This window comes from Flavobacterium sp. 21.1 (assembly GCF_057801535.1).
Genome location: NZ_JBYNXA010000004.1, coordinates 115,344 through 230,686, shown reverse-complemented (window position 1 = coordinate 230,686; position 115,343 = coordinate 115,344). Strand labels below are relative to the sequence as shown.

Annotated in this window: 113 protein-coding genes (2 of these 113 cut by a window edge); 23 read left to right on the top strand and 90 right to left on the bottom strand. The window is 38.6% G+C overall.

Features of this window, described 5'->3' with window-relative positions; translation table 11 throughout:
- The 24 genes from AC3E9U_RS10470 to recR form a co-directional block, all read right to left on the bottom strand.
- Positions 1–1,713 carry the 5' portion of a GumC family protein gene (locus AC3E9U_RS10470; RefSeq protein WP_488746855.1) on the bottom strand. 684 nt of this gene lie to the left of the window's left edge, so the window shows 1,713 of its 2,397 coding nt (coding positions 1–1,713); its start codon is at positions 1,711–1,713; its stop codon lies beyond the left edge, outside the window.
- A gap of 4 nt (positions 1,714–1,717) precedes the next feature.
- Positions 1,718–2,455 carry a polysaccharide biosynthesis/export family protein gene (locus tag AC3E9U_RS10465; RefSeq protein WP_488746854.1) on the bottom strand — a complete coding sequence of 246 codons (738 nt, stop codon included), beginning with the start codon at positions 2,453–2,455 and terminating at the stop codon, positions 1,718–1,720.
- Between the two features lie 141 nt (positions 2,456–2,596).
- Positions 2,597–4,432, bottom strand: a complete 1,836-nt coding sequence (locus tag AC3E9U_RS10460; RefSeq protein ID WP_488746853.1) for a polysaccharide biosynthesis protein — start codon at positions 4,430–4,432, stop codon at positions 2,597–2,599.
- A 144-nt stretch (positions 4,433–4,576) separates the two neighbouring features.
- Positions 4,577–5,719 (bottom strand): DegT/DnrJ/EryC1/StrS family aminotransferase, encoded by a 1,143-nt coding sequence (locus tag AC3E9U_RS10455; protein WP_488746852.1) that lies wholly within the window; start codon positions 5,717–5,719, stop codon positions 4,577–4,579.
- An 88-nt stretch (positions 5,720–5,807) separates the two neighbouring features.
- Positions 5,808–6,371: a sugar transferase gene (locus tag AC3E9U_RS10450; protein WP_488746851.1), complete on the bottom strand. Its 564-nt coding sequence runs from the start codon at positions 6,369–6,371 to the stop codon at positions 5,808–5,810.
- A gap of 1 nt (position 6,372) precedes the next feature.
- Complete coding sequence (locus AC3E9U_RS10445) at positions 6,373–6,978, bottom strand: acetyltransferase (protein ID WP_488747154.1); 606 nt, start codon at positions 6,976–6,978, stop codon at positions 6,373–6,375.
- A 1-nt stretch (position 6,979) separates the two neighbouring features.
- Entirely contained in the window at positions 6,980–7,582 is a 603-nt protein-coding gene (locus AC3E9U_RS10440) for a sugar transferase (RefSeq protein ID WP_488746850.1), read from the bottom strand.
- Entirely contained in the window at positions 7,575–8,723 is a 1,149-nt protein-coding gene (locus AC3E9U_RS10435; RefSeq protein ID WP_488746849.1) for a glycosyltransferase family 4 protein, read from the bottom strand. The genes AC3E9U_RS10440 and AC3E9U_RS10435 overlap by 8 nt, the downstream gene beginning before the upstream one ends.
- Complete coding sequence (locus AC3E9U_RS10430; RefSeq protein ID WP_488746848.1) at positions 8,720–9,811, bottom strand: hypothetical protein; 1,092 nt, start codon at positions 9,809–9,811, stop codon at positions 8,720–8,722. Before AC3E9U_RS10430 ends, AC3E9U_RS10435 begins: the two co-directional genes overlap by 4 nt.
- A complete protein-coding gene (locus AC3E9U_RS10425; RefSeq protein WP_488746847.1) occupies positions 9,811–10,962 on the bottom strand; it encodes a hypothetical protein in 1,152 nt (383 codons plus the stop codon). The genes AC3E9U_RS10430 and AC3E9U_RS10425 overlap by 1 nt, the downstream gene beginning before the upstream one ends.
- A complete protein-coding gene (locus AC3E9U_RS10420) occupies positions 10,953–12,029 on the bottom strand; it encodes an acyltransferase family protein (protein WP_488746846.1) in 1,077 nt (358 codons plus the stop codon). The genes AC3E9U_RS10425 and AC3E9U_RS10420 overlap by 10 nt, the downstream gene beginning before the upstream one ends.
- 47 nt (positions 12,030–12,076) lie before the next feature.
- Entirely contained in the window at positions 12,077–13,126 is a 1,050-nt protein-coding gene (locus AC3E9U_RS10415; protein ID WP_488746845.1) for a glycosyltransferase family 4 protein, read from the bottom strand.
- Positions 13,123–14,325 carry a glycosyltransferase gene (locus tag AC3E9U_RS10410; protein ID WP_488746844.1) on the bottom strand — a complete coding sequence of 401 codons (1,203 nt, stop codon included), beginning with the start codon at positions 14,323–14,325 and terminating at the stop codon, positions 13,123–13,125. Before AC3E9U_RS10410 ends, AC3E9U_RS10415 begins: the two co-directional genes overlap by 4 nt.
- Positions 14,318–15,424, bottom strand: a complete 1,107-nt coding sequence (locus AC3E9U_RS10405; RefSeq protein ID WP_488746843.1) for an acyltransferase family protein — start codon at positions 15,422–15,424, stop codon at positions 14,318–14,320. The genes AC3E9U_RS10410 and AC3E9U_RS10405 overlap by 8 nt, the downstream gene beginning before the upstream one ends.
- The gene (locus AC3E9U_RS10400; RefSeq protein ID WP_488746842.1) at positions 15,417–16,550 is read right to left on the bottom strand and encodes a glycosyltransferase; all 1,134 of its coding nucleotides are present in this window, start codon (positions 16,548–16,550) and stop codon (positions 15,417–15,419) included. The genes AC3E9U_RS10405 and AC3E9U_RS10400 overlap by 8 nt, the downstream gene beginning before the upstream one ends.
- Positions 16,543–17,607 (bottom strand): glycosyltransferase, encoded by a 1,065-nt coding sequence (locus AC3E9U_RS10395; protein WP_488746841.1) that lies wholly within the window; start codon positions 17,605–17,607, stop codon positions 16,543–16,545. The genes AC3E9U_RS10400 and AC3E9U_RS10395 overlap by 8 nt, the downstream gene beginning before the upstream one ends.
- A gap of 51 nt (positions 17,608–17,658) precedes the next feature.
- Positions 17,659–19,116 (bottom strand): MOP flippase family protein, encoded by a 1,458-nt coding sequence (locus tag AC3E9U_RS10390; protein ID WP_488746840.1) that lies wholly within the window; start codon positions 19,114–19,116, stop codon positions 17,659–17,661.
- Positions 19,116–20,360, bottom strand: a complete 1,245-nt coding sequence (locus AC3E9U_RS10385) for a hypothetical protein (RefSeq protein ID WP_488746839.1) — start codon at positions 20,358–20,360, stop codon at positions 19,116–19,118. Before AC3E9U_RS10385 ends, AC3E9U_RS10390 begins: the two co-directional genes overlap by 1 nt.
- A gap of 19 nt (positions 20,361–20,379) precedes the next feature.
- Entirely contained in the window at positions 20,380–21,657 is a 1,278-nt protein-coding gene (locus AC3E9U_RS10380) for a nucleotide sugar dehydrogenase (protein ID WP_488746838.1), read from the bottom strand.
- Between the two features lie 18 nt (positions 21,658–21,675).
- A complete protein-coding gene (locus AC3E9U_RS10375) occupies positions 21,676–23,064 on the bottom strand; it encodes a UDP-glucose 6-dehydrogenase (protein ID WP_488746837.1) in 1,389 nt (462 codons plus the stop codon).
- Positions 23,065–23,066: 2 nt separating this feature from the next.
- Positions 23,067–24,047 (bottom strand): SDR family oxidoreductase, encoded by a 981-nt coding sequence (locus AC3E9U_RS10370; RefSeq protein WP_488746836.1) that lies wholly within the window; start codon positions 24,045–24,047, stop codon positions 23,067–23,069.
- Between the two features lie 109 nt (positions 24,048–24,156).
- Complete coding sequence (locus AC3E9U_RS10365; RefSeq protein ID WP_488746835.1) at positions 24,157–26,610, bottom strand: exopolysaccharide transport family protein; 2,454 nt, start codon at positions 26,608–26,610, stop codon at positions 24,157–24,159.
- Positions 26,611–26,617: 7 nt separating this feature from the next.
- Positions 26,618–27,409 carry a polysaccharide biosynthesis/export family protein gene (locus AC3E9U_RS10360; RefSeq protein ID WP_488746834.1) on the bottom strand — a complete coding sequence of 264 codons (792 nt, stop codon included), beginning with the start codon at positions 27,407–27,409 and terminating at the stop codon, positions 26,618–26,620.
- A gap of 84 nt (positions 27,410–27,493) precedes the next feature.
- Positions 27,494–28,114, bottom strand: a complete 621-nt coding sequence (gene recR / locus AC3E9U_RS10355; protein WP_488746833.1) for a recombination mediator RecR — start codon at positions 28,112–28,114, stop codon at positions 27,494–27,496.
- 84 nt (positions 28,115–28,198) lie between these two features.
- Here recR and AC3E9U_RS10350 point away from each other — a divergent pair, with 84 nt between their 5' ends.
- Positions 28,199–29,695, top strand: coding sequence for a sodium:solute symporter (locus tag AC3E9U_RS10350; protein ID WP_488746832.1), 1,497 nt, complete (start codon positions 28,199–28,201; stop codon positions 29,693–29,695).
- Here the strand turns inward: AC3E9U_RS10350 and AC3E9U_RS10345 are convergent.
- On the bottom strand, positions 29,692–30,048 hold the full coding sequence (locus AC3E9U_RS10345; protein ID WP_488746831.1) for a CoA-binding protein: 357 nt from the start codon (positions 30,046–30,048) through the stop codon (positions 29,692–29,694). The genes AC3E9U_RS10350 and AC3E9U_RS10345 overlap by 4 nt on opposite strands.
- Before the next feature lie 142 nt (positions 30,049–30,190).
- On the opposite strand from AC3E9U_RS10345, the gene AC3E9U_RS10340 reads away from it, so the two are divergent.
- Positions 30,191–30,814 carry a MarC family protein gene (locus AC3E9U_RS10340; RefSeq protein WP_488746830.1) on the top strand — a complete coding sequence of 208 codons (624 nt, stop codon included), beginning with the start codon at positions 30,191–30,193 and terminating at the stop codon, positions 30,812–30,814.
- A 38-nt stretch (positions 30,815–30,852) separates the two neighbouring features.
- Here AC3E9U_RS10340 and ctlX read toward each other — a convergent pair whose 3' ends face one another.
- Positions 30,853–31,803, bottom strand: a complete 951-nt coding sequence (gene ctlX / locus AC3E9U_RS10335) for a citrulline utilization hydrolase CtlX (protein WP_488746829.1) — start codon at positions 31,801–31,803, stop codon at positions 30,853–30,855.
- A gap of 4 nt (positions 31,804–31,807) precedes the next feature.
- Entirely contained in the window at positions 31,808–32,761 is a 954-nt protein-coding gene (gene rocF / locus AC3E9U_RS10330; RefSeq protein WP_488746828.1) for an arginase, read from the bottom strand.
- A 265-nt stretch (positions 32,762–33,026) separates the two neighbouring features.
- On the opposite strand from rocF, the gene AC3E9U_RS10325 reads away from it, so the two are divergent.
- Positions 33,027–33,479, top strand: coding sequence for a hypothetical protein (locus AC3E9U_RS10325; RefSeq protein WP_488746827.1), 453 nt, complete (start codon positions 33,027–33,029; stop codon positions 33,477–33,479).
- Positions 33,480–33,527: 48 nt separating this feature from the next.
- On the opposite strand, the gene AC3E9U_RS10320 is transcribed toward AC3E9U_RS10325, so the two are convergent.
- The 41 genes from AC3E9U_RS10320 to rpsL form a co-directional block, all read right to left on the bottom strand.
- Positions 33,528–33,992, bottom strand: coding sequence for a YiiX/YebB-like N1pC/P60 family cysteine hydrolase (locus AC3E9U_RS10320; RefSeq protein ID WP_488746826.1), 465 nt, complete (start codon positions 33,990–33,992; stop codon positions 33,528–33,530).
- A gap of 133 nt (positions 33,993–34,125) precedes the next feature.
- A complete protein-coding gene (locus tag AC3E9U_RS10315) occupies positions 34,126–34,713 on the bottom strand; it encodes a hypothetical protein (RefSeq protein ID WP_488746825.1) in 588 nt (195 codons plus the stop codon).
- A gap of 22 nt (positions 34,714–34,735) precedes the next feature.
- Complete coding sequence (locus tag AC3E9U_RS10310) at positions 34,736–35,401, bottom strand: hypothetical protein (protein WP_488746824.1); 666 nt, start codon at positions 35,399–35,401, stop codon at positions 34,736–34,738.
- Between the two features lie 131 nt (positions 35,402–35,532).
- Positions 35,533–36,807: a 3-coathanger stack domain-containing protein gene (locus AC3E9U_RS10305; RefSeq protein WP_488746823.1), complete on the bottom strand. Its 1,275-nt coding sequence runs from the start codon at positions 36,805–36,807 to the stop codon at positions 35,533–35,535.
- A gap of 32 nt (positions 36,808–36,839) precedes the next feature.
- On the bottom strand, positions 36,840–38,396 hold the full coding sequence (locus AC3E9U_RS10300) for an autotransporter outer membrane beta-barrel domain-containing protein (protein ID WP_488746822.1): 1,557 nt from the start codon (positions 38,394–38,396) through the stop codon (positions 36,840–36,842).
- A 133-nt stretch (positions 38,397–38,529) separates the two neighbouring features.
- Positions 38,530–39,813, bottom strand: a complete 1,284-nt coding sequence (locus AC3E9U_RS10295) for a citrate synthase (RefSeq protein ID WP_488746821.1) — start codon at positions 39,811–39,813, stop codon at positions 38,530–38,532.
- 1,191 nt (positions 39,814–41,004) lie between these two features.
- Complete coding sequence (locus tag AC3E9U_RS10290) at positions 41,005–42,342, bottom strand: peptide-N-glycosidase F-related protein (protein ID WP_488746820.1); 1,338 nt, start codon at positions 42,340–42,342, stop codon at positions 41,005–41,007.
- Between the two features lie 162 nt (positions 42,343–42,504).
- Complete coding sequence (gene eno / locus AC3E9U_RS10285) at positions 42,505–43,800, bottom strand: phosphopyruvate hydratase (RefSeq protein ID WP_488746819.1); 1,296 nt, start codon at positions 43,798–43,800, stop codon at positions 42,505–42,507.
- Between the two features lie 34 nt (positions 43,801–43,834).
- Positions 43,835–44,944 carry a glutamine-hydrolyzing carbamoyl-phosphate synthase small subunit gene (gene carA / locus AC3E9U_RS10280; RefSeq protein ID WP_488746818.1) on the bottom strand — a complete coding sequence of 370 codons (1,110 nt, stop codon included), beginning with the start codon at positions 44,942–44,944 and terminating at the stop codon, positions 43,835–43,837.
- 320 nt (positions 44,945–45,264) lie between these two features.
- Positions 45,265–45,753, bottom strand: coding sequence for a 50S ribosomal protein L17 (gene rplQ, locus AC3E9U_RS10275; protein WP_488746817.1), 489 nt, complete (start codon positions 45,751–45,753; stop codon positions 45,265–45,267).
- A gap of 62 nt (positions 45,754–45,815) precedes the next feature.
- Positions 45,816–46,808, bottom strand: coding sequence for a DNA-directed RNA polymerase subunit alpha (locus AC3E9U_RS10270; RefSeq protein WP_325201599.1), 993 nt, complete (start codon positions 46,806–46,808; stop codon positions 45,816–45,818).
- Positions 46,809–46,833: 25 nt separating this feature from the next.
- On the bottom strand, positions 46,834–47,439 hold the full coding sequence (gene rpsD, locus AC3E9U_RS10265) for a 30S ribosomal protein S4 (protein ID WP_488746816.1): 606 nt from the start codon (positions 47,437–47,439) through the stop codon (positions 46,834–46,836).
- Positions 47,440–47,524: 85 nt separating this feature from the next.
- Positions 47,525–47,908 carry a 30S ribosomal protein S11 gene (gene rpsK / locus AC3E9U_RS10260; RefSeq protein WP_023574076.1) on the bottom strand — a complete coding sequence of 128 codons (384 nt, stop codon included), beginning with the start codon at positions 47,906–47,908 and terminating at the stop codon, positions 47,525–47,527.
- An 11-nt stretch (positions 47,909–47,919) separates the two neighbouring features.
- The gene (rpsM, locus tag AC3E9U_RS10255) at positions 47,920–48,294 is read right to left on the bottom strand and encodes a 30S ribosomal protein S13 (RefSeq protein ID WP_488746815.1); all 375 of its coding nucleotides are present in this window, start codon (positions 48,292–48,294) and stop codon (positions 47,920–47,922) included.
- 2 nt (positions 48,295–48,296) lie between these two features.
- A complete protein-coding gene (ykgO, locus tag AC3E9U_RS10250) occupies positions 48,297–48,413 on the bottom strand; it encodes a type B 50S ribosomal protein L36 (protein ID WP_002987490.1) in 117 nt (38 codons plus the stop codon).
- A gap of 11 nt (positions 48,414–48,424) precedes the next feature.
- Positions 48,425–48,640 (bottom strand): translation initiation factor IF-1, encoded by a 216-nt coding sequence (infA, locus tag AC3E9U_RS10245; RefSeq protein ID WP_007136545.1) that lies wholly within the window; start codon positions 48,638–48,640, stop codon positions 48,425–48,427.
- 5 nt (positions 48,641–48,645) lie between these two features.
- Positions 48,646–49,992, bottom strand: coding sequence for a preprotein translocase subunit SecY (secY, locus tag AC3E9U_RS10240; protein WP_488746814.1), 1,347 nt, complete (start codon positions 49,990–49,992; stop codon positions 48,646–48,648).
- A gap of 14 nt (positions 49,993–50,006) precedes the next feature.
- Positions 50,007–50,459, bottom strand: a complete 453-nt coding sequence (gene rplO / locus AC3E9U_RS10235; protein WP_023570327.1) for a 50S ribosomal protein L15 — start codon at positions 50,457–50,459, stop codon at positions 50,007–50,009.
- A gap of 11 nt (positions 50,460–50,470) precedes the next feature.
- A complete protein-coding gene (gene rpmD / locus AC3E9U_RS10230; protein WP_026981373.1) occupies positions 50,471–50,653 on the bottom strand; it encodes a 50S ribosomal protein L30 in 183 nt (60 codons plus the stop codon).
- 12 nt (positions 50,654–50,665) lie between these two features.
- On the bottom strand, positions 50,666–51,190 hold the full coding sequence (gene rpsE, locus AC3E9U_RS10225; RefSeq protein WP_488746813.1) for a 30S ribosomal protein S5: 525 nt from the start codon (positions 51,188–51,190) through the stop codon (positions 50,666–50,668).
- A 5-nt stretch (positions 51,191–51,195) separates the two neighbouring features.
- Complete coding sequence (rplR, locus tag AC3E9U_RS10220) at positions 51,196–51,546, bottom strand: 50S ribosomal protein L18 (RefSeq protein ID WP_488746812.1); 351 nt, start codon at positions 51,544–51,546, stop codon at positions 51,196–51,198.
- Positions 51,547–51,557: 11 nt separating this feature from the next.
- Positions 51,558–52,100, bottom strand: a complete 543-nt coding sequence (gene rplF / locus AC3E9U_RS10215) for a 50S ribosomal protein L6 (RefSeq protein ID WP_488746811.1) — start codon at positions 52,098–52,100, stop codon at positions 51,558–51,560.
- A gap of 15 nt (positions 52,101–52,115) precedes the next feature.
- Entirely contained in the window at positions 52,116–52,514 is a 399-nt protein-coding gene (rpsH, locus tag AC3E9U_RS10210; protein ID WP_035629579.1) for a 30S ribosomal protein S8, read from the bottom strand.
- 104 nt (positions 52,515–52,618) lie between these two features.
- Positions 52,619–52,888 carry a 30S ribosomal protein S14 gene (gene rpsN / locus AC3E9U_RS10205; protein ID WP_488746810.1) on the bottom strand — a complete coding sequence of 90 codons (270 nt, stop codon included), beginning with the start codon at positions 52,886–52,888 and terminating at the stop codon, positions 52,619–52,621.
- A gap of 3 nt (positions 52,889–52,891) precedes the next feature.
- Positions 52,892–53,443, bottom strand: a complete 552-nt coding sequence (rplE, locus tag AC3E9U_RS10200) for a 50S ribosomal protein L5 (RefSeq protein ID WP_488746809.1) — start codon at positions 53,441–53,443, stop codon at positions 52,892–52,894.
- A gap of 2 nt (positions 53,444–53,445) precedes the next feature.
- Entirely contained in the window at positions 53,446–53,760 is a 315-nt protein-coding gene (gene rplX / locus AC3E9U_RS10195) for a 50S ribosomal protein L24 (protein ID WP_023574065.1), read from the bottom strand.
- Between the two features lie 12 nt (positions 53,761–53,772).
- Positions 53,773–54,141, bottom strand: coding sequence for a 50S ribosomal protein L14 (rplN, locus tag AC3E9U_RS10190; RefSeq protein ID WP_007803649.1), 369 nt, complete (start codon positions 54,139–54,141; stop codon positions 53,773–53,775).
- Positions 54,142–54,143: 2 nt separating this feature from the next.
- On the bottom strand, positions 54,144–54,401 hold the full coding sequence (gene rpsQ / locus AC3E9U_RS10185; protein ID WP_023570336.1) for a 30S ribosomal protein S17: 258 nt from the start codon (positions 54,399–54,401) through the stop codon (positions 54,144–54,146).
- A 17-nt stretch (positions 54,402–54,418) separates the two neighbouring features.
- On the bottom strand, positions 54,419–54,610 hold the full coding sequence (gene rpmC, locus AC3E9U_RS10180) for a 50S ribosomal protein L29 (protein WP_488746808.1): 192 nt from the start codon (positions 54,608–54,610) through the stop codon (positions 54,419–54,421).
- Between the two features lie 11 nt (positions 54,611–54,621).
- A complete protein-coding gene (gene rplP / locus AC3E9U_RS10175) occupies positions 54,622–55,041 on the bottom strand; it encodes a 50S ribosomal protein L16 (protein WP_488746807.1) in 420 nt (139 codons plus the stop codon).
- Positions 55,042–55,060: 19 nt separating this feature from the next.
- Positions 55,061–55,795, bottom strand: a complete 735-nt coding sequence (gene rpsC, locus AC3E9U_RS10170) for a 30S ribosomal protein S3 (RefSeq protein ID WP_488746806.1) — start codon at positions 55,793–55,795, stop codon at positions 55,061–55,063.
- 8 nt (positions 55,796–55,803) lie between these two features.
- A complete protein-coding gene (gene rplV, locus AC3E9U_RS10165; protein WP_488746805.1) occupies positions 55,804–56,214 on the bottom strand; it encodes a 50S ribosomal protein L22 in 411 nt (136 codons plus the stop codon).
- A 6-nt stretch (positions 56,215–56,220) separates the two neighbouring features.
- Entirely contained in the window at positions 56,221–56,499 is a 279-nt protein-coding gene (gene rpsS, locus AC3E9U_RS10160; protein ID WP_023570340.1) for a 30S ribosomal protein S19, read from the bottom strand.
- A gap of 9 nt (positions 56,500–56,508) precedes the next feature.
- Positions 56,509–57,333 (bottom strand): 50S ribosomal protein L2, encoded by an 825-nt coding sequence (gene rplB, locus AC3E9U_RS10155; protein ID WP_023570341.1) that lies wholly within the window; start codon positions 57,331–57,333, stop codon positions 56,509–56,511.
- Between the two features lie 6 nt (positions 57,334–57,339).
- The gene (gene rplW, locus AC3E9U_RS10150) at positions 57,340–57,630 is read right to left on the bottom strand and encodes a 50S ribosomal protein L23 (RefSeq protein ID WP_488746804.1); all 291 of its coding nucleotides are present in this window, start codon (positions 57,628–57,630) and stop codon (positions 57,340–57,342) included.
- Positions 57,631–57,636: 6 nt separating this feature from the next.
- Entirely contained in the window at positions 57,637–58,266 is a 630-nt protein-coding gene (gene rplD / locus AC3E9U_RS10145; protein ID WP_488746803.1) for a 50S ribosomal protein L4, read from the bottom strand.
- Positions 58,266–58,883 carry a 50S ribosomal protein L3 gene (rplC, locus tag AC3E9U_RS10140; protein WP_488746802.1) on the bottom strand — a complete coding sequence of 206 codons (618 nt, stop codon included), beginning with the start codon at positions 58,881–58,883 and terminating at the stop codon, positions 58,266–58,268. The genes rplD and rplC overlap by 1 nt, the downstream gene beginning before the upstream one ends.
- A 113-nt stretch (positions 58,884–58,996) precedes the next feature.
- Positions 58,997–59,302 (bottom strand): 30S ribosomal protein S10, encoded by a 306-nt coding sequence (rpsJ, locus tag AC3E9U_RS10135; RefSeq protein ID WP_023579610.1) that lies wholly within the window; start codon positions 59,300–59,302, stop codon positions 58,997–58,999.
- Between the two features lie 11 nt (positions 59,303–59,313).
- A complete protein-coding gene (gene fusA, locus AC3E9U_RS10130) occupies positions 59,314–61,470 on the bottom strand; it encodes an elongation factor G (RefSeq protein WP_488746801.1) in 2,157 nt (718 codons plus the stop codon).
- A gap of 10 nt (positions 61,471–61,480) precedes the next feature.
- The gene (gene rpsG, locus AC3E9U_RS10125) at positions 61,481–61,957 is read right to left on the bottom strand and encodes a 30S ribosomal protein S7 (protein WP_023574055.1); all 477 of its coding nucleotides are present in this window, start codon (positions 61,955–61,957) and stop codon (positions 61,481–61,483) included.
- 24 nt (positions 61,958–61,981) lie between these two features.
- Positions 61,982–62,365 carry a 30S ribosomal protein S12 gene (gene rpsL, locus AC3E9U_RS10120; protein WP_007136570.1) on the bottom strand — a complete coding sequence of 128 codons (384 nt, stop codon included), beginning with the start codon at positions 62,363–62,365 and terminating at the stop codon, positions 61,982–61,984.
- 180 nt (positions 62,366–62,545) lie between these two features.
- Between rpsL and AC3E9U_RS10115 the strand changes: the two genes are divergently transcribed.
- From AC3E9U_RS10115 to AC3E9U_RS10100, 4 genes are all read left to right on the top strand, one after another.
- The gene (locus AC3E9U_RS10115) at positions 62,546–64,210 is read left to right on the top strand and encodes a BamA/TamA family outer membrane protein (protein WP_488746800.1); all 1,665 of its coding nucleotides are present in this window, start codon (positions 62,546–62,548) and stop codon (positions 64,208–64,210) included.
- 56 nt (positions 64,211–64,266) lie between these two features.
- Positions 64,267–65,001, top strand: coding sequence for a 23S rRNA (guanosine(2251)-2'-O)-methyltransferase RlmB (rlmB, locus tag AC3E9U_RS10110; protein ID WP_488746799.1), 735 nt, complete (start codon positions 64,267–64,269; stop codon positions 64,999–65,001).
- 215 nt (positions 65,002–65,216) lie between these two features.
- Positions 65,217–66,278, top strand: a complete 1,062-nt coding sequence (locus tag AC3E9U_RS10105) for a c-type cytochrome (RefSeq protein ID WP_488746798.1) — start codon at positions 65,217–65,219, stop codon at positions 66,276–66,278.
- Positions 66,279–66,313: 35 nt separating this feature from the next.
- The gene (locus tag AC3E9U_RS10100) at positions 66,314–68,005 is read left to right on the top strand and encodes a bifunctional metallophosphatase/5'-nucleotidase (protein WP_488746797.1); all 1,692 of its coding nucleotides are present in this window, start codon (positions 66,314–66,316) and stop codon (positions 68,003–68,005) included.
- Positions 68,006–68,062: 57 nt separating this feature from the next.
- Here the strand turns inward: AC3E9U_RS10100 and AC3E9U_RS10095 are convergent, their stop codons facing one another.
- Positions 68,063–68,752: an alpha/beta fold hydrolase gene (locus AC3E9U_RS10095; protein ID WP_488746796.1), complete on the bottom strand. Its 690-nt coding sequence runs from the start codon at positions 68,750–68,752 to the stop codon at positions 68,063–68,065.
- Positions 68,753–68,848: 96 nt separating this feature from the next.
- Entirely contained in the window at positions 68,849–69,640 is a 792-nt protein-coding gene (locus AC3E9U_RS10090) for a rhomboid family intramembrane serine protease (RefSeq protein WP_488746795.1), read from the bottom strand.
- A 269-nt stretch (positions 69,641–69,909) separates the two neighbouring features.
- On the opposite strand from AC3E9U_RS10090, the gene AC3E9U_RS10085 reads away from it, so the two are divergent.
- Positions 69,910–71,187 (top strand): replication-associated recombination protein A, encoded by a 1,278-nt coding sequence (locus AC3E9U_RS10085; protein ID WP_488746794.1) that lies wholly within the window; start codon positions 69,910–69,912, stop codon positions 71,185–71,187.
- Between the two features lie 25 nt (positions 71,188–71,212).
- Here AC3E9U_RS10085 and AC3E9U_RS10080 read toward each other — a convergent pair whose 3' ends face one another.
- The 8 genes from AC3E9U_RS10080 to radC all read right to left on the bottom strand — a co-directional run bounded on the left by AC3E9U_RS10080 (position 71,213) and on the right by radC (position 77,067).
- Positions 71,213–71,917 carry a hypothetical protein gene (locus AC3E9U_RS10080; protein ID WP_488746793.1) on the bottom strand — a complete coding sequence of 235 codons (705 nt, stop codon included), beginning with the start codon at positions 71,915–71,917 and terminating at the stop codon, positions 71,213–71,215.
- Positions 71,918–72,607 carry a YjjG family noncanonical pyrimidine nucleotidase gene (locus AC3E9U_RS10075; RefSeq protein ID WP_488746792.1) on the bottom strand — a complete coding sequence of 230 codons (690 nt, stop codon included), beginning with the start codon at positions 72,605–72,607 and terminating at the stop codon, positions 71,918–71,920.
- A gap of 68 nt (positions 72,608–72,675) precedes the next feature.
- Entirely contained in the window at positions 72,676–73,191 is a 516-nt protein-coding gene (locus AC3E9U_RS10070) for a hypothetical protein (protein WP_488746791.1), read from the bottom strand.
- Positions 73,184–74,398: an ABC transporter permease gene (locus AC3E9U_RS10065; protein ID WP_488746790.1), complete on the bottom strand. Its 1,215-nt coding sequence runs from the start codon at positions 74,396–74,398 to the stop codon at positions 73,184–73,186. Before AC3E9U_RS10065 ends, AC3E9U_RS10070 begins: the two co-directional genes overlap by 8 nt.
- Positions 74,395–74,979 (bottom strand): ABC transporter ATP-binding protein, encoded by a 585-nt coding sequence (locus AC3E9U_RS10060; RefSeq protein ID WP_488746789.1) that lies wholly within the window; start codon positions 74,977–74,979, stop codon positions 74,395–74,397. The genes AC3E9U_RS10065 and AC3E9U_RS10060 overlap by 4 nt, the downstream gene beginning before the upstream one ends.
- Positions 74,980–75,194: 215 nt before the next feature.
- On the bottom strand, positions 75,195–75,749 hold the full coding sequence (locus AC3E9U_RS10055) for a hypothetical protein (protein WP_488746788.1): 555 nt from the start codon (positions 75,747–75,749) through the stop codon (positions 75,195–75,197).
- Positions 75,750–76,280, bottom strand: a complete 531-nt coding sequence (locus tag AC3E9U_RS10050; RefSeq protein WP_488746787.1) for a hypothetical protein — start codon at positions 76,278–76,280, stop codon at positions 75,750–75,752.
- Positions 76,281–76,374: 94 nt separating this feature from the next.
- Complete coding sequence (gene radC, locus AC3E9U_RS10045) at positions 76,375–77,067, bottom strand: RadC family protein (RefSeq protein ID WP_488746786.1); 693 nt, start codon at positions 77,065–77,067, stop codon at positions 76,375–76,377.
- A gap of 49 nt (positions 77,068–77,116) precedes the next feature.
- Between radC and AC3E9U_RS10040 the strand changes: the two genes are divergently transcribed.
- Positions 77,117–77,704, top strand: a complete 588-nt coding sequence (locus AC3E9U_RS10040; RefSeq protein WP_488746785.1) for a DUF1287 domain-containing protein — start codon at positions 77,117–77,119, stop codon at positions 77,702–77,704.
- Here the strand turns inward: AC3E9U_RS10040 and AC3E9U_RS10035 are convergent.
- The 3 genes from AC3E9U_RS10035 to AC3E9U_RS10025 are packed head-to-tail and all read right to left on the bottom strand — an operon-like array spanning position 77,697 to position 79,973.
- Positions 77,697–77,909 (bottom strand): hypothetical protein, encoded by a 213-nt coding sequence (locus tag AC3E9U_RS10035; RefSeq protein ID WP_488746784.1) that lies wholly within the window; start codon positions 77,907–77,909, stop codon positions 77,697–77,699. The two genes, AC3E9U_RS10040 and AC3E9U_RS10035, sit on opposite strands and share 8 nt — an antisense overlap.
- A 7-nt stretch (positions 77,910–77,916) precedes the next feature.
- A complete protein-coding gene (locus tag AC3E9U_RS10030; protein ID WP_488746783.1) occupies positions 77,917–79,272 on the bottom strand; it encodes a UDP-N-acetylmuramate--L-alanine ligase in 1,356 nt (451 codons plus the stop codon).
- Positions 79,273–79,289: 17 nt separating this feature from the next.
- Positions 79,290–79,973, bottom strand: coding sequence for a tetratricopeptide repeat protein (locus tag AC3E9U_RS10025; protein WP_488746782.1), 684 nt, complete (start codon positions 79,971–79,973; stop codon positions 79,290–79,292).
- 152 nt (positions 79,974–80,125) lie between these two features.
- On the opposite strand from AC3E9U_RS10025, the gene AC3E9U_RS10020 reads away from it, so the two are divergent.
- On the top strand, positions 80,126–86,656 hold the full coding sequence (locus AC3E9U_RS10020; protein WP_488746781.1) for an alpha-2-macroglobulin family protein: 6,531 nt from the start codon (positions 80,126–80,128) through the stop codon (positions 86,654–86,656).
- Positions 86,657–86,659: 3 nt separating this feature from the next.
- A complete protein-coding gene (locus AC3E9U_RS10015) occupies positions 86,660–87,730 on the top strand; it encodes a carboxypeptidase-like regulatory domain-containing protein (RefSeq protein ID WP_488746780.1) in 1,071 nt (356 codons plus the stop codon).
- A gap of 196 nt (positions 87,731–87,926) precedes the next feature.
- Here the strand turns inward: AC3E9U_RS10015 and AC3E9U_RS10010 are convergent, their stop codons facing one another.
- The 5 genes from AC3E9U_RS10010 to AC3E9U_RS09990 form a co-directional block, all read right to left on the bottom strand.
- Positions 87,927–90,077 carry a S46 family peptidase gene (locus AC3E9U_RS10010; RefSeq protein WP_488746779.1) on the bottom strand — a complete coding sequence of 717 codons (2,151 nt, stop codon included), beginning with the start codon at positions 90,075–90,077 and terminating at the stop codon, positions 87,927–87,929.
- Between the two features lie 148 nt (positions 90,078–90,225).
- The gene (gene obgE / locus AC3E9U_RS10005) at positions 90,226–91,236 is read right to left on the bottom strand and encodes a GTPase ObgE (RefSeq protein ID WP_488746778.1); all 1,011 of its coding nucleotides are present in this window, start codon (positions 91,234–91,236) and stop codon (positions 90,226–90,228) included.
- Between the two features lie 165 nt (positions 91,237–91,401).
- Positions 91,402–92,631 carry a hemolysin family protein gene (locus AC3E9U_RS10000; RefSeq protein WP_488747153.1) on the bottom strand — a complete coding sequence of 410 codons (1,230 nt, stop codon included), beginning with the start codon at positions 92,629–92,631 and terminating at the stop codon, positions 91,402–91,404.
- A 65-nt stretch (positions 92,632–92,696) separates the two neighbouring features.
- Entirely contained in the window at positions 92,697–93,269 is a 573-nt protein-coding gene (locus AC3E9U_RS09995; RefSeq protein ID WP_488746777.1) for an adenylate kinase, read from the bottom strand.
- 42 nt (positions 93,270–93,311) lie between these two features.
- The gene (locus AC3E9U_RS09990) at positions 93,312–93,842 is read right to left on the bottom strand and encodes a phosphoribosyltransferase (RefSeq protein WP_488746776.1); all 531 of its coding nucleotides are present in this window, start codon (positions 93,840–93,842) and stop codon (positions 93,312–93,314) included.
- 119 nt (positions 93,843–93,961) lie between these two features.
- Between AC3E9U_RS09990 and AC3E9U_RS09985 the strand changes: the two genes are divergently transcribed.
- From AC3E9U_RS09985 to AC3E9U_RS09970, 4 genes are all read left to right on the top strand, one after another.
- Positions 93,962–94,498: a hypothetical protein gene (locus AC3E9U_RS09985; protein ID WP_488746775.1), complete on the top strand. Its 537-nt coding sequence runs from the start codon at positions 93,962–93,964 to the stop codon at positions 94,496–94,498.
- A 73-nt stretch (positions 94,499–94,571) separates the two neighbouring features.
- Positions 94,572–95,729: a 5-(carboxyamino)imidazole ribonucleotide synthase gene (locus tag AC3E9U_RS09980; RefSeq protein WP_488746774.1), complete on the top strand. Its 1,158-nt coding sequence runs from the start codon at positions 94,572–94,574 to the stop codon at positions 95,727–95,729.
- 76 nt (positions 95,730–95,805) lie between these two features.
- Positions 95,806–96,291 (top strand): 5-(carboxyamino)imidazole ribonucleotide mutase, encoded by a 486-nt coding sequence (gene purE, locus AC3E9U_RS09975; protein ID WP_488746773.1) that lies wholly within the window; start codon positions 95,806–95,808, stop codon positions 96,289–96,291.
- A gap of 174 nt (positions 96,292–96,465) precedes the next feature.
- A complete protein-coding gene (locus AC3E9U_RS09970) occupies positions 96,466–98,493 on the top strand; it encodes a M3 family metallopeptidase (RefSeq protein ID WP_488746772.1) in 2,028 nt (675 codons plus the stop codon).
- A 118-nt stretch (positions 98,494–98,611) separates the two neighbouring features.
- Here the strand turns inward: AC3E9U_RS09970 and AC3E9U_RS09965 are convergent, their stop codons facing one another.
- Positions 98,612–99,532, bottom strand: coding sequence for a cupin domain-containing protein (locus AC3E9U_RS09965; protein ID WP_488746771.1), 921 nt, complete (start codon positions 99,530–99,532; stop codon positions 98,612–98,614).
- Positions 99,510–101,294 (bottom strand): GMC oxidoreductase, encoded by a 1,785-nt coding sequence (locus AC3E9U_RS09960; protein ID WP_488746770.1) that lies wholly within the window; start codon positions 101,292–101,294, stop codon positions 99,510–99,512. Before AC3E9U_RS09960 ends, AC3E9U_RS09965 begins: the two co-directional genes overlap by 23 nt.
- A gap of 177 nt (positions 101,295–101,471) precedes the next feature.
- Between AC3E9U_RS09960 and AC3E9U_RS09955 the strand changes: the two genes are divergently transcribed.
- The 8 genes from AC3E9U_RS09955 (at position 101,472) to AC3E9U_RS09920 (ending at position 106,224) form a co-directional block, all read left to right on the top strand.
- The gene (locus AC3E9U_RS09955) at positions 101,472–101,975 is read left to right on the top strand and encodes a GbsR/MarR family transcriptional regulator (protein WP_488746769.1); all 504 of its coding nucleotides are present in this window, start codon (positions 101,472–101,474) and stop codon (positions 101,973–101,975) included.
- Positions 101,976–102,059: 84 nt separating this feature from the next.
- On the top strand, positions 102,060–102,773 hold the full coding sequence (locus tag AC3E9U_RS09950; RefSeq protein WP_488746768.1) for a YqjF family protein: 714 nt from the start codon (positions 102,060–102,062) through the stop codon (positions 102,771–102,773).
- On the top strand, positions 102,770–103,117 hold the full coding sequence (locus tag AC3E9U_RS09945; RefSeq protein ID WP_488746767.1) for a hypothetical protein: 348 nt from the start codon (positions 102,770–102,772) through the stop codon (positions 103,115–103,117). The genes AC3E9U_RS09950 and AC3E9U_RS09945 overlap by 4 nt, the downstream gene beginning before the upstream one ends.
- 17 nt (positions 103,118–103,134) lie before the next feature.
- Positions 103,135–103,509, top strand: coding sequence for a hypothetical protein (locus AC3E9U_RS09940; protein WP_488746766.1), 375 nt, complete (start codon positions 103,135–103,137; stop codon positions 103,507–103,509).
- 446 nt (positions 103,510–103,955) lie between these two features.
- Positions 103,956–104,348 (top strand): DoxX-like family protein, encoded by a 393-nt coding sequence (locus tag AC3E9U_RS09935; RefSeq protein ID WP_488746765.1) that lies wholly within the window; start codon positions 103,956–103,958, stop codon positions 104,346–104,348.
- Between the two features lies 1 nt (position 104,349).
- Positions 104,350–105,090 (top strand): DUF2071 domain-containing protein, encoded by a 741-nt coding sequence (locus AC3E9U_RS09930; protein ID WP_488746764.1) that lies wholly within the window; start codon positions 104,350–104,352, stop codon positions 105,088–105,090.
- Positions 105,078–105,827, top strand: coding sequence for a class I SAM-dependent methyltransferase (locus AC3E9U_RS09925; protein ID WP_488746763.1), 750 nt, complete (start codon positions 105,078–105,080; stop codon positions 105,825–105,827). Before AC3E9U_RS09930 ends, AC3E9U_RS09925 begins: the two co-directional genes overlap by 13 nt.
- 1 nt (position 105,828) lies before the next feature.
- On the top strand, positions 105,829–106,224 hold the full coding sequence (locus AC3E9U_RS09920; protein WP_488746762.1) for a hypothetical protein: 396 nt from the start codon (positions 105,829–105,831) through the stop codon (positions 106,222–106,224).
- Positions 106,225–106,279: 55 nt separating this feature from the next.
- Here the strand turns inward: AC3E9U_RS09920 and AC3E9U_RS09915 are convergent, their stop codons facing one another.
- Positions 106,280–111,637: a T9SS type A sorting domain-containing protein gene (locus AC3E9U_RS09915; protein ID WP_488746761.1), complete on the bottom strand. Its 5,358-nt coding sequence runs from the start codon at positions 111,635–111,637 to the stop codon at positions 106,280–106,282.
- A 357-nt stretch (positions 111,638–111,994) separates the two neighbouring features.
- Positions 111,995–115,343: the 3' portion of an Ig-like domain-containing protein gene (locus tag AC3E9U_RS09910; protein WP_488746760.1), read on the bottom strand. 1,064 nt of this gene lie beyond the right edge of the window; only the last 3,349 of its 4,413 coding nucleotides appear in the window; its start codon lies beyond the right edge, outside the window — the gene reads right to left on this strand; its stop codon occupies positions 111,995–111,997.

Here is a 115,343-nt window from a genome sequence, read left to right as displayed (position 1 = left end):
ATTCGTGTTAACAATACGTATCGCTTCCGCCGTACTGGAACGGCTGTTCGCATTAATAATCTCCTCTTTTGAATCCGATGTCGGTATATCTCCTAAGAACGGAATGGCCAGTTTGCTTTCAACATCATATCTTCCTTTGACTTTATTATCCAGCAAATTCAGCAGGTACAAAACTCCGAACGGCAGAAACAATGCAATTGCAAACGCTGTCAGATAGATCGACCCTTTTACCGGATAAATTGGCGATTTTGATGAGAGTGCAGGGTCAATAACTTTAGCATTAGGCGCAGTAACCGCAAGCGAAATAGCAGTTTCCTCTCTTTTTTGTAATAAATACAGATAAAGTGATTCCTTAATTTGCTGCTGACGCCCCAGAACTTTCGCCTCCCTTTCTAAGGTTGGGATTTTTGAAATTTTTCCGTTAAAAAGTGCATTTTGATACGCCAGGTCTTTCTTCTTGATCTGCAATGAAGCAGTCAAACGGGAAAGACTGGCCTGAATATTCTGCTTCAGCGACTCAATTTTTCCATCCAGCGTTTTCACTACTGCATTTTTAGGGCCGGCGTTTTTTAGTAATCGGTTGCGCTCAAGAATCATCTGATTGTACTGATCAATCAGCCCTGAAGCATTGGCATCCGACGTTAATATGTTGGCCGGAATCAATTCTGTATTAGCACTTTTATTCACATAATCCGTCATTGTGCTTACAATCTTGAGCTGTGTATCCGTTTCGATTTCCTTTCGCTCAAAATCACTTGCGTTGGCAAGGAACAGACCTGCTTCTGAGGTAATATCGGTTACATGATTGTATTTCTTAAACGTTTCGGCGTCGCGCTCCACATCGTCAAGTTCGCTTTCGATCAGTTTTAATCTCTCGGTAATGAAACGGGAGGTGTTTTCAAAAATGCGGTTCTTATCGGCAACCACATCTTCATTATAGACTTTGATCAATGTATTTAAAAAATCTTCAGCTCTTTGCGGAATCGGATCGACTATGGATAACTCCACAATACTTGTTCTTTCCCCGACTTTCTTAATGTTCAGCCTTCCTTTGTAGCTTCCTGCAACACCGGCAACGGGCCTGATGATCATTGCTATTTTATACGGATTTGCCGCAAATCGTTTCTGATCGTTTCGGGCCAGAACAACGGCTTCCCCTTCAGGTAATTTAATGGTTTCACCATAATAGAACTCTCCTTTTTTATTTCCTTCATTATCAAAAAGGATGAACTGATTAAGGGATTTGCTGATAAGACTGTACATGATCGTCCTTTCTTCAAACTGTGGATTCAGTTTTAAGAACATGAAATTCACCGGCACTTTCTGATAAATCTCGCCGGATTTTACTCGTCCTTCATTGACATAGGTAACGTTGAGACCTAAATCTTTTACCGCCGCCTTAACTATGGTCAGGGATTTTATAACTTCGACTTCATTATCCAGATTACTCTTAACACTGGCCAGTACTGCAAGATCGGAAAAGGCTGTTTGCTCAGAGTCCACTCCCCCTTTCTTGTCGTCTTTGATCATCAGAATCGACGCAGCACTATATTGTGGAACAGAGTAACGCACGTACAGATACGCAATCGACATCACGACAAAAAGACTGATTACAAACCACTTCCAGTTACGGATATAGTAAACGATCTGATCTTTTATATCAAAACCATTGTCAAACGGATTGGTCTGTTGCGGTGAAGTATCGTTCTGCATAATTTTACTTTACAAATAACAAAATCATCCCAAGCGTAATAGATATAAGGGAAAGCCCTATAGTTACACTGGGCGCAACGTGGGAAGAACTCATTTTTACTTTATTAGGCTCGACATATACTACATCATTCTGAGCAAGATAATAGTACGGTGAATTGAGAAAATCGGAACTGGTAATATCCACATTGGCAATTGTCTTTTCACCTGCTTTTTCCCTAATGATCATAATGTTTTTTCGTTTTCCGTAAATCGTCAGATCTCCTGACAAACTCAGGGCCTCAAATAAGGTAATACGCTCCGAAGACACATTATGCGTACCTGGTCTTGTTACTTCACCAAGAACCGAAACTTTAAAATTAACTATGCTTAAATTGACAGTAGGATTCTTAATGTAATCCGCCAATTGTGTTTTAATTTTTTCAACAGCTTCCAGACGGGTCAGTCCGGCCACTTTTATTTTACCCAGCTGCGGAAACTCGATTTCGCCGTTTTTATCAACAAGATAGGATTCCAGCTGACTTTGAGCAGGGCTGGCGTTGCCGTTGGAATTGCTTACCGAAATTGTTTTCAGATTATAGGGAGCTGCTACTTCCGGATTTTCAGCCGATACTATGATATGAAGCAAATCATCGTTTTGAATCATAGGCTCATAAAGTGATTTCTCCTTTTTTTCATCTTTATCTTTAGCATCAGTTGGCTGACCTTTTTCTTTTTTTACTTCCGGGGTTTGCAAATAAGCCATTTTTTTTCGTGTAGCACACGAGCACAGTATACACAGCACTGCGGACACTAAAAAAAATCTCACTTTATTTTTCATTCTGTTGGGGATATTTTCTGCAAATATAAAATTTTAGGTCATTTATGTTCCGAAAAAGGTAATTTACTAATTATCCAGTTTTTCAAAGGAGGAATTCATACTCAGGAATTCAGGAACAATTTCTTTCATTTTCATCACGATGTCATGCGCGACAAAATCAGCGGTAATGGTAAGTAGTGTTTTTATTTCCCGGTTCAGGGCTTCAAATTCGTCCGTCACTTCTTTAACGATCATTATTTTCTCATGATGTGTAGGCAATGTTTTACTTGAATCGTTTAACAGCTCTTCGTATAATTTTTCTCCGGGACGCAAACCGATGATCTGGATTTTGATATCTTTTTCAGGACGTAACCCCGCAAGACGGATCATTTTAGCCGCCAAATCAATGATCTTGACCGGTTTGCCCATATCGAAAATAAAAATCTCACCTCCGTTACCCATCGCTCCGGCCTCTAAAACCAGCTGACAGGCTTCCGGAATCGTCATGAAATATCTGATGATTTCAGGATGCGTTATGGTGATTGGTCCTCCGCTGGCAATTTGTTGTGTAAACAACGGCACAACCGAGCCATTGGAACCCAATACGTTTCCAAATCGGGTGGTGATAAATTTAGTAGTATTCCCTTCCGTACGATTCAAAGAAAGGAATAACGATTGTACATATTTCTCGGCAATACGCTTACTGGCCCCCATTACATTACTTGGGTTTACAGCCTTATCCGTAGAAACCATTACAAAACGGTCAACACCATATTTAACCGACAGATCAGCAAGGTTTTTAGTTCCCTGAACGTTGGTGTAAATGGCCTGCGCCGGATTTTCCTCCATCAAAGGAACATGTTTATAGGCTGCGGTATGGTAAACAAAATCAGGGTGGTGTGCTTTAAAAACCGATTCAAGAACCCTGTAATCCCTGATATCTGCAATAATTGAACTAACCAGAACATCTGATTTTAATTTATGAATTTCGATACTTAAGTGATGTAAAGGAGTTTCAGCCTGATCTACCAAAATAATTTTATTTGGCTGAAATGCCTGTATCTGCCAAACGATTTCGCTTCCAATCGACCCTGCCGCACCGGTAATCAAAACCGTTTTACCTTTTATCTGCCCGGAAATGGTCTTACTGTCCAACTGAATCGGCTGACGTTCCAAAAGATCGGAGATCTGTACGTTTTTGATCTTTCTTAAGATGCTTTCCTTGTCTTCAAAATCGGTAATTTTCGGAATCGAGAATACCTTTTGGTTGTATTCAAGGCAACTGTCGATGATATCGAACTTTTCCTCATTTGTTAATGTTTCATCAGCAATGATAAGTCCTTCCGCTCTGTTATAACGCAACAAAACAGGAACAGGCTTACACAACTCAATAATCGCCAAATCCAAAATACGTTTGGAGGTATTTTTATTGGCCTTATCTATAAAGCCTACAACTTTAAATCGTGCAGGACTTTCCATCTGCAGCGCATTGGCTACGGCTATCGCATTTGCATCGGTACCATAAATAAGTACTTTGGCAATTTTATGTTCCTTACCCTCATTCATGTAATTTTCAAAAACCATCTTTACTATGATACGATACAATAGTAAAAACAAGAATGAAAGTAAAACAGATATTAAAAGACGGATATTCAAAAATAATTTCCCGCCCTTAAAAATATCCCAAAATGTGTTGAGTAATAATAAAAGTAAAAAAGTGGAGGACTGTGCCATAAATAATTTTACAGCATCAATAAAGGTCGAATGACGGATGATTCCCGAATATGTCCTAAATATCCAAAAGAAAAAAATCGTAACGTTTAAATACAGAAAGGAGATGACCCACACGTTCTTATTCAAAAGGAAATCAAGCCCAATTCCTTTTAACAGCATGTGACCCAAAAAGCCGGAAATCAATACCATAAAAATATCTATGGAAAGTATTATCCATCTTGGGAGGTAGCTCAAATTCTTTACATTAAAGCTAAAACTGGTCTTCTTCAAAGCCTGTCCAAAAACCTTTTTTATTTTAACTATCGTACTACTTTTCACTGCCAATTTAATTTTCTATTCAAAAAAAGTATTCAAAACATTTTCCAATCTCGCAAAATCATCGTTTGTCAAATTGGAACCCGACGGAAGACACAATCCGTTTTTAAATAAATTAGCAGAAACATTCGTTCCGTAATAAGGATATTTTTCGAAAATCGGCTGCAAATGCATTGGCTTCCACAGCGGACGACTTTCTATATTTTCTTTTTCAAATGCCAGACGCAAATCTTCGGCAGTTTTTCCGGTTTTTTCGGCATCGATCACAATCCCGGTCAACCAATGATTGGAAAACCAATCCGAAGCCGGCTCCTCTAAAACATCAACCCCGTCAATTTCAGAAAAATAATCCGAATAAAATGCATGCGCCTTTCTGCGTAAAGAAACATGTTTATCCAATACTTCCATTTGCCCTCTTCCGATACCGGCGCAAATATTGCTCATCCTGTAATTGTACCCCACTTCACTATGCTGGTAATGAGGCGCATTGTCCCGTGATTGTGTTGCAAAAAACACGGCGCGATCTTTAAGCTCTTTCGAATTAACTACAATTGCACCACCGCCCGAAGTGGTGATAATTTTATTCCCGTTGAAAGACAAAATCCCAATGTCTCCGAAAGTACCGCATTTCTGACCTTTAAAAGAACTTCCAAGCGCTTCTGCACTGTCTTCCACAAGCGGAATCTCATATTTTTTAGCGATCGCTGCAATTTCCTCCACTTTAAATGGCATTCCGTACAAATGAACGGCAATGATAGCTTTCGGCTTACTGCCTTTTGCCATCCTGTCTTTTATCGCTTCTTCCAAGGCATCCGGACACATGTTCCAGGTATCCTGTTCGCTGTCTACAAAAACCGGTAAAGCTCCCTGATATAATATTGGATTGGCCGATGCGGAGAAAGTCATGCTTTGGCAGATAACCTCATCACCTTGAGAAATTCCTAAAAGAATCAGTGCTAAATGAATCGCCGCTGTCCCTGAACTCAATGCCCCGACAAAAACAGCGTCTTCATTTTTCAAATAGTCCTCAAGATCCGATTCAAAACCTATAACATTAGGCCCTAACGGAGCTATCCAATTGGCATCAAAAGCCTGTTGTATATATAATTGCTCACGACCTCCCATATGCGGCGACGAAAGCCATATCTTTTCTTTATTCATACGTACTAGTCAAGCGTAGTTTGGGGCAACACTTCAACGCAAATGTAATGAAACTTTAATAAGTTGCATTAACATAATTTTAATAAAATCAAACCAATTTATAAAACAGCGTTTTGGTTATAATTTTCATATCTCCAAAAAACGAACGTTCGTAATAATACTGTAAATTCAAACTTACTTTATCCGGAAAAATCACTTTATCATTATATTCCAGCGGATTATCCTGAAATGCCAGAAGTTCTTCTTCATTATAATATTTCAAAGACGCTTCACTTGTCAGTCCCGGACGCAATTCCAACACCTTTCTTTCTTCACCTTTCAGACAGTCATAATAACCTTCCAGATCAGGACGAGGTCCTACGACACTCATCTGTCCGCACAAAACATTAATAAACTGCGGAAGCTCATCAATTTTGGAATTTCTAAAAAATGCACCGACCGCTGATATTGAGCTATTTCCTTCTTTATCCTTCCGAATTGTCCGAAGCTTGATAATCATAAAAAGATTACCAAACTGACCTACCCGTTTCTGAAGAAAGAATCCATTGCTTCCAGTATCGATCGCAGCCAGCATCCAGCTCAAAATTATGAGCCAGCCTACTAAAATAAGCGCTGTGATCGAAAAAACAATATCGAAAAGCCGTTTTAACATATCAGAACGGGTTATTATATTTTATTATCTTACCGGGATTACCTACAACCACAGCATAATCCGGAACATCATTGACAATAACTGCTCCGGCACCAATTGTGGCCCACTTCCCTATTTTTATACCTTGGATGACCGCCGCACCAATGCCGACGTGGCATCCTTCCTCCAAAACAACGCCACCCGCCAAGGCCGCATTGGGAGAAACGTGAACATAATCCCCGATCACACAGTCGTGTTCAATAACAGCGCCGGAATTCACGATACAATGCTTTCCGATAGTCGAAAACGTATTGACAACTGCATTAGGCATGACCACGGTACCCGGACCAATTTCGGCTTGTTCAGAGACAAATGCCGTGGGATGAATGGCTTTTGAGAAGTTTACCTCGAGACGTTCTGCAATTTTCTTGCGTACAAGATTGTTGCCTATTGAGATTATTAAGGATTTCTGAGTTTTAAAATCCTCAGCAGAAGGAATAACAACCGGAATATCGCAAATTGATGCAACGGAAGGCGCGTCGTCAAAGACTGCCCTAATCTCAACATCGTGTGCTTTTAATATGTCGATAATAACTTTACTATGCCCGCTGGCGCCGTATAAATACATCTTAATTCCCTTTAAACCTTTCCATTGTAGCGACTCCATCTGCACTAATTCCTTCACGCACAAACACTTTCATCACTGTCATTAAAATAATTTTGAGATCCAATATAAAACTTAAATTGGAAACATACCAAACATCGTACTCAAATTTCTGTCCCCAACTAATGGCATTTCTCCCATTTACCTGTGCCCACCCGGTAATTCCGGGACGAACGTTATGTCTTTGTCTTTGAAAATTATTATATAAGGGAAGGTATTCCGGCAGCAACGGACGCGGCCCGATCAGACTCATAGTTCCAAGCAACACATTGATCAATTGGGGAATTTCATCAAGAGACGTTTTACGGACAAGACACCCTATCGCAGTAAGTCGCTGTTCATCAGGAAGAAGATTACCATCTCTATCCTTACGGTCATTCATCGTTTTAAACTTGATGATCTTAAAAATAGCTCCGTTCTTACCCGGACGGTTCTGAACAAAGAATGGTTTTCCGTCATTCGCAAAAAACAGACAAACGGTAACGAACAGAAAGACAGGACTCAACAAAAGCAAGCCAGCCAGAGAAAGTAAGACATCGAAAAAACGCTTAAAAAAGACTCTATACATTTCTTTCCAAACTTTTATATTCTTCTAAAATCGCATTCCACACGACTTGTTGCTGGTAACGTTGCACGATCATTTCCCGGGCATTTTGTTTCATGTGTGCAAATAAATCGGGTTTATTCATCACATCTAACATGGCAGCAAAAATTGCTTCCGAAGATTTTGGCGGAATGATGATTCCGTTTTCTCCGTTGGCAATTATCTCGTTGCAACCATTGATATCACTCACAATCGAAGGAAGCCCCATCGCTCCGGCCTGCATGACTACATTAGGAAAACCTTCGCGGTAGCTTGGAAAAACAAGGCAATTGCTGATGGCAAAATAAGTCCGGACATCATTCTGATAGCCGACCGTAATAATATTTTGATTGTTTTCAATCGCATTCTCCGTTTCAGGCAATAAGGGATCTAATTCCTTTTCAAGAGGACCTACCAACAAAAGTTTACAGTTTTTATCCTTCAATTTAGAAAAGGCCGTTACCAGCTCGTTGATTCCTTTATCGGCTACAATTCTTCCGACGAAGATAAAAACAAAACTGTCTCTGTTGATACCTAATTCCGATCGGAGTTCCGCTTTTTGTGTTTCTGAAATAATATGTTCCGAAAAATAATCGGTATCAATCCCATTGGAACTGCCTTGACCTATCACCTCTAACTTATCACGATCGCAAAATTTTTCCTCAAGGATAATTTCCTTTAGTCCGTTAGAATTCGGATATACTCTAGTGGCAGCAGCATAAGTCAGCTTCTCGACCAAGCTCAATAACTTCCTCTTATTTCCCTGAGTTTCTAAAAGTGGTAAACCTGCCACGGTATGCAAACGATGGGGCACTCCGGCTAATTTAGCGGCCCACATCCCAATGGTTCCTGCTTTTGGTGTATGGGAATGAACAATGAAAGGCTGTTCCTTTTTAAAAAACCAAAAAAGCTGCCATAACGCGATAAGATCCTGAAGCGGCGTTATTTTTCGGGTCAGACTGGCTTCAAAAGTCTGAACCCCCTGATTTTTACCAAATTCATTCAACCGTTCCTTTTCCGAAGAAACAGCAATTACCTCATAATGCATTTTCATGAATCGCAGTTGGTTCTCAAGCAATTTTTCAAGAGAAAGCGGGATAGTGGTAATACGAATGAGTTTTTTCATTTGGATTTGGGAATCGTTTTATTTCTCACTTCAGCAATTATCCAAAGTAACACTAAGGCCACAAAAGGCTGGATCATGATTTTTGTTCTGGCAAAAATACCAAACCCTGAATAACGCTGCACTATGAGAAGTCCTGCAAGTAATGCAAAAAAAAGGATTATTTTAAAAACAAACGGAAAAACTATCTTCTTCCAATGCCAGAGTATGAGAATCAAAGCAACTACGTGAAGGAATAGCAACAATGCATTTTCCAATCCCAATACAGCACCATACAAACCAGGAACTTCATTTATAAAAGGTCGAAAAAAGAAGGTAAAAACTTTATACGGATAGGAATACTCTATTATGGGCACATAAGTTCCTGATTCTCTAAATGACAAAAGCGAAAATTCATTAAAGCGCTGTATTCTGGCAAAATCAAACCGTTTGATTTGCGATAATTGCAAAAACATATAAAACAAGCCGAAAAACAGAAGCAAGGCAGCTCCTGAAAGCATGAATTTTATTTTAGCGCTTCCTTTTCCAAAGAAAAGATAAATCACAAAAACGCTAAACAACAGCAATAGGGCAATGTGAGGCCGAATCAGAATTAGCAAAACGACCGATATTAGCATAGCTTTTGAACGGTATTTTTTCTTCGCTAATTCCAGTAAAATTGTTGCTATAAAAAGGAAACATACGGCTTCTTTCCCTAACATTGCTGTCCAGAAATGCAGATTGGGCAAGAGCAGCAGTAACAGATAAACATCAATTCCTCTGTACAGTAATTTTCCACCCGTAAAAAGCTTACACAATCGGTAAAACTGGATAATCCCAAGGAAACCTATAAGACTGTAAAGTATAAATCCGACGCGGATATCAAGTCCCAGCAGTTTAGCCAAGGGATAGTTCAACAATAAGATGAAATCAGAACCGTAAAAACGCAATTCCGAAACGGCTTTTGACGCAGAGGATTGCAATTGAAACCAGTAAAAAGCTGCATCGCCTCCTTTTTTACAGTAATAATCCCATGTCAGGAATGTAAAAAACAGATGGTAGCCCAGAAGAAAGACCAGAAAAACACTTTCCTTATGTTGTTTCCAATTCATCAGCGTTTCTTATTCATTTCCAGTTCTTTCCGGTAGGAGAATGCCCAAAGAATAAACAGCAACAATCCCGGCAGGAACATATTCCGCATTCGGATCATGATTCCAAGATTCCCTAACGATTGTGAGAAAGCCAATGTTCCGATGATCAGAAACAGTAAAAGCCCTTTGAGGATAAACGGCATCGCTTTAAAAGTTTTTACGAGATTATTTCTGAAAATATTTACCGTAATAATCAGCAGCAGTAAATTTTCAACTGAAGCAATGGCCGCGGGAATTCCGTTAATATCAAAAAACAATGGACGGAACAAAAACGTAAATACCTTTAAAGGAAAAGGATATGACGAAATGTCGATACGCGAACCAGAGCTGGCACGGCTTAACAAACCGGCTTTCTTTTCTGAAAACTGCTCAAAACTGTCAATAGTGGTTTCTTCGATTTTTGCAAATTCCATTACGGAAGGTAAAATTGCAATTCCAATACCAATTAAGACAATGGAAAGCACAACCCTTTTGGCGCCTGAAACTTTCGAACTCATGATATAGGACAAACCGAAAGAAACCAGCAGGAATAAGGTAATGTGCGGTCTGACAATATACGAAAGGAACATAGCCATAACAATCAATAAGATACGTTTTGGTATGTTCAGAAGTCCGTAGGAGAACATTCCGATACACAAAAAAAGAAGCGTGTCTTTCCCTACACCCGCACTCCAGAAATGCAGGTTCGGCATAAAGAAAACCAACGGAAAGAGCGTGTATTTTCCGAATTTAGAATTATACGGTATTGTTTTTAGCGCAATTACATAGAAGAAAGCCAATCCTATAAAACCCAATAAAGAATACAACATCGTCCCTGAAAAATAGGAAAGACCTAGTATTTTGGCCGGAAAATAATTCAGTGCAAATAAAATATAGGTTCCTTTTTCGCCGACGATGAACTTGTCAAAATCTTCGGCCGTCATTGTTTGGGCAATTTTCCAGTAACCTACTGCATCTCCGGAAACGAAAAAGCAGTAATATACCCCGAAAACCAAGTGATAAAAGAATAATTTCCTGAGATTTTGCAAGTCGGCGGAACCCAGGTCATTTTTAAAAGAAGCAATAAACCCGAGTCCGAAACCAATGATCAGTATTAGGAAGACTATGTCCAAATGCGCTTACTTAGAATAAAACCATTTATTTCTTCTTTCAGTATACCTATTGCCTTCTTTTCGAAAATCAGATAATACGCATATCCGGCCAAACAGCAAATCGCTATCGGAATCGCAAGTGCTAACGCGTATCCTACTCCGTTACTCACTTTTGGCAACAATCGGATGATCACCATTTGAATTGGATTGTGAAGAAGGTATATGGAATAGGTTGCATTTCCGATCAACATAAAAGGATTGTTCTTTTTCAAATCGAAACTCAGATAGGTAACCGAATAGTAAAAGGTAAAGAAAGTAAACAGCGAAAAGAATATGTTCTCGGAAAAACGGAAAACTTTTTCAGCCATTCCGAATTCGGATAAAAACAGTACTCCGAAGACAACCATCAAAAGCAATGTTCTTCTGTAATTCCAGATGATTCCACGGGTTACGATCTGGGCGAGCACATAGCCGAAAATGAATTCAATATTGTAAATCGCAAGGAATACTTTTCCGAACGGGTTCTTTATGATACCGTCAAAAAATGGAATTCCGCCGTAATTGCTAATCAATATTAAGACAGTCCAAACAACCACAAAATAATTCCACACTTTCTTTGAGAGAAATGACATAGCGAATAAGAAATAGAACATCAGTTCAAAAAGCAATGTCCACGCCACGGAAAGTGCCGGATTCCCTCTCGGAATCAAGGTTACGGAACTAAAAATACTGATATCCCTGCTCGAATTTGAAAGGTCCGGAAGCAATTTATACAGGAAAAGCATTGCGATCCCCACCGGAAGATACGGCACATAGATTCTCAGAATCCTTCCCACCACATACTCTTTCAAAGCATTGGGAGTACCATATTTGAAGTGCGCAGAATAGGCAATGATAAAACCGGAAAGCACGAAAAAAAAGTCAACGCCCAATTTCCCGATCAAACCGACGATGTTAAAAAAACTATTGCCGGTGCTGTGATAATAATCCAATGATCCCACTGCATGATGAATAACAACCATCAGTGCAGCAAAACCGCGGTAAACCTGTAAAATATCTAAATATTTTGCTCTTTGAACTTGTAACATTATGGTATAGGGGGCCTTTGTAGAAGTGGGTTAAACACTTAAAATTCTTATTTTCTCAATATCACGATCATTTTTTTAAGATTCGACTGAATGGTATATTCTTTTTCAATCAGTACCCGTCCATCATGTCCAAATGTAAAGCTTTTTCTTCTATCCGATATTAATTCTTCTAAAGATTTCAGCCATTCTTCCTTATTTTTAGCAAAAAAGCCATTTTCACCGGATTTTACCACTTCTTTATTCATTCCGACAGGTGATGCAACAACGGGAATTCCACAGGCCATATACTGAATCAGCTTATAAGCGCATTTTCCTTTTTCCCACAGGGAATTTTCCAAAGGCATTAAACCGATATCAAAAGCAGCAATGGAATCCGCTTCCGTATCTTCCGACCATTTGATAAATTGGATGGGGAAAGCAACAGGAATATCTTCTTTCGCCCCGACAATATGAATTTCAATCGGATAGCGTTTTGAAAGCACTTCAAAAACAGGAAATATCGCTTTGATATATTTAAAAGTCGAAGGCGAACCGATCCATCCGATGATTGTTTTCTCTTTTGCTGTTTTCTGAGCAGTCTTATACCTTGAAATATCAACTACGGTGGGCAGAATTACCACATTTTTTGCGCCTGACATTTCAGCTTTTTGCGCAAGATAACTGTTTCCAACGGTGACGGTTTCCGCATTTTTCATTACAATCCCGATTTTATCTTTGAGAAAAAAACGAATCAGGCTGTTGCTACTCAAATCGTAATTATGAAAAATCGCATCATCATAATCAACAACGTATTTAACATTTAAAACCGCTAAAACCCTTTCAAAAAAAGCCGGAAAATAGGGAAACAATTCTTTCTCTATAACCACTTTATCGTATTTAAAAACAGTGAAAAGCACCATGAATCGCTTCAGATAAGCCCATAAGATATTCGCAACCGATTTTTTCCCGCTGTACAAGGCTTCAAGATAAGCATCATTGAACAACGGACTGACAGCAACTGTAATGCCTTCCTCTTCCAAAAAAGGAAAAAACTGGAAACTTCTCAGGCGACTGCTGGCTCCTAACCTGCTGTATTTGGTAAAATATAGGACTTTCATATTTTTCGAATGGCCGTTCGGTAACTTTCGGCGCTTTTTTCCAGTGAAAAATAGTTTAACGCTTCCTTTCGAACCGAGGATGCAAAGTCCGAATTTTTTAACTGCAATGAAAAATCAGCTGCTAAATTTATCGCTTCCGGATCATTGTGATCAAAAAGGAAACAATGCGGTACTTTTTCGAGAATAAGATCGGAGTCTCCAATTCCTTTTGAAGCAATGGTAGGCAAGCCCATCAGAAGGTATTCACCAAGTTTAATAGGTGCCACACCCTGCATACTGAACGTTGGTTTTCGAATGGCAAAGGAGCAATCCCCAGTATTCAGATATTTTTGAACCTCAACAAACGGCACACTTTTTATAATTATCGCTTCTTTGAATTCTTCCGGAATGCGCTGCACTGCATAATCAGGATTTCCGGTCAAAATCAGAAACTTTGCGTTTTTATTCTTAGAATGAGCAGCTTTAAAAATGGCTATCATTTCCTCCCAACCGTATTGAGGTCCGAGGGAACCACAATAGACGAAAACAAAATCCGTTGGCATAAGCCCGATTTCCTGGCGCACCAAAGTTCCCGTATTTTCATCCGGAGAAAAGAACGAAGCGTCTCTACCGTTAAAAACCACATCGAATTTTTGACGGTACTGCTCGCCTATTTTTTTAAGATGGATGTCAATTGCTTTTTGTGAGCGGGTTATGATGCCATCTGCCTTGAGCAATAATTTTGTTTCTTCTTTTTTCAGCCAAAGATATTGCTTACTGCTTGGTGACAAACCTGCAAAATCTATACGTTCTTCCAAAGGTAAACCATCCGCGTCAAACAGGATTTTCAAATTTTTCACCTTCAGCCTATTTATCATTACCGCAGGCATTGTACTTCTCGGCATGACAACCGAAATGGAATTTCTTTTTATATAATCCTCAAGAAAACGTATCCCTTTAAACAAAGTGTATATGGTCCCAAGAATTCCTATTGGTTTTTTATGGATTTTGACGGAAGTGTATTTTATATTGAAATCCTTTGCAATCTGAGCGACTTTCTCCGTTTTAACTGCATCGGCCCATGTAAACTGAACGATGTGAAAACGCACTTTTTCTGTTTTTGCAATTTCGTTGAAAATAGGCAGAAACAGACCTTCCATATAACTGGTTTGTGGTCCGTCCCAAGTGACAAAAAGTATATTTAAACCTGTGTTACTCATTCAATTCAGCTTTACTTGCAGCACTTTTAATGGTGGTGTATTTTGTTTTAAGTTTTAAGAAACGCTTTTCAAAATAATGATATGAAATATGAGAAACAACTATAATCGCAGGAATTACCATGACAAAGACCAATATGGTTTTCAGCAGGATGTTTTCTATAGGCAGCCATAAAAATAAGTAGGACATCAGGTAGATCACTAACGGATTGTAAACGTAAAGTCCGAACGAAATTTTCCCTAAATAATCCATCAAATTATTTTCCAGTGAAATCAGTTTATTGGGATTACCAATCTGATTGAGTATGATGACCAGCGTAAAAACCGACAGGATTTCATGGTCAATAATCGAGGTAATGTGAAATTTATTGAACGCTACAACGACAAAAAACAACCAGGCTGCAATCTCAACCCATCGTTTCATTACAAAGACCAATTTATCTTTATGATGAAAATAAAGATAGGCACCCAATCCTCCCAATGCCAAACATCCGAATCGGGTGTAATTTACAAAAACCAGAATAGAGTAAGGCGCATGAAACACTCTTAGCCCTAATTTCAGCAGCACATAAAAAATCGGAAAAAGAATCAGAACCTTTAACAGAATAGTTGTTTTCTTTACGATCCAGGGCCAAATCGCGTAAAACTGTTCTTCAACTCCAAGCGACCAGTAATGCCCAAGCATCATGCTAGTGGTTTGGCTGCCTATGGCCGGAATGATTTTTGCAAACGAGTTTTTGAAATTCGGAATCATCAGAAGGTAAAACAAAATGGGCCAACCGATATTATTAATCCCTGTCATTGCAATGATGATGAAAATATACACATAATACAACGGCCAGATTCGGAGTACCCTTCTCATGTAAAATTTTTTCACATCTATGGTTCCGCTTTTCTCTAATTCAAGCAGAAGCAAATAAGTGATCAAAAAACCACTGAGCGTAAAAAACATGGTCACACCGTAACTGGCTAAGTCCAACAACTCACCTTTGGGCAGTTTAAAATAATCCAACCTGTTGTTGATATGCGAAACCACCACCGCCATGGCTGCAATAGCGCGGATTCCGTTCAGACCAGGTAAAAATACTTTTTCACTACTCATGTATTATTCTTTTTTGCAGTAGAAGTTTGTGGTATAAAGCTTCCACATTGTTTACATACCTTTCTTCTGTGTAATTGTTCATGGCTCTTTCGAAGCCTTTGACACCCATTTGATGTCGCAAACCGGCATTGTTGTATAATTCCCTTAACTTCGATTCAATGGCATCCACATCATATTTTTCCACCAAAAAGCCGGTTGCATTATTTTCAACTATGTATTTCATTCCGCCTACATTGGTTGCTATGACAGGAATCTTATGCAACATCGCTTCAGCTAAAACTAATCCAAAAGATTCGTGCGCCGACACCAAGGCAAAAACATCAAAAATCTCATAATATTTGGAAACCGAATTCTGATAGCCTGCAAATATAACTTTATGTTCTATGCCTAATTCCTTTGCAAGGCGGATGTAATTTTCTTTTTCATTTCCTTCCCCAACCAAAAGCAGTTTTACATTTTCGGTTTGCGCACTTACATTGGCAAAAGCTCTAATCAAATCAGAAAAACGTTTTGTGGCATCGCTTAACATTCTGCCGACAGATCCAATTACAAAATCATTCACACTCAAGTCCAACTGTTTTCTCAAATTTGAAACCTCATCTTCAGAAACCTTTTCCGGAATGGCAACCCCGTTATTGATAAGAAAGACTTTTTCCTTCTTTATTTTTAATTTTTTGGTCAGATACGCTACGGAAGCCGGTGAAACTCCGATAACGGCATCAGACAATGATACCAGTCCCTTCATTAAAAGATTTCCTTTCCAGCGTCTGTTTTGCGGATCGGACGTTTCTTCCACAATAATAATCGGCACTCGTTTAAAAAAACCATTAACAGCTGCCATAGTCACGCCTTCAAAAACGGCTCCATGGATAATATGTGGTTGAAATTCCTTGATGACTTCGATTACTTTTTGATGTTGTTGGTACTCGAACGGGTGATTCAGCAATCCGATCTCGATGACCTCAACGCCTTGTTTTCGGATTTCATCGGCAAAATTGCCTTCGGTTTTTGTACAAATGATCTTCAGTTCATACTTCGATTTATCCAAAAGCTTCGCCATGGAAAGACGCCGACGCTCGACCCCTCCAAACCCAATGGTTTCGACTATGTTTAAAACCCTAATCATTTAAGCTCGTGTAAAAATCCTCCAACTGTTGCACATAATTTTCAACCGTAAAAACTGTTCCGACCTTTGCATAGCCTTCTTTACCGACTTTCTCCAATTCTTCAGATGGCATTTTTATTATGGCGTTTAATTTCTCGGTCAGTTCCTTTCCATTCTTCGGATCAAAAAGCCAACCGGTTTTCCCATTATTGATGATTTCCGGCAGTCCGCCAACATTTGAACACAAACACGGAATCCCAAGCAGCATAGCCTCCACAGCCGCAATACCGAATCCTTCGGATAACGACGGAAGTACAAAAAGATCTGCTTTGGCCAAGTATTTTTCCGGTTCGGAACTAAAGCCGGTTAATGTTACTCTGTCGGCAATATTCAATTGATCAATTAACTTCTCCAGGTTATCTCTTTCCCGACCATCGCCCACAAGAATCATTCTGCATTTTTGGATATCTAAATTTGAGAATGCGCGAAGCAGCGCTTCTTGATTTTTGACTTTTTCCAATCGGCCCACGGTTACAATTGTAAATAAATCATCTTTAGTCATTTCCACCAATTTAGGCACACTGACAGGATTATAAATCACCACACCTTTCGAAGACCCGATCTCATTTATCGAAATGAGGAAATCTTTAACCGCCTGAGAAACACAAATAACTTTATCTGTCAGCTTGTAAATAAATCTAAACAGTAACTTAGCTTTGGCGGAATGATTTGGAAATCCGATTTCTTCGGCCACAATTTTGGGAACACCGGCTAATTTGGCTGCCAGTACACCGTGAAAATTAGCTTCGGCAGCAGCGGTGTGTACCACATCCGGTTTTTCTGTTTTAAACCATTTGTATAATGTCCAGATGTTTCTGAAATTCGAGACCGACGGATTCTGATTAAAAATGACAACGGGAAATCCGTTTTTACGTATTGCTTCCTCTGCAAAACCGCCGTGACCGATGGCTGCAAAAACATATTCATTTTTATATAATGACTTACCTTCGGTAAAGGAAACATATTGTTTTTCCTGTCCACCGAAATCAAGCAATGTGGTAAGTCGTATTATTTTCATTTGGGATGCAATTCAGGCGCAATTTTCGTAAAGATATAGCTGAAAATCAAATTATTTCTGACTTTTCTTTTTTGAAAAAGACGCAAGCAGGGTAATCCCTTCTGAAACAAGCCTTTTATCTGTAATATAAAGCGTTGCAGAATAGGCAGCTATACCTATCGTAACTTTAATAATCAGCGCTGCCAAAAGTGAATTGACGGAAATAAAATTGACGGAATACATCAAAAAAGCCATCAAAAATATCGAAAAAAGGATTGATTTAATATGTCGGAACACGTCTAACAAACTCAAATCAATTAGCCGGATGGCAATAGCGTACACGGGAAAAGCAATTAATGAACCTACAATCAAATAGCCAAGTGTCAGTCCGTAAATTCCGTAATGTACTCCGATTGTAAACGTCAGGATCAAAATCAGGTTAACCCAAAGTGAGACCCTAAAAGCGATATTAGCCTTACCTAATGAGTTATACAACAATCCGTTCAATGATACCAACGACTGAAAAGCACCTAAGACGCTCAACATCGAAAGAATCGGAATCATCTTTGACCAATTTTCGCCAAAAAACAACAGAACGAATTCTTTGGAAACCAATGCCAGCGCAATCATTATAGGAAAAGTGATGGCTGCAATGAATCTTATCACTTTCAGATATTGGGAGCGGATTTGCGGAATATCGTGCTGAATTTTGGAGAATGCCGGAAACAAAACCCTTGAAAAAACCGAAGTGATGTTTTTCAGCGGAAGCATCATCAGGGAATACGCTCGGGAATAAATCCCTAAGTCGGAGCTTCCCAGTACTTTTCCGATTATAAAATTATCATAGTTGCGGGACCAGTAATTAATAGTCGTATCACCGAGAACATTCAACCCGAAGGAAGAAAGTTCCTTTATTTTACTCCAATGAAAAATAAAATCGGGAGTCCAATGTGAACTGATCCAATACAAAAGGGAATTCACAATGGCTGTGGTAAGATTCATCCATACAATTGCCCAAACTCCATAATCTTTATAAGTCAGATAAAAAGCCACCACATATCCCAAAATTACAGCGATCCAATTGAAAACCACCTTCTTTTTGAAATCGAGATCCCTTATCAAAAGGTTGGATTGCACGGAAGTCAGCGAGGTCACTATGAAGGTCAGACACAAAACCCTGATAATCAAAACCAGCTCCGGCATTTTGTAAAAACTGCTGATGAGCGGCGCTGCAAAAAAGAACAATAAATAGAGTATGGAGCCAATTGCCAAATTGAACCAAAAAACAGTGGAATAGTAATCGTTATTGGTTTCTTTTTTCTGAATCAGTGCCGTTCCGAAACCCATATCAATGAAAAAAACAGCGAAATTGGTAAAAACGGTCACCAATCCGACCGTTCCAAAAACAGACGGCGCTAAAATACGCGCCAGATAAATACTGAAGAGAATGAAAACAAACTGCGTTACAAACTGATCTATAAATGACCACGCCAGGCTGTTCTTTACCTTATCTTTAATTTCCGCCGACATCAGTTAAGTATTGAAGCCCAAGTATCAATTATTTCTTTTCTGAAAAAATAGTCTTTAATCGGCATTCTGTTTTGTTTGCACAGTTGTTTTTCGGATTCAAAATTTCTCAATATTGCATCTGTTTTTGAGGAAAGTCCTTGAAAATCGTCGATTTCAGAATAATGCAATCCAATCTTTTTAAACGTTTTATACGGAAGCCAAGAGCCTGTAATCACGCTGCTGCCGGCATACAGCATTTCGGTCATCGTAGCGCTTAACGCATCCGAAACCGGCGTATGAATAAAAATGTCGGCGGCCATTCGGGAAAAGATCAGATTCTCATTTACAAAAAAGGCATCAGAAATGGTATAACTTATCCCTAAGTTTTTCAGGCACATTTCCAGTTCTTTTTTATACGGTTCTTTTTCTTCTTTTGAAATCCCGTATCCCAAATGAATATAGAGATGAAGATTTTCTTTGTTGCTGCAATTGCTTAATCCTTTTATAATTTCGAAATGATTGTTTTGCGGATTGGCATTATGCCCAATCTGAACATTCAACTTGGTCATGTTATATCCGAAAGCCTGCTTAAATACTTCGAGACCTTTGCTATCACTTTCTTTTTGGTCTATTCCTTCAAACACTTTATCATCAATAGGAAAAGTCACCACTTTTATTTTATCAAATAAATTTCTTCCGAACTTAGAAAGCACAATCTCTCTCATTTCAACAGACTGACAGGTGATGACAGTAGCTTTATTGAGTGCTTTTTTAACAAAATAATGATTGAAAGTATCGGAAGTCCGCATTAAATCGGAACCCCAAAAGGAGCAGACAATATTTTTACCTTTCGGAACAAAAAACACTTCCCTAAGATAACTGTACTGTAAATAATGAAAATGAAAAGTATCGTACTCCCCGAAATTATTGTTTGCGTTGAAGAAAGCTTTTCCTTTTACACTTTCGATAAAAAAATGAAGTGCTTTTTTCAGTTTCCGTTCAACTAATAAAATGAAGAAAAACGTCGCGTAAAAATGTCCCGAGAACAATATGAAAAAAAAAGCCGTTACATAAGAAGCTAAAGATATGGTCCTTTGGATGCCATCATTACTGTACATCCAGTCCTTGACTTCCGAGTTGGCGCTCAGCTCTTTGTATTTCGGAACGGAAATAACAAAGTCAGGGTAAGCTTTCTTTAAAGTCCCATATAAAAAAGACAGAAAATTATTCTGTTCTACTCCTAAAACCAGAACTTTTTTACCCATGAACTCCTATGATTAAGCGCTATAATTTAGCATCGGCTACTTCACCCAAGATCCCTTTGACGTCAAACAACAGACTGTTTTCCTTTCTTAATGATCCAAAGTCCATATTTAAGAATTCTGTATGCGCCACTCCTAAAATTACGGCGTCATATTTTTCATTTGGAATTTCGGTTGTAGTCACCAATCCGTATTCGTGCATGACCTCCGATGGATTTGCCCATGGATCATAGATCGTCAGGTTCGTTTCATAATCTTTCAAAGCAGAAACCACGTCTACTACTTTGGTGTTGCGAACGTCCGGACAGTTTTCCTTAAAGGTGATCCCCAGCATTAAAATTTTTGAACCGTTTACTTTGATGCTTTTTTTAATCATCAGTTTAACAACCTGTGAAGCCACATATTCCCCCATGCTGTCGTTAAGACGTCTTCCGGCAAGGATAATCTCCGGATGATAACCGTGTTCCTGTGCTTTTTGAGCTAAATAATACGGATCCACTCCGATGCAATGTCCGCCTACCAATCCGGGCTTGAATTTTAAGAAATTCCACTTTGTTCCCGCTGCTTCCAATACGGCATGAGTATCAATATTCAGGATATTGAAAATTTTAGCCAACTCGTTTACGAAAGCAATGTTAATGTCACGTTGTGAATTCTCAATTACTTTTGCCGCTTCAGCAACTTTGATGGTCGGCGCCAAATGTGTTCCGGCAGTAATTACTGATTTATATAATGCATCAACTTTCTTTCCTATTTCGGAAGTAGAGCCTGATGTAACTTTTAATATTTTTTCTACTGTATGCTCTTTATCTCCGGGATTAATGCGTTCAGGAGAATAGCCGGCAAAAAAATCCGTATTGAATTTCAGGCCGGAAATCTTTTCGAGCACCGGGATACATTCTTCTTCAGTAACCCCCGGGTATACTGTAGATTCATAAATAACGATATCCCCTTTTTTCAATACTTTCCCTACCGTTTCACTGGCTCTGTATAAAGGTGTTAAATCCGGTCTGTTGTTTTTATCTACCGGCGTCGGAACTGTTACGATAAAATAATTGCAATCGCTGATGTCTTCTAAAGTTGCCGTACAGTAAAGTCCGTTTTCCTGTGATGTTTTATCTTTTAGAACTGATTTAAGAACATCATTTGCTACTTCCAAAGTAGCATCGATTCCCTGATTCAGTTCTTCAATTCGAGCTTTATTTACATCAAATCCGACAACAGGATATTTTGTCGCGAATAATCTTGCCAACGGCAAACCCACGTAGCCTAATCCTATGACTGCAATTTTTATATTCATTATATTTTTTTTTCTTATTTAAGATCCTATAGACTGATAAACAAATCCTATTTTTTCAAGTTCTTTTTTATCTAATAAATTTCGACCGTCGAAAACGAAAGCCGGTTTTAACATGCCATCATAAATCTGTTGCCAATCATATGTTTTGAACTCATCCCACTCTGTCAAGATCGCAATGGCATGTGCGTCCTTACAAGCTCCGTATGGATCATTTTTAACAGTAATTCCTTTTTTGTTCTCAGATTCAGAGCGGGTTTCAAGATAATTCAAATCGGCTAAAATTTGTGCTTCTTCCACTTTTGGATCAAAAACCGAGATATTGGCCTGTTCGCTCAACAAATCATCAGCAACATAAATTGCTGCAGATTCTCTCGTATCATTGGTATCCTTTTTAAAAGCCCAGCCTAAAAAAGCTATCTTTTTCCCCGAAACCGTGTTGTATAACGTGCTGATTATATTTTTTGCAAAACGACGTTTCTGATGATCGTTCATTAAAATAACCTGTTCCCAATAATCCGCCACTTCATTCAAACCGTAAGTCTTTGCAATATAAACCAGGTTCAGGATATCCTTCTGGAAACAAGAACCTCCGAAGCCTACTGAAGATTTAAGGAATTTAGGTCCGATCCGGCTATCCATTCCGATAGCTTTGGCAACTTCATTTACATTTGCTCCTGTTTTTTCACATAATTCGCTCATTGCGTTTATGGAAGAAACACGTTGTGCCAAAAAAGCATTTGCGGTTAATTTTGACAATTCCGATGACCATACGTTCGTGGTTAAAATACGGTCTTGCGGAACCCAGTTGGTATAAATTTCTACCAGTGACTGCATCGCTTTTTGTCCTTCCGGAGTAGAATCACCCCCAATCAAAACCCTGTCCGGTGCTAGTAAATCACTTACTGCAGTCCCTTCTGCTAAGAATTCCGGGTTGGATAGAATCTGGAATTGGACTCCGTTACCCGTATGATCCAATATATCTTTAATTGCGCTGGCAGTTCGCACCGGCAATGTGGATTTTTCAACTACTATTTTATCAGTTTTGGCTACCCTTGCAATTTGGCGGGCACATAATTCGATGTGTTTTAGATCTGCCGCCATTCCTTTTCCGACGCCGTATGTTTTTGTCGGAGTATTTACCGAAATAAAAATCATATCTGCTTCTTCGATGGACTTATCAACTTCTGTAGAAAAAAACAGATTTCTCCCGCGGGCTTCGGCAACAATCGCAGCTAAGCCAGGCTCATAAACCGGGATATTCTCGGTATTGGCATCATTCCATGCGGCGATTCTTTTTTCATTTAAGTCTACAACAGTTACTTTGATATGCGGGCATTTTTGCGCAATAACCGCCATGGTTGGTCCTCCAACATATCCTGCACCGATACAACAAATATTCTTTATCATGCTTATTTAAGATTTTCCCAATACCACTTAACAGCTTCTTTCAGACCTTGCGAAATGGAGAATTGCGGATTGTAATTTAATAGTTTTTTTGCCTTTTCAATACTGGCAAGAGAATGAGGTATATCGCCTATTCTGTTTGGTCCGTGAACCGCTTCAATGTCCGCAATTTTCGGATCGTATTCGGAAAGACAGTCTTTTAAATGACCTACTAAATCGTTCAAGGTTGTTCTGTCTCCGTATGCTGTATTGTATACCGTATTTATGGCTTCCGGATCTTTAGCAAGCATTACCAACTCGTTCATCTGAAGCACATTATCAATATAAGTAAAGTCTCTCGAATAATTTCCGTCTCCGTTGATTACCGGACTTTCATGTTGCATTAGTTGTATAACGAATTTAGGAATTACCGCGGCATAAGCTCCATTTGGATTTTGTCTGCGTCCAAAAACATTGAAATAACGCATTCCAACAGTCTCCATACCGTATGTTTTGCTGAAAACATCAGCGTACAATTCGTTTACATATTTGGTGATGGCGTAAGGAGATAACGGTTTTCCGATTACTTCTTCCTGTTTTGGCAAAATATCCGAATCCCCGTAAGTCGACGAACTCGCAGCATAAACAAACCTTCTGATACCCGCTTCTTTTGATGCGTGCAACATGTTTAGAAACCCGGAAATATTTACCTCGTTGGTTGTAATTGGATCCTGAATCGATCTTGGGACCGACCCTAAAGCCGCCTGGTGCAAAACATAATCAACACCATCAAGGGCTTTCAGACAAGTTTCATAGTCCCTAATATCACCCTCGATCAGTTTGAAATCGGGGTTAGATAAAAAATCCTGAATATTATGCCTGAAACCTGTTGAAAAGTTATCCAGACAAACCACCTTATGATTCTTTGCAAGAAAGTATTCACACAGGTTCGAGCCGATAAAACCAGCTCCTCCGGTTATAAGAATAGTATAATTACGCTCAGACATCTTTTTTAGTTTGGAAACAAAGATACGTTAATTAAAAAAGTTTTTGCATTACCAATTGAAGCCACGTAAACAAAAAATCATTTTTTGTTTAGAACAGATTACTGAGCTTTTAATTTCTAAAAATAAAATCCTTAATCTTTTCAAAAGTAGTTTTTGGCTTGAACTGTTCAACATATCCCGCTCCGTAGGCACCATATCCGTAGCCGTAGCCATAGCCGTAACCATAGCCGTATTTGGCGCTGCTTTCAAATCCGTTAACAACGATACTGATATTATGCAATTCGCCTCTTTTGTGTTTCTCATTGATGATAGACAACATTCCCTTATTTGTAAAAGCCTGTCTGACAATATAAATGGTCGCATCACAAAATTGAGCAAGCTCCAAGGCATCGGAAACCAATCCGATCGGCGGCGTGTCCAGAATAATGTAATCATAACTCATTTTCAACTCGTCGATCATTTCCTTCATACTCTCGCCAAGAATCAACTCGGACGGATTTGGAGGAATCGGCCCTGAGGTAATTACATCAAGATAAGGAATGTGCGTCGCTTGTATAACTTCCCCTATCGTCTTTTGCCCAATTAAATAATTTACGGCACCAATATTGTTTTCAATATTAAAGTCCCCAAAAATTCTCGGTTTTCTAAGATCCAATCCTACAATTACTGTCTTTTTCTCACTTAAGGCAAATACGGTTGCCAGGTTTATAGAGCAAAACGTTTTCCCTTCCCCACCGACCGATGATGTGATCATTAATGTTTTAGTCCCGTCTTTCTGCTGTTTTTTATACAAAAACTGAAGGGAAGACCTAATAGCCCTGAATGATTCTGCCAAAGGCGATTTTGGTTTTTCAAATACAGCTAAATTATTGTCCGTATTCTTTTTACCAACCACGCCAATAATCGGAATTTTTGTCAATCTTTCAATATCTTCCGTATTGTGAATTGTTTTATCCAGAATAGCTTTAACTAATAAAATGAACAACGGTACAAGAAAACCGATCAAAAAAGCCATCGCATAATTAACTCTGGTTTTAGAGCCCAACAAACCACCTCCTATATCTTTAGCATTATCGATAAATTCGATATCAGACACGTTTGCCGCTTTTACAATATCCGCTTCGCTTCGCTTTTCAAGAAAAGTATTATAAATATTATCGGTCAAATCATGCTTTCTGGTAATTTTCAGCAATTGCTGCTGTTCTTCCGGCAGTTTTTTAATGGTACTTTCCGCGGATGCAATGTTCTTATTGACCAAAGACAAATCAAACTGCAAAAGTGCTTTAGCATTGGAAATATTTTCCAGCAACACTTTCTTTAAAGCGCTCATTTCGCTGTCAAAATCTTTGAACATTTTCTCATTTTTGACAGAATAAGCCTTTTCAGAACGAAGTTTAGAAAGTTCGATCAATTTAGTTACATTGGCTACGATGTTAGGTTCGTCGATACCTGCAACCGTTGGAGCAGGAAGTTTTGAAAAGTCATTACTGTTCAGTAAATAGCTTCTTAGTGAATTATAATAGGCTATTTTTCTTGAAATTGCATCTTTTTCAACGTCATAATTTGTCAATTTTTCGGTTAAAACTTCACCTCCGCCTTCTAATTCAAAGATATTCTTGTCTTTTCTGAAATTCCTCAGTTCATTCTCAGCCAACTTAATATCATCTTCCATTGCCAGTAATGTGCTGTCAATGAATGCGATGGTATTTGTAGCAAACTGGTTTTTGTTTTCTAACTCTTTTTCCTTCAGAACTTTTACAGTGGAATTCAGATATTCCACCAGTCGGGCTTTGTTAGTCCCTCTCATGCTTAGTCTGATGATTGATCCTCCGCTATCATCGGCAATAACACCCAGACCCTGATAACCGGCAACAGTTCCGTCAAAACTATTGAATCTGATATAATATTCGCTTCCTACATAATCGCCCGGGTTCGAATTTATAAACAACTTCAGATTCAAAAAAGGCAACTCAACCAATTGTCCAACCTTATATTTTTTCGCAAACTCCCCCGTTTGGACATTTGCTGTCCCGCCCTGATTGTCTTTATAAACTATCGTACCAACAGAATTGGCCTCAAACGGAATCGTAATTTTATATTCATTTTGGCTTAAAAATTTAATTTGGATCGGCAAACCTGCCAATTGAGTCTTACTCTGATCGATTTCGACATAAAAAGGAACCGTTCCGTAAACATCTTCAAATCTGAATTTGCCCTGAACCAGATAATCAATGTAGTATTGTAATTCATCGACAACGATTTCATTATGCGACCTTGATTTCAAGGTATTGACAACGGTCTGCACTTTATCTGAGGTTCCACCCCAATTAAACACCAAACTGGTATTCGATGTAAAAAACGGATTGTTTTCATCTTTTACCACAATGGACGCATTCATTTCGTACATGTTTTCCTGACGAATATTGACCTGATATGCGACCGTAAAAGTTATGATAAAACTCAATACAAACCACTTCCAATACCCTAAAAGCTTCGTTACAAAACTTTTAAAATCAAAATTATTATTTCGTTCAAAAAAGGTAAAATCTTTAGGATCAAGCATTTGCCAATTATAAATTTTTAAGTAATAAAAGTGTTGTTGTAACTAAAGACAAAGCTGTAATTATCGTAGCCACAGACTGCGTACCGGTAGTACCTGTTCCCCACGATTTTTGCTTTAAAGGTTTAATGTAAATATAGTCGTTCGATTGAAGATAATAATACGGTGACTTCATCACAGCTGCATCCGTCAAATCAATAGTATGGGTTTCTGTTCCGTGGGGATACTGACGGATAATCGAAACTTCCCTTCTGTTTCCGGTCATCGTAATATCTCCGGCATTGGCAATGGCTTCCATGATGGTTGCTTTGTCCTGAAACAACGTTTTAGTACCAGGACTCTGAATTTCCCCGTTGACCGTATATCGCAAGCCCGCCAATTTAACTATAACAAAAATATTTGCCTCTTTTTTAAAATAGTCATCCAAAAGCTGTTTTTCGATTTTTAGTCTTATTTCGTCAAGAGTATAACCTAAAACATTCATTTCGCCTAATACCGGAATTCTAATATTTCCATGATCATCAACCGTAAATCCGTCAAAATACAAAGACTGTTCCGTCGGACTGATATTTTGATCTTCTGAAGGCGAAAACATACCGACCAACTTTTGATCTAAAGCCTTAATCTTTATACTTAATATATCATTTACCTGCACCCTGTACGGTTTGTTTACAATCGGATTGACGTTTACCGTCAAACTGTCCTGACCTTTATTTTGAAGATATGTCAACTCTCTTGTTGATACACACGAAACCGAAGAAAACCCTATAATTAACAGCAAAAGAAATAATTCTTTTTTCATCATTCTCATTTTAAAAAAAACAAATATAGTTTTTCAATTCAAATTTTTAAACTTATTCGGAGATATTACTTGAAAAAGTAACAATTACAAATTCTTTAACGAATTCTCAAAGGGAATACGCTGCATCAAACTCCTTCCCAAAGTCACTTCATCAGCATATTCCAACTCATCTCCTACGGCAATTCCGCGCGCGATAGTAGAAGTTGTGACTTCATAATCCTTAATTTGTTTGTAGATGTAGAAATTCGTGGTATCGCCTTCCATGGTCGAACTCAATGCAAAAATAATTTCCTTCACATCTCCTGTTTTCACTTTTTCCACCAGGGAATTTATGTTTAACTGACTTGGCCCCACGCCGTCAATAGGGGAAATTTTTCCTCCCAGCACATGATACAAACCTTTAAACATTCCGGTATTTTCCAATGCCATAACGTCGCGGATATCTTCCACTACACAAATCACCGAAGCATCACGGGAGGGATTAGCACAAATTTCACAAATCTCCACATCCGAAATATTATGACATTTTTTGCAAAATTTAATTTCTTCACGCATCTTGAGCAGTGCGGTTGTCAACTGTTCCGTCTGTTCTTTCGGCTGTTTCAGTAAATGCAGCACGAGGCGCAATGCAGTCCGCTTTCCGATACCGGGCAACTGAGCCATTTCGTTTACTGCCCTTTCTAATAATTTAGATGAAAATTCCATGTAGCAAAAGTAATTAATTTGAAAATTATCCCATTTGACAATTTGAAGATTATTTATGTAAATTGGCACTTTAAAATTTAAACAATGACATCGGCAACCATACTTACCATTATTATCATTTACTTCGGGCTTCTGATTCTGATTTCCAATATCGTAAGTAAAAAAGATCACAGCAACGATACTTTTTTCAAAGCGAATAAAAATTCAAAATGGTATCTGGTAGCTTTCGGAATGATCGGAACCGCGCTTTCCGGCGTTACATTTATATCGGTTCCTGGTGAAGTTGGGAATCCGGATTTACAATTCAAATACTTCCAGTTCATCTTAGGAAACGCCATCGGATTTCTAATTATTGCCAAAGTACTGCTGCCACTGTATTACCGGATGAACCTTACGTCAATCTATGGCTATATTGAACAGCGTCTGGGAACCATCAGCTACAAAACTTCCGCAATCATATTCCTGATCAGCAGAACAATCGGATCGGCCTTTCGTTTATATTTGGTTGTAATCGTACTTCAGCGTTATGTCTTTGACGATTTCAAAGCACCTTTTGCCGCAACCGTTCTGATTTCATTAGGCTTAATTTTCGCCTATACCTATCGTGGCGGATTAAAAACGATCATCATCACCGATACACTACAGACTTTCTTCCTGGTATCTTCTGTTTTTCTTACGATTATTTTTGTCTGCAGAAGCTTGGATTTCGGAGCATTCGAAGCATTCGAAGCCGTTAAAAACAGTAACTATTCAAAAATATTTTTCTACGAAGATTACCTGCAGGGCAATTATGTCGTAAAACAGATTCTGGGCGGAATTTTTGTAACTATTGCCATGGTGGGACTGGATCAGGATCTGATGCAGAAAAACCTAAGCTGTAAAAACATTGGCGAAGCACAGAAAAACATGTTCACTTTCACGGGAATTTTTGTACTGATCAATATTTTCTTCTTAAGTGTGGGAGCATTACTTTATATGTACGCTGAGAAAAACGGAGTTGCCATCCCAACAGTTGACGGCATCACCCGAACCGATTATCTTTTCCCGGAAATCGCCTTCAAACATTTAAGCATCATTCCGGCTGTAATCTTTCTTTTGGGATTAACAGCGGCCACATTTGCTACAACCGACAGTGCACTTACTGCTTTAACAACGTCTTTTTGCGTGGATTTCCTTGGCATGGACAAAGCCGAGAACGCAAACAATATGAAAACCGTAAAAACCAGACATTTGGTTCATCTTACATTTTCATTCTTAATGTTTTTGGTGATATTGGTTTTCAATTCTCTTAACGACAAATCGGTGGTGACCATGATTTTTACGGTGGCCGGCTATACTTATGGTCCGCTTTTAGGCTTATACGGTTTCGGATTGTTTATAAAATCGAAAACGGTTAGGGACAAACTGGTGCCGCTTGTTTGTATCGTTTCACCATTGATTACTTATTTCATCAATTCAAATTCCAAAGAATGGTTTGGCGGTTATGTGTTTTCGTTTGAACTCATCATCGTAAACGGATTAATTACGTTGCTCGGCTTACTGTTGATAAGCAAACCGGCAACAGGCGAAACCCGATTCTAGAATTGATTGGTAGCAAGAAGTACGAGAGTACAGGCAGCTTCAAACGGAATATTTTCCTTTTCGAGCACCTCAAAAAACTCTCTGTTTTCTGCGCCGGGGTTAAAAATAACCCTTTCCGGTTTCAGGCCAACTACATAATCGTAATATTCCTTTTGACGCATTGGGTTAAGGTACAAGGTTACCGTATGAATATTCTCAAAGAGTAATTTTTCGGTTTCAATATTCACATTCCCGACATTGTCCTTGTGGCCACCTATTGCCACTACTTCATGCCCATGCTCCAACAAACTGTTGACCGCCAGAAAAGAATAACGTTCCGGATGTGAAGAAGCTCCTATTACCAAAGTTTTCATCTGTATAATTTTTTAATAAAGTTACTGTTTTTATGCATTTTTTCCTATTTTAGTGAATCAGGAAATTTCAGTAAAATAATTATTGGTTAACCCAAATTTTACACACGCCTTTTTTAATCGACTTAATTTTGCAACAAAACCAATGGAGTTATTTATTTACATTTTTGCCGCCGTATTTTCAGTTTTAAACCCCTTGGGAGCCGTACCCATTTTTGTTGGATTAACCCAACACGACAGTAAAGCGGAACGTTCACGAACTTCACTTTGGACAGCCATTAACGTTTTTATCATATTAATCATCTCCTTTTTTGTTGGTGAATATGTTTTAAAATTCTTCGGAATCACTATTGATGCGCTGCGTATTGCCGGAGGACTTGTAATTGTAAGTTCCGGTTTTGCCCTGTTAAGCGGGAATCTTGGAAAAAAAAGGGGAATGAACAAAAAAGTTACCAGCGATGCTCAAAAAAGAAATGATATTGCCCTTACTCCATTAGCCATTCCAATGCTTGCGGGACCAGGTTCCATTTCGTTACTGATTGCTTTTTATCAGGACTATCCCAAATTAATGGATAAAGCCATTGTTTGCGGAGCCATTTTAGCGGTAGCACTGGCTATTTTTATTATTTTACGCAGTGCACATTATTTATCCCGAATTTTAGGTGCCTCGGGTATTGTGGCGATTTCAAGAATTATTGGATTCATCGTTATTGCAATTGGCGTTCAGTACGTCAGCAGTTCGGTCGTCAATATTTTCAAAACGATATAAAAAAAGACCTCAATTGAGGTCTTTTTCATAAGCATATCTTAGGAATCGATATCATCTTCTTTTGGCAAAAAAACTTCCGCCATCATACAGCGTGCACTTCCGCCACCGCATAATTCGATTGTATCAAGGTTGGATGTTACAATCTCGCAGTGCTTTTCCAAAGTATTTATTTGTGTCGGAGTCAACGCATTATAAGCAGTCGTACTCATCACCAGATAACGCTTGTCGTTTGCGCCACGAACCTGCAGCATATTTCCGACGAACTTATTTATCTGATCTTCTGTAATCAATATAATTTCTTTTCCATCCGATCGAAGACAATCCAAAACCATTTTCCGTTCCTTCTTGTCGTCGATGCAGTCAGCACATACCACCGCAAAGGTTTCGCCAATACTCATCATTGTATTGGTATGGTAAATCGGCTTTCGCTCTCCGTTTACCGTCTGAAAAGCATCAAAAATTACCGGATTCATTTCGAAATCTTCACAAAACTCGATCATGAGTTCTTCGCTTGATCTTCCGGAAATGGCACAATAAGCTTTACTGTTTTCACGGTCTAACACCAGACTTCCTGTCCCTTCGAGAAAAAGACCTTCTTCTTCCGCCGAACTGTAATCAACCTGTTGCTCAATATAAAACCCATTTTCCTCCATGATGTCCAAAATATCCTCTCTTCTTTCGAGGCGACGGTTTTCGGCAAACATTGGGTACAAAGCCACATCTCCGGATTGGTGAAAAGAGATCCAGTTATTCGGAAAAATACTGTCCGGGGTATCCGAATCCAATGTATCTTGTACAACAATAACATTGACACCTACATCTTCCAGCTTATCCACCAAAGCGTCAAACTCCTCCTGGGCCTTAGCATTTGCAGCTGCGGGCAATAATGTCTCACCGGTTTTTTGATAAAAATTATCTACCAAAGTCTGTTCGTTTCTGCGAAATGCCACCGGGCGAATCATCAGAACAGTGTTTGTTGTTTGTTGCATACTCTTAATTTTTTAGCGTTTGCACAACTGTTTCGACTAAATCCAAGGTTACCTCGGCCATTCTATTTTTCTTTTCGTCTAAACAAGGGTTTATCTCAACGAATTCAATACAAACCGTTTTATCATTATTTGCGAAATGGGTAAGAATCGCTTTTGCCTCCTCCGGGCTCAAACCGTTTTCAACCGGTGTTCCTGTTCCGTGTGAAGTTAAATCAGGATCCATAGAATCTACATCAAAGGACACATAAACGCAATCGCAGTCCTTTAATTTCTCATCAATGGCATTCACTATTTCCGATACGCCTTTAGAACGGACATCAGCCACTTTATAATTCTCAATATTCAATCGCTTCAATATATCGTCTTCCTGACTTTCCGTATCCCTAACCGCAATGTATACCAGGTCACTTGAATCAATTTTTGGAGAAATCCCTCCAATTTGCTTCAATTGGTTCCACAAGGCAAGCGTCTGTGCAGGAACTTCATTTTTTTTGCATTCTAAATTATCGATTCCTAAAGCCGTGGCCAAAGGCATTCCATGCATATTTCCGGAAGGTGTTGTAAAAGGCGTATGAATATCGGCATGTGCGTCGATCCAAACTACACCTAAGCGCTTGTTGGGAAAAGCCGATTTGATTCCGGCAATTGTACCTCCAGCAGAACCGTGATCGGCTCCTAAAATTAACGGAAACTGATTGTTCTCTAATAAAGAAGCAACTTTATTATTCAATATCGAATACACTTCCACTAAACCATCAATACGTTTTGCAAATTGATGTGGTGTGGTTTTATCCAATAATTCATTTACGTTTTTAAGTTTTTCAACTTGATTTTCACCGAAAATAAAACTTTCCTTTTTCCTGGCTGCAGTAATAACCGCGTTAGGCCCTAATGATGCGCCCCGGGTACCGGCCGTAATCTCAGATGTGTTTATTAAAAAAACTATATTTTTATCCATAGCAAACTTCGCTACATTATCATTTTTATCCCTTTTAGCGCTCTGCCAACTTACATTGAACACCTGTTTCTGATGCTAAACTATTGGGCTTTTGACAAAGATAGAAAAAGGGCAACGATAAAAGAAAGACTTATTCAAAAATAAAGGGCTCCAAATCGCAACCAACAGAGACTCTGATTATTAAAACGTTAATTCAAAGCCAATTCAGCCATTTATAAGTTAATTCTTTAATTTTTTTTTGTAAATTTGATAAAATAAAAAAATTATGGGACTATCAAGTTTTTTTAGTTCTCTTTTTGGAAAAGCAAAAAAGAGCACCGAAGATTTAGGGGAAAGTGCGGCGAACATGGCCGATACCGCCATCAATAAAACAGAATCGTTTACTAAAAACGTGGTTGAAAAAGCCGCCGATATGGCAGAGCATGCCGCACACAAAGTGGAAGAATTGGAGATTCCGGACCGAGTGGAAAATTTCATTGATTCCGCAAAAGAAAAAGCCTCACATGCTGCTGACTGGGCAGAAGATAGAGCCCAGGATGCTAAGGAAGTTATTTCAAACGTGGTTGACAAAGTCGAAGACACTATCAGCAATTTAACAGCTAATAAAACTCCTGACAACGAAGAAACTACGTCGGATGTTACGAAAAATGAAGAAAAACCTATTGAAGAAGCCGATGAAAAACCAGATGACAAAGCTGAGAACGAAAAACCTATTTAATATGATTCACATTATAAATAAAAAGAGACCCGATTTCCCGGGTCTTTTTTATTGCATGTGTATCTTTTTAAATCTTCGGTCAAAAAGAAAAATATCAACCGGATAATATAGTAGTTTTTCTTTATTCAGGAATGAAGATTCAATTGCATTCAAATTCTTTTCGCGAAGGTCAAAATGATACTTATCCGAATCAGTCGCTTCCAAAATTTCGCAGACAAATCTTGAACAGTAAATTGATTTTTTTGCCGTATTGGAAAAAGAATAATCAAAGTTTAGATTGCACTTTTTGATTGAATCTATTTTTGAAACCAGTTTAGTCTTCGAATTGAAATTTAGAATTTCAAGAAACTCCAGATGCAACTTCCTTCCGGAATTACAAAAATCATCAAACTCAATTTGCTCTATACAATTTCCTTTCTTATTGATCGCATGAAAAACCTTCCATGACCTTTCGTTGTAGATCAAAAAACCCACATGAGTCACTTTTGAATTACCAAGATTAAATTTCTTCACAAAGAAACCCTCTTTACTATCGGACTCTCTGAAAACTAAGTAACATTTTCCTTTATTCAGTTTTAAATCATCCTTTGTACACGAAGTAAAAATGAGAACAATAATCAACCAAATGAATTTAGTGCCCTTCATATCATAAGGTAAAAGCGAGACCTAATTCAATTCCGATAAAATTATCTATCTCCGATTCAGGCACATCAGATTTAAAATCGGATGACAAATCAGCTCCGCTAAACAAAGCCAAATTAAATTTCAGATTTTCATTGAAATCATATTTATAACCCGCTTTATAGAACAACCCAATAGAGCTGCCTAAACCGCTATGCTTTACCTCCAGGCCGGTAGCATTATCAAAACCTTTGAATTTATACTGATAATTTAAGTTACCCCCAAATTCAGCATATAATGTTGAGTTCGCATTTTTCATTTTCGCCCTGAAAGAAACAGGTAAACTGACATATTTTGTTTCAAAATGAAAATCGCCTCCGTTCAGGAAAAAATTATTCAGATCCAAACCGGAAACGATTGCGAAATTTTTATGAAGTGAAAATTCCTTTTTAATACGAACGCCTGATAAGTATCCAACACTTTGAACATTTTCAACATCTACTTTAGCGCTGCCATACGAAAGCATTACTTCGAAATCCCCCCTACTTTTGGTTTCCTGGGAAAACAAATACGTTGAACATAAAAGCACTAAATAAAAAATTGTTTTTTTCATATTTATATATCTAATTTTGAAATTACGGTTTCATACTTGTACCGATTATCAACCCCACAACTCCTCCAACAACCCCACAAACAGGACCACACAATGCAGTACCCAATCCCGCACCCGTAAGGACCATTAAAGCCGTGCAACCTTCGTTAGGACAGGGAACATTTATAATCGTACCATCTTGAGCAACTTTACTAAATTCATTAACCAATTCATTTGAATTCAGCAAAAGTGCTTTTTCCGATTCCGGCAGGACCTCAAAACCTTTTTGATTGCTTAAATCTTCAATATAGCCAGTCTCTTTAATTTCCACTAGTTTCCCCTTAACAAAAGGAGATACCTCTAATAAATTAATCTGATTTTCAAAACTGACATTTTGATTTTCGCCAATTCTTTGGATAATTTCAGTGACTGTCTCAACACTTACTTCTCCGGCTTTAAACCCCGAACTAACCAAGTACTCGTCGACCATAGTCTGAGTCAACTCACCTTCTTCTAATCGCTGAAGCGTCCTATTTCCATTGTTCTGAAATTCCCTGAACAGCAAAACCGCTTTTTTGGCATTTAATTTGGCAGCATCCGACAACACCCTGTCGTTCTGATCCGCATCTGTAGGCGCACACGCTATTACAGACACAAACAAATAAAACACTGACAATGGAAACGACAACTTTTTAAAAATTTTCTTCATGGCTTTTAAATTTTAATATTATTCCTACAAATATATATTGTAAGAATTATATTTCAAAATAATTATTGCTTTTTAATCACAAAAAAATATGAAGCAAAAAAAAGACCCGATTTCTCGGGTCTTTTTTTATTTTAGTTCTTTACTAACTTACTGTTAACAATCTGACCATCTTCTGTTTCTACAGAGAGAATGTAGATCCCGTTTGAGAAATTGGTCATGTCAAATTTGTATTCGCTCGATTTCTCATTGTTCTTAAAGAATGTGGATTTTCCATCGATGGAATTAACCGTTACTTTTTGAATAACTTTATCGCCGTAAGAAATGGTCACCAAACCGTTTGTTGGATTGGGGTAAACCATTAATTGGCTTTTTTGTTTTTTTGAAGCTTCTAAATTCTCTATAACGACTTCATTTCCTCCTGCTTTATAAACAAAATCTTCAGAGCACTCTTGAATATAAGCTGCAAATCTAACATTTGACATTGTTTCAAAACCTGGATTAAGTTCGATAAAATCACCAGCATGATATACGATAAATGCATTATCCCTAATAATTGAATTTTGAGATATCCAAAATTGTCTTTCCTCTTGCTGTATAGTGTCTGCCGGAATATCAGATGTCACATTTAGTGTTGGCGGACAACAATCTCTAATAGTAACCGGTATTGTTATAGGGCAGGTCAACGCTTGATTTGGGTCAGGTGTAAAAGTATAATTTGAAACACCTACATTACTGGTATCGATATTTGCAGGAGTCCAAACTCCAGAAATATTATTTCCAATTGTTAGAGGCAAGTCTGCCGGAACAGTGTTTACACAAAACGGGCCAATCGTGGGGAGAGCAACAACCTCTAACCTATAATAAAGCCAAGCCGTCGTAAAGTTATTTACTATGGAATAGTCAATAGAAAAAGTTTGAACCGGTTCTGAACAAAACCAATTCGCAATATTCCCACTAAACGGAACGCTACTTGGAGTTGCTCCATTTAATGTGACGATTGGCCCGTTTGATGTTACACTTGCAAAAACAACATCATGAAAGCTAAAGGAATCATCCCAATACCATCCCAAATTAATATCACTTATTCTAAAATTAGTAATTATTACAGGTGAATCAAAAGTATATGTCAAACTCTTTACCGGAGGACTATTTTGAGGCCCCGGCCCAATTGTTTCAAATATAGTAGGATCAGCAGCAAAAGTAAAAAAGCTTAGATCATTTCCAACTCCAGTTGATGTTGCCGTTACCGAACCAGTAGCACCATATGTCCCCGTAACAAAATTTTGTCCTGGAATAGCTACAGGATTCCAATTAACAACAGTCTGAGAAAATGATCTCGTTGTGGTTAATACCGCAAAAAAAACAAATAAAGTCAGTTTTTTTTTATATTCAAATAAGTCTTTCATTTTATCTTATTTTTTTAAAATTAAACTTACATCTATTTTTTTTCCAATAAAGCTTTGACTAAAGCTTTCAGTTCTTCAATATCTTTCTCTTGTTTCTCAATTTTCTTATTCTGCTCAATAACATACAAGGTAAGTTCCTCTATTTTCTCCATCTGTTTAGCCTGCATCATACCCAAATCCAAACCTTCTTTTGCTAAACTCTCAGCAGAAGCCACACCCGGCAAATGTTTGTTTTCTTTCACAAAAGTTTCTACCTCTTTTAACGGCATTAGTTTGTAATCGTTGGTAAAAACATAATCTGCCCAATTAGCAGTGCTTCTTACTGCAACTTTTACTTTTTCTGTTAGAACACCTCCTTCAACTAATAGTCTATATCTGCTATCGGTCGTTATGGCTGGAAAATTTGTTGCATCACCTACATATATTCTACCATTCCCCGGACTGCTACTAGAAGTTTTGAAAAATAAATTATTCTCACCCATTGTTACAGTTCTTACCCCTGGTGTAGCTGAAGGAATTGTTACTGTATCAATTGTATCGTCAATAGTATAAATATTTTCATTTGACCCCCCACCAACACCTACAGGTAATACCACTGAATTCCCATTAGATATTGACAATGTATTCCCTGAAATTGACAAAGTTTGCTCATCCGTATCGAAAGGCATAGGCAAAGTAACTGTTCCTCCGTCAGATAGCGTCAAATTATTACCTGTTAAAGATAATGTTTGGTACGGACTCGAAACTTGGTATCCCGAAGTTGGATTTCCTGTCACATTGATATTGGTCCCGGCGGTTACAGAGGTTGCCGTACCAGAACCAGTACCTACCACATCATTTACTAAAATCACGTCTCCAGCTCCATTAACAGAAAGAACTTTGCTTGTAGTATTGGTTATTGACGGACTGGCATTTGTTAAATCCGTAAATTTTAGCCCTGACGCATTTGTTGAATTTCCATTCACTTCAACATTTCCGTTAAATTTCAAATTTCCCGTTGCAAAATCACCATAAATTAATGGTGTCGAGTTAGGATTATTGTGTATGTAAAGCTTATTACTACCTAATTCATATTGCCCTGCATATGAACCTAAAAAGATATTTCCAACACCCGAAACGTTTTGTTGTCCCGCCATCACACCAATAGCAATATTATAACCATCCACTCCCGGTTGACCCGTATTAGGATTGTTATTAAATAGGGCCTGATTACCGATGACCACATTATGATATCCTGCTACATTACTTTTTAAAGCATCCATTCCAATTACACTATTACCACCACCGGTAAGATTACTCATCATAGCCCTGTATCCAATAACGTTGTTTGCAGAACCACTGGTATTATTCAATAATGCCCAGCCACCAAATGCATTATTATACCCCCCAGACAAAGTCCCATTTGGAGTTGGATCAGTTCCATTCGACAATGTATAAGCCCCAAAAGCATTATTATAAACACCTGTTACTGCCCTTAAATTATAATTCCCCCCAAATGAGTTGTTAAAAGGAGTTGCTTGTGTTTGGGCATTAACAGCTGTTAAACCTGCAATTCCTAAAATGAGTGCTAAAAAACATTTTGTTTTCATAAGTAAATATAAATTTGGTTAGATGGCAAATCTAATTTTTTTTAAGTTTAAACCTACATTATGAAAACAGAAAAAATTATTAATAAAAAAACCTCACAAATTGTGAGGTTATTGTTAAATATATAAAGAGACATTATCTCTGATTCATTTCCTGAAAAGGACGCAATGCATATCCTGTATACACCTGACGCGGACGTCCGATCGGTTCTTTGTTTACGCGCATCTCTTTCCATTGAGCGATCCATCCCGGAAGACGACCGATAGCGAATAATACCGTAAACATATCCGTAGGAATTCCTAACGCGCGGTAAATGATACCGGAGTAGAAATCTACATTTGGATATAAGTTTCTTGATTTGAAATATTCATCCTGTAAAGCGGATTCTTCTAATCGTTTTGCAATATTTAAAATTGGATCGTTTACACCTAATTCAGCCAATACTTCATCAGCTGCTTTTTTGATGATTTTTGCTCTTGGATCGAAGTTTTTATAAACACGGTGTCCGAAGCCCATCAAACGGAACGGATCATTTTTATCTTTCGCTTTCGCCAAGAATTTATCGGCATCTCCTCCATCTTTCTGGATTTCTTCCAACATTTCCAAAACCGCCTGGTTTGCTCCACCGTGAAGTGGTCCCCAAAGCGCAGAAACGCCAGCAGAGATCGAAGCAAACAACCCCGCATGTGAAGAACCTACCATTCTTACGGTTGAAGTAGAACAGTTTTGCTCGTGGTCAGCATGTAGGATGAATAATTTATCCAAGGCATTTACAACCACCGGATTGATTTTATAAGGTCCTGTAGGCAATTCAAACATTAAACGCATGAAGTTGTCAACATATCCTTTTGTATTATCGTAGTAGTTCAATGGGAAACCTGAGCTCTTTCTGTAAGTCCATGTAGCTAACACAAGGAATTTACCCATGGTTTTACAAATCGCCTCATACATTTCCTTTTCGTTTTCAACATTAACCACTTTAGGGTTGAACGCCGTTAACGCACTTGTCAATGAAGACAACACGCCCATCGGGTGCGCTGTTTTAGGAAAGCCATCAATGATGTTTTTCATTTCCTCATTCACTAAAGTGTATTTGTGGATATCAGTTTCAAACTGCGCTAATTGTTGTTTGGTCGGCAATTCGCCAAAAATAACCAAATAAGACACTTCCAGGAAGGACGCTTTCTCCGCAAGATCTTCGATTGCGTATCCTCTGTAACGAAGAATCCCTTCTTCTCCATCAAGGAAAGTGATTGCACTCTGACATGAACCTGAATTTTTATATCCCGGATCTAAAGTAATCGCGCCGGTTGCAGCACGTAATTTCTCGATATCAATAGCAACCTCGTTCTCACTTCCTACGATAACCGGAAATTCATATTTGTTGCCATCAATTTCTAATATTGCAGTTTTCGACATTTGTATTAGGAATTAAATGTAATTATTTTTTGTTGAAGGCGAATTTAAGAAATTACATTCGAAATAAAAAGAAAATTACGTCTTGATATCGCAAATAGTTACAAAATTTTCATGTCGATTTAAAGCAATTCAATTTGTCTTAAGATTTGATTTAAATTTACCCATCTTCCAACGAATTCAAATACCATTTTTCTAAAATGACAACTATACCAACCCAAGCCTTCTTACATATACAACCCTAGGCTTTTAGAAATTCGCACCTGAAAAGCAATTTGCTGAATATTAGCACAATACCCGTAATTGTAGTAATTTTGTCATAGCAATCAAGCGCATTTCCATTATCCAAAAAACTCCTCAAATGATGTAATTCTAAACAAATTCAATCCAAAATGAATATTATTAAATCACATCTTACCCTATATTTCATTTTTGGATTTTTATATTTCCTGTCCATTCTTATGGACTGGCTATTATTATCCTACATCGCCAAACCTTTATTTATAGGAGCTGTGTTTTTTTATTACATTGAAGAAAGACAAACAACCGTAAACTATTATAATTGCGCTGTTTTAATACTCCTTTTTTGCTCGGGAATCATTAATTTACTCGAAGGATACAGCTATTTCATATACGTACTATTTCTAAACTTTCTGGCATATTGCATTCTCTTTTCACAACTGATTGGGCGTTTAGTAGAAAGAAATCATCAAAAAATTAAGAAAGAACACTATCTCCAGCTAATTTTAATGTTGGTTTTTTTAGGCTGCATTCTCTATATTTCTTCATTTATCATTTTCGAACACTCTTTCGAATTGTATAAAATGATTTTAGTTTACGGAGTAGTATTAACTTCTTTTGTCTTGTCAGCGACTTTTCTGTACTTATCGGAACCGACAAAAAAAAATATATTTCTGCTGTTTTACGCCATGGATATTATTATCTGTGAGCTCTTTTACATTATTTACCATTATTATTACAACTTCCCGCTAATTCGCTATTCCAGTGCTTTTTGCTATATTCTTTCGTTTTATTTCCTGGCGAATTACTTTTTACACGAGAATCCCAGTCAAACAAAAGAATAAATACAAAAAAAAGAGATTCGAAAAAATCGAATCTCATAACTTGTTATTTCTTTATTAGCATACTAAATCGAAAAATCGGACAAATCCATACCTTTTTTATCAATGAAAGTTATCCTTTAATTATTTTTTCAGAAAACACACCATTTTCGGCTTCTATTTTCAAAATATAAACACCTTTCGAGTTATTTGAAATATCAATTTTAGCATTCAGATCATTAACCGTTTTAGAATCCACTAACCTTCCCTCCACATCAAATAAGTGCAATGACCTGATAGTACTGTTACATCTGATATTCACAACTTCATTAGCAGGGTTTGGAAAAATATCATACGTCACAACATCATAACTCGCTGTGCTTAAGGTCGTATTTTCTCCTTGCAAATACACTGAAACAGGAAAATCGCCTTGACCGTCAACAAAAACGGCAGTTGGCACGGAAATTTTAAATGAGTGTGCACCAGCAGTTAAATTTCCTAAAGTAATAGCTCTTATAGGAATGACCGCCCCGGGACACCAGTTACTAAAAGATTGCCACGCAGCATTCGATTTTGGAGAAGAACCGTAAATTCCGTTCGCTTGTGTATTATAAACCCTGTATGGCTCACAAGTCGCTTCTCCCGGTTTGTATGACAAAACCTGATTATTATCTAAGTAAATATAATGCTGACGTCTGTTATACTCTTCCCCTCCACTATTAGCACCATGATTCGATGTAATCAAATGAAATTTTGAATTATTTATCGCAGATGGCAGGGTAAAATTCACTGTTCTTACAGTTTGACCTAGTACATCAGTAGCTGCCGCCTGATAGTTGTTTAAACTTTTTTTGAAATTTAATGGCAACAGGTAAGTATTGTCAGGTTGGTCCGAAAATCCAGTTGTTACAAAATTAACAGTACCATAAAAAACGTCGTTTCGACCAGAACAACCTGCTATTTGCGTATTAGCAGCATACGGAACTCCAAACAATTCCAATTCCACCCAAAAATCATAAATCGCATTAAGAGAAGTATCTGTCAATATTTTAGCGACATTATCAACATTAAAGGTATAAGGAACCAAATTTGGCGCCACATTTTTATTCATAAAAGGAGTAATATACCTTCCTAATTCCAATCGTTGCGTTGTGGTAAGATCATAACTTGTTGCTCCTTTCGGCACTAAAGCCAGATTCACGTTACCTATCCTATCGTAATTATCACAAGCAGCCGATATAGATACATTTATGGACAATGTAGTTCCAATTTGGGCTAATTCGCTCGCCGTTATTTTTCTGGTAAACAAATCATTTCTTAACCTTACAACGCCCGGTGGTGTCGCTGCTGATACTAACCCGGCATAGCCATCATAAAAAAGTACGTTTGAATATATTGGAATTGTAGTTTGAGCCATCGAAACAGAACTCAACCCAATAATCAAAAGAACTAATTGGTAAAATTTTTTCATAATTTATAGTTTTTCATAGAAACACAAATCTATAATAAAATACAACAAAATGTTTTATATCTTTTTATTCCTAACAAAATCCCACATCAAAGTTAATTTAATATCAACAAAAAAACCTGACAGGTTTCCCTATCAGGTTTTATATTTTTTTTTCGCGATAAACTATCTACCTACTTTGAACGCTCTTTCTTTAGGAAAATAAGCTACTTCAGACAATTCTTCTTCGATACGCAATAACTGATTGTATTTTGCCATACGATCGGAACGGGAAGCCGATCCGGTTTTGATCTGACCGCAATTCAAAGCTACCGCTAAATCAGCAATCGTATTATCCTCTGTTTCTCCGGAACGGTGTGACATTACAGAAGTATACCCTGCATTGTGCGCCATATTAACCGCTGCAATCGTTTCAGTCAATGTACCAATCTGATTTACTTTGATCAAGATAGAGTTTGCAATATTCTGCTCAATTCCCTGAGAAAGACGTTGTACATTAGTCACAAACAAATCGTCTCCTACTAATTGTACTTTGTCACCGATTTTCTCCGTTAGCAATTTCCAACCATTCCAGTCGTCTTCATACATACCGTCTTCGATAGAGATGATTGGGTATTTAGCGCATAATTCAGCTAAATAACTTGCCTGCTCTTCCGACGTTCTGATTTTTCCTGTTTCACCTTCGAATTTTGTGTAATCGTATTTTCCGTTTACGTAGAATTCTGAAGCAGCGCAGTCTAATGCGATCATAATATCATCACCAAAAGTATAACCGGCATTTTCTACTGCTAATTTGATAGAGTCCAAAGCATCTTCAGTACCTCCCGCTAAATTTGGTGCAAAACCTCCTTCATCTCCTACTGCCGTAGAAAGATTTCTGTCGTGTAATACTTTTTTAAGGTTGTGGAAAATTTCCGTACCCATTTGCATTGCATGTGTAAAGTTCTGAGCTTTCACCGGCATAATCATAAATTCCTGAAATGCGATAGGCGCATCTGAGTGTGACCCTCCGTTAATGATATTCATCATCGGAACCGGAAGCGTGTTAGCTGAAACACCACCCACGTAACGGTACAAAGGCATTCCCAATTCGTTAGCAGCCGCTTTTGCCACAGCTAAAGAAACACCAAGAATTGCATTAGCACCCAAATTCGATTTGTTTGGCGTACCGTCCAATTCGATCATCATTTTATCAATTGCATTTTGTTCGAAAACAGAAGTTCCAACCAATTCTGATGCAATAGTAGTATTCACGTTTTCAACCGCTTTGAGAACTCCTTTACCCATGAACGCTTTTCCGCCGTCGCGCAATTCAACCGCTTCATGCTCTCCGGTTGATGCTCCTGAAGGAACTGCAGCTCTTCCTAAGATCCCGTTTTCAGTAATTACATCTACTTCAACAGTTGGATTTCCTCTTGAATCTAATATTTGTCTTGCGTGAACTTTGATAATCATGCTCATAATACTGTCTTTTATTTGATATCGCTTCGGCGAATTATTTTTTACTTTCTTTGATATTGTCTACAAACTGATCGAATAAATAACGGGCGTCGTGCGGTCCCGGGCTGGCTTCAGGGTGATATTGTACCGAGAAAACTGCTTTATTCTTCATGCGCATACCTGCAACGGTACCGTCATTCAGGTGTAAATGCGTGATTTCGAAATCAGGGTGCTTTTCCAATTCTTCTCTGTTAACCGCGAAACCGTGGTTTTGAGAAGTAATTTCACCTCTATTGCTGATCAAGTTCATTACCGGATGATTGATACCGCGGTGACCGTTAAACATTTTATAAGTAGAAATTCCGTTTGCCAAAGCTAACATTTGGTGACCAAGACAAATTCCGAAAATCGGTTTGTCTTCAGCAATAAGTTGTAATGCCACTTGCTGTACCCCTTTCAAAGGTTCCGGATCACCAGGCCCGTTAGAAAGGAAATATCCGTCCGGATTGAATGCTTTTAAATCTTCCAAAGTAGCATTGTACGGGAATACTTTTACATAACAGTCTCTTTCCGCAAGGCATCGTAAGATATTAGTTTTGATTCCTAAGTCTAGGGCCGCCACTTTATAAGTTGCATTTTCATCACCAAAGAAGTAAGGTTCTTTAGTTGAAACTGACGATGCCAATTCCAATCCTTTCATGTTAGGAACGTTGGCTAAAAGTTTTTTTAATTCTTCTACCGGAGTTCCGTCCGTACAGATAACTGCGTTTTGCGCTCCGTTATCACGGATGTAGGCCACTAAGGCTCTTGTATCCACATCGGAAATAGCCACCAGGTTTACTTTTTCGAAGTATTCCATCAAACTTTCTTCTGCATCGGGTCTAGAGTAATTAAAACTGAAGTTTTTACAAACCAAACCTGCAATTTTGATGCTGTCAGAATCGGTTTCATCGGCGTGAACACCGTAGTTTCCAATGTGTGCGTTGGTCGCCACCATAATCTGGCCGAAGTATGACGGGTCAGTAAAGATCTCCTGATATCCAGTCATACCGGTGTTAAAGCATACTTCTCCGAATGTTTTCCCTTCGATACCGATAGATTTTCCGTAGAAAATCGTTCCGTCATTCAACAAAAGAAGTGCTTGATTTCGATTTGAATATTTCATCTCTGTAGTTGTGTTGTAAAAAGTTGTGCAAATTTAGTTCAAATTCTGCCGTTAAAAAAATTTCGTTTAAAAGAAGCCGAAAGTTTTTCATTAGTCCCTTCCCGATAGTTATCGGGAGCGAGCAGATTTTTTTTTCGTCAGACAGGTTTCAGCTTTACCAAACCTGGAGAAGGAAAAAACACAGCGGACAGCGGGAATACAGCAAAAAAGCTGCCCTGAGTCGTGCGTCCTGTAATCTTTCCCAATAAGGACAGGGCAAAAAAAAAGGACAAACTTTAAAAGTTTATCCTTAATTTTTATTGAAAATCAATGTTTCATGATTACTCAGTAGCTTCAGTGTTTTCTGTAGTCTCAGCAGCTGCAGGAGCTTCTGGAGTAGCTTCAGATTTTTTAGCTCTACCACGACGAGTAGTAGCTTTTTTCACCTCTTTCTTACCTCCGTTGTACAATTCATTGAAGTCTACTAATTCGATCATTGCCATATCAGCGTTATCCCCAAGACGGTTTCCTAACTTGATGATACGAGTGTATCCACCTGGACGGTCTCCTACTTTCGCAGCAACTTCTCTGAACAACTCAGTAACTCCGTACTTGTTTCTCAAGTAAGAGAAAACAATACGACGGTTGTGAGTAGTATCTTCTTTTGATTTTGTGATTAGAGGCTCAACAAACTGCTTCAAAGCTTTTGCTTTAGCAACAGTAGTATTGATACGCTTGTGCTCAATTAAAGAACAAGCCATATTTGCAAGCATCGACTTTCTGTGACCAGTTTGTCTGCTTAAATGATTAACTTTTTTTCCGTGTCTCATGACTAAGTTTTTTAACCTTCATCTTGCTTCAATCCACTTGGGAGCGCAAAATATGAAGTAATTTATTCTTTATCTAATTTGTATTTAGCTAAATCCATTCCGAAATTCAAACCTTTAACAGCAACTAATTCGTCTAACTCTGTTAATGATTTTTTACCGAAGTTACGGAACTTCATTAAATCATTTTTGTTGAATGATACTAAATCGCCAAGTGTTTCAACTTCAGCCGCTTTCAAACAATTCAATGCTCTTACAGATAAATCCATATCAACAAGCTTAGTTTTAAGCAATTGTCTCATATGCAATGACTCTTCGTCATAAGATTCAGTTTGAGCAATCTCATCAGCCTCAAGCGTGATTCTTTCATCAGAGAACAACATAAAGTGATGAATCAATGTTTTAGCTGCTTCTGTTAAGGCATCTTTAGGATGAATTGAACCATCAGTGATGATTTCGAAAACCAATTTTTCGTAATCGGTTTTTTGCTCCACACGGAAGTTTTCAATTGAATATTTTACATTCTTTACCGGTGTATAGATAGAGTCTGTAAAAATAGTTCCTATAGCTGCGTTTTGTTTTTTGTTTTCTTCTGCAGGAACATAACCACGTCCTTTTTCGATAGTCAATTCCATGTTAATGGAAATTTTACTGTCAAGGTTGCAGATAACCAATTCAGGATTCAACACCTGGAAACCAGAGATGAATTTTTGGAAATCACCCGCAGTCAACTGATCTTTACCTGTGAAGGAGATAGATACAGATTCGTTATCGATATCCTCAATCTGACGTTTGAAACGTACCTGTTTAAGGTTAAGGATAATTTCCGTAACATCTTCAACTACTCCGGCGATAGTAGAGAACTCATGTTCTACACCTTCTATACGAACTGAAGTAATTGCATATCCTTCCAGAGAAGAAAGCAAAACACGTCTTAATGCGTTACCAATAGTCAATCCATAACCCGGTTCTAAAGGTCTAAATTCAAATTTACCTTCAAAATCGGTTGAATCGATCATGATAACTTTATCGGGCTTCTGAAAATTAAATATTGCCATATTTATTTCGACTGATGTCTAATTATTATTTGTTGTACAACTCTACGATTAACTGCTCTTTAATGTTTTCTGGAATCTGAAGTCTCTGAGGTACAGAAACAAATGTACCTTCTTTAGTATCATTATTCCAAGTAATCCATTCGTAAACAGCGCTAGAATTAGATAACGAACGTTCGATAGCCTCAAGAGACTTTGATTTTTCACGAACTGCAACTTTATCACCTGCTTTCAAGTGGTAAGATGGGATGTTTACAACTTCACCGTTAACAGTGATGTGTCTGTGAGAAACGATTTGACGAGCAGCACGACGAGAAGGAGCAACACCCATTCTGTATACTACGTTATCCAATCTCGCTTCACAAAGTTGTAAAAGGATCTCACCTGTTACTCCTTTAGATGCAGCAGCTTTTTCGAATAAGTTTCTGAATTGTTTTTCTAGAATACCGTAAGTGTACTTCGCTTTTTGCTTTTCCATTAACTGTACTGCGTACTCAGATTTTTTACCTCTCTTTTTGGCTAAACCATGTTGCCCTGGAGGGTAGTTTCTTTTTTCGAAGGCTTTGTCGTCTCCGAAGATTGCTTCGCCGAATTTACGAGCAATTTTTGTTTTTGGACCAGTATATCTTGCCATTGCTAAAAATTAAAAAAGGTAGGGATTATGAATTCAGGTCGCATCCTCCGATAATCTTTTCTCCTACCTTGGTTATACTATAAAATTAAACTCTTCTTCTTTTTGGAGGACGACATCCGTTGTGTGGCATTGGAGTTACATCGATGATTTCAGTAACTTCAATTCCTCCATTATGAATAGATCTGATGGCAGATTCTCTACCATTTCCTGGACCTTTAACGTAAACTTTTACTTTTTTAAGACCAGCTTCTAACGCTACTTTGCTACAATCTTCTGCGGCCATCTGAGCTGCGTATGGAGTGTTCTTTTTAGAACCTCTAAAGCCCATTTTACCAGCTGAAGACCAAGAAATAACTTCACCCTTCTTATTAGTCAAAGAAATGATGATGTTGTTAAAAGTTGCATTAATATGTGCTTCGCCCGTTGATTCAACGATAACTTTACGTTTTTTTGTACTTGCCTTAGCCATACTACTACTTATTATTTAGTTGCTTTTTTCTTGTTAGCAACAGTTTTTCTTTTACCTTTTCTTGTTCTGGAATTGTTCTTAGTTCTTTGTCCTCTTAACGGAAGACCAGCTCTGTGACGAATTCCTCTGTAACATCCGATATCCATTAAACGTTTGATGTTTAATGAAATTTCAGAACGTAACTCACCTTCAATTTTGAAATAGGAAACCGCCTCACGGATCGCTCCGATTTCGTCGTCATTCCAATCCTGAACTTTTTTATCTTCGCTAACGTTAGCTTTTTCTAAGATCTCTTTAGCTCTGCTGCTTCCAATTCCGAAGATATAGGTAAGAGCAATAACTCCTCTTTTGTTTTTAGGTATGTCTACCCCTGCTATTCTTGCCATAATTATCCTTGTCTTTGTTTAAATCTAGGATTCTTTTTGTTTATAACGTATAATCTTCCTTTTCTACGCACGATAATGCACTCGGCACTTCTTTTTTTAACTGATGCTCTTACTTTCATTTTAATAGCCTTTAGTATCTATAAGTAATTCTTGCTTTTGACAAATCATAAGGGCTCATCTCCAACTTCACCTTATCACCAGGTAATAATTTGATGTAATGCATACGCATTTTACCTGAAATATGAGCAATTACAATATGTCCATTTTCTAATTCTACACGGAACATCGCATTTGACAATGCTTCAATGATCGATCCGTCTTGTTCTATTGCTGATTGTTTTGCCATAAAAATTAAGCTACTGCTTTTCTATTTTTACCACTTTTCATCAATCCGTCATAATGCCTATTCAATAAATAAGAGTTTATTTGCTGAATAGTATCAATTGCAACTCCCACCATAATTAATAATGATGTTCCGCCATAAAACATAGCCCATCCTTGTTGAACACCGATCAAACTTACCGCGATAGCTGGGAACACAGCAATCAAAGCAAGGAATAACGAGCCCGGGAAGGTTAGTAATGACATTATTTTATCAAGATAATCACCTGTTTCCACACCTGGTTTGATACCCGGAATAAAACCGCCGCTACGCTTTAAATCGTCAGCCATTTTATTGGTAGGTACCGTAATCGCGGTGTAAAAGTAAGTAAAAATTATGATTAACAAAGCAAAAACTAAATTATACTGCCATCCAAAGATATTTTGGAAGCTGGTAGTAATAGTCTGAGCGGCATCTGATGTAGATAAACCAGCCACTGCAGCAGGAATAAACATGATTGCCTGCGCAAAGATAATCGGCATAACTCCGGAAGCATTTAGCTTTAACGGAATCCATTGTCTGTTACCTCCCATAGCGTCTTGCTCGAAATCGCCAGTTGTCGTACGTCTTGCATACTGAACCGGAATCTTTCTAACAGCCATAGTCAATAATATACAGGCAATAATGATCAATAACCAGATAATTACCTCAAGAACGATTAACATTGGTCCTCCGTTATTCTCAGAAACACGTGAAGAGAATTCCTGGATGAATGCCTGCGGCAAACGAGCCAAGATCCCTACCATGATCAATAACGAAATTCCGTTTCCAATTCCCTTATCAGTGATTTTTTCTCCCAACCACATTGCAAATATTGTCCCTGTTGTCAAAATGATAACAGAAGAGAAGATGAATGAGAATGAGTTAAATCCTAATAAGAAAGCATCTGCCGGTAATTGCTTGTACAGGTTATAGATATAACCAGGACCTTGCAATAAAGTAATACCGATAGTCAACCATCTTGTGATTTGGTTAATTTTCTTTCTACCACTTTCTCCGTCTTTCTGAAGTTTTTGCAAATAAGGGATAGCGATACCCATTAACTGCACAACGATAGACGCAGAAATATATGGCATGATACCCAATGCAAATACAGATGCCTGCGAAAACGCACCACCTGTAAATACATTGATTAACCATCCTATACCTTGATCAGTTTGAGTCGATAAATTTTGCAATTTAGTAGCATCAATACCTGGCAATGTTACTTGTGCACCAAAACGGTACACAACTAACATTCCTAAAGTAATTAAAATTTTATTTTTTAATTCTTCGATTTTCCAAACATTGACAAACGATTCTATAAACTTCTTCATCGTGGTATATTAGTTTATAAAGTTACAGCTTCTCCACCTGCAGCCTCGATAGCCGCTTTTGCAGTCGCAGTAAATTTGTGAGCAGTTACTTTTAATTTTGTTTTAAGCTCTCCTCCTCCTAATATCTTTACAAGCTCATTTTTGGTTGCCAAACGGTTTTCAACCAATACTGCGAAATCTACAGTATCAGTAACAATTCCATTATCAACAAGCAACTGTAAAGCAGAAAGATTTACACCTTGATAAGCTACACGGTTGATGTTTTTGAAACCAAACTTAGGTACACGTCTCTGAAGCGGCATCTGACCTCCTTCAAATCCAATCTTTTTAGAATAACCAGAACGAGATTTTGCTCCTTTGTGACCACGTGCAGCAGTACCACCTTTTCCAGAACCTTCTCCTCTACCTAATCTTTTATTCTGATTGTGAGTTGACCCTTCAGCCGGTTGTAAGTTACTTAAATTCATAACTATTAATGTTATTTAGTTTCTTCAACAGAAACCAAGTGTTTAACTTTATTTACCATTCCAAGGATAGCAGAATTTGCATCATGCTCCACAACTTGTCCTAATCTTTTAAGACCTAAAGCCTCAAGTGTTCTCTTTTGAGTAAGAGGACAGTTGATCTGACTTTTTACTTGTTTTACTAATATTTTTGCCATAATTTCCTTGAATTAACCTTTGAATACTTTTTCTAAAGACACTCCTCTTTGTTTTGCAACAGTGTAAGCGCTTCTCATTTGCAATAAAGCATCAAAAGTAGCTTTAACAACATTGTGAGGGTTTGAAGAACCTTGAGATTTCGACAATACGTCGTGAATACCTACAGACTCCAATACTGAACGAACTGCACCACCGGCAATTACTCCAGTACCATGAGAAGCTGGCATTAATAATACTCTTGCTCCACCAAATTTACCTTTTTGTTCGTGAGGTACAGACTGACCACTTAAAGGAATTCTCACAAGATTTTTCTTAGCATCTTCTACTGCTTTTGCAATAGCCTCAGAAACATCTTTAGATTTTCCTAAACCGTGACCAACTACACCGTTTTCATCACCTACCACTACAATAGCGGAGAAACCGAAAGCTCTACCCCCTTTTGTAACTTTAGTAACACGATTCACACTTACCAAACGATCTTTTAACTCAAGACCACTAGGTTTTACCAGTTCTACGTTTTTATAATTATGATACATAATTCTTAGAATTTAAGTCCGGCTTCTCTAGCGCCTTCAGCTAATGATTTAACACGTCCGTGGTATAAATTTCCACCTCTGTCAAAAGTGATGGTATCGATACCCGCTTTTAAAGCCTTCTCCGCGATCAATTTTCCAACTGATGCAGCCGTTTCTATTTTAGTTCCTTTAGTAACACCAGCTTCTCTTGAAGAGGCAGCAGCTAAAGTTACACCGTTTACGTCATCTATGATTTGAGCATAGATTTCCTTGTTACTTCTGAATACAGCCAAACGAGGTTTCGCAGCCGTTCCGCTAACGATCTTTCTGATTCTGTACTGTATTCTCTGTCTTCTATCCGATTTTGTTAATGACATAGTCTTAGTTTTTAAGCTGATTTACCTGCTTTTCTTCTTAATACTTCACCTACAAACTTAACTCCTTTTCCTTTGTACGGCTCTGGCTTACGGAAACCTCTGATTTTCGCAGCTACCTGACCTAAAAGTTGTTTGTCGTGTGAAGCTAGTTTAATGATTGGGTTTTTACCTTTCTCAGAAACTGTTTCTACTTTAACTTCCGGAACTACTTCAAGAACGATGTTGTGAGAAAAACCTAAAGCGATATCCAATTTTTGACCTTGGTTAGCTGCTCTATAACCTACTCCCACTAATTCTAATTCTTTAGTGAAACCTTCGGATACACCAACAATCATGTTGTTGATTAAAGCTCTGTATAAACCGTGTTTAGAGCGCTCAGTTTTGTGATCTGAGAATCTTTCAACGATTACATTTCCTTCTTCAATTTTAACAGAAACATCTGAAAACTCTTGAGAAAGTTGACCTAATTTTCCTTTTACTGTAATTACACCGTCTTTAACCTCTACGGTTACGTCTGCTGGAATTGCAACTGGACTTTTACCTATTCTTGACATTGTTGAATCTTTTTATTAGTATACGTAACAAATAACTTCTCCACCAACATTCAATTGCTTCGCCTGTTTCCCGGTCATTAAACCTTTTGAAGTAGAAACGATAGCAATACCTAAACCATTCAAGATTCTAGGTAGTTTAGCGGCACCCGCGTACTTACGTAAACCTGGTTTACTAATTCTTTGGATATCTTTAATTACAGACTCTTTAGTGTCTTTGTCATACTTAAGAGCGATTTTGATAGTACCTTGAACTGTACTGTCATCGAATTTGTAACTTAAGATATATCCTTGGTCGAATAAAATCTTAGTGATTTCCTTTTTCAAATTAGAAGCAGGGATTTCTACCACTTTGTGGTTAGCACGCACTGCATTTCTGATTCTTGTCAAAAAATCTGCAATAGGATCTGTATACATATGTATAAAATTGCGATTGTGGTTTTCGATAGGCACTCGCCTATCGAACCTACAATCAATTAAAATTATTTTTCAGTTCGCAAAAGTAATAACTTATTGCGATATTACCAAGAAGCTTTTTTAACCCCTGGAATCAATCCATTATTAGCCATTTCACGGAAAGTAACACGTGAAATACCGAATTGACGCATGTACCCTCTTGGTCTTCCAGTCAATTTACAACGGTTGTGTAAACGTACAGGAGAAGCATTTTTTGGTAATTTCTGTAACGCTTCATAGTCTCCAGCTTCTAATAAAGCTTTTCTCTTTTCAGCATACTTTTCAACCAACGCTTGTCTTTTCACCTCGCGGGCTTTCATTGATTCTTTAGCCATAACTTAATTCTTTTTAAAAGGTAAACCTAATTGTGCTAATAATGACTTCGCTTCTTTATCGGTATTTGCAGAAGTTACAAAAGTAATATCGAAACCAGAAATTTTGTTTACTTTATCAATATCAATTTCAGGGAAAATGATTTGCTCAAGTACACCTAAGTTGTAGTTTCCTCTTCCGTCAAAACCTGTAGCTTTGATACCACCGAAATCTCTTACACGTGGTAAAGCAGAAGTAATCAAACGATCCAAGAACTCATACATTCTCTCTCCACGTAAAGTTACTTTAGCTCCGATCGGCATACCTTTTCTCAATTTGAAAGACGCAACGTCTTTCTTAGAGATAGTAGCAATAGCTTTCTGACCAGTAATTTTTGTTAACTCTTCTACTGCGTGATCAACTAATTTCTTATCTGAAACAGCAGCACCAACACCACGGCTAATAACGATTTTCTCAAGTTTAGGAACCTGCATAACGTTTTTGTAACCGTACTCCTCTGTAAGAGCAGCAATAACTCTGCTCTTATATTCTTCTTTTAGTCTAGGTATATAAGTCATGACTATAATACTTGATTAGATTTTTTAGAAATTCTCACTTTCTTATCTCCTTCAACTTTAACTCCCACTTTAGTCGCTGACTTAGTTTTAGGATCAATTAAAGCGATGTTAGAAATATGAATAGGAGCTTCTTTTTTAACGATACCACCTTGAGGGTTTTTAGCACTTGGTTTTGTATGTTTAGAAACCATGTTTACACCTTCAACTACCGCCTTATTTTTCTCGCGAAGAACACGTAAAACTTTACCTTCAGCACCTTTATGGTCACCTGCGATAACTTTTACCACGTCTCCAGATTTAATTTTTAGCTTTATCATTGTCTAAACGAATTAAAGCACTTCTGGTGCTAATGATACAATTTTCATGAATTGTTTTTCACGAAGTTCTCTTGCTACAGGACCAAAAACACGAGTTCCTCTCATTTCACCAGCAGCATTCAACAATACGCAAGCGTTATCGTCGAATCTGATGTATGAACCATCGGCTCTTCTCACTTCTTTTTTGGTACGTACAACAACTGCAGTTGAAACAGCACCTTTCTTAACGTTTCCGTTTGGTGTTGCATCTTTAATAGAAACTACAATTTTATCTCCCACAGAGGCATAACGACGTTTCGTTCCTCCTAAAACACGGATAGTTAAAACTTCTTTAGCTCCCGTGTTATCTGCTACTTTTAATCTCGATTCCTGTTGTACCATAATTACTTCGCTCTTTCAATGATTTCAACTAATCTCCAACATTTTGATTTAGATAAAGGTCTTGTTTCCATGATCTTTACTGTATCACCGATGTTGCAATCGTTTGTTTCGTCGTGCGCAACGTATTTTTTAGTTTTTAACACGAACTTACCGTATAACGGGTGTTTTACTCTTCTAGTTTCAGAAACAACAATAGATTTCTCCATTTTGTTGCTAGTAACCACACCAATTCTTTCTTTTCTTAAATTTCTTTTTTCCATCTTTCAGAAGAATACAATTATAGTAACTCTCTTTTAGTTAACTCAGTCGCTACTCTTGCAATTGATCTTCTTACAGCTCTTAACTGTAATGGGTTTTCAATTGGAGAAATCGCGTGAGCGTTTTTTAGGTCGGCATATGTCTTTTTTAACTGACTAAGTTGCCCTTGTAACTCAGCTGCAGATAGATTTTTAATTTCTGATTGTTTCATAATAAAATTGATTATGCTTCGAAATCTCTAGCAACGATAAACTTAGTTTTTACAGGCATTTTCTGTGCTGCAAGACGCAAAGCTTCTTTAGCTACTGCGATAGGCACACCACCTACTTCAAACATAATTCTACCTGGTTTAACAACTGCAGCCCAGTATTCAACTGCACCTTTACCTTTACCCATACGTACTTCAAGCGGTTTCTTGGTGATAGGTTTGTCCGGGAAAATTTTAATCCATAATTGACCTTCTCTCTTCATGTAACGAGTTGCAGCGATACGTGCAGCTTCGATTTGACGCGAAGTAATGAATGAATAATCTAAAGATTTAATACCAAACATTCCGTTTGAAAGCTCGTGACCTCTTTGAGATACGCCTTTCATTTTACCTTTCTGTACCTTACGGTATTTTGTTCTTTTAGGCTGTAACATTTTTCTTTAGTTTAAATAATTACTTTCTTTTGCGTTGGTTTGGTTTACCATTCCCTTTAGAAGAGTTTGAAGATCCTGAAGGTTTAGACTGTTTTTTGTCCATACCTACTAACGGAGAAAGATCTCTTTTTCCGTAAACTTCACCTTTCATGATCCACACTTTGATACCCATTCTACCGTAAGTAGTATGCGCTTCACCTAGTGAGTAATCGATGTCAGCTCTGAAAGTTGATAGAGGAATACGTCCTTCTTTGAACATTTCTGAACGTGCCATTTCAGCACCGTTCAAACGACCGGAAATCATAACTTTGATACCTTCTGCGTTCATACGCATTGCAGCAGCAATAGCCATTTTAATTGCACGTCTGTAAGAAATACGACTTTCAATCTGACGAGCGATACTTGTAGCTACTAAATAAGCGTCAAGTTCAGGTCTTTTGATTTCAAAGATGTTAATTTGAACCTCTTTGTCAGTAATTTTCTTAAGTTCTTCTTTTAACTTGTCTACCTCTTGACCACCTTTTCCGATAATGATACCAGGTCTAGCAGTAGTGATAGTAACGGTTACAAGTTTTAAAGTTCTCTCGATGATTACTTTAGAAACACTAGCTTTTGATAAACGAGCATGGATATACTTACGGATTTTAGCATCTTCTGCTAATTTATCACCGTAGTCATTTCCACCGTACCAGTTTGAGTCCCATCCTCTGATGATCCCAAGGCGATTTCCGATTGGATTTGTCTTTTGTCCCATACTGCTTATTAATTGCTTTGTGTGTTATTATTATCTCCAAGCACGATTGTTACGTGGTTAGAACGTTTTCTGATTCTGTGTGCACGACCTTGTGGCGCAGGACGAAGTCTTTTCAACATCATACCACCGTCAACAGTGATCGTTTTAACAAATAAACCTGCTTCTTCCATGTTAGAATCTGCATTCTTAGCTTGCCAGTTAGCAATTGCTGATAACAACAATTTCTCTAATTTGCGAGAAGCTTCTTTAGAACTGAATCTTAAGATGTTAAGTGCTTTTTCCACTTTCTGACCTCTTACTAAATCTGCAACTAAGCGCATTTTTCTAGGTGAAGTAGGGCAGTTATTCAATTTTGCAAAAGCAATAGACTTATTAGCCTCTTTTCTTGCATCAGCTGTTTCTCTTTTACGAACTCCCATAGCTTCTTATTTTTTACCTTTATTTTTTGCACCCGCGTGACCTCTAAAAGATCTTGTTGGTGAAAATTCTCCTAATTTATGACCTACCATGTTTTCTGTTACGTAAACAGGTACAAATTGACGACCATTGTGAACTGCGATAGTTTGTCCAACGAAATCCGGAGTAATCATTGAAGCTCTAGACCAAGTCTTAACAACTCCTTTATTACCTTTTTCGATATTTTCCTGAACTTTTTTCTCTAACTTAAAGTGAACAAAAGGTCCTTTTTTTAATGAACGTGCCATATCTACTTATTATTTCTTTCTACGTTCTACGATATACTTATTACTCGGGTTAACTTTAGAACGAGTTCTATAGCCTTTAGCAGGTAAACCTTTTCTTGAACGTGGGTGACCTCCAGAAGAACGTCCTTCACCACCTCCCATTGGGTGATCAACAGGGTTCATTGCTACCGGTCTTGTTCTTGGTCTTCTACCTAACCATCTAGATCTACCAGCTTTACCTGATACAACTAATTGGTGATCTGAGTTAGAAACTGCTCCAATTGTAGCCGAACAAGTCAACAAGATCAATCTTGTCTCCCCTGAAGGCATTTTGATTGTAGCATATTTTCCGTCTCTTGCCATTAACTGAGCGAAAGTTCCAGCTGAACGAGCGATTACCGCACCTTGACCTGGTCTTAATTCGATACAAGAAATAACAGTACCTAGAGGAATTTTGCTTAATGGTAAAGTGTTACCAATTTCCGGAGCCGATTCTGGACCAGAAACTACAGTTTGTCCTACTTGTAATCCGTTTTGAGCGATGATATACGTTTTAGCACCATCTGCATAGTGTAATAACGAAATAAATGCTGAACGGTTTGGATCGTACTCGATTGTTTTAACTGTAGCAGGAACCCCTACTTTAGTTCTTTTAAAATCAACAAGACGATACTTTTGTTTGTGACCACCACCTGTGTAGCGCATGGTCATCTTTCCTTGACTATTTCTACCTCCAGAGTTTTTTTTCGGTGCGATCAAAGAACGCTCCGGCTTATCAGTTGTAATAGTGTCAAAGCTATTAACAACTCTAAAACGCTGACCCGGGGTAATAGGTTTTAATTTTCTAACTGACATTTTCTATTAGATATTATTATAAAAATCTATTGTTTCTCCTTCTTGTACTTGAACTACTGCTTTTTTGTAAGCATTAGTCTTTCCGCTGATTAAACCACTCTTAGTGTATTTAACCGATCTATCAGCTCTGTAATTCATTGTGTTTACAGCAACTACATTCACACCAAAAGCAGCCTCAACAGCATTTTTGATCTGAATTTTGTTTGCAGTTTTAGCAACAACGAAACCAAAGCGGTTGAAAGTTTCTCCCTCTTTGGTAATTTTTTCAGTAATGATAGGTTTAATTATGATACTCATAGCCTATTATTTGCTTAAATTTTCTTCAATTCCTTCTAAAGATCCCTCTAAAAGCACCAAATTATTAGCATTTAAAATAGCGTAAGTACTTAATTCAGAGGTAGTTACAACATTAGACGCTTTTAAATTTCGAGATGACAAATATACATTTTTATTTGAATCACCCAATACGAATAGAGATTTTTTGTTTTCTAACCCTAAAGCTTTCAAGATGTTAATGAAATTTTTAGTGTTTGGAGTTTCAAAAGTAAAGTCTTCAAGAACTACTAAATTCGACTCTTTCATTTTGATAGAGAAAGCAGATTTTCTAGCTAATCTCTTTAAAGTTTTGTTCAATTTGAAAGAATAACTTCTTGGTCTTGGACCGAAAACTGTACCTCCACCTTTAAACAAAGGGTTTTTCACAGATCCTGCACGAGCAGTACCAGTTCCTTTTTGTTTTTTGATCTTGCGGGTACTTCCGGTTACTTCAGCTCTTTCTTTAGCTTTGTGAGTACCTTGTCTTTGATTAGCTAAATATTGCTTAACATCAAGATAAACCGCATGATTGTTTGGCTCAATTGCGAATACTGAATCAGAAAGTTGAACTTTTCTTCCAGTATCTTTTCCGTTGATATCTAATACTTTTACTTCCATTACTTCTGAATGATTACGTAAGAGTTTTTGTGTCCCGGAATAGCTCCTTTAACAACAAGTAGGTTCTTTTCAGCAACTACTTTTAAAACTCTAAGGTTCTGAACTGTTACATTTTCTCCTCCCATTCTTCCAGCCATACGCATTCCTTTGAATACTCTTGACGGATAAGATGAAGCTCCAACAGATCCTGGCGCTCTTAAACGGTTGTGCTGACCATGAGTAGCTTGTCCAACCCCACCAAAACCGTGACGTTTAACAACCCCTTGGAAACCTTTACCTTTAGATACACCTTGTACATCTACAAACTCTCCTTCTGCAAAAACTTCTACAGTGATCAAATCACCTAATTTGTGCTCAGTTGCAAAATCTTGAAATTCAACGACTTTTCTTTTAGCAGAAGTACCAGCTTTTTTAAAGTGACCTAAGTCCGCCTTAGTAGCATGTTTTTCTGACTTGTCATCGAAACCAAGTTGCAACGCTTCATACCCGTCAACCTCGTTGGTTCTGACTTGGGTAACGACACATGGACCAGCCTCAATTACAGTACAAGGAATGTTTTTCCCGTTCTCATCGAAGATACTAGTCATGCCGATTTTTTTTCCAATTAACCCAGACATATAAAACTAATTATTAATTACTTATTAAATTATTTTGTTTTTTGAGTGCGCAAAAGTAAGCATTAAGTTTTGAATTACAAAACTTAATGCTTAATTACTTTTAAATGCGGTACTTATACTTTGATTTCTACTTCAACACCACTTGGCAACTCTAATTTCATTAGAGCGTCGATAGTTTTTGAAGAGGAAGAATAGATATCTAATAATCTTTTGTATGAACTTACCTCAAATTGCTCTCTTGATTTTTTGTTTACGTGCGGAGAACGCAATACAGTGAAAATCTTTTTGTGCGTTGGTAAAGGAATTGGCCCTGTTACTACTGCACCTGTGCTTTTTACAGTTTTTACAATCTTCTCAGCTGATTTATCAACCAACATGTGATCGTAAGATTTTAATTTTATTCTGATTTTTTGACTCATTTTCTTAAAAATTAAGCGTTACCTCTTGCTTTTTTAATTACTTCATCGGAAATGTTAGATGGAGTTTGCTCATAGTGAGAGAATTCCATTGTTGAAGTCGCACGACCTGACGACAATGTTCTTAATGTAGTTACATAACCAAACATTTCAGAAAGCGGCACATTTGCTTTAATAGTTTTAGCACCAGCTCTGTCACCCATGTCACTTACCTGACCTCTACGACGGTTCAAGTCACCTACGATATCACCCATGTTTTCTTCCGGAGTAATAACTTCGATTTTCATGATTGGCTCTAATATTACAGCTCCGGCAGCTTTCGCTACTTCTTTGTAACCCATTTTCGCTGCCAATTCGAACGATAATGCATCCGAATCCACCGCGTGGTAAGATCCATCCAATAAAGTAACTTTCAAACTATCCACAACATAACCTGCCAAAGGACCCGTTTTCATAGCTTCACGGAAACCTTTCTCAACTGCAGGAATATATTCTTTAGGAACGTTACCTCCTTTTACTTCATTTACGAACTGTAAACCAACAGGCGCTTTACCATCTACAAGATCAGCAGGCTCTAAACGGAATACGATATCCCCGAATTTACCACGACCTCCAGATTGTTTTTTATAAACTTCTCTGTGCTGTGCAGATTTAGTAAATGCCTCTTTGTACTCAACCTGAGGTTCACCTTGGTTAACTTCCACTTTGAACTCACGTTTCATACGGTCTACCAAGATATCTAAGTGAAGCTCACCCATACCAGAGATAATCGTCTGACCTGAAGCCTCATCAGTTCTAACTGTAAACGTAGGATCCTCTTCAGCTAATTTTGCTAAAGCCATACCCATTTTATCCACGTCAGCTTTTGTTTTAGGCTCGATCGCGATACCGATTACCGGATCAGGGAATTTCATAGACTCAAGAATGATTGGGTGTTTTTCATCACACATTGTATCTCCAGTCTTGATATCTTTAAATCCAACTGCCGCTCCAATATCTCCAGCCTCGATGTACTCGATTGGATTTTGTTTGTTAGCGTGCATTTGGTAGATACGAGAAATACGCTCTTTGTTTCCTGAACGTGTGTTCAAGATATAAGAACCAGCATCTAAACGACCAGAATAAGCACGGAAGAATGCCAAACGACCAACATAAGGGTCAGTAGCAATCTTAAATGCCAAAGCCGCGAAAGGCTCTTTTACATCTGGACGACGTAAGATTTTAGTTTGATCTTCTTCTAACAAATCAGCATCATCAGGGTGGATACCCTCAATACCTTCTTTATCCAAAGGAGATGGTAAATATTTACAAACCGCGTCTAACATGAACTGAACTCCTTTGTTTTTAAAAGAAGAACCAGCAATCATAGGGATGATCGCCATGTCAATAGTAGCAGCCCTTAATGCAGCGTTGATTTCGTCCTCAGTAATTGAGTTCTCATCTTCCATGTATTTGTCAAGTAGATTTTCATCATACTCAGCAACTGCTTCAATTAAGATTGATCTGTATTCTTTAACTTCAGCCACCATATCAGCAGGAATGTCTACAATATCAAAAGTCGCCCCTTGAGTAGCATCATGCCATACAATCGCCTGGTTTTTCACTAAGTCTACAACTCCTTTAAAATCGTTTTCTTCACCGATTGGTAAAGTAATTGCCACTGCGTTAGATTTTAACATATCTCTAACCTGCTGACAAACGTTTAAGAAGTTTGAACCCTGACGGTCCATTTTGTTTACGAATCCCATACGAGGAACTCTATATTGGTCTGCTAATCTCCAGTTGGTTTCTGATTGAGGCTCTACACCATCAACAGCAGAAAACAAGAATACTAAACCATCCAATACACGTAACGAACGGTTTACCTCAACTGTAAAGTCAACGTGTCCCGGGGTATCGATAATGTTAAAGTGGTAAGGTTTAGAATCTGCGATTAATTTACCTTGCTCAGTTGGGAAACTCCACTCACAAGTTGTCGCTGCAGAAGTAATGGTAATACCTCTTTCCTGCTCTTGCGCCATCCAGTCCATGGTTGCAGCACCATCGTGCACCTCACCAATCTTGTGTGATTTTCCAGTATAAAATAAGATACGCTCAGTTGTTGTTGTTTTACCAGCATCAATGTGAGCAGCAATACCTATGTTTCTTGTGAATTTTAAATCTCTAGCCATTTCTTATGAATTAAAATCTAAAGTGAGAGAATGCTTTGTTAGCTTCTGCCATTTTGTGAGTATCCATTCTTTTCTTAACAGCAGCTCCTTCTTCTTTAGCAGCAGCTAAGATTTCAGAAGCAAGTTTACCTGCCATAGATTTTTCATTTCTTCTTCTTGCATAAAGAATCATCCATTTCATCGCCATAGAGATTTTTCTGTCCGGACGAATTTGCATTGGAATTTGGAAAGTAGCTCCACCCACACGACGTGAACGAACTTCTACGTGAGGCATAACGTTAGTTAATGCATCTTTCCAGATTTCTAATGATGATTTCTCAGCATCTTGCTTTTTAGACTCTACGATATCAATTGCATCATAAAATACTTTGAAAGCTGTTGATTTCTTACCATCCCACATTAAGTTGTTCACAAAACGCGTTACCAATTGATCATTGAATCTTGGATCTGGTAAAAGAGGTCTTTTTTTGGCCTGTCTTTTTCTCATGTCTTTTTCTTAAAAGTTTTTAAATTACTTTTTAGCTTCTTTAGGGCGTTTAGCACCGTACTTAGATCTTCTTTGCGTTCTTCCTGCAACACCTGACGTATCAAGCGCTCCACGAACGATGTGATATCTAACACCTGGTAAATCTTTTACCCTTCCGCCTCTCACTAATACTATCGAGTGCTCTTGTAAATTGTGTCCTTCTCCCGGGATGTAAGCATTCACCTCATTACCATTTGTCAAACGTACACGCGCAACTTTACGCATTGCAGAGTTTGGTTTTTTTGGTGTAGTAGTGTAAACACGCGTACAAACCCCTCTTCTTTGAGGACAAGAATCTAAAGCAACCGATTTACTCTTCTTAGTGATCTGAGTTCTTCCTGTTCTTACTAATTGTTGAATTGTTGGCATAATTAAATACTAAAAATTTCTTGTTTTTAAATTCCCGACACTTTTCGGGGCTGCAAATGTAGGAAATAATATTTAGAAAACAAACCTTAAATATTTAATTTTCAATACAATTATATATCGCACCAAAATCACATATTCAAAATCCATTTTTTGCGTTATTTTTACCAAAACATTTTTCCGTTGAAACAATTCCTCTTTTTTTTACTTCTGATTTTAACCGGCTTTTCCTCAAGGGCTCAAAATCTGCATCTGAAAATCGAAGGGATTTCAACTGAAGAAACCAAAACAATCGACAGCATCGGTTACAGAAAAATTCACGAAAACACCAAATCGATACTGGATGAAACCAGCAACTTCACCTCTACCCTGCTCAAGAAAGGCTATCTGGAAAGTCAATTGTTAAATCAAAAAAAGACCAGCGACACTTCCTTTGTATTTTATTATTTCGTGGGAAAACAGACTTCTTCCATACACATATATATAGGTACACTTTTAGAAGATGAGAAAAAATTACTGGAATTTCAATCCGACACCATAAAGTTGCCCATTTCCGAAGTGGACAATTTTATGAACTCCAATCTGGCCAAACTGGAACAGAACGGTTACTCATTGAGCGAGCTGCAACTGATCAATCACAAGAAAACAAATAATATCCTCACAGCCGTATTGAAACTCAAAACCGAAAAGAAACGAAATCTGAACGACATCGTAATTGCAGGTTATGACAAATTCCCCGAAGGTATCCGGAAAAATATTGCCAAACAATACCGAAAACAGCCTTTCAACCAAGAGAACTTAAAAAACGTAAATAATGATTTTAAATCACTATCGTTTGTAACCCAAATAAAATATCCGGAAATACTTTTTACTAAAGACAGCACAAAAGTATATGTCTATCTTGAAAAAAATAAAGCAAACCGATTCGAAGGCTTCATAGGTTTCGCCAACGAGGAGAATTCCGGGATCCGATTTAACGGCTACCTTGATCTGTTATTAAACAACGCCTTGAATGCAGGGGAAAAATTCAATCTCTACTGGAAAGGCGACGGTAAAAAACAAACCACCTTCAATATCGGCACCGAAGTACCCTACATTTTTAAAAGTCCGATGGGAATTAAAGCGAATTTGAAAATATTCAAACAGGACAGTTTGTTCCAGAATACCACTACAGATATCGATCTGGGCTACTATTTCAATTATAACTCGAGGGTTTACCTTGGACACCAATCCGCTGAATCTGTAGACATCCAAAAAACAACATCGGGCACAATCAGCAGTTATTCCAACACCTTCTGGACCGCGTCATTTTTGTTCTCCAAATACAATCCGGACGATTTTCTGTTTCGCGAAACCGCGGGCATAAATCTAAAATTCGGAACAGGAAGACGTTCTTCTAAAATCGAAACCAACAGCCAGCAATTCACGCAGCTGAATGCCTTTTACAATTTCCACCTGAACCAAAAGAATATCGTTCTGGTCAAAAACCAAAGTTTTTACTTGCAGAGCGACACCTTTCTAAGCAACGAATTGTATCGTTTCGGAGGAATCAATTCCATTAGAGGTTTTAGCGAAAACAGCCTGCAGGCCAATCTCTACACTGCCATCATAACCGAGTACCGTTATGTTTTGACACCCGGATTATACGTTCACTCAATCACCGATTATGGTTATTTTCAAGATAAAACCGCCAACATCAAAGAAAACCTGCTCGGATTAGGATTCGGATTCGGCATACTGACCAAAAATGGGCTGTTCAATTTAATTTACGCCAACGGAACCACGGGAGATCAAGCCATAAAACTTTCCAACTCCCTTGTCCACATCAGTTTTAAAACCGTCTTTTAGCAATAGTCTATACCGGCTAAAATTTAAAAATAGCTAAAAAAGACTATCTTTGCCCCATGGAAAAAGAAAACCTAATATTCGGAATCAGAGCCATCATCGAGGCTATAAACGCAGGAAAAGAAGTTGACAAAGTTTTTATTCAGAAGGACGCACAAGGTGATTTGATGCAGGATCTGATGAAAACGATGAAAAAACACAGCATCAATTTCTCCTATGTTCCCGTAGAAAAATTAAACCGATTAACCTTCAACAACCATCAAGGCGCCGTGGCTACCATCGCCCCTATCTCTTTCGTTTCTCTGGAAACTTTAGTGGAAGGCGTTATCGAAAGTGGTAAAAAACCTCTTTTCTTAATTTTGGATCAGTTGTCCGATGCACGCAATTTCGGAGCAATTATCAGAACGGCGGAATGTACCGGTGTGGACGGAATCATTATCCAGAAACAAGGTTCTGCGCCCGTAAACGGCGACACCGTTAAAACTTCTGCCGGAGCGGTATTCAATGTTCCAATCTGTAAAGTAAACCACATTAAAGACGCTGTTTTCTATTTGCAGGGTTCAGGAGTAAAAATCGTTGCTGCTACAGAAAAAACAGAACAAAACATTTATGATATCGACTTTAGCGAACCCGTGGCCATCATCATGGGAAGTGAAGACAGAGGCGTAAATCCATCGGTATTAAAAATCGTAGATGAAAAAGCAAAACTGCCTATGTTCGGTTCCATCGGTTCTTTGAATGTTTCCGTAGCCTGTGGTGCGTTTTTATACGAAACCATCCGCCAGAGAAGTTAACCTTCAAGAATTAATAAAATTCAAGAAAGCCCGAAGCAAATGTTTCGGGCTTTTTTTATAATTAAATCCTAAATGTATTTAATAATTTTTTCAGCTTTTTGCATAAAATTTGTAAATCTGCTTAATAGTCAGAAATAATTTTGTAATTACTTCCGATTGTTTATATTCGTCGTTTCATTTATAACAGTAACTAACCGTTCTCTGCCAAAAAACCAATGGATCACGAAAAACAGCCTTGGGAACAATTCGAACCGCTTGTAAAAAGACTGGTTTACCTGTTCACCTCTTTCACCCTTATTTCCCTGTCCCTGTTCTTTTTTCTTCTTTTTAACGCCTCGTGCACTTCATGGCTTGAAGACAATAAAGAAGTGGATCAACTGTATACCAATGTGTCTCCGAAAACAGCAACCGAAAAAGAATCCGATAAATTCTGGCATGCCGCTAATATCAGTTCAATAACCGACACCGCTTTAAAAGAACAAGTAGCTTACGGAAAAGAATTAATCGAACATACCGCAAAATACCTCGGACCAAACGGCACCGTTAAGCAAATCACTAACGGTATGAATTGCAACAACTGCCATCTGGATGCCGGGACAAAACCATGGGGAAATAATTACGGTTCCGTGTATTCGATGTATCCCAAAATGAGAGCCCGAAGCGGGAAGATCGAAAACCTTTACAAACGAATCAGCGACTGCATGCAAAGAAGTTTAAATGGTGAAACCCTCAGCGAAGACAGCAGGGAAATGAAAGCCATGATAGCCTATATCGACTACATCGGAAGCAATGTCCCCAAAGGCAAGGAAGCCAAAGCTGCAGGGATTTACAACCTTGAATACTTGAACAGAGCCGCCAATCCCAATAACGGAAAATCTCTATATACCGTAAAATGCGTCAGTTGTCATCAGGTAAATGGTCAGGGACTTTTAGCAAAAGATAAAAAAGAATATATTTACCCGCCTTTATGGGGCAATAACTCGTTTAATCAGGGAGCCGGGCTATACCGAATCAGTCGTTTTGCCGGTTATATAAAGTACAATATGCCGCAAGGTGCCACTTATGAAAACCCACAACTGTCTGACGAAGAAGCCTGGGATATCGCCGCTTATGTGGAAACCCAAGCCCGACCGTCAAAGGATTTCAGTGCAGACTGGCCGGACATTTCCAAAAAACCGATAGATCATCCTTTTGGTCCTTTTTCAGACAAATTCTCGGAAGAACAACATAAATTTGGCCCTTTCGAACCCATAAAAAAAGCGCACCCAAAGAAATAATTTTAGGTCAACCGACTTATTTTTAAAACAACACCATGAGCAACAACAGAAGAAATTTTCTTAAATCAGTCGGAACCTTAAGCATTGGCACAGCACTTATTTCGCCACTTTCAGCGATTGCCAACGTCGCCCAACCGGAATCTGACGCAGAAAAAGAAATAGACAACTCCAAACCTCAAACCGTTTCCCTACTCCAAACCACGGATGTACACTGTCAGATCCATCCTCATGATGAATTGTTTTGGGAAAACGGAAAAGCAGTTTTCAGAAAAACGGGTGGCTATGCCCACATGAAAACATTGCTCGACCAACTAAAAAAGAAAAACCCGAACACATTTACCATCGATACCGGCGACATGTTTCAGGGCAGTGAATTGAGCGTAGAAACAACGGGAGAAGCTTTTGTACCGATCTTGAACTCCATGGGTTACGACCTGTATTTACCGGGCAACTGGGAAGTGATCTACGGAAAACGAAGAATGCAAACCCTTATGGGATCTTTGAATGCACCAAAAATCTGCACAAATATGTATCACGATTTAGGTGAAGGCAAACGGGGTGAACTTATTTTCCAGCCTTACACGATTTGGAATGTGGCTGGTGCAAAAATCGGATTTTTAGGCTACACTGACCCTTTGGTGCCAATCCGCCAAAGTCCCAATTATAGCAAAGGAATCATTTATACCAGTCCGGAGGAAAATCTTGCTCATTATATTGATGTACTTAGAAATCAGGAACAATGCAGTTACGTGATTATGATTGCCCATCTTGGTTTATCGCAGCAAATCGCACTGGCCAACAGTCCCGAATGTGAAGGCGTGGATTATATTTTTGGTGGTGATACGCACGAAAGAGTCCGTAAACCAATTGTATGTAAGTACGCCAAAGTAGTGGAACCGGGAGCCTTTGGTTCTTTTATTGGGAAATTGGACCTGACTGTTCAAAACGGAAAAGTAATTAGCGACAGTTATGAATTAATCGAAGTAAACTCCCCAAAAATAAAACCGGATGCTAAAATCCAGCAGCTTTTAACAGAAAAAGAAAGTCTTTATCGCGAAAATATCAATAAGGTCTTGGGCTATAGTACGATTCCGTTATACCGTTATTTTGTAGTGGAAAACCCTATCGATACCATGATCCTGAATGCTTTAAACTGGAAGTTTCCTGAAATAGACATTGCGTTATCGAACGGATTCCGCTTTTGCCCTCCAAATACGACTCCCGATCACACAGGAAACATTCCTATCACAAACGGATTCATTTTCGACATGCTGCCGGTGGACAGTACGGTTAGAACTGCTAAGGTCACCGGAAAACAGTTAAAAAACTGGCTGGAAAAAGAGCTGAACAATGTATTTTCGGATGACGCTTCCAAACGTTTTGGTGGTTGGGTAGTAAAATTTAAAGGAATGGAAGTCGAATTCAATGCTTTTGCGGAAATGGGAAAAAGAGTCCAAAGCATTACCATAAAAAACATTCCTGTAGATTATGAGAAACTGTATTCCATACTTGCGTGTGAACGCGATGGCGACCCCACGGACATGCTATGCAGAATGAAAGGTGTCATGGAAGCGAAAAACACGACTTCGACCTTGCATACCGTTATGAGAGACTATCTGACACAGAATTCACCGGTAACGCCGACACCGCAAAAAAATGCAAAAATTTTAGATGCTCCGGAAACACTCCTAACACAAGTGACCGGTGTGGAGTACGCCTTCAGATAACAACTAAAAAAAGCCTGAAATATAAATTTCAGGCTTTTTAATAAAAAATTTAAAATCTTAATTGAAAAAAGATTCGATCTCGCGGGACAGTTTATCCAAATTCACTTTTTCAAAAGCATGTGCGGTGTCCGGCACAACCCATAATTGATTGTTAGCTTTAGACCTGTACAAAGCCACCGTTTCATCAAAACTCACCATCGCATCCTTATCTCCTACCGAAAAAAGAACAGGCTGCTCCAAACTACCTACTTCGGCCACAGTCAGCGGTGGCTCCTGCCCCATTGCCAGCATCATCTGAGCCGTTTCTTTAACTAATTTCGGAGCTTTATCCACCTGATGCATTCCCTGCAGGTATTGGGTGAATTTAGGAACTTTCTGCTCCATAACTTCCCAATTCAGCATCGCCGCTTCTTTCTTGCTGCTTTGGGGATTCCAGTCAAACTTAGTGGCCAATGTAAATATTCTACTGACCATATCCGGATAATGTTTCGCCAGATACAAAGCCACGTAACCGCCCATACTATAGCCAAAAATAGCCACATTAGTAAGTTGATGTTCCATTAAAAAAGCAAGCACCTGTTGCGCAAAAGAAGCTATACTTAACGGTTCATGATCGGTCAGCGGCGCACTGCCGTGACCGGTAAAATCAAGGGTATATATTTTGTATTTCGAGGAAAGTTTTGTTTTCAGATTCTCGAACTGGGCCTGAGACCCAAGTGCTCCATGTAAAAGCAATAAAGGTTGCATAAGCAGAAATGATTAAAAACCAAAGATACACTTTCGGAAAGATTTTTCCATCAATTTCTTTTTATGGCTTTTAAAACAGTAAATCGTCAACCAAAGTTATATTTTACCGACACCTTCATTGCCGGCAGTCGCATCGGTTTCGTTTTTGGATTCCCTAACGAAATATACCACCGGCAAATTCGATATAAAATACGAATATTGCTCTTCGATCGGTTCTGGTTTCGGTGTTGGAACGAAATTACCTTGTTCATCAAAATGCTTCATAAAAGGATCCTGAGATGGGTCAAAATCCGGGCGCTCCCAATCATATTTTATCGGTTTCTGATAATCCTGTGTTTTGATGAAATACGATAACAAAAACCCGGTTATGAATCCGGCCATATGTCCTTCCCACGAGATATTTTCTTCCGGAGAGGGAAAAAGATACCATACGGTACCGCCATACAAAACTACAATCGTCAGTGACAATGCCACCAATCTGTAGTAACCCGACTGTACTCCTTTAAAGAACATAAAACTCACCAATACATAAATCAGTCCGCTGGCGCCAATATGGATGCTTTCTCTTCCAATGAGCCATGTTCCGAATCCCGACATCAGAATCCCAAAAACCAGAACCTGCAGACTCTGTTCACGGTAGAAATAACGCAAAGCCATCAGTAGTAAAAAAATCGGAATCGAGTTATTATATAAATGCTGCAGATCGCCATGGAGAAAAGGACTAAAAACAATGCCTTTCATTCCTGCAAGAGTACGGGGGTAAATACCGTAATCATACAAACTCATCTTGAAACGGATTTCAAACCAAAAAACCACCCACATTGTCAGTAAGAACAAAAATGGCCATGCGATTACGGAAGGGGAAAATTTAAAATCGGTTTCTTTCATAAATTAAGAGAAAAGAAAAAAGGTGATTGATTAAAGATAGTTCGAAGTACTCAAAAATGTAACCAAACTAAATTTAATGAAGTTTTGTCATAACAATTTGAAAATTTGGAAATGAGATAATTTGGAAATGAGATAATTTGGAAATGAGATAATTTGGAAATTAACCATAAAAAGATTTAATATAACTAAATTTGTTCAGTTGCTTTGTTTTGCACAAAACCGTTCCAACATTTTCAGATTTCCAAATTATCGCATTTTCAAATTAAACAATGGAAGCACCTTTAGCAGAACGTATACGTCCACAGAGATTATCAGAATACATTAGTCAGTCGCATTTAGTGGGAGAACAAGGTTCGCTAACCCATCAGATTGCCCGTGGCATTATACCGTCTCTGATTTTATGGGGGCCGCCCGGGACTGGCAAAACCACTTTGGCACAGATCATGGCTCAGGAAAGCAAGCGCCCTTTTTATACGTTAAGTGCAATCAACTCCGGTGTAAAAGACATTCGCGATGTTATCGACAAAGCCAAGCAAAGTGGCGGATTGTTCACTGCCAAAAACCCGATCTTATTTATCGATGAGATCCATCGTTTCAGTAAATCGCAGCAGGATTCTTTGCTTGCAGCGGTTGAAAAAGGCTGGGTTACTTTAATTGGCGCTACCACTGAAAACCCAAGTTTTGAAGTTATCCCCGCTCTATTGTCAAGATGTCAGGTTTACGTCCTCAATGCCTTTTCAAAAGACGATTTGGAAGCCTTGCTGAAAAGAGCGATGGAAACCGATGAAATTCTGAAAACCAAGAACATTCAGCTACAAGAAACGGAAGCTTTATTGCGACTTTCCGGTGGTGACGGGCGAAAACTGCTTAATATTTTCGAATTAATCATAAATGCCTCCGATTCGGAAACCATTGAAATCACTAACGAAAAAGTGATGCAGCTCGTGCAAAAGAATACGGTGCTGTATGACAAAACAGGAGAACAGCATTATGATATCGTGTCGGCGTTTATAAAATCGATACGTGGCAGCGACCCAAACGGCGCGGTTTATTGGTTAGCACGAATGATTGAAGGCGGAGAAGATGTAAAATTTATTGCCCGAAGAATGCTGATCTTGGCTTCGGAAGATATCGGAAATGCCAATCCGACGGCTTTAATTATGGCCAACAACACCTTTCAGGCAGTAACAACCATCGGTTATCCTGAAAGCAGGATCATTTTAAGTCAATGCGCTATTTATCTGGCAACATCTGCAAAGAGCAACGCAAGTTATATGGCTATCGGAAATGCACAACAAATTATAAAACAAACCGGCGATTTACCGGTACCGATACATTTGCGCAATGCGCCAACAAAATTAATGAAAGAGCTGGGCTATGGCGATGAGTACAAATACTCCCATGATTATCCCAACAATTTTGCCGAACAGGAATTTTTACCGGATGCGCTTTCCAACACTAAATTATACGAGCCCGGCAATAATGCCCGTGAAAGGGAACTGCGCCAGTTTTTAAAAAACCGCTGGAATGATAAATATGGCTATTAGGACAAAAAATACGGGTTACGAATTACTAGAATTTAATCTCTAATTTTTCGGAAACCAGTTTTTCATTCTGATAGTATTCGAAAACCCATTGGTCGTTCAAAGAAAAGACAACCCCCTGTTGACTTCCCATTTGTCCGATATAGAAATTAGCTGTCGAAGTTTTGAAAAGTTTCATTACTACTTTTGGAGAGGAATCCACTAACTGGAATCCGTTTACGATAGGTTGCGCAAAAAGCTGTTTCCCGATTACGACAGCTTGAGAAACCTCTTCTTTCCTTGGTGTTGAATCTGTTGATGCAAATCCACCTTTTGGGTTGCTTTTTAGGTTTGCAAGTGATTTACCGACCATACGGAACGCCTGAACATATGCCTTTGCATATTCCTTCTCACGACTCTCTCCTTCGCCGGAAACGTACACCACCTGATTTTTACAATCTTTAAGTTCTATTTTAATTTTTGTTGTAAAGACTGTGTTGTTTTCCACCATATTGGCATAAAGCGCCCTGCATCTGTTTTCGGCTAATTCCTGCGGAAAAACATCCATATCATAATAAACTTCATACCCTTGATTTTCAAAGACGCTTTTAGTCAAAGAATTCATATTGTACATGTTCTCTTTTTTCAGAAAATCGAACTTTCTCGGAACAATAATGTATTTATAATCATTTACATTCTGCGAAAAAACAAAAGTGGAGAACAGTAAAACGGCAAGCAAGAGTATTTTTTTCATTTATAACATGTTTTTTAATTCGGAGAGGTGAAAAATCTGTGGAAAATCGTGAGGTTGCTCAATTCGGGCTTCATTAAAGAACAACGCATCAAGCCCAATATTTTTGGCACCTTCCATATCAGCTTCCAGACTGTCGCCTACCATAAGACTGGTAGCTTTATTTGCTTGAGCCATTTGCAGAGCATATTCGAAAATTTTAGGGTGCGGTTTTTTTACGCCGGCCATTTCCGAATTGGTTACGGTATCAAAATAATGTTCAATATTGGCATTCCGCAACTTTCCGTTCTGGACTTCGTGAAAACCATTGGTTATGATATGCAGATTGTATTTTGGTTTCAGATACTCCAAAACATCAATGGCACCGTCAAATAGGTGATTAAATGTAGGCAGGTATTTTATATATGCTTCCGAAACCAAATTGATAGCTTCATCATCAACTTCAAAGGGAATCAGATCGAAAACTTCTTTCAGTCGTTTGTAACGAAGCGTCAAATGGTCGATTTTATCTTCACGGTACAAAGCCCAGTATTTTATGTTTACCGGAACATAATATTTCAGAAATGCTTCAACATCTACCGCAATATTATGTTCTGTAAAAATCTTTTTAAAAGTTAGTGCTGAATTACGCTCGAAATCCCAAAGCGTGTGATCTAAATCAAAAAAAATGTCCGTTTTATTCGCAAATCTCATAATCCACTCCCATTACATTAATACTCTCTTCATTATCTTAAAGCTCAAATCTATTATTGCAAATTGGCTTATTTTCCTTTCACAATCACCGCATCTTCGATATGGTAAATCCAGTCGTCCACGTTCGAATCATTATAACGGAAAGTTCCCTCCAGGGTTACATATTGGTCGGTTCTCAGTTTAGGATTCCCTCCTCTGAATTTGATTCCCATGATCGTTTCCGGTCCTGATTTTCCGCAGAAAAAACAAGAAGCGAAAACATTTTTGCTCAACGCATAACTTTTATTGTCAATGGGAACGATAAACCCGCTCATTACAATCCGTTTCTTTTGCGTCTGTTTAAGTTTCGTATTGATTACCGGAAACTGCACTTCACCGTATACTTTGTCCGTTTTTTTCAGAAATTTTATTTCTCCCAACAATTTCCAGCTCAACGTATCCGGATTTTTCTGAAGGGAAGAAGCAAAACCTTCTTCATTAAGGTGCACAGGATTTGCACCAACTGTTTTCCCTATAGGATTGCAGAAGGACTCCAAAACCAGAATCACTACTGTTAAAACTGCAATTATGTATAACTTACGCATTTGACAAAGTTTTTGAAATATTGAGTCGGTATGCTTTTACCGCAGGGATAAATGCTGCTAACAATCCAACAAATATAGTTACTAAAAATAAAATCCCTTCTTTATCCCAAACAAACTCAAACGGATTGAAGGCTATTTTAAACTCCTGGTCCGCTGAATTGGAGATAAAGACCAATGCTATTCTACCAAGAATTGTTCCAAAGACAAATCCGATAACGCATAAAACAAGACTTTCTATCACGATAGCCTGCAGCAATTGAAAGCGCGACGCTCCTTGAATACGCAATAAAGCAAATTCATATTTGCGCTCTTTCAGTGTATTGAACAGGGCAATAAAAATACTTATTCCGGAGATCAGCATAATTCCGTACGCGAGATATTGCAAGGCATCCAACCCGATTCCGAAAAGTGTAAACAGACGGTTGATTTCGATCGCCGGTGAAGCAGCCTGCATTTTGGTGTTTTGTGCAATCAGCCTTGGCCAAAGAACGATTCCCATTTTGTTGCGAAATTTGATCAGCACGGCGGTTATTTCTTTTCCTTCTTCGGAATTCAAAGCCGCTTCGTGATTTGCTTCACCTTCTTCATGATCATGGACATCGTGCATTGCCCACACGCTTTGTATATTGGAAAGTATCAGATTATCTACCACTTTTCCGGTTTTGGAAGCGATTCCGACCACTTTGTAAGCACCTTCTTCGTGTTTCTCGCCTTCTTTGGCATCGCCGTGGGAACCGAAGAAAGTATCACCGACCTTCAGCTGTAATTTATTCGCAATTTCGCTTCCGATAACCACTTCAAAAGTTTTGGAAAACATTTTGCCTTTTTCGACTTGGCCTCCAAACTTGACCAAGTAATCCGGTGTGGTTCCCAAAATTTTAAATCCTAAATAATTATCACCGTAAGCTAAAGGAATTGCCGACTTTACAAACGGATTCTTCATCCAGGTCTTAGCTTCTATATAATCGATGTTTCCGGTTGGCGCATCCATCTGATATACAGAAGACAATACCAATTGCAGGGGACTCCCTTGCGCACCCAGCACCAAATCGATATCATCTGCATTACTGGAAAACTGTTCTTCGAATTGTTTTTGTAATAGAATCAATACTGTGATGATGGCGACACTGGACATCAGTAAGATGATGCTTAAAATCGTACTTAAAGGTTTGAACCAGGTATTTCGCCACGCTAATTTTCCGATCATGATAACGAAATTTGGTTTTTAAATCGCTCTTTCAAACGGGAATCGTGGGTTACGATTACCAGAGCCGTTTTGTATTCTATGGATAACTTCTCAAGCAAATCCGCTACCCTGAAAGCATTCTCATCATCAAGGCTCGAAGTAGGCTCATCGGCTAACAATACTTTCGGTTCATTAATCAGTGCCCTTGCGATGGAAACACGTTGTTGTTGTCCGACGCTTAATTGTGAAGGCAATTTGTGAAGATGTTCCTGGAGATTGAGATGCTCCAGTAAGGTTTTTGCTTTTTCTTTGCCTTGTTTTCCGGTACCTAGCCACGAAGCAAGCATTACATTTTCCAATACGGTAAAAGCTTCTATAAAATGGTTTTCCTGTAAGACCAGACCGATATTTTTCCCTCGGAAATGATCTAACTTTCGTTCTGAAAACTGTTCGATATTGGCATTATTGATAATCACTTCGCCGGATTCCGCACGCAATAATCCGCCCAATATATGGAGTAAGGTGGTTTTTCCTTTTCCGCTGCCCCCGGTTATCAGACAGGTTTCACCTTCATTACATAAAATGTCAGGAAAAGCAAACACCGTGGATTTGCCGTATGAAAATGTGAGTTTTTTTGTGCTTATCACCTTAAAAAACGAATTAGTTGCCGCAAGATACTAAAATCGGATTTTAAACCTTTCGTTTTTAGAGAGAACCTAACAGCATTTTAACTAAAAAGACATCTGTAAGATATCAGAATTACTATTTTAGTTCCGGGAATAAAAAAACGGGCAGTGTGTCTACCCGTTCTCTAAGCTTATTGTTGTACTATGTCGTTGTTATCTAATGATACTATTCTGTAATCGAAATTGTCATTCTCTTTCAATTCACTTATAACCCACCCAATTTTGCTTTTTAACAAACTGCCTAGTTTATAAGAATATATAAAGACGACGGTTTGCTTATTAGGATCTAATTTAAGACTTTTCATTATTTCAACCGTTGAAGCGTCGTCTATTACAACAGCATCATCCTTCCTTTCCAACTTACGGTACAGCGTAGCAATCTGCCCCGGACAACTTGGATCCTCCAACTGATCTGCACTTGCAAAACTGTCCCCATATACAATTCCATAATAAGTTGATAAATGTTTATCAAGAAGATTACTCCAGACTAAACTTAAATCCGAATCTTTCAGAAAGACCACCTTATCTTTTGCATAATCCTTTCCAGAAAAAAGTTTTTCAAAATATTCTTCACGAGAATCAAATTTCCGGTTACTATTAATGTTATTATACAAAGAAAGTCCCGACTTACAAGAATATAAGAACACTACCAGCATCAGCACCAAAATAAGCTTACTAAATTTCATTTACAATAACGTTACATTTACAATTATTTCCTTATCTGTATAAGACGGGATGTACTCTCCAGCCTTAATGGTTATTCCTTCATACATTTTATAATTCTCATCAAAACCAAAAACCTCAAAATCAGACGCTTTAAAAGTCGGCGCCGTCATGACTTCAATAGGAAAATGCAAGGTTATACTTTTTTGATCATCAGACAAAACACCTGATACTAAAACTTTATTTGTTAATGAATCATAACCGGAAAGTTTGCCATCGCCACTGATACAATTTATTTCCCAATGCCCATCAGAACAAATCGAAAATCGAGCTGAACAGCCAGTAGATTTACGATGGAATGAAAAACCGTCAAATTCATAGCTAAATACTGGGTATTGCCCCATAGGACATGGTTCTTGATTAGGAGGTAATTTCGAATAAACCTCAGAAGACTGAACTTTATTTAAAGACTTTTCGGATGAGTCAGAACTTGAATCGTTACTACAAGAAAAGAAAAAAAAGGCTGACGTGGCAATTAATAAAACTTTTTTCATTTGTACTATTTTATAAAATTAATAATGTTGATTTGGTTAACCGCCACAAATTAAAATATAAAAAAATTCCTACACAAATTTTAATTAAAAAATCTTACAAAATTCCTTCATCTGCAAAACTCAAATAGCTGTTCTCGGTTACAATGACATGATCCAAAACAAGAATATCAAGGTGTTTGCCGGCCACTTTGAGTTTTTGGGTGATCTGTTTATCCGCTTCGCTAGCCTGTAATGCACCTGAAGGGTGATTGTGCACTAAAATTATCGAAGTCGCATTGTGTTCCAAAGCGGTTTTATAGATAATCCGCGTGTCGACCACCGTTCCCGTAATCCCGCCTTTACTGATTTGCGTTTTGTAAATCACTTTATTGGAATTGTTCAGATACAACACCCAGAATTCCTCGTGGGGCAGTTCGCCTACTATCGGCTGCATGATCTCAAAAACCATTTTGCTGGAAGTGATTTTTTTCAACTCCAAAGTTTCTTCAGTTCTGCGGCGTCTGCCCAATTCCATAGCCGCCATGATCGTTATCGCTTTCGCCTCACCGATTCCCTTAAAGGCTGTTAACTGCTTCAACGATAATTTTCCGAGATAATTGAGATTGTTATCCGTAGCAGACAGAATCCGTTTAGAGAGTTCAACAGCGCTTTCATTTCGGCTCCCGGAACCTATGAGAATGGCAAGCAATTCGGCATCACTAAGCACTGATTTACCTTTAAGCATCAGTTTTTCGCGAGGCTTATCGTCTTCAGCCCAATACTTTATCGAGAAATTTGTTGTTTCCATGGCATATACTTAAAAAATTGTTTTTGGCGTTATAGAGAAAAACGAAGATATGAAACTTTTACAATATTTAGTCTTTTTCTTACTTTTAGGTAGTTTCGACAGTTCCAATTCCAACTTTTATCAAAGATTATCCGATGCAGCACTTTCACTAACCAAAGACAAAGTGACTTATGATCCGAGTTATGTCACTTTAAAATATCCGGGAGGCGATGTTCCTAAAAACAAAGGCGTTTGTACCGATGTAGTAATCCGTGCCTACCGAAAATTAGGGATCGATTTGCAGAAAGAGGTTCATGAAGACATGAAAGCTAATTTTACTTTGTATCCGAACTTAAAAAAATGGGGCCTAAAGAAACCGGACACCAATATTGACCACAGACGAGTTCCGAATCTGGAGGTTTTCTTTGGCCGTAAAGGACAAAAACTAAAAGTAACGCAAGATCCGAGAGACTACAAAACCGGGGAATTGGTTACCTGGATGATCAACGACAAATTGCCTCACATCGGAATTATTACAAATAAAAAATCACCGGACGAAAAACGACCGATGATTGTTCATAATGTGGGTGAGGGACAGGTTTTAGAAGACTGTTTGTTTTCCTATAAAATCGTTGGGCATTACCGATTTTCTAAGTAGCTAATCCATAAAATATAAATACCAAAAATGTTGCTAAGCCAATACAAAACAACAACATAATAAGGAAGCTTAAAAAAGCTATAATCCGGGTCCCTTTGTGTTCTGCTTTATCAGTGAAAACTTCAATTTTGTTCCAAAAAAAAGAAGTTGAAGCAGGAAGATTTATAAGTTCACAAATTCCGCTTAATACCTCTAAAATGTCCATTATTAAATCAGTTTACCAACGCTTTTACTTCATCAAAATTCAAACCGCCATAATTTCCGGAACTCATTAATAGCAAGGCGGAATTCTCCAAATCACGGTTAAATAAAAAGTTTTTGAATTCCTCCGGATTGGTATAAATAATTAAATCGTTGCGTTTAAAAGCCTGTGCGATTTGGTCGTAAGTCACTTCTTCCAGTTGTTTGATTTTCACCGCATCCGGAGAATAGAATACTACCGCTACATCGGCATTATTTAAAGCCCCTTCATACTCTTTTAAAAATTCTGCGTTCAAACTGCTGTAGGTATGTAATTCCAGACAAGCCACTAAGGTTCGGTTCGGATATTGTTCTTTTACGGCTTTAGTCGTCGCGGCTACTTTACTTGGCGAATGTGCGAAGTCTTTGTAAGCCACTTTGGTTTTGCTTTCCGCAATTTTTTCCAGACGCTTTGATGCTCCTTTAAAACTCGCAATTGCTTCGTAGAAATCCGCTTCGTCTACACCCATGTTCTGGCAAATCCATTTGGCTCCGGCTAAATTGTTCAGGTTATGTGCCCCGAATACTTCAATCGGCATTGGGCCTTCCGGAGTTTCTAACAAGGTTACGCCATTTTCAACAGTATACTCCGGTGTATGGTAGGCAATTTTTCGGATTGGATTAGTCGATGCTTCCGCTACGCGTTTTACTTCCGGATCGTTTTCGTTGTACACTAAAATTCCGCCGTTGGTAATTTTCTGAATGAAAATTTCGAATTGCTCCACATAATTCTCATACGTCGGAAACACATTGATATGATCCCATGCGATTCCGCTGATCAAAGCAATATTCGGTTGGTATAAATGAAATTTCGGTCTTCGGTCGATTGGAGAAGACAGATACTCATCCCCTTCCAAAACGATAAAATCATTCTCTTCGGTCAGATGCACCATGGTATCGAAACCTTCCAATTGCGCACCTACCATATAATCCACATTGATGCCGTGGTAATGCATCACATGCAGAATCATCGATGTAATCGTCGTCTTACCGTGTGAACCTCCAATAACCACTCTGGTCTTGTTTTTGGATTGTTCGTATAAAAACTCAGGATAAGAGTAGATTTTCAAGCCCAATTCTTTTGCTTTCAACAATTCAGGGTTGTCGGATTTGGCGTGCATTCCCAAGATAACCGCCTCAATATCAGAAGTGATTTTTTCCGGGAACCAGCCCATTTCCGCAGGCAGTAAACCTTTCTTTTCCAATCTCGATTTTGAAGGTTCAAAAATAGCATCATCGCTACCGGTTACTTTATACCCTTTATTGTGTAAGGCTAAGGCTAAATTGTGCATGGCAGCTCCGCCAATCGCTATGAAATGTGTACGCATCTTTAAATTCGTGTATTTTATCTGTTGAAATCGGCTCTCAGTTTTTTGGCTTTTTCAACATCTTTTAATTTGTTCAAATATAAGTCATATAGCTTTTCGAAAGTAGTTTTCGAATGACCAATTTCGTATGCTTTTTTCAGATTACTTTCCGCCTTGCTGTAGCGTTTAAAATACACGTCGATATAGCCTTTCGCTAAATAACCGTCTACCTTAGACAACTGCAGAAGTTCATCGGCATATTTTTGGGCTTTCGTTTCGCTACCTCCAGCTATTCCGGGCAATTCAATGTAAAACAGGACCAAAGCCCAGCGGGTTTCAATATGTTTTTTATCTAATCGCGCTGCAGTTTCAAAAGCCTCCTCAATATCGCTTATCATTCCGAAAGCCTTGAATTTACTAACGGCTTTGGCTTTAAATGCCATCGCGCCTCCAAATTTGTATTGGTAATTGGCAACTTTGGGAAACTGAAGTTTTAATTTTTTGTAATAACCGATGGCAACATCCCATTGCTGCTGATAACCGGCAATATCGCCAAGATATTCCGTTGTTTTGGAGTCGTTTGGATTTTGCTTCAAAGCATTCTGAAAAAAAGGCAAAGCAGCAGTATATTTCTTCTGCTTAAAAAGAGATTCCCCTTTCTCGAAATCGGATTGCGACCAGAGCACAAACGGAAATAATAAAAGAAGTAACAGTTGCCTCATGGGTCAAAAATAGCGAAATAAAAACATAAAAACCATAATGGCTTTTCAAATAGAAACCCGATAATTCTGTAAATAAAATTTTATTTTTACTTTTTTAAAAATCATTCCAACCTTTTGTCTGAAAAAAGTCTCTTAGCTATAAAAGCCTTATTATGAGAAATTATTTTTTACTGCTGTTACTTGTCTTTTCAAACTTTTCATTTGCTCAAAACTTCGATGGAAAATGGGAAAAGGTCATTGAATTCGAAAAAGAAGGAAAAACAAAATCCGCAAACGAAGAAGTTCAAAAAATCTACAGTAAAGCAAAACGAAAAGGAAATGAGGCAGAAATTATAAAAACTTTTTTCTATACGTCTAAATTTATTCAGGTACTGGAAGAGGATGCGCAGACAAAAATCATTGCTAATCTGAAGAAAGAAATAAACGAAACAAGTCTTCCTTCACAAGCGCTTCTGCAATATATTTATGCCAAATGTCTTGAAAGCCATAAAGACAGAAACCATTACGAAATCAGTAAGCTGACCTCCATCGACAGCACATACAATTCCGATTTCAGAACATGGCCCCTTGTTGTTTTAGAAACCGAAATAACAAATGCTTACGAAAAGTCCATTATTAATGAGAAAGTTTTGCAACAGACTCCGTTGCTGAACTATGAGTTGATCTTCAGTTTCATAAAATATGAAGATTTTAAAGACCGTTCCTTGTATGATTTCCTTGCTTCGGAGGCCATATCGCATTACAAAACAAAAATTAACTTCAGTGTCGTTAATTCAATTGAATACGAAACAAAAAAAAGCTCATTCGTCAATACTTCAACTGATTTTACAACATTTTCATTTGACTTCATAAAAGATCCGAATTTAAAACGTATATTCAATTTGTATCAGAAACTTGAGACAGCCTCTAAAAACAAACAGGAGTTCCAATTCGACAGACTACAATTTTGTAAAAACAAATTATTTCAGGACAATAAATTCTTTTTAAAAGTACTGACTGAGTTCCAAAAAAAGCACTTATACAATGAAATCCTGCAGAAAGTCCTTTATGAGAAGGCACAAATTTATCAACATAGCGCTTCAAAAGAGAAATTTCCGGATTATAATGTGCTGGCTCTTAAAACCTACGACAGTATTTTAACGCTAAGTCGGTCGGAAACCTACAAAAGAGCTAAAAATGCAAAAAATGAGATCACTGATAAAGAAATCAACATTCAGCTATTAAAAGATATTTACAACAAGGAAAACGCCAGAGCACATATCTCTTATAAAAACATTGATAATATAACGCTTTCATTTTACAAGATAAAACAGAATTTTATTGATGACAAATACGATAAGAGCGGAAAAAAAGACAGTCTTGTTAACCTACTTTTGAAAAAGCGTTCGCCGATAAAAAAAGCCACCTATAAATTAGAAGATAAAAAGAATTATTTCGATTACACGACCGAAATAGTTTTACCGCAGTTGGAAACCGGGCATTATTTGGTCTATATAGAAAATGAACAAAAAAATGATTCACTGAAAACAAAAGTTTTCGATTATGAAACGCTTACTGTCACCAACCTGACTTTATTAAGTCATACCAAAGACAATACTGTCTATTTTCAGGCCTTGGACAGAAAAACCGGAATTCCCATAGAAGATGTAAAAATACAATTTGATGACGTTAATTTATACACAAACGAAGTGGGAAAAGTTGATGTCAAATTTTCAGAAAAAAACACCTATTTCAATAAAGAAATTGCTATAAGCAAAGAAAACGATTCTTTATTCCTAAGCAGAAGGTACATTGGACAATTCCGCGATAACAGTTATGCTGATCCTGAGGAAATAAATGATCCTAAAATAGAATTTTACCTTGATCGTGCCATTTACAGACCAGGGCAAACAGTATATTATAAAGGAATTGCGCTTTGGCAGAAAAACAACCAAACTGAAGTTGTTCCTAATCTGACAATGACTTTACTACTTGAGGACACTAACAATAATACAATCAAAGAAGTACAAGTAAAAACAAACGAATTCGGCTCCTTCTCCGGTGAATTCTTACTTCCAAAAACGGGACTGACCGGCGAGTTCACCATCACCGTTGAGGAACCTGATGACCTGGAAAAAGATCCTTTATATGATAAAAAAGAGGACGAACATCCATTTTGGGATAACGTGAACGATGATCCTGAAATCACTTTTCAGGTAGAAGAATACAAACGTCCTAAATTTGAAATTACTTTCAATCCGATTAAAAAAACGTATACTGTAGACCAAACAGTTACTGTCAAGGGAAAGGCACGCGCTTTTGCGGGAAGTGCTGTTTCCGATGCAAAAGTTACTTACACAATTGTCAGAAATTCGTTTTCTAATTACAGATATTCTTATCCAGGCGAGACTCTTACTCTTGAGGAAGGAGAGACAAAAACGGACGCTGAAGGAAATTTCACAATCGAATTTACAGCTGAGCCAAGTTATCAATTCGAAAAATCATCCCAGCCTATTTTTAATTATGATGTCGCTGTATCAATAACTGACATCAATGGCGAAACCAGAAGCAATCAGACAACGGTTAAAGTTGGTTATCATTCACTGAATCTGAATACCTTTATTCCGCTCCTAATCGAAACAGACAAAAAATCGGTTATGAGAATAGACAGTAAGAATCTAAATGATGAATTTGTACCGGTGAAAGGGCAACTAAAATTTTATGCCGTATCCCCTATTAATAATAAGTGGAAAGAAAGACGATGGCCAAAACCTGAAATCAAAACTATTTCGAACAGTGAATTTAGCCAGCTATTTCCTTACGAAAGGTATGAAAATGACGATGCTCCCAGAGAAAAACTCCTATTGACTAAAACGATAGACACCGAAAAAGATAAGATCATTTCCCTTGATTTTCTTTCCTATTGGAAAACAGGTAATTATAAAGTTGTTTTCTCGGCTAAAGATTCTCTCGGAAATCCCGTGGAAAGCACTTCCAGTTTTAAATTGTTTCAAAAAAGAGATAAAAACAAACAATCAGACGAGCTGTTTACCATTAAACAACTAAACCTTAATCCTAAGAAGGATGGTTTTGTAAAGCTGGAAATCAATTCCAATTTTGCTGATTTATATATTTCGTCAAATGCCTTTTACAATGGAAAGGACTACTATTCCAAAGAAATACAATTGGAAAATCAAAACGCTGTCATTCAGATTCCAATCAAAAAAACATTTAAAAATGCCATAAACGTCCAATTTCAAACTGTCTTTGAAAACGTCGTCGAAAATAAAGAATTTAATGTGTCCTTTTTAGAAGAAAATTCAAAACTCTTATTTGAAAGCGAAAGTATCCGAAACAAAATCGAACCCGGTAGCAAAGAAAATTGGTCTTTCAAGATTCTTGGCAACAAGACTGATGAAAAAGAAGTCCTGGCTTCGATGTATGACAGTTCTTTGGATCAGTTTACCTTAAAAAACTGGCAGAATTTAGCTTTCCGAAATGACTATTTTAATTACGGAAGTTCAAAAACAGCACTTGGTTTCGGATATATTTACAGCAATTTAAGATTTCCCAGCAACTATTATTATCAAGACATCCCAGAGAAAGAAACAAATCTAATCTGGTTTGGCTTTAACTTTTCAAATGCCAACGACTATTATGCAAAAAGACAATATGAAAAATTAATCGAGACCGGAAAAGTTAAAGTCCCTGCCAATTCAAAATCAATAACAGGAACAGTAACGGAAGGTGGTCTGCCGCTTCCGGGTGTATCAGTAGTTGTTAAAGGAACAACGAGAGGAACTCAGACCGACATGGACGGTGATTATATTATCAATGCCGTACAGGGTGAAGAGCTTGTGTTTTCGTTTATCGGAATGAAGGACGCCAGTTTAAAAATTAATTCCAGAGTACACAATGTGGCACTTTATCCTGAAAGTAAGCAACTTGAAAATGTAGTTGTGACTTCTGTCGGTCTTAAAAAACGGCAGGATCAGGTTACATCTTCTAATCAAGTGGTAAGAGCAAAAGAATTAACACAGGCTGCTAATCCGAACATTGTTCAGGCATTAGAAGGTAAAGTAGCGGGTTTACAAATTAACACTACAAATAACGGTGTAAATTCAACTACCCGAATCGTTCTTAGAGGCTCCAGATCCATAAGCGGTAACAATCAGGCATTAGTGGTCATTGATGGTGTGATTAGTGATGCAAATGCCTTAACCAAAATCAGTGCTTCTGACGTAATTTCGACGACAATTCTGAAGGGAGCTCAAGGAGCGGCTCTTTACGGTGATGCCGGTGTGAACGGCGTTCTTATTGTTACAACAAAAAAATCACTTGAAGAGGTGACTCAGGTACAAGCAAGGAAAAACCTTAACGAAACTGCTTTCTTCTATCCGCATCTAAAAACTGACAAAGAAGGAAAAGTCAAATTTTCATTTACGTCTCCGGAAGCGCTTACACAATGGAAATTAAGGCTTTTGGCGCACAATAAAAGCGGAGCTTCGGGATATTTTGAAAACACAATCGTTACCCAAAAAGATTTGATGCTTACTCCGAATTTTCCACGGTTTCTGCGTGAAAAGGATACTGTTTTCGTTTCGGTAAAAGTAGCCAATCTATCCTATGAAGCAAAAACCGGAATTGCAGTTTTACAACTTTTCGACGCCGCGACCATGGAGCCGATTGATACAAAACTCCTGAATAAGGACAACACTAAAAACTTTACCATTGTCGCCAGAGGAAATTCCGTCGTAACCTGGAGAATTGTAATTCCGGAGGAAATACAGGGTATTCAGTATAAAGTATTAGCCAAAGCGGGTAATTTCAGTGACGGTGAAGAAAATATAATTCCGGTGGTAACCAACTCGATGCTGGTAACGGAAAGCATTCCGATATGGGTACGTGAAGGAAGCACCAAAAAATATGTGTTCGAGAACATGAAAACCAACACTTCCTCCACTCTCAGAAATCATTTACTCACGCTGGAATACACTTCAAATCCGACCTGGATTGCGATTCAGTCTTTGCCTTATTTACTGGAATACGAACACGAATGTGCCGAACAGACGTTTGCTCGTTTGTACGGAAATGCGCTTGCCACGACCATTATCAACAGCAATCCTAAATTGGCCGCTGTCTTTGAAGACTGGAAAAAAGACGGAAAATCAATTTCTAAATTGGACCAGAACGAAGAACTTAAATCGGTAATTCTAGCGGAGACTCCATGGCTGATGGATGCTAAATCGGATGAGGAAAAGAAAAAGAATCTGGCTTTACTCCTCGACCTAAACAAGATGAAAACCTCATTGTCGGAAACATTTCAAAAACTGAAATCAAAGCAAGGGGTTTCCGGAGGATTTCCGTGGTTTAACGGGATGGAAGAAAGCAGTTATATCACGAATCACATAATGGCCGGGCTTGGTCATTTAGAAAGGCTGAAAGTCAGTTCGGAGATTACAGAAAAATTCGAAGAAATTTCTAAATCCGCGGTTCCTTTCATGGATTCAAAATTCATGGAGAATCACAGGAAAAGAACTGAAAACCTGAAAGAACCTTCAAAAATAAGCTGGCTTAACCCTTACTCAGAATTGCACTATCTGTACGCCCGAAGCTTTTATCTGGAACAATATCCGCTTTCGGAATCGGTTAAAAAAACGGTTGAAATCTATATGGAACTGTGCCGAAAAAACTGGCTAACCTATTCGTTATATGAAAAAGGAATGGTTGCATTGGTACTTCATCGTTATGGAGATACCAAAACCGCAAAAGAAATTCTTACCCATTTCAAGGAAACTTCGTCCAACAATGAAGACATTGGAATGTACTGGATAGAAAACAAATCGGGTTGGTATTGGTATCAGGCTCCAATTGAGACACAGGCATTACTGATTGAAGCTTTTGCTGACATTAACAGTGACACGAAAGCTGTAGATGCCATGAAAGTATGGTTGTTAAAAAGTCGTCAAAGCACGAACTGGCCTTCAACCAAATCAACAACGGAAGCTGTTTATGCCTTATTATTGCAGGGGACCGATTGGCTGTCCGTAAAAGACAATACCATTATTAAACTTGGAACTGAAAAGATCTCATCCAAAAAAATGTCTGAAACTGAAAAAGAAGCCGAAACCGGTTACATCAAAATGAGCTGGAAAGCGGGTGAAATCAAAAAGGAAATGGCCGAACTTTCAGTGGAAAACAAATCAAAAGTTCCCGGTTATGGTGGTTATTTCTGGCAGTATTTTGAAGACCTTGACAACATCAAAACAGCTAATGGCGGAGTAATGAGTGTATCGAAAGAACTGTACCTGAACAAAAACACCGACAATGGAAAACTACTTCAGCGCATTACCCAAAGTAATCCTCTAAAAATCGGTGATCTGGTTACCGTTCGACTAATCATAAAAACAACGGAAACTATGGAATACGTCCATCTGAAAGATATGAGAGCCGCCGGTCTGGAACCTGTCGATGTGATTTCTTCTCATCATTGGAAAAGCGGACTTTCGTATTATCAAAGTACAAAAGACATTGCAACGCATTTCTTTTTTGACCGGATCAACAAAGGCACCTATGTTTTGGAGTATGATGTCCGCGTAAACAACAAAGGGGATTTTTCAAATGGCATCACTACGATTCAGAGCATGTATGCTCCCGAATTTTCAAGTCACAGCAAAGGCATTAGGGTTTCAGTAAAAGAATAATTTATGAAAAACATTCTTCTTTTGGCCTTTTCACTTTTAGGAACTATTGTGTTTTCCCAAACGAAAATCTCCGGTTTCATAAAAGATAAAAACACACAGCAACCTCTGGAAGGTGCATCCATTTTTGCACCTAACACCACAAACGGTGGCGCCACGGATGACAAAGGATACTTTTCTTTTACACTGTACGAGAACCAAAATGAGGTAATCATCAGTTATGTGGGCTATGAAAGCGTATTGGTTCCTGCTGCATCCCTTGCTGATGCCACCAAATCCAACACGATCCTGGTTACGCCGACAGTTAATAATCTTAAGGAGGTTGTCATTAAGAAAATCTCTCCAAAAGATCGTGCCAGATACATGGAAATTTTTCGCCTTGGATTCATCGGTTTTGGAACGGTTGCTGAAAACACAAAAATACTGAATCCGGACGTGCTTCAGTTTGAGATGAACTCCGACAATACCCTACTGATTGTTTCGGCGGACGAGCCCATCCAAATGATCAACAAAAAAACCGGTTATCAAATTTCCTACGAACTGGCTTATTTTGAAAACAAAGTTATTTCACAAGAGCCTAATCAGCAGCTTACAACCTATTTTGGCTATCCCTTTTTTAAGGATATTGTTGCAGAAAAAAAACTTGATCCGAAAAAAGTCGCCAAGACAAGATTAAAATGCTACAAAGGCTCCACCATGCATTTCATAAGGAGTCTTTATGAGGGAAACATGGAAAAGGAAGGGTTCAGCGTTCGAAAATTTAAAAAGGAAGAAATTCGGCATTTACCGTTAGAATATAAAAACATATTTGAAGAAGCAGATTGTAAAGTACACCAATTAGTTTTTGAAAGAGACAGCAAAAAATATTTTTATTTTACTGACTACCTTTCAGTGCATCGCCCCTTCGAAGATCCTAAAAAACTACAATGCTCACAACTGAAGCAACTCATTGACAAGCCCATCGAAATTTACGCGAACGGTAATTATTCGGATCCGGAGAGCCTTGCCAACTTTGGCTACATGGGTTGGCAGAAAATGGGTGAAATGCTTCCGTTTGATTATCAGCCTGCGGAATAAAACCCGAAACTTTCCCAACACAAAAGACCACTCTCTTTCAGCCCCGGGTGGAGCGGCACCTTGTAAAGCGGAACACGGGAAATCGAAGATTCAACGAAGTTAATGATGTATCCAAAAAAGCCCGAACCAATCGCTCCAAAAAAAAAATCCGGATACATTGCTGCATCCGGATTTAAATCCCTTTAACTAAGGATTATTATTTCACGATAGTCATTTCATCTACCACATGTTTCGCTCCTGAGAAGTTCTCAATCACCCACAATACGTAACGAATGTCACAGTTGATCGTTCTTTGTAATTTAGTATCAAAGATAACGTCACCCGCCATAGCTTCGATGTTTCCGTCGAATGCGATACCGATTAGCTCACCTTTTCCGTTTAGTACCGGAGATCCTGAGTTACCACCAGTAATATCGTTGTCAGTTAAGAAGTTAACGTGTAACGTTCCGTCTTTGTCTGCATAACGACCGTAATCTTTGTTTTTGTTCATTTCCAATACTTTTGAAGGTAAATCGAATTCGTGATCACCTTTTTTGTATTTTTTCACCTGACCAGCTAACGTAGTGTAGTTGTTGATTGTAGCTTCGTTGCGTTTGTCTGCAGGCAATGAACGCACTTTTCCGTAAGTTAAACGTAAAGTTGAGTTTGCATCCGGATATTTGATTGTTCCGATTTTAGACTCGCGTAAACCTTCCACCAATTTACGGAAAGCTGCTCCGTAATCGTTTTGTGCTTTTGCGATCTCATCTGATTTAGAGTTATAGTGGTTCAATAAATCATTAGACAATTTCACCAATGGATCGTTTGTAATCAACGCTTCGCTTGGCGCATCCAAGAACGCTTTGATTCTGTCTTTTGAAGAAAGGATACTTAAATCAAAAGCAGCGTTAACGTATTTAGAGAAATCGTTGTTGTTTGTTTTTCCTAATTCCGCAACAGCAGGAGCAATTGCGTATCCAGTTGATTTTGTAGCGTATAATTTCAATTCAGCTGCTAAGATATCTTTCTCTGCAGGAATGTGAACTTCTTTGAAGAATTCGTCAGCCATTTCGATGATAGCCGGTGCCATTTGCTCACGTTTTGCAGCGTCAGCTTTAGCGTAGTTCTCCAATTGTTTACCTAAACTTCTTGAAATAGTACCGTAAGCACTTGTTCTGAAAAGCGTCATTAAGTAATTGTCATGACGTGATTTATCATTTGTCAACTTGTAGAAGTTGTTGATCGTAGCTACTACGTTTCCGTATTTTGCTTTGTTTTCAGCTTTGTTAGCCCATTTGTCGAATTTAGCTTCTTGAGCTGCTTTGGTTTTAGCAGTTCCGAATTTGCTCAACGCATCGATCATACCCTGACGGTTTTTCCAGTAGTTAGCTACTCCAGCATATTTTGAAGCATACACTAAGTTCAAAGCATCGCTCTGATCCATGTATTTTTTCATAGCATCCATACCTGTTTTAGATCCTTCAACCCAAGCAGGATAAGCATATTTTACGTTTTGATCGATTCCTGAAGCCGGCATCCAACGGTTAGTTCTACCCGGATATCCTAAGATCATAGCGAAATCGTTCTCTTTAACACCTCCGATGTTTACCGGTAAATAATGTTTAGGTTTTAAAGGCACGTTGGCTTTTGAATATTCAGCAGGATTTCCGTTAGCATCACCGTAAATACGGAACATTGAGAAATCCGCAGTGTGACGAGGCCATTCCCAGTTGTCTGTGTCTCCACCGAATTTACCTAAACTTTCTGGTGGTGTACCTACTAAACGAACGTCTTTATAATCCTGGTATACGAAGTAGTAGTACTCATTTCCTTGGAAAAACGGACGTACTGACACAGTGTATTTTCCCCCGTCGTTGTTCTCTTTTTCGATTTTAGCGATTTCAGCGTTGATCGCTTTTTCACGCTCAGCTTCTGTCATCTTATCGTTTACAACTGCTAAAATTCTCTTTGTACAGTCGTCCATACGAACGAAGAAACGAACATATAAGCTTGAAGGTTTTAATTCTTCCGCTCTGCTGTTTGCCCAGAAACCATTTTTAAGGTGATTTTTTTCAGCACTAGATAATTCAGCGATTGCATCGTATCCGCAGTGGTGGTTGGTTAATACCAATCCGTCTTTAGAGATTACCTCCGCAGTACAACCTCCGTTGAACTGAACGATAGCATCTTTCAAACTGTGGTGGTTGATGCTGTAGATTTCTTCAGCGGTTAACTGCAATCCCATTTTTTGCATATCTCGGTGGTTCAAACGCTCGATGAACATTAAAAACCACATTCCTTCATCCGCTTTTACACTTGCCGGAACAAGCATAATTGCAGCGATAAGAGATAAAAGTAATTTTTTCATAGTTAAATTTATTTTTAGTGACGCGAAGATACTTTTTTTTGGTAATTAGCTGAAAATAATGGTTTAGAAATATTTTTCGTTAAGAAAATTTTAACAAAATAACCGGTCTTCAAAATAAAAAAAGCGCTCTTTCGAGCGCCTTGATTTTTTATACTGTTTCTGTATTTAGCATCTGCCACAATTTGTCTTTCAGTTCTGTAAGCCCCTGTTGTGCTACAGACGAAATAAACATGTACGGAATTCCCTTAAAGTCTTTATCCAAATGTTTTTTCATTTCCGCTTTCAGTTCATCATCAAGCATATCCGATTTTGAAATAACCACTAAACGGTCTTTATCCAACATCTCCGGATTATAGCGACGTAACTCATCCAGTAAAATATCGTATTCCTTTTTAATGTCCGGAGCATCTGCCGGCACTAAAAACAACAAGGTTGAATTTCGTTCGATATGACGAAGGAAATAGTGACCCAATCCTTTTCCTTCCGCAGCACCTTCAATAATTCCCGGAATATCGGCAATTACGAACGACTGGAAATCGCGGTAGGCAACAATCCCTAAATTTGGTTTCAGCGTTGTAAACGGATAATCAGCGATTTTTGGTTTTGCGGATGTCAATACAGATAATAAAGTCGATTTTCCCGCATTCGGAAATCCTACCAATCCAACATCGGCCAATACTTTCAATTCCAAAACCACATCCATTTCTTCAGATGGCATTCCAGGCTGTGAATATCTTGGTGTTTGGTTCGTAGCGCTTCTGAAGTGCCAGTTTCCTAAACCACCTTTACCTCCTTTTACCAGAATTCGTTTTTCCTCATGCTCGGTGATTTCGAACAAAATCTCATCGGTTTCCTTATCGCGAACTACAGTTCCCAAAGGCACTTCGATGTATCTATCTTCTCCGTCGGCTCCGGTACTGCGCGCACTTCCACCGTCTCCTCCGTGACCGGCTTTGATGTGACGTGCGAATTTCAGGTGAAACAAGGTCCACAAACCTTTATTTCCAACCAGATATACGTGTCCGCCGCGACCTCCGTCACCTCCGTCGGGTCCGCCTTTTTCGATAAATTTTTCTCTATGTAAATGCGTAGAACCTTTACCTCCTTTACCGGAAGCAACATATATTTTTACGTAATCTACGAAGTTCCCTTCTGTCATTTCTTCTCCCCTTCTTATTAATTAGCTTACAAAAGTTTAAAACTACCTGACAGCCACTGGCTGTGCTCCTTTTAATTTCAAATCTTCTGTCATTTCTTCTTCCTTCTATTAAAGCTTATCTACAGCTAACAAAATTTTAAATTCTCTACCTCTCAAGTAAGCGAATTACTCACTGTCTTTTAAAACGCGAACCAAAACTTTATCGATCTTCACACCATCCATATCGATCACTTCCAACTCCATTTTATTCCAAATCAGTTTTTCACCTACTTTTGGAATATACGTCAATTCCGTCATAATCAGACCGCTTACCGTTGTTACATCGTAGTCGTTGATTTGATCATCTAAATCGAAAAAGGTCAGAAAATCGTGTAACGAATAATGTCCGTCAACCAACCACGTTCCGTCTTCGCGGGCAATCAGCTGGAATTCCTCCTCGTAAAATTCGGCGGCATCCCCGACCAGTGCTTCCAGAATGTCATTTAACGTGATAATTCCCTGGCAGATTCCGTATTCGTCGGTTACCAAAGCGTAATGTACTTTGGATTTCTTAAAATTCTCCAGCGCTTTATAAGCTGAAGTATGCTCAATTAGATATACCGGTTCTTTGGTAATTGCTTTTAAATCAAATTCTCCTTTTTCAAAGCTTGCGAAGAGGTCTTTCAGCAAAACCACTCCGACTACTTCGTCCAGATTCTCCACACAAACCGGATATACCGAATGCAATTCATCCAATACTTTTTCCTTCAGTTCCTGCATGGTTTCATCCAGGGAAAGATAGATGACCGACATTCTGTGTGTCATCAGGGAATTCACTTTTCGGTCACCAATGTGAAACACACGCTCCACAATGTCCTGTTCAATTTCCTGCACTTCTCCAACTTCGGTACCTTCTTTAATGATCGCCTTAATTTCTTCTTCGGTTACTTTTCCGTCTGCCGTTGGTTTTATTTTGAAAACGTCCAGCACAAAATCGGTGGAAACAGTCAACAACCAGATAAAAGGCATAGTAACAATGGAAACGGCTTTCATGGGAACTGCCACTGCTTTAGCAATGGTTTCCGGATAATTCAGACCGATTCGTTTAGGCAACAACTCACCCAGAACCAAAGAAAAATAAGTCAAAACCACAACCACTATTCCAACCGAAAGGCTTGGCGAATACGGTCGTAGTATTTCAAAACCTTCTAAAAAAAGTTTGACATTATCGGTAATTTTTTCACCACTGTAAATACCTGTTAGAATTCCGATCAAGGTAATCCCGATCTGTACCGTGGATAAAAATTTGTTTGGCGAATTTGCTAATTCCAAAGCAGTTTTCGCGCTGGAATTTCCTTTTTTTGCCGCTAATTCGAGACGGTTCTTTCTTGCCGAAATCAATGCGATCTCTGACATCGAAAAAACACCGTTAAGTAGTATTAAAAAGAAAATTATGAGTATTTCCATGTTTGTGTTTTAGGTTACAACCTGTCTATTACATTGCTCAATCGCTCTGTTATTTCTGCAATAGACCCAATACCGTTTACGGCATGAAATTTATTCTGCTCTCTGTAAAAATCCATTAAAGGAGCCGTTTTTTCATTGTATTCTTCATATCGGTTACGGATTTTTTCCGCATCCTGATCGTCAATTCTTCCGGAAGTTTTTCCTCTTTCCAAAATACGCTCCACCAAAATATCATCGTCCGCTTCAAGAGCGATAGTGGCAGTAACTTCCCAGTTTTTGGTTTTTAAAAACGCATCTAAAGCATTGGCCTGAGGAATAGTTCTTGGGAAACCGTCAAACAAAAACCCTTTGGAATCCATGTTTTTCTCCACTTCGTCCTGTAACATTTTGATGGTTACGCTGTCCGGAACCAACTCTCCGTTATCAATATATCCTTTAGCTTCTTTTCCTAAAGCCGTATCGTTTTTCATGTTATAACGAAAAATATCTCCGGTGGAAAGGTGTGTTAAGTTGTATTTTTCTTTTAAAAACTCTGCCTGTGTTCCTTTTCCTGCGCCCGGTTTACCGAACAAAACAATGTTGATCATTTTAAAAAATTCTAGTTTGTAGTTATGTTGTTTTTTATCTTTTTATTTCAGCTGATATACTTCCGGCAGGTTTCTTCCCAAACCGTCGTAGTCCAAACCAAAGCCGACAATAAATCGATTCTCTATTTCAATACCAATATAATCAATTTTAATATCTTTTTTATACGCTTCCGGCTTCAAAAACAAAGTTGCGAATTTTAACTGCTTCAGATTCTTAGTAGCGAAAATGGCATGCAGTTCTTCGACCGTATTTCCGGTATCAACGATATCCTCGATCACCACGACCGTTCTTCCGGACAGATCCTGATTCAAACCGATAAGCTGTTTCACCTCATGCGTGGTTTGCATTCCGTCATACGAAGCCATTTTCACAAAACTGACCTCACACGGCTTTTTATAATGTTTCATAAAATCTGAAACCACCATAAACGAACCATTCAAAACACCTATGAATACAGGGATCTCATTGCCTAATTCGACTGCAACCTGGTCAGCCATCCGTCCGATTGCCCAATCCAGTTCTTCTGCAGAAATAAAAGGGACAAATCGCTTGTCGTGAAGTTGAATTTCCATTTTTATATCAGAAAATAATTGGCAAAGATAATTATTTTTAGGAATGAGTTGAGAATTATAAGGTATGAATTGTTAATCCGTCTTTTTCCTTTACTTTAGTACCGATAAGAAAACCCGAAATGAATATAACCTTCTCCGAGCAATTGAGCAAGATTAACGCCGGTACCGAAAACCGCAACCGAATGCGGGATTTTGTACTACAACGACCGTCTCTTCTGGAAGAACTAATCGCTTTTGGCATCGACCTTAACAATAAAAATCATCATAAAGGGGTTTGGATTATCGAAATGCTTGCCGAACATCAAACCGAAATATTGCTTCCGTTTATTGATGCGATCTGTCAGACGATTTCCAGCTATAAAAACGATTCCGCCATTAGAGGCATGTCGCGTGTAGCTTACTTTTTAGGCACTTCCAAAAAAATAAAGCTATCCGAACCTCAACACGAAAAACTGGTTGAAATTTGTTTGGATTGGCTGATCCGGGATGAACGGGTAGCCTGCAAAGTCTACGCCATGAAAACCCTACACCATTTTGGCAAGAAAGAACCTTGGATTGCAGAGGAAGTAAAAGATATTATTAGCAGGGATTACGCTTACCAGTCTGCAGGCTACAAAGCTGCCGCAAGAGAGATTTTAACTAAAAAAACCCAATAGCAGCAAACCTATTGGTTTTTTTTTCCTTTTTTTTCAAAAACACTATCTTTGCATCTTACACAACACCACTACAATGAATTATTTTTCTTCCGATTTTAAACTGGGAATCCTTGGCGGAGGACAATTAGGCAAAATGCTATTGGCCGAAACCCGCAAATTTGACATTCAAACTTACGTTTTAGACTCCAGCAAAGAAGCGCCTTGTCAATTTGGAGCTACAAAATTTTTTCTGGGCAGTTTAATGGATTATGATATCGTTTACGAATTTGGTAAATCGGTGGATGTACTGACCATTGAAATCGAAAATGTAAACCTTGATGCTTTAGATACTTTGGAAGCAGAAGGGAAAAAAGTATTTCCTTCACCAAAAACCCTGCGAATGATCCAAAATAAAGGTCGTCAAAAGGATTTTTACGCGGAAAACAACATCCCGACATCGCCTCACCAACGTTTTACAGATTTAGACGGATTGAAAAATGCGGTAAGCAACGGACAATGGGGATTCCCGTTTGTATGGAAATGTGCCCAGTTTGGCTATGATGGGAACGGAGTAAAAATAGTTCGTACGGCTCAGGATTTAACCGAATTACCTGAAGTGGAATGCATTGCAGAACAAATGGTTCCGTTTAAAAATGAATTGGCAGTAATCGTTTCCCGCAATGTTTCAGGAGAAATCAAGACGTATCCGGTAGTGGAAATGGAATTCCATCCCGAAGCCAATCAGGTGGAATATGTAATCTGTCCGGCCCGTATCGACGAAAAAGTTTCGGAAAAAGCACGAAATGTTGCTTTAAAAGTTTCCGAAGCCTTTAATCACATCGGACTTTTAGCAGTGGAAATGTTCCAGACGGAAGATGATCAGATCTTAGTAAACGAAGTGGCACCGCGACCGCATAATTCAGGCCATTACAGCATCGAAGGAAGTTACACTTCTCAATTCGAACAACATATCCGTGCGATTCTGGATTTACCGCTTGGAAATACCGACAGTAAAGTAGCCGGAATTATGGTAAATTTAGTAGGAGCCGAAGGTTTTTCAGGTCCTGTCGTTTACGAGAACATTGAAAAAATCATGGCAATTGACGGAGTAACTCCACATATCTACGGAAAAAAAGAAACCCGTCCGTTCCGAAAAATGGGCCACGTGACCATCGTGAACGAGAACATGACCGAAGCAAGACGAATTGCAGAGGAAGTTAAAAACAGTATAAGAGTGATCAGTACTCAGTAGTCAGCGATCAGAACACACTCCCGATCGTCATCAGAAGCAGATTGCAGAAAACAAATAACCAAATAACCAAACAACAATGAGTAAAGTAGCCATCGTAATGGGAAGTGTTTCCGACATGCCGGTAATGCAGGAAGCCATCGACATATTAAAAAGTTTTAACATCGAAACCGAAGTCGACATCGTTTCGGCACACAGGACACCTGAAAAACTTTTCGATTTCAGCAAAAATGCACACACAAGAGGTATTTCAGTAATTATTGCCGGTGCCGGTGGGGCCGCACATTTGCCTGGAATGGTTGCCTCGATGAGCCCGCTTCCCGTGATTGGTGTTCCGGTAAAATCCAGTAATTCGATTGATGGTTGGGACAGCGTTTTATCTATTTTACAGATGCCCGGAGGTGTTCCTGTAGCTACTGTTGCTTTAAACGGAGCAAAAAATGCCGGGATATTAGCAGCTCAAATCATCGGAAGTCACGATAAAGTGGTACTGGATAAAATGATCGAATACAAAGAAGGATTGAAACAAGCCGTACTAAAAGCTTCGGAAAACCTTAGTAAGTAAAAGTGAAAAAAGCCCCTGTGGCTGGGACTTTTTTCGGGGTCCACAGACTAATGGGTTAAAATTAGCCGGTGTTTATTGTACTTTTTGTTTGGAGCAAAAAGGGTTTTAATAAATTCGATATCAAAATCTTGCTCGACAAAAATACACTTTTTACCGACAAACAACAAATAAATCATGCAAATTTTAACAACAAAATTCTTAACCCCACATAATACTGCACCTTTCTCTCATATTAAGATAGGAGATTATGTGCCGGCTATTACAGAAAGCATCCAAATGACTCGTGCTGAAATAGATAGCATCGTAAGTAATACTGAGGAACCATCATTTGAAAATACAGTCGAAGCATTGGAATTTTCCGGTCAGACATTGGATCGCATTACCAGTATTTTTTTCAATCTGAATTCGGCCGAGACCAATGACGAAATGCAGAAAATTGCTCAGGAAGTTTCACCTAAACTGACTGAATTAAGCAACGACATCACTTTAAATACAGCATTGTTCGAACGCATCAAATCAGTTTATGCTCAAAAAGACAGCCTGAACCTGAATACCGAACAGGCTATGCTTTTGGACAAAAAATATAAAAACTTCTCGAGAAACGGAGCGCTTTTAGCTGAAGATAAAAAAGCACGTCTTCGTGAAATCGACACGGAACTGGCAAAATTAAAACTGACTTTTGGTGAAAATGTACTGGCTGAAACCAATGCTTATCAATTGCACATCACTAAAGAAGAAGATTTAAAAGGTTTACCTGAAGGAACTACTGAAGCAGCTCATTCCTTAGCAAAAAGCCATAAAAAAGAAGGCTGGATTTTTACACTGGATATCCCGAGCTACCTCCCATTTGTAACTTATGCTGAAAACCGTGAACTTCGCAAGGAAATTTCCATCGCTTATGGCAAAAGAGCATTCCAGAACAACAAATATGATAATCAGGAAAACGCTTTAAAAATTGCGAATCTGCGTCATGAAAGAGCAAATCTGTTGGGATATGCTACCCATGCGAATTTCGTATTGGAAGAGCGCATGGCTCAAAATCCTGAAAAAGTAAATTCCTTCCTAAACGATTTGCTTGACAAGGCAAAACCGGCTGCGGAAAGAGAATTCCAACAGCTGACGAATTTCGCAAAAAAGCTGGACAACATCAATCATCTGGAAAAATGGGACGGTTCTTATTACTCTGAAAAACTGAAACAGGAGCTGTTCAACCTTGACGATGAAAAACTGAAACCTTATTTCAAACTTCAAAATGTTCAGAATGGTGCTTTCACTATTGCCAATAAACTTTTCGGACTGACATTTACCGAAGTATTCAACATCGACAAATATCATGAAGATGTTCATACGTTTGAAGTATCGGATACCAACGGAAATTTAGTCGCCATCTTCTACTCCGATTTCTTCCCGAGAAAAGGGAAACGAAACGGTGCATGGATGACCTCATTCAAACCGCAATCTATACAAGAGGGAGTAAACGAAAGGCCTCATGTTTCCATAGTATGTAATTTCACAAAACCTACTGAAACAAAACCATCTTTACTGACTTTTAACGAAGTGACTACCCTATTTCACGAATTTGGACATGCTTTACACGGCATGTTAGCCAATACAACATATCCAAGTTTATCAGGAACATCTGTTTACTGGGATTTTGTGGAATTGCCAAGTCAGGTAATGGAAAACTGGTGCTACGAACCGGAAGCATTGGCTTTATTTGCACATCACTATGAAACCGGCGAAATCATTCCTCAGGAATATGTAAATAAAATTAAGGAAAGTGCAAGCTTTTTGGAAGGAATGGCAACCTTGCGCCAATTAAGTTTCGGATTGCTGGACATGGCATTCCACGGAAAAGATCCTAGCGATATTAAAGACGTAAAAGCCTTCGAAAAAACAACCATGGAAAACACAGCGTTATATCCTGATGTAGCTGAAAACTGTATGAGCGTTTCCTTCTCCCATATTTTCCAAGGAGGATATTCATCAGGCTACTACAGCTACAAATGGGCTGAAGTTTTAGATGCGGATGCTTTTTCTTATTTCCAGGAAAAGGGAATCTTCAATAAAGAAGTGGCCGATAAATTCAAAAATAATGTCCTTTCTCAAGGAGGTACAGATCATCCGATGACCTTATACAAAAAATTCCGCGGACAGGAACCAAAACCGGAAGCGTTGTTAAAACGGGCGGGTTTAATTTAAAAACACGAACAGCAATTCAATAAAACGGGTTGCTGTTTTTTTTGTCCATAAAAAAATGAGACCGCCGGAAAATACCGGCAATCTCATTTCAGCTAATTAAAAAAACTTACTCCAATTCTTATTTCAGCAAATCGATAATGGATGCCTGCTGCGGAAACACCATTTTTAATTTTTCAATTTGTTCTGAGGTCGGAAGTTGTGAATCGCTTTTATCCCATGAAGGGGCCAGACTGCAACTCACAAAACCGTAACCCGGACCTAACAGCTCAGCACCAAACCACTGGTTGTGTGGAGCAATTGCCTGAAACTGCTGACCTTGATCCAAATCGCTACCTAAAGTCAGTGTTGAATAAATGCCGTCTTCCGAAAACATGTGAAGTTTGATTGCACTACCCTGATGGAAAAACCACTGTTCATCCTGATTAAGTGAATGTAATTTCAAAACTTCGCCTTCTTTCAGGAGGAAATAATTCATAGAATAGGCTTTTCTTTCCCCCACAAAACGTTCCGGTAATTCACTACTTTTAAACGTAAGATCACATTCCGGTCCGGGAGCAAGGTAACCGCCGATTCCCGTACGAACCATATTTAACTTTTCAATAAGCTCTTCCGCTTCCTTATCCGCATGCGGGAATCGCTTTGAGAAACACACGGTGATACCAATGATCTCACTGCCTCCTTTTTTTCGCAAAAGGCCTTTCTGGGTTACAATTTCCAAATCAGACATACCACCGTCAGTTGTCGGAACCTGAATGGTCTCATGAAAATTAAGCAATGGAATTCCGCTTGCCATAACCTGCTTGTCGTGGGCAACGTGCGCCTCGCGACTGTCACGTGTTCCAATAATATCCTCCTTTTTCTGACCCACTAATCTTGCAAAATTATCATTGACCCATAAAAAAACGGAATCATGATTTTTAATGCAAAAATAAACCCCATCCGTTTTGTCCAACACATCTCCGACACTCATTGGCGGTTCAGTGTTTAAGGGCATATCGTTGATATCGATCAGGTCGTTAATTTCTGCTTGATTCTTCATATTTGATCTCTTTTTCTGTGGAAGTCGTTTTTGTTTCTTTCAATAAATTATCCGCTAAATCCTGAGCCAGTGCTACCATAGTCATCGTCGGGTTCCAAGAACCGCTTGCCGGCCATAGGGCGCCGCCTGTAACATAAACATTCTCAACTCCGTTAGGACGATAATCCAAACCTACCACACCTTCGTCGTCTTTTCCGATATAAAGCGTTGAACCTTCATGCACTAATCCGCCTACTCTTCGCTGCGTAACCTGAGGACGCTCGCTTGTCCAAACGCCTTCATTTGGACTACCATGCCAGTATTCAACACCCTGGGCACCCGTTGGCGATAAGGCTTGCTCTAACATCTGGAATGTTCCGTCATCCATAGTATCCCACGTTTGAAGATCCATTTCTCCAGCTATTGCCTGAAGATTTACATTTGTGGTTGGATCACTTTGTCCGTTCAGACGTAAATAATTTTCAGAATTTCTAAAATCCATCTCCCCTAAAACAGCGCAAACGAAAACTAAGTAATCTTCTGAACTTGTAAGCTGTGCCATTGAAGCGGTAGCTACAACATCCGGCATATAACGGGCTGCCTTTTGCGCATTTTTCATCGGATTTTTATCCGACAGTACCGATAACTGCACATGATACTGCATGCCACTTTGTGCATTTACACCTGCCATATAGATAGCTGCCAATTCCAGTTCGCTCAACTGACTCGCGAAATCGTAATCTTTTCTCGGAACACGGGCCACCACTGACGTTATGAAATGCGCCGTGAATCGCTCTCCTGCTTTTTTAATTTGAGGGAAGGAATTCAACAATAATGTCGTTGGAGGTAAAGTTCCCATGGCTAAAATAACTTTCGCATCTCCGACATTTACAACGCCACGTGATGTCTCTAATGCAGTAGCCACTCCGTTTTGTTCGTGGATGCGGGTTACAACACAATCTCCTGCAATTTTTAAAGGACTTCCCAGACCTTTTTCACTTAATTCTGCCTGCTTATTAGCCAAATCCAGTAAAACCGAAGGCGTAGCGAATTTCGCAAAATCCAAACCTTGCTGCGCACCCGATCCCGCGGCTAACGGTGCTGGCATGCATCGTGTAGCTGAAGTGACTTTACTCAGATTATCCTGAAGCATCTTTTGAAGTTGTTTCTGCATCACGCTGTATACAGGGCGTTGTTGTGCCACGAAGCGCATTACTTCGGGACTTAGGTCACTATCGATCTGATCCGCAGGAATTACGTTCAGTAATTTTTCGGCTGATTCAAAATGCGCTCTTGCCGCATCAATGGTTTCCTGTGGCCAATACTTCATTTCTTCCTGAGTGGGTCTCGGACACCACGCGCTCCACATGATACTGCGTCCTCCAAAGAATGGAACCATACCGTGCTGGAACTGAATATTCCCGGCAGGCTGATTTGCTGTTTTGGAAGAAAGCGTCCATGGAAAAGTTTCAGACAATCCGCCTAATGTATGTTGGTACGGAATCGGTAAGTTTTGGAAATGTTCCGGTAAGAAAAACGGACCGCGTTCAAGGATCAGGATTTTTGATGTAGGTTTTTCACTTAAGATTCTTTCAGCAAAAGCCAGGGAACAAAATCCGCTTCCAATGATGATATAATCAAAATGGTCTTGTTCTCTGGTAGTTTTCCAATCGGTTTCAGAAAGGAAATAAATGTGATCCATCACCTTTTGCGGTGTTGGCGTTTGCGGTCCCGGTGTCGGAAATCCGTTTGCAAAATTTGGACTTGATGAAAATGATGTCATAAAATTAATAGTATTTGTTTTGTTAAATTTATATAAAAATATACAATTAAGAATAATTTTCTTACTTTTTTAAATAAAATTCAGATTAAGAAATGGTTATTATTATTTCGAAAAATCAATCAAAATAAACTTTCATTTTTTTTTGAAACTTCAAAAACTTATTTATATCTTTGACCTATGGAATTCAAAGAAGCAAAAAACAAATTCGTTCAGACCTGGGGTGCTTTAGGATCGCAATGGGGTATCAACAAAACAATGGCACAGATCCATGCCTTGTTAATGGTATCGAACGAGCCGGTTTCAATGGAAGACATCATGGAAGAATTGCAAATCTCCAGAGGAAATGCCAGCATGAATTTACGTGCCTTAATGGATTGGGGCATCGTATACAAAGAATTCAAAGCCGGCGAGCGTCGTGAATTTTTTACGGCCGAAAAAGATCTGGATGAATTGGCTGTTAAAATTTCAAAAGAACGAAGTAAACGTGAGATCAAACCAGCGTTGAAAGTACTAAAAGAGGTTTCGACTATCGATGCAAATGCTTCAGCAGAGGAAAAACACTTTGTGGAACAAACCAAAAAACTGTATGACTTTGTATTAAAAGCCGACAACGTTTTGGATAAAATAACAGAATACAAAGACAATTGGCTGGCACAGCTGTTTGTCAAGTTTATGAAGTAACCAATAGATCCAAAAATCTATTTTTTTCTGAAAAAGTTTCATTTTTTTCTGAAAGTTTAAAACAAACAATAAAATCTAAACACCATGACATTTTTAACTGCAAACTGGGAAAACCTTATCATGGCTAATTATGTGGTCAGCCCTGACAGTCTGGAGGCTTACCTTCCCATTGGCACCGAATTAGATTTATGGAACGGAAAATGCTATGTGAGCCTGGTCGGATTTCTGTTCAAAGACACAAAAGTGCTGGGTTTAAAAATTCCGAAGCACACGGATTTTGAGGAAGTCAACCTGCGGTTTTACGTAAAACGCTTTGAAAACGGAAACTGGAAACGCGGCGTCGTATTTGTGAAAGAAATCGTTCCGAAACATGCAATTACTTTCATCGCCAATACTTTATATAAAGAGCATTACGAAACCCAAACGATGGCACATCAGCATGAGTCAAAAGCCGAAGTGGTTACAGTAGGATATCAATGGCAAACCGGAAATCAAACACAATCGCTCGAGGTAAAGGCCTATGATTTCATGACCGACGTCGATCCGGAAAGTGAAGCGGAATTCATCATGGAGCACTATTTCGGTTATACGAGATTTAATGAAACTACAACATATGAATACGAAGTACAGCATCCAAAATGGAAACACTATTGCATCAAAAATTACACGATCAACATCGATTTTCAAAAAGTGTACGGCAACAGCTTCTCATTTTTAAACGACCTGCAGCCCGCTTCCGTTTTCCTGGCAGAAGGTTCTGAAATCCGCATTAATAACAAACGAAAAATAATGTCATGAACTACAACATCGCGGGATACCTTCTTTTTCTTTCCCTCATTGCGTTCATTGTGGTGAAAGTCGGACGCAGCTGTTATGAAAACGGCAATATTTTCGTAGCCGAATTACTTCCGAATCATGCAGATCTCTGTCAGCAAATCAATAAAATTTTATTGGTAGCTTACTATCTCGTGAATATCGGATACAGCGCTACAACGCTTGTCCTTTGGGAGAAGATCACTTCGCTTGAAATACTGATAGAAGTTCTTGCTTTAAAAGCGGCCATCATCATTAGTTTGTTATCCGTACTTCATTACTGCAATATTTATGTTCTTACCCATTACATTCAGAAACTAATCAAATAACATTTAAATACACCATTATGGAAACTTCAAAAATTCTTATCGCTTATGCCATTTACTTACCGGTAGCTTTATTTTTAACCTACTATGTTTCTAAAACCCTTTTCAAAAACGGTAAAATTTATATGCTGGACATTTTTAACGGACGTGAGGAAATCGCCCTTGCCACCAACAAACTTTTCGAAACCGGATTTTATCTGATGAATATCGGATTTGCCCTTTTGATTCTGGAAATGAACATTTACGACGATACGTATCAAAACATGATTGAAGAATTGAGCTATCAGATTGGAGGTTTCGCCATTTATCTTGGGGTTATGCTTTTCCTTAATTTGTATCTGTTTTTCAGAGGGAAACGCAAAGCGCGTGAAGCCAAAATCGCCGCCAACGTTTAATATTCGCTACAAATTCAATTCCGCACCGCTATGAAATTTCCCGAGATTAATTTTAAAAAAATAAAAGTCCGATTGCAACAAGGGGATTTTAAACAGCAAACTCAAATATTAAGTAAATTGATGATGTTCACAATACATTTCTCAACCTGTTTACTATTGTTAACTTGTTTGCTGGTAATTGCTAAGTTTTGGTTCGGATTTGAATTTGAACATTTTCCAACTTTAACTTATGTAGTTGTCTTATTACTTTTTTATGCCTTTTATTCTTTTATATTTGGCATAACCACGGTTACAGGGATATTGTTATTTTCATACATTTTAAAAAGGAACTTCAGCATAGAGATAATTAAGACAGCACTGTTTCTCAAACCGATTGCCATTAATTATATCCTTGTACTAATCACAATTTGCCTTACAGCATTCAGCAGTTATTAAACATTTAGAAAATGATCCTCCTTAAAAACATTGTATATATCAGACCTAAATCCATTGTGCTCTTTTGCATTGCCTTAGTCTGGTTCTGCAACGGATTTCTCTGCAAGGTCTTACATCTTGTTCCCCGACACGAGCAGATTGTTTCCGTTTTCTTCGGAAAAGAGATGGCTCATGAAATTACTATTCTAATTGGATTTTCAGAAATACTGATGGCGGTCTGGATTCTCAGTGGCGTAAGATCAAGACTCAACACTCTGATCCAAATCCTCATCATCGGAACCATGAATATTCTGGAATTTCTGTTTGCTTCCGATTTACTGCTTTGGGGGAAACTGAATCTTGTTTTCGCAATAGGATTTATGTTTTTCCTGTACTATCATGAATTCCATTCTAATAAAAATTAAGATGTTCAAATCACTGCAAAACCATCCGTTCCCGGTCGACGCCTTTTTCAAAAGTTCTGTCGTGCTGACATTTGCTGTTCCCAAAGAAGAACTTCAGGATTTAATACCCGAATGCCTGACATTGGACACATTCCAGGATAAATGGGCCTTTATCGCTGTGGCTATGGTAGAAACTTCTAACCTTAGACCAAAAGGTTTTCCAAGGTTTTTAGGCAATGATTTCTTTCTTGCCGGCTACCGGATTTTTGTGCGATACTCCAACAGTTCGGGGAAAAGACTCCGTGGGTTGTACATCCTTAAATCGGAAACGGACAAACTGAAAATGAAGCTCTTTGGCAATCTGTTCACGCATTATCATTACACTAAAATTGACATTGCGAAACAGGAAAGTGATGGCATGATTGTATATTGTTCTGAAAAATCAAAATTCAGATTCGCTTTTCACCAAAACGGACCTGAAATTGCGCTACCTGAAAACTCACCTTTTGCCGACTGGAAAGAAGCCCGACGGTTTGCAGGCCCGCTTCCCTTCACCTTCACATACAATCCGGAAAACAAAGAGGTCCTGATTATTGAAGGGATCCGAAAAAACTGGGATCCGAAACCAATTGAAGTCGTAACCCAACATTTCTCATTCATTGACGAACTGAAACTCAAAGATTGTGTTTTAGCAAACGCTTTTAAAATTGATAACATTCCGTATTCATGGAAAAAAGGAAAAACCGACCTATGGAAACCTTAAGAAAACCGTATCAGGGAGTTTGTAACATCTTCCGGTTCAACTGGCATTTTTATGCGGCTGCAATGGTGCTGACCTTTACCTTCTGGACTGGCGTTTTTTTCGTCTCAGGACCAGCAAAACCGATTCTTATTGGATTAGGAATCCTTTCTTTAATTCCGAGCTTCAGCTCTTTGTTGGTTTCCCATTACATCTACGATTTATCCGAATTATATCGTAATGAATGGCTGCAGCAATTGGGAATTGCCCCGGAAGACTGCATTGCCAATATCAGTGCCGGATTTGATGAAACCAGTGATTTATTGATTTGGAACTATCCGAAAGCCACGATCAGTCGCTTCGATTTTTATGATGCCGAAAAACATACGGAAATCGCCATTGAAAGAGCCCGAAAATTATACCCGCAAAATCCGTCAGCCATCAGAATTAAAAGTGACGCTATTACTTTGGAAAGCAATTCCCTGGATAAGATCATTGTGGTTTTTTCGGCTCACGAAATAAGAAACCCGCAAGAGCGTATCGATTTTCTCAAAGAACTCCAAAGGATTTTAAAGGAAAACGGCAGGCTTATCATTGTGGAACATTTAAGGGACTTTCCAAATTTTCTGGCATTTAATATCGGTTATTTTCATTTTTACAGTAAAAAGAACTGGCAACATTCCTTTGAAAAAGCCAATTTAAAACTGACAAAAGAATTCAAAACCACGCCATTCATCTCAACTTTTATCCTTAGAAAATAATATGGAAATTCACTTAAAAATTATTGGGATCTTTTTAATCAGCTTAGCTTTGATCCACGGCATATTTCCAAAATATTTCAACTGGAAAGAGGAGCTTTCTTCTTTAAGTCTGTTCAACAGACAAATGATGCAGGTGCACACTTTTTTCATTGCGCTTATGGTTTTGCTGATGGGTGTACTTTGTGTTTTTTCGGCTCATGATTTAACATCGACTGCCTTCGGAAGAAAAATCGCTCTGGGTTTGGGGATTTTTTGGTTTATCCGTATGATCATTCAATTTTTCGGTTATTCGCCGAAACTCTGGAAAGGAAAACCATTTGAAACCACTGTACATGTAGTTTTTTCAATTATCTGGATTTATCTGGCGGGCGTCTTTGGTATGATTTATTTCTATTAAACAAAAAAGACTGCCTTTTCAGACAGCCTCTTTCGAATCAACTTAAACTAGAACATTACCTTTTAATCAATTTTACTGTTTTAACAGCATCGTCTGTAGCTACTTTTACAAAGTAAGATCCGGATGCCAGTCCAGACATTGGAATAGCCGCAGTCATTGCGTTTACAGTTCTAACCATAACTTTTTGTCCTGTAACATTGAATACTTCTACATTAGAAATGGTTTGTGTGTTTTCAATGGTCAAGATATCAGTCACTGGGTTTGGATATACTTTCAGGTTTCTTAAATCAAAATCAACAGCGTCTAAAGTAAAATTTGCCTGAACTGCTAAACTTGTTGTACTTGCACAACCCGAAACGGTTTGAGTTGCATAGTAAACAACCCCATCTGCCAATGGCGTTGAAGCCGGTAGCGGACTTGTTGCGCTAGCCGCATTTGAGGCCGAAGCATACCAAACGATATTACTACCTGCTACCGAAAGATTAGCGAGTGTTTGACCAGATGTGTAATTTTGCGAAGCCACCCCTGTTGGTGCCGCGGTGGTATTTACCATCACAGTTGCCACGCTGGAATATCCAGACATCCCAGCCGAGCACGTAACTTTTAATCGATAGTACGTAGTGGTTGTGATAGTCGGTGTTGTCAAATTTGCATATGTAGTAGTTGCCACACCTTCATTTACCGGTGTTGTAAATGCTGCATCCGATGCAGATTCCCACTGATAGGTAATTCCACCTGCTATAGTATAACTGGTAGCTGAAATTATGGTACTGCCTGAAGTACATATTGTTGCTGACGCCGGTGTACTGTTTCCGCCCACAGCTGCTGTACAAACAGAAGTAAACTCATCTGCACCTATGTCCGGAGTCGCAGCATTTCTGGTTTGTCCATCAATATCGGTTGTAACTGCAGCGATAGGAGTACCTAAATTATCTAAAGCACTATTGCTTGCCCCTATCAAATGCAAATCAACATTAGAAGTAAAAACCGGCAATATGCTTACAGAGTTAGCATTACCTCCAAATGCCGTTATCATATCTGCCAATGTAGCTTTATCAGCACCAAGATATCCTAATGTATTTGCAAGTGTAGCATTTCCAGAAACATAATTATTGTTATTGATAGACGCAAACTGGGCATTATCTGTTGCAGTCGTATAAATAGCATATGATTTATCACCCGACGAAGTGGTGTTTTCGTAAGAATTCACCAAAATATTATTACGAATATTCAACCCAGTTCCTGTTGTTGCAATATAAATACATGCTGCCACACCGGAAGTTGTATTAGCACTATTTCCTGAGTGAGAACCAAAAAGATGAATGGTGTTATTATATAGAGAAACACCAGCTCCTAAGGCTGTAGCATTACCAATTGAAATACCTATTGTTGAGGCACCTCCTAAAGCAGATCCTTGGGAATTATAAATATCCGAAATCATGTTATTACTCGCAATTGTTCCATCACCTAATATCGAGATTCCTCTCGCACCATAAGCACCTGTAGATGTGTTCGCCACTCCAGTAATGGTATTCCCCGTAATTACAGCATTGGTATTCCCTGCCGTGGTCATAAAAATCCCGGCAACACTGTTTGTCGCGGTAAGGTTTGCAATTGACTTAATGTCTTTTATAGTATTATTCGATACTGTAATTCCTGTAGTATTATTTAACATAATTCCTCCTGCATAGACAAAAGGTGATATTGCCGTGTTTGTTGAAACCTTTTGAACAGTGTTATTACTGACAACCCCATTCGATTCAGCGGCTACTGTTATACCGGTAACGCCAAGTGCATTAGTAGTTGTTCCGCAGACATTCTGGGTAATAAGTGTTCCCGTCTGTGAAGTTCCCGAACCTAAAATTTCAATACCGTTTTTCGCCAAAGAGATTAGATTATTTCGGTAAGTATTTCCAGAGTTGGGCGTTTCGGCATATGTAATTGTACTTCCACAAGATATAATTGCTGTACGGGTTGAAGTAGACGCATTTTGCCCTGTCACTACCGTATTTTTAATCGTGTTGTTGGTAGCCCCAGCCAATGTAGTACTGGCCAACCATATTACAACACTTAGTGTACCGGTGTTTGTATTCACAACCGTTAAATCACGAGTTGTCGTACCGTTATTTGAACCATCGATGGTTACATAATCGGCACCGTTTAATTTCAAAATAGCCGAAGTATTACTTCCTGTAATAGTAGACGTAACGCCTGAAGCCGGCTTAATGGTTAAAGTGTTAACTGCACTCGCATCCGCATTTTGCTGGATTGTAATTGGAAAAGTTTCTGAAGCACTGTAAGTTGCGTCAGTTAACGAAAATGTAACCGGGCCTCCCAAACATTTTGTATTATAATCAGCAACAGCAGCCGTTAACGTTGCATATCTACCTCCAGCTCCAACTGTATAAACACCTCCCATCGGAGTTACAAGCACAGTCGGCGAAGTTGGCGAAGTTGCCGCCACCGGAGGATTGGCTGTCAATCCTGCAGCACCAACCGAAGGATATACAGACACATTAGGAGTCGCGACAGCATCCTGGGCAACCACATAATAACTAAGAACATCACCTGGAACACTTCCGGCACCTATTGTAAAATTATAAACACCAGACCCCATAGACGTTCCTGTTGCCGCAACATAAACACCAGAATTTATTCTCCAGTAAGCAACCGGCAATCCAACTCCAACTGTAGGCACACCAGTAGCATCTGTAATCGTTGCTGAAACCGTTCTGCTACCCGCAGCACATGCAGTATCCGGAGTAAGTGCAATACTAGGACCAGTCACATCTAATGCCACTCCTGCAAACTCATCCGCACCGATATCAGGAGTGGATGCATTTCTGGTATCCCCATCAAAATCATCCGTTACCAAAACTACGCTCGTACCAGCGCTTTCAATTTGTGTAGGTGTTGTCGTGTTGATATGTAAATAATTCGGATCAGTACCTATCATGCTCACAAAGGTTGGATTTTCAGATACTGAAGAACTTTCGCGCGGAATTGCTCTTGCTTTATAATCAGCTAAAGTTGTATCGAAGTTAGTTCCATCATAATAAATAGTACTTGCATACAACAAGTTATTATTCGAGCCCGAAGCATAATTCGTCATATTCACATTTCTTCTGTAGGCTACCGATTTACCTGCACCTGCGAATCCTGAAGTATTAACCAAAATATTATTTTTCACTGTAATTACAACATACTGTCCAGCATAAAGCGCAGCTGATCCGAAATCCGTAACAGCCGGAGCAATTGCATTTAGCACAACAGTGTTATTGAATACGTTTGCCGGGCCCGAACCTCCAATATTAATCCCGACGATAGCAGTAGAGATATTAACTGATGCACGAAAATCACCGATAATATTGTTGTAAATATCCAGTTGCCCAACCGCAGTGGCCACAATACCTATAACAGCAGCCCCGGCAGGAGTACCTGTACCACCTTCGAAATTATACAACTTGTTTTTATAAATCGAATGTGTTCCGCTAAGAATTTCAATTCCGTAAATCGCTTGAGAACCTGTTACTTTAAGCGCTTTTAGTGTGTTACCAAAAATACGGTTTGTACCGTTTGCAGTCGTTATCCCTTTAATTGTTCCTAAAGTTGTATTGACATTCGAAATAGTATTTCCTGAAACACTTTGATTTCCGTTTGCCAGATTAATTCCGATAAAAGCCCCTGAGTTTCCATTGAAATTTGAAATAGTATTACCTGCAACACTGTTAACAGTAGCGCTATTACTATTGGCAACGCTTAAAATTGTAACTGCCCCTGCATCTGCCGTAATATTATTAAATACGTTCCCCGTAACCGTTTTAGCCGCTCCGAAAGGAGATGTAGCCGAGCCAGCTTTGGAGATCCATCCAGCAATTACCGTAGAACCCGAAACCGTAACATTGGAAAAATCATTATTGATGTTATTTTCTACAGCACTGGTTGGTGTTGTTGCACCTATACTCGTATAAAAGGTTACCGTCCCTCCCGAATTGTTTTTAGTAAAAGTTCCGACAATTTTATTGTTGTTTACATTACAAACAGAATTCGCCGGCTTAACCGGATCATTAAAAATGAAATTAAACGCACCGGTGGTTCCTGCCGTTAAATTTGTAAATTTATTATCATTCACATTGGTGTTTAAGGCCGATGTACCAACAGAAATCACTGTTATCCCTGCAGTAGGAACCGTAGTCACGGGCGTAAGGCTATGCCCGCAGTCCATAAAATCGTTGTTATTGATATTTAATGTTGAAGTAGCTGTACTCGTTGAAGCCTCACTGGAAATACCCACAACGCCACCGGCTGCTGAGCCGTTTCTCAAAGAAATTATATTATAATTAATCGAATTTGTAAATGTTCCTACAGGAATAGTATTAAAATTATAAATATAAACCCCTCTCAAGGCTCCTGATGTGGTACCTCCGTTCGAGCTCGTTATCGTATTGTAGGATACATTACTATTTTTCGTATTCTTTATGGCGATACCTGATACTACTCCAACGGCTACATTCTGATAAGCAGAAAATGTTCCGGTAGAACCAAAATTAATTATAGTATTTGCAGTAGTTGCATCGGCACCACCAATATCTAATCCGTCGTTGATATCCGATGCAGCGATTGGTCCGACTATCGAAATTCCATTGTTCACATCGGTAATCGTATTTCCATAAATTTTTGTATTGTGATTCCCTCCAGTAGCTCCGGTGGCTGAAGCTGCAGTTAATGGTGATGCTGCCGTATGAGTGGAGTTACTGTAAATACCAAAACTGTTTTGATACGTTCTGTTCAAATCAATCGTGTTATTTTTTATCGTAATATTTTGACAACCGTTGGTAACTGAAGCATATAATAACGCTACACCCCATTCCGTCATATTATTTGTCCCTGCCGTTGTAGTTGTATTGGCTGCATTTTCCAACATGGTAAAGCCCTGCAGCTTAACAAAATCGGCACCTACAAATTTAAAGATAGCATCATCCAGAGCTCCTGAAACAAGTGCCGGAGAAGCTGTAATGGAACTTCCAACGCCTTCAATGGTAATTGTGTTCGCCACTGATCCTTCTGCTGTGATTACGTAACCACCAATTGGAGCTGTTTCATTTCCTGTCAATGTAATCACTACCGGGCTGGTGATGGTGGCACCGTTAAGCGCTGTAATAGCTGTTGCCAGATCCGGATAGGTTGCATTTAATCCCGAACCTCCGTTAGTGGTCACTTGGGCTATACCTGTAACTGATGCAAAAACAGTCAACAAAGCACCCAAAACCAATGAAGAATGATTTTTTTCCTGTCGGTTATCCTTAAACAATCCTTTATCAAATAATGGATTACCTAAACATTTTCCCGTAAATACAGAATTTAAAAATGAAAGAATTCTCTCTTTTTTCAAGAAATTGTAGTTTTTGTCCATAAAACATTTTTTGGTTAATCAAGTAACGAAACTACTGAGAATTACCATCTTAAAAAATTTTATTTCCCAAAAAAATAGCATTTCATCCCATATATAACAATATTTTTAAAAAACATCATTTTTAACTAAAAAATAAAACTAATCACAATGAAGAGGAAAACAAACCGAAATCTTTTCAACAAAAAAGAGAAGTTTCAACGATTAACAGAATGTAAAAACTTTCTGAAATCATACCTATAAACAACGGTTATTTCATCCAGCCGGTTTCCCTTACAGACCTGAAGAATCATACTCAAGCACCAAAAAAAAACCGTCTGAATCATCAGACGGCCCCAAAAAAAAGGATAAACTACAACCTTACTTTCTAATAACTTTTACTGTTTTGACAGCCTCTTCAGTTGCTACTTTCACAAAATAAGTTCCTGCCGCAAATTCAGACATTGATATCGTCGTTGTCATTGAATTAGCCGATTTGGAGAATACTTTTTGCGAAGCGATATTGAATACTTCAACATTGATGATCGTTTCTGAATTCTCTATCAATAAAATATCACTTACCGGGTTTGGATAGAATTTCAAATTGCTCAAGACAAAATCTTTTACACCTAAAGTAACTGTAGCTGTAACTGCTAAAGAAGAAGTACTGGTACATCCGCCAACTGTTTGTGTTGCATAATAAACATTTCCGCTAACTAACTGCGTGCCGGCAGCAATCGCATTGGTTCCTGCTAATGCATCCGCCGATGTCGGATACCAGATAATATTAGATCCGCTCGCTACCAAATCTTCAATAGTAGCATCAGAAGGAGAAGCAACCGAAATTGTCTGAGTTGATAAACCTATTGGTGCCCCTACCACATTAACGGTTACAGAAACAACCAACCTCGGGCTCTCACATCCTGAAATCGTTTGAGTTACATAATAATTTCCTGTCGACAAAGCCGCAGTTGTTGCTAATGCCGATCCACCTGCTGCACCAGCGTACCACTGGATTCCCGTGCCTGCTGCCAATAAATCCGCCACAGTTGCTGCAGTACAGAACGTTTGTGCAGAAGCAGTCGGCTGAGCTGTAGTATTTACAGTTACTAAAACCGGTAATCTCGGACTCTCACATCCCGAAATTGTTTGCGTAACATAATAAGTATTTGTAGATAATGCATCCGTGGATAACAACGCTGAACCACCTGTTGCGTCAGCATACCATTTAATACCAGTTCCCGTCGCTGTCAAATTCGCTACGGTAGCACCATTACACACTGTTTGTGCCGTAGCAGTTGGCTGAGAAACACCTATTGTTACCGTCACTGGAGTCGTACTTACCACACATCCCGCTGATGTTAATGTAGCCGTATAGGTAGTAGTTGCGGTTGGCGTCACGGAAAGATTGTTTCCAGTTCCAACCACTGTTGTTCCGTCTGACCAAGAATAATCCGCTACGTTTACCGGTAATGCGGAAACAATTTTAATGTTATCAATATACCAACCCTGATAGGTCGTGCTGGCATTGGTTGTATATCTGAATCGGATTTTAAATTGTGATGTTAAAGCCGAGGTTGGAATCGCAATAACTTCATTTTGCCATAAGGCATTTGTAGGCACTGTCGTTGACCCCGTAATTGCGGAAGTCCAGTTTGCATAACTTCTTGTTGAAAAACATACTGCGTTGTTGAATAAGATTCCCCCTCCGGAATAACTTCCAACAGGGAATGAATTCCACGTAGCTCCTCCATCAGAAGAATACTGTACATACCCAAAATCAGTACCAGCTACACTACCTTCCAATGCAGCAACATGTGAAAATATCAAAAAGGCCTGAGGTGTTGTACTCAAATCAACATTCGCGGCAGAACTTGCATTTACATCTGCATTAGCTGAAGTTGTATAAAAACGCAAACAAGCCGTACCGTTAGATCCAAGTGTTGTAATTCTTGTCATTGTCGGCGTACCTGCAACCGATCCTGATGTAAACTCTGTCATGCCTGTTTCAAATGACGCGGTAAAAGCCGTATTTTGAGGCGCCACAGCAGCCGTTAAAACAACACTGCTTCCAGATGAACAAAGCAAACTTGACGAAGCCGTTGCTGAAGCCGTTGAACCTAAGAAAGGCTGATCTTTATAAGCTGCTCCCACCAACATTTTTTCAGTTATGCCATCAGAAGCAAAAACATTCCATGTAACATTTGCATTACCCGGAACAGCCGCGGGAATTACCGCAGTGAATGTTGATGTAGTTCCTGCAGTTACAGTCCCTCCTGTCATCACAATCGGATTTTGAGCTATACCATTAAAAGAATATTTCACAACTACAGATGTAATAGCATTTCCTCCGGCCGTAACATTTGCAGTAACCGTTCTGCTCACTGCCACACATTGGTTTCCAGTTGGTGTAATAGCAATACTGTTTAATGCTACAACGGTAAGTGGAGTACCCACAAACTCGTCCGCTCCAATATCAGGAGTAGAAACACTTCTGGTATTTCCGTCAAAATCCTCAGTAACCGATGCTATAGTCGCCCCAGCACTTTCGATTTGTGTAGGGGTTGTCGGATTGACATGTAAATAAGTAACGTCTGATCCTGTTGTGCTCAAAAAGTTTGGATTTTCGTTTACAGAAAGACCGTCACGGCTATTTCCTAATCTGATTCTAAAATAATCTAACGACGCATCTGTATTCAGACCATCAGTATAAATAGCTGTACCGTAAAACAAGTTATTGTTGGATGATGCATCATAAGCTGTAAGCGATGCTTTTCTAAACACTACAGACACACCTGTTCCGGTCGCTGCCGAAGTATTGACCAAAATATTGTTACGCATGGTTAATGCTGGAGTAGCCCCAATACTAACAGCACTTGAGCCAAAATTAGCACTTGTACTGGTAGCGTTCAGCATAACCGTATTATTGTATAAATTTAAACCGGATATAATACCGTTTGTCCCATTAATACCTACCACCTGGTTAGGCGGACCACCTGTAAAGTTTGACACAGATGCCGTTAAGTTCCCGATGATGTTATTATACACATTGTGAGTCGATCCACCGGTGAAATTCATACCGTACACCGCAGAAGTCCCTGTCACTGCAGTACTTAATCCGTAGACTTTATTTTTGAAAATATTATTGGTCGTCCCTCCGGCTACATATATAGCATAGATAGAAGTTCCCCCGGAAAATGAATTAATAACATTACCGGTCATCTCATTTACGTTCCCTGCATTCAATCTAAGTCCGTAAATTGCACCGGTTCCCACAGGAGCAAGCGTAAAATTATTCACAATATTACTACGGAATACTTTATTTCCAGTTGCATTGGGGCTACTATAAATAGCGTACATGTTTTGACTGGAAGTTGTAGACGAATCAAAATTAGTAAGTGTATTATTGGTAAAAGTTTCTGATACTGTACCACTATTATTGGAAAAGATTCCTGCAAAAACACTTGAGCTGTTTGTAGCCGTCGATCTCAAACCATTAACAACATTGGAATCAAACGTCACATTCACAGGTGCCGCACAATCGATCCCATATAAAATCCCCCCAGTGTTTCTTGTGATAGTATCCACCACATTATTAGTACAATTTAATGTAGTCGCGGAACCTGCGAAAATACCATGAATTTCTCCGGTAGTACTAGTACCTGTTAAATTCCTGACTGTATTACCGTTAATATTGATCGTATTAGAACCTGAACCGAGTACCGATTGA

Coding starts and splice junctions, on each gene's coding strand:
- rpsS (WP_023570340.1), bottom strand. CDS start 56,499: ATGGCACGTTCATTAAAAAAAGGACCTTTTGTTCACTTTAAGTTAGAG.
- AC3E9U_RS09940 (WP_488746766.1), top strand. CDS start 103,135: ATGGAAACTTCAAAAATTCTTATCGCTTATGCCATTTACTTACCGGTA.
- rplC (WP_488746802.1), bottom strand. CDS start 58,883: ATGTCTGGGTTAATTGGAAAAAAAATCGGCATGACTAGTATCTTCGAT.
- rpsJ (WP_023579610.1), bottom strand. CDS start 59,302: ATGAGTCAAAAAATCAGAATAAAATTAAAATCTTACGATCACATGTTG.
- rpsE (WP_488746813.1), bottom strand. CDS start 51,190: ATGTATCATAATTATAAAAACGTAGAACTGGTAAAACCTAGTGGTCTT.
- AC3E9U_RS10420 (WP_488746846.1), bottom strand. CDS start 12,029: ATGTTACAAGTTCAAAGAGCAAAATATTTAGATATTTTACAGGTTTAC.
- rplR (WP_488746812.1), bottom strand. CDS start 51,546: ATGTCATTAACAAAATCGGATAGAAGACAGAGAATACAGTACAGAATC.
- AC3E9U_RS10040 (WP_488746785.1), top strand. CDS start 77,117: ATGAAACTTTTACAATATTTAGTCTTTTTCTTACTTTTAGGTAGTTTC.
- eno (WP_488746819.1), bottom strand. CDS start 43,800: ATGAGCATGATTATCAAAGTTCACGCAAGACAAATATTAGATTCAAGA.
- AC3E9U_RS10325 (WP_488746827.1), top strand. CDS start 33,027: ATGGGACTATCAAGTTTTTTTAGTTCTCTTTTTGGAAAAGCAAAAAAG.
- AC3E9U_RS10380 (WP_488746838.1), bottom strand. CDS start 21,657: ATGAATATAAAAATTGCAGTCATAGGATTAGGCTACGTGGGTTTGCCG.
- rplD (WP_488746803.1), bottom strand. CDS start 58,266: ATGGAAGTAAAAGTATTAGATATCAACGGAAAAGATACTGGAAGAAAA.
- AC3E9U_RS09985 (WP_488746775.1), top strand. CDS start 93,962: ATGAATATAACCTTCTCCGAGCAATTGAGCAAGATTAACGCCGGTACC.
- AC3E9U_RS09920 (WP_488746762.1), top strand. CDS start 105,829: ATGGAAATTCACTTAAAAATTATTGGGATCTTTTTAATCAGCTTAGCT.
- AC3E9U_RS10055 (WP_488746788.1), bottom strand. CDS start 75,749: ATGAAATTTAGTAAGCTTATTTTGGTGCTGATGCTGGTAGTGTTCTTA.
- rpsN (WP_488746810.1), bottom strand. CDS start 52,888: ATGGCTAAAGAATCAATGAAAGCCCGCGAGGTGAAAAGACAAGCGTTG.
- AC3E9U_RS09930 (WP_488746764.1), top strand. CDS start 104,350: ATGTTCAAATCACTGCAAAACCATCCGTTCCCGGTCGACGCCTTTTTC.
- rpmD (WP_026981373.1), bottom strand. CDS start 50,653: ATGGCAAAAATATTAGTAAAACAAGTAAAAAGTCAGATCAACTGTCCT.
- AC3E9U_RS10385 (WP_488746839.1), bottom strand. CDS start 20,360: ATGGGTAAAAAAGTTCTGGTTTTAGGAGTAGAACAGAATAATTTTCTG.
- rpsL (WP_007136570.1), bottom strand. CDS start 62,365: ATGCCAACAATTCAACAATTAGTAAGAACAGGAAGAACTCAGATCACT.
- AC3E9U_RS10100 (WP_488746797.1), top strand. CDS start 66,314: ATGAGCAACAACAGAAGAAATTTTCTTAAATCAGTCGGAACCTTAAGC.
- AC3E9U_RS09995 (WP_488746777.1), bottom strand. CDS start 93,269: ATGATCAACATTGTTTTGTTCGGTAAACCGGGCGCAGGAAAAGGAACA.
- secY (WP_488746814.1), bottom strand. CDS start 49,992: ATGAAGAAGTTTATAGAATCGTTTGTCAATGTTTGGAAAATCGAAGAA.
- rpsG (WP_023574055.1), bottom strand. CDS start 61,957: ATGAGAAAAAGACAGGCCAAAAAAAGACCTCTTTTACCAGATCCAAGA.
- AC3E9U_RS10090 (WP_488746795.1), bottom strand. CDS start 69,640: ATGAAAGAAACCGATTTTAAATTTTCCCCTTCCGTAATCGCATGGCCA.
- AC3E9U_RS10445 (WP_488747154.1), bottom strand. CDS start 6,978: ATGTATTTATACGGCGCCAGCGGGCATAGTAAAGTTATTATCGACATA.
- AC3E9U_RS10370 (WP_488746836.1), bottom strand. CDS start 24,047: ATGTCTGAGCGTAATTATACTATTCTTATAACCGGAGGAGCTGGTTTT.
- AC3E9U_RS10365 (WP_488746835.1), bottom strand. CDS start 26,610: ATGCTTGATCCTAAAGATTTTACCTTTTTTGAACGAAATAATAATTTT.
- rplO (WP_023570327.1), bottom strand. CDS start 50,459: ATGAATTTAAGTAACTTACAACCGGCTGAAGGGTCAACTCACAATCAG.
- AC3E9U_RS10400 (WP_488746842.1), bottom strand. CDS start 16,550: ATGATTAGGGTTTTAAACATAGTCGAAACCATTGGGTTTGGAGGGGTC.
- AC3E9U_RS10070 (WP_488746791.1), bottom strand. CDS start 73,191: ATGCGTAAGTTATACATAATTGCAGTTTTAACAGTAGTGATTCTGGTT.
- rplB (WP_023570341.1), bottom strand. CDS start 57,333: ATGTCAGTTAGAAAATTAAAACCTATTACCCCGGGTCAGCGTTTTAGA.
- AC3E9U_RS10375 (WP_488746837.1), bottom strand. CDS start 23,064: ATGATAAAGAATATTTGTTGTATCGGTGCAGGATATGTTGGAGGACCA.
- ykgO (WP_002987490.1), bottom strand. CDS start 48,413: ATGAAAGTAAGAGCATCAGTTAAAAAAAGAAGTGCCGAGTGCATTATC.
- rocF (WP_488746828.1), bottom strand. CDS start 32,761: ATGGATAAAAATATAGTTTTTTTAATAAACACATCTGAGATTACGGCC.
- recR (WP_488746833.1), bottom strand. CDS start 28,114: ATGGAATTTTCATCTAAATTATTAGAAAGGGCAGTAAACGAAATGGCT.
- AC3E9U_RS10000 (WP_488747153.1), bottom strand. CDS start 92,631: ATGTCAGAGATCGCATTGATTTCGGCAAGAAAGAACCGTCTCGAATTA.
- AC3E9U_RS10415 (WP_488746845.1), bottom strand. CDS start 13,126: ATGAAAGTCCTATATTTTACCAAATACAGCAGGTTAGGAGCCAGCAGT.
- AC3E9U_RS09950 (WP_488746768.1), top strand. CDS start 102,060: ATGACATTTTTAACTGCAAACTGGGAAAACCTTATCATGGCTAATTAT.
- AC3E9U_RS10295 (WP_488746821.1), bottom strand. CDS start 39,813: ATGTCGAAAACTGCAATATTAGAAATTGATGGCAACAAATATGAATTT.
- AC3E9U_RS10465 (WP_488746854.1), bottom strand. CDS start 2,455: ATGGCTTATTTGCAAACCCCGGAAGTAAAAAAAGAAAAAGGTCAGCCA.
- AC3E9U_RS10340 (WP_488746830.1), top strand. CDS start 30,191: ATGGAGTTATTTATTTACATTTTTGCCGCCGTATTTTCAGTTTTAAAC.
- AC3E9U_RS09980 (WP_488746774.1), top strand. CDS start 94,572: ATGAATTATTTTTCTTCCGATTTTAAACTGGGAATCCTTGGCGGAGGA.
- AC3E9U_RS09970 (WP_488746772.1), top strand. CDS start 96,466: ATGCAAATTTTAACAACAAAATTCTTAACCCCACATAATACTGCACCT.
- AC3E9U_RS10455 (WP_488746852.1), bottom strand. CDS start 5,719: ATGAATAAAGAAAAGATATGGCTTTCGTCGCCGCATATGGGAGGTCGT.
- rplN (WP_007803649.1), bottom strand. CDS start 54,141: ATGGTACAACAGGAATCGAGATTAAAAGTAGCAGATAACACGGGAGCT.
- rplE (WP_488746809.1), bottom strand. CDS start 53,443: ATGACTTATATACCTAGACTAAAAGAAGAATATAAGAGCAGAGTTATT.
- AC3E9U_RS10035 (WP_488746784.1), bottom strand. CDS start 77,909: ATGGACATTTTAGAGGTATTAAGCGGAATTTGTGAACTTATAAATCTT.
- infA (WP_007136545.1), bottom strand. CDS start 48,640: ATGGCAAAACAATCAGCAATAGAACAAGACGGATCGATCATTGAAGCA.
- AC3E9U_RS10025 (WP_488746782.1), bottom strand. CDS start 79,973: ATGAGGCAACTGTTACTTCTTTTATTATTTCCGTTTGTGCTCTGGTCG.
- AC3E9U_RS10345 (WP_488746831.1), bottom strand. CDS start 30,048: ATGAAAACTTTGGTAATAGGAGCTTCTTCACATCCGGAACGTTATTCT.
- AC3E9U_RS10015 (WP_488746780.1), top strand. CDS start 86,660: ATGAAAAACATTCTTCTTTTGGCCTTTTCACTTTTAGGAACTATTGTG.
- AC3E9U_RS10105 (WP_488746798.1), top strand. CDS start 65,217: ATGGATCACGAAAAACAGCCTTGGGAACAATTCGAACCGCTTGTAAAA.
- rpmC (WP_488746808.1), bottom strand. CDS start 54,610: ATGAAACAATCAGAAATTAAAAATCTATCTGCAGCTGAGTTACAAGGG.
- AC3E9U_RS09935 (WP_488746765.1), top strand. CDS start 103,956: ATGATCCTCCTTAAAAACATTGTATATATCAGACCTAAATCCATTGTG.
- AC3E9U_RS10435 (WP_488746849.1), bottom strand. CDS start 8,723: ATGAAAAAACTCATTCGTATTACCACTATCCCGCTTTCTCTTGAAAAA.
- rlmB (WP_488746799.1), top strand. CDS start 64,267: ATGGAAAAAGAAAACCTAATATTCGGAATCAGAGCCATCATCGAGGCT.
- AC3E9U_RS10300 (WP_488746822.1), bottom strand. CDS start 38,396: ATGAAAACAAAATGTTTTTTAGCACTCATTTTAGGAATTGCAGGTTTA.
- rpsD (WP_488746816.1), bottom strand. CDS start 47,439: ATGGCAAGATATACTGGTCCAAAAACAAAAATTGCTCGTAAATTCGGC.
- AC3E9U_RS10350 (WP_488746832.1), top strand. CDS start 28,199: ATGACATCGGCAACCATACTTACCATTATTATCATTTACTTCGGGCTT.
- rplX (WP_023574065.1), bottom strand. CDS start 53,760: ATGATAAAGCTAAAAATTAAATCTGGAGACGTGGTAAAAGTTATCGCA.
- AC3E9U_RS10270 (WP_325201599.1), bottom strand. CDS start 46,808: ATGGCAATATTTAATTTTCAGAAGCCCGATAAAGTTATCATGATCGAT.
- AC3E9U_RS09925 (WP_488746763.1), top strand. CDS start 105,078: ATGGAAACCTTAAGAAAACCGTATCAGGGAGTTTGTAACATCTTCCGG.
- rplW (WP_488746804.1), bottom strand. CDS start 57,630: ATGAGTATCATAATTAAACCTATCATTACTGAAAAAATTACCAAAGAG.
- AC3E9U_RS09915 (WP_488746761.1), bottom strand. CDS start 111,637: ATGGACAAAAACTACAATTTCTTGAAAAAAGAGAGAATTCTTTCATTT.
- AC3E9U_RS10315 (WP_488746825.1), bottom strand. CDS start 34,713: ATGAAAAAAACAATTTTTTATTTAGTGCTTTTATGTTCAACGTATTTG.
- fusA (WP_488746801.1), bottom strand. CDS start 61,470: ATGGCTAGAGATTTAAAATTCACAAGAAACATAGGTATTGCTGCTCAC.
- AC3E9U_RS10450 (WP_488746851.1), bottom strand. CDS start 6,371: ATGTTAAAACGGCTTTTCGATATTGTTTTTTCGATCACAGCGCTTATT.
- AC3E9U_RS10430 (WP_488746848.1), bottom strand. CDS start 9,811: ATGAATTGGAAACAACATAAGGAAAGTGTTTTTCTGGTCTTTCTTCTG.
- radC (WP_488746786.1), bottom strand. CDS start 77,067: ATGGAAACAACAAATTTCTCGATAAAGTATTGGGCTGAAGACGATAAG.
- AC3E9U_RS10305 (WP_488746823.1), bottom strand. CDS start 36,807: ATGAAAGACTTATTTGAATATAAAAAAAAACTGACTTTATTTGTTTTT.
- AC3E9U_RS10075 (WP_488746792.1), bottom strand. CDS start 72,607: ATGAGATTTGCGAATAAAACGGACATTTTTTTTGATTTAGATCACACG.
- AC3E9U_RS10080 (WP_488746793.1), bottom strand. CDS start 71,917: ATGAAAAAAATACTCTTGCTTGCCGTTTTACTGTTCTCCACTTTTGTT.
- rpsM (WP_488746815.1), bottom strand. CDS start 48,294: ATGGCAAGAATAGCAGGGGTAGACATACCTAAAAACAAAAGAGGAGTT.
- AC3E9U_RS10460 (WP_488746853.1), bottom strand. CDS start 4,432: ATGGTATTGATTTCCGGCTTTTTGGGTCACATGCTGTTAAAAGGAATT.
- rplF (WP_488746811.1), bottom strand. CDS start 52,100: ATGTCAAGAATAGGTAAAAGTCCAGTTGCAATTCCAGCAGACGTAACC.
- AC3E9U_RS10410 (WP_488746844.1), bottom strand. CDS start 14,325: ATGAGTAACACAGGTTTAAATATACTTTTTGTCACTTGGGACGGACCA.
- purE (WP_488746773.1), top strand. CDS start 95,806: ATGAGTAAAGTAGCCATCGTAATGGGAAGTGTTTCCGACATGCCGGTA.
- AC3E9U_RS10085 (WP_488746794.1), top strand. CDS start 69,910: ATGGAAGCACCTTTAGCAGAACGTATACGTCCACAGAGATTATCAGAA.
- AC3E9U_RS09965 (WP_488746771.1), bottom strand. CDS start 99,532: ATGAAGAATCAAGCAGAAATTAACGACCTGATCGATATCAACGATATG.
- AC3E9U_RS10290 (WP_488746820.1), bottom strand. CDS start 42,342: ATGAAAAAATTTTACCAATTAGTTCTTTTGATTATTGGGTTGAGTTCT.
- AC3E9U_RS10050 (WP_488746787.1), bottom strand. CDS start 76,280: ATGAAAAAAGTTTTATTAATTGCCACGTCAGCCTTTTTTTTCTTTTCT.
- AC3E9U_RS10395 (WP_488746841.1), bottom strand. CDS start 17,607: ATGAAAATAATACGACTTACCACATTGCTTGATTTCGGTGGACAGGAA.
- rplQ (WP_488746817.1), bottom strand. CDS start 45,753: ATGAGACACGGAAAAAAAGTTAATCATTTAAGCAGACAAACTGGTCAC.
- rpsH (WP_035629579.1), bottom strand. CDS start 52,514: ATGTATACAGATCCTATTGCAGATTTTTTGACAAGAATCAGAAATGCA.
- AC3E9U_RS10405 (WP_488746843.1), bottom strand. CDS start 15,424: ATGAGTAGTGAAAAAGTATTTTTACCTGGTCTGAACGGAATCCGCGCT.
- obgE (WP_488746778.1), bottom strand. CDS start 91,236: ATGACAGAAGGGAACTTCGTAGATTACGTAAAAATATATGTTGCTTCC.
- AC3E9U_RS09945 (WP_488746767.1), top strand. CDS start 102,770: ATGAACTACAACATCGCGGGATACCTTCTTTTTCTTTCCCTCATTGCG.
- rpsQ (WP_023570336.1), bottom strand. CDS start 54,401: ATGGAAAAAAGAAATTTAAGAAAAGAAAGAATTGGTGTGGTTACTAGC.
- AC3E9U_RS10310 (WP_488746824.1), bottom strand. CDS start 35,401: ATGAAGAAAATTTTTAAAAAGTTGTCGTTTCCATTGTCAGTGTTTTAT.
- ctlX (WP_488746829.1), bottom strand. CDS start 31,803: ATGCAACAAACAACAAACACTGTTCTGATGATTCGCCCGGTGGCATTT.
- AC3E9U_RS10010 (WP_488746779.1), bottom strand. CDS start 90,077: ATGAAAAAATTACTTTTATCTCTTATCGCTGCAATTATGCTTGTTCCG.
- AC3E9U_RS10360 (WP_488746834.1), bottom strand. CDS start 27,409: ATGAAAAAAGAATTATTTCTTTTGCTGTTAATTATAGGGTTTTCTTCG.
- AC3E9U_RS10390 (WP_488746840.1), bottom strand. CDS start 19,116: ATGTCGGCGGAAATTAAAGATAAGGTAAAGAACAGCCTGGCGTGGTCA.
- rpsK (WP_023574076.1), bottom strand. CDS start 47,908: ATGGCTAAGGCAAGTACAAAAAAACGTAAAGTTATCGTTGAATCAACG.
- AC3E9U_RS09960 (WP_488746770.1), bottom strand. CDS start 101,294: ATGACATCATTTTCATCAAGTCCAAATTTTGCAAACGGATTTCCGACA.
- rplP (WP_488746807.1), bottom strand. CDS start 55,041: ATGTTACAGCCTAAAAGAACAAAATACCGTAAGGTACAGAAAGGTAAA.
- AC3E9U_RS10440 (WP_488746850.1), bottom strand. CDS start 7,582: ATGTATAGAGTCTTTTTTAAGCGTTTTTTCGATGTCTTACTTTCTCTG.
- rpsC (WP_488746806.1), bottom strand. CDS start 55,795: ATGGGACAAAAGACAAATCCAATCGGAAATCGCCTTGGGATCATCAGA.
- AC3E9U_RS09990 (WP_488746776.1), bottom strand. CDS start 93,842: ATGGAAATTCAACTTCACGACAAGCGATTTGTCCCTTTTATTTCTGCA.
- rplV (WP_488746805.1), bottom strand. CDS start 56,214: ATGGGAGTTCGTAAAAGAGAAACAGCTGATGCAAGAAAAGAGGCTAAT.
- AC3E9U_RS10020 (WP_488746781.1), top strand. CDS start 80,126: ATGAGAAATTATTTTTTACTGCTGTTACTTGTCTTTTCAAACTTTTCA.
- AC3E9U_RS10030 (WP_488746783.1), bottom strand. CDS start 79,272: ATGCGTACACATTTCATAGCGATTGGCGGAGCTGCCATGCACAATTTA.
- AC3E9U_RS10095 (WP_488746796.1), bottom strand. CDS start 68,752: ATGCAACCTTTATTGCTTTTACATGGAGCACTTGGGTCTCAGGCCCAG.
- carA (WP_488746818.1), bottom strand. CDS start 44,944: ATGAAATATTCAAATCGAAATCAAGCACTTCTTTTGTTGAATGACGGA.
- AC3E9U_RS09955 (WP_488746769.1), top strand. CDS start 101,472: ATGGAATTCAAAGAAGCAAAAAACAAATTCGTTCAGACCTGGGGTGCT.
- AC3E9U_RS10065 (WP_488746790.1), bottom strand. CDS start 74,398: ATGATCGGAAAATTAGCGTGGCGAAATACCTGGTTCAAACCTTTAAGT.